Origin of the sequence: Streptomyces sp. NBC_01255 (genome assembly GCF_036226445.1) — a bacterium.
GTDB lineage: Bacteria > Actinomycetota > Actinomycetes > Streptomycetales > Streptomycetaceae > Streptomyces.
Window position 1 is genome coordinate 5636077 of record NZ_CP108474.1, and the last position, 115343, is coordinate 5751419.

A 115343-nucleotide genomic window follows, 5' to 3' on the forward strand; every position below is an offset into this window, starting at 1 on the left:
CGGCAGCGACCTGTACCCGGCCGAACGGCCCGGCGAGTACTGGACCGTCACCGACCGCGGCCCCAACGGCCAGATATCCGTGGGGAAGGACAAGCGCCGTACGTTCCCGGTGCCCGGCTTCGACCCGGCGATCGTCAAGATCCGCGCCGTCGGCGGCCGTATCGACGTCCTGCGCTCCATCCCGCTCACCACGCGGTCCGGCGCCCCCGTGACCGGCCTGCCGAACCAGCCGGGCCGCGACGAGGCCCCGTACACGTACGACGCCTCCACCCCGCTCGCGTACGACCCGAACGGCCTGGACACCGAGGGCATCGTGCGGGACCGGGACGGCAGCTTCTGGCTCGTCGACGAGTACGGCCCCTCGCTCGTTCACGTCTCCGCGAAGGGCCGGGTCCTCGCCCGCCACGTCCCGAAGGGCCTCGGCCTCACCGGCGCCGGCTACCCGGTGATCGAGTCGCTCCCGTCGGTCTTCCTCCAGCGCAAGATCAACCGCGGCTTCGAGGGCCTCGCGCTGCTCCCCGGCGGCGATCTGGTCATGGCGCTGCAGAGCCCGCTGCTCAACCCCGACAAGGCCACCGGCGAGAACTCCCGCACCACGCGCCTGCTGCGCTTCTCGACCCGCACGAACGAGGTCACCGCCGAGTACGCCTACCGCTTCGACCCGGTCGAGGTCGTCGAGCCCGGCCAGACCAAGACCTCCGAGCTCAAGATCTCCGCCCTCGTCGCCCTCGGCGGCGACCGCCTCCTCGTCCAGGAGCGCACCGACAAGGCCTCCCGCCTGTACGAGGTCCGCCTCCGCCGCGGTGCCGACATCCTCGACACCGTCTGGGACACCCCCGCGACCCCCACCCTGGAGCAGCTCGACGGCGAGGCCGCGAAGGACGCCCCGATCCTGGCCAAGCGCCTGGTCCTCGACGTGAACACGGTCGAGGGAGTCCCCGGCAAGATCGAGGGCATCGCCCTCGAAGGCCGCTCGACTCTCGTCCTGCTCAACGACAACGACTTCGGCATGACGGACGGCCCCGCGGCCTTCGACGCGGCCGGCCGCCTGGTCGACAGCGGCGTGGAGACGACGCTCGTCCGCGTACGCCTGCCCCGCCCGGTCCGCTGATCACCCCGAAGATCCGCCAGGGCACCATGGCGCCGTGAACCGCACTTCCCGAACTCCGTGGCCGGCGCGGTCCGCGCCGACCTGGAGCAGTGAGCGGAAGGAGCCGCCCATTCACATCAAACTGCCCCGCGTTGGCGCACCCCGTCGAGGACGAGCGTCAGCAGGCGATCGGTTTCGGCCGCGCCGTCGCTGTCGTGTTCGGTGGCCAGCGCGATGGCTCCGACGAGCTTGAGGAGCCGGGTGATGGTGACCTCGGGGCGTACGGCGTGCGCCTGGTGAGCGCGGTCGAGTAGATCGCTGCCCGCGTTCAGGATCAGTGTGTGGCAGGAATCCCCGAGATCCGGATCGCCGCCGCCGGCACTGCTCTCGCCGGCCCCCGGCATCAGCGCCGCCCCCAGCCCCTTGTTGGTCACGGCGTGCGCGCCGACGGCGTGGAGCCAGGCGACCAGGGCGGCTTCCGGGTCGAGTTCGGCCGCGAGATCGCGTGCCGTGGCGCAGAGAGTCTCCACCCGGTCCTTGAAGACGGCCTCCAACAGCGCCTGCCGGGAGGGGAAATGCCGGTGCAGGGTGGCCGAGCCGACCCCCGCGTCCCGCGCGATCTCCTCCAGGGAGGCATCGACGCCGTGCCGGGCGACGGCGGCCCCGGCGGCGGCCAGGATCCGTTCGTGGTTGCGCCGCGCGTCGGCACGCATGGCACGCCGGGGAGGGGGCGGCGTGGTGGCGTCTCGGGTCATGTGCGCTCCTGGCGGCTTGCTAAACGGGGTGGTCCTCCATATCGTAGCCAACGCTAACCGGGGGACCACCCCACTTCGCTGCCGGGGAGAGACAGTGGAATCGACGGACAAGATCATCGTGGTGGCCGGCGCGACCGGCCTTCAGGGGCGGGCCGTGACCAGGCATCTGCTCGACGGCGGCTGGCGGGTGCGCGCCCTCACCCGCGATCCGGACGGGGCGCCGGCCAAGGCCCTGGCGAGCGCCGGCGCGCGGATCGTACGAGCGGAGATGGAGGACGTCCCGTCGCTCGTCGCCGCCGCCGAAGGCGCGTACGGAATGTTCAGCGTGCAGCCCACGGTGGGCTCCCCGGGCACGGCGCCCGACTTCTCCGCCGAGGACGAGGTCCGCTGGGGAAGGAACGTCGCCGACGCCGCCAGGGCCGCCGGCATCGGGCACCTGGTCTTCAGCTCGGTCGCCGGCGCGGACCGGCACGGCAGCGAGGCGTTGCCCCAGAACCTGATCAGCAAGTGGCGGATCGAGCAGCACATCGCGAAGCTCGGCCTGCCCGCCACGATTCTGCGGCCGGTGTCCTTCATGGAGAACTACACCGGTGAGTACGCCCTGCAAGGCGGAAACCTGGTCTCGGGCATCGCCCCCGACGTTCCGCTGCAGATCGTGGCGGTGGACGACGTCGGCTTCGTCACCGCGCTGGCCTTCTCCCGCCCCGAGGAGTGGATCGGGCGGTCGGCGGCGCTGGCCGGCGACGAACTGACCCCGGTCCGGATCGCCGCGCAGATCGCGGCGGCCATCGGGCGCCCGCTGCCGTACGCCAGGATCCCGATGGAGACGATCCGTGCGTTCAACGAGGAGTTCGCGATCGCCCACGAGTGGCTCAACGAACGCGGCTACCGGGCCGACATCCCCGCCACGCGACGGATCCACCCCACCGTGATGGACTTCCGCACGTGGCTGGAGCGCACGGGTGCGGCCCGGATCACGGGGTACCTGGACACCCGGGGCGCGCAGAAGGGGGAAGCGTGAAAGCCGTCCGCCCCCACCTCGGACGCGTCGGCATCTGGGCGGGCGAACTCGACACCTGCTCGGCGCCCGCGGTCCGCGAGGCGGTGACCGCGATCGAGGACCTCGGTTTCGGCACCCTGTGGTTCCCCGAGACGGCGGGACGGGAAGCGATGGCACAGGCGGCGATCCTGCTGTCACAGTCCGAACGGATCGTCGTGGCGTCCGGCAGCACGGACATCTACGCGCGCGACCCGGTGACGGCCGCCGCCGCGCAGCGCACCCTTGAGGAGGCGTTCCCCGGACGGTTCCTGCTCGGCCTGTGGGACAGCCATCCCAGCCTCGCCGAAGACGTCCGAGGCCACCGATTCGGCCTCCCGCTCCCGACCATGCGCGCCTACCTCGACGCGATGGACGCCGCCCCTTTCGGCCCGCCCGCGACGGCGCCCTCGCCCCACCGGGTGCTCGCCGCCCTGGACCCCGGCATGCTCGCCCTCGCCGCCGAACGCGCCTGGGGCGCGAACCCGTTGGGCATGCCGGTCGAGCACACCCGCAACGCCAGAGCCACGCTCGGACCCACCGCGCTCCTGGCCGTCACCCAACTGTGCGTGCTGGGCCCCGACCGCGCACACACCACCGAACAGGCCCGCGCCACGGCCGCAGCCGCCCTGCCCAACCGTCGCGCCCTGCTCCGGGATCTGGGGTTCGAGACCGCCGAGAACGCCCAGAACGCGGAAACGCCCGACGACCGGCTCATCGACGCGCTGGTGGCCCACGGCACCGCCGAGGACATCGCCCGCCGAGTCCACGAGCACCTCGCCGCCGGCGCCGATCACGTCAGCCTCCACCTCCTCACGGACACCCCCGACGCCCCACCCCTCCGCCAGTGGCAGGACCTCGCCGCACACCTCCTGCCCTGACCGGGCAGGGGGGCTACTTGGGCAGGGGGCTGCTCGGCAGCGGGGCTACTCGGGCAGTGGGCGGTCGTCGATGACGTTCTTCATGACGAGGGTGGAGGCCAGGCGCTGGACCCCGGGCAGCCGGGCGAGCCGCTGGTCGAAGAGCTGCTGATAGGCGGCCAGGTCGGTGGTGGCGACGCGGAGGAGGTAGTCGGGTTCGCCGAAGAGGCGCTGGGCCTGGATGACCTGGGGGATGGCGGTGATGGCCGTTTCGAAGGTGGTGACGGTGTCGGGGTTCTCCCAGCGCAGGGTGGCGAAGACGAGGGCTTCGAAGTTCAGGCCGACGGCGGCCGGGTCGACGACGGCGCGGTAGCCGCGGATGGCGCCCTCGCGTTCGAGGTCGCGCAGGCGGCGGTGGCAGGGCGAGACGCTGAGCCGCACACGGGCGGCCAGCTCGGTGATCGTCAGGCGGCCGTCCATCTGCAGCTCGGTAAGAATCTTCCGGTCCATGGCATCCATGGAGAAGATTCTCCCTCGGAACGCCCATTCATGGGGTAAGAACGCAAACACTTTCGGGCATATCCGCCCTAGCCTTCCCTCTCAGGACAAGGAATGCGAGAGGGAACGAGCGATGGACACGACGACACTGGCGGCCTTCCTGGCGGTGGACCTGCTGCTGGTGTTCACCCCGGGCGCGGACTGGGCCTACGCGATCTCGGCGGGCCTGCGCGACCGGTCGGTCGTACCCGCCGTCACCGGGCTGGTCGCCGGCCACGCCGCGTACGCGCTGGTGGCCGTCGCGGGCCTGGCGATGATCGTGGCGAGCTCCCCGGCCGCGGTCACCGCGCTGACCATGGCGGGTGCCTGCTATCTGCTGTGGCTGGGCTGGGGCGTTCTGCGGCAGCCGGCCGCACCGGCGGCGACCGCCGGAGAGGGTGCGACCGCCGGAGAGGGTGCGACCGCCGGAGAGCGCGCGGGCGCCTCCCCCACACGGGTCATGCTCAGGGGCGCCGGGATCAGCGGCCTGAACCCCAAGGCGCTGCTCCTCTACTTCTCGCTGTTTCCGCAGTTCATCGACGTCGCCGACGGCTGGCCGGTCGCCGCGCAGACCGGGCTGCTCAGCACGCTGCACCTGACCGCGTGCGCCGTCGTCTACCTCGGCGTCGGCGTCCTGGCCCGCACGGTCCTGAAGGCCAGACCCTCGGCAGCCCTGGCCGTCACCCGGGCCTCCGGTGCCATGATGATCGCCATCGGCGGGTTCCTGCTGGTGGAACGCCTGGCCGGCTGACACACACGACTCCACTCGACAGACGGGCGCGAAGGAGAGTACGTACGTGGAAGACGAGACACAGGGGGAACAGGAGGCAGGCCCCGCGATCCGGAAGCGCGTCCAGACCAGCTTCGATCGCCAGGGCCTGATGACCCACCTCGGCGCGCACCTCGCCCACATCGGCCCGGGCCGCGTACGCATCGTGCTCCCGGCCCGCCCCGAGGTGACCCAACAGCGCGGCTACGTCCACGCCGGCGCCACCAGCGCCATCGCGGACAGCGCCGGCGGCTACGCGGCACTCACCCTCTTCGACGAGGACTCCGAGGTTCTCACCGTCGAGTACAAGATCAACCTCCTCGCGCCCGCGGCGGGCGCCCACATCGAGGCGATCGGCACCGTGGTGAAATACGGACGCACCCTGACCGTCTGCCAGTTGGAGGTGTACGGCGTCCAGTCCGGCGGCGAGCGGAAGCTCGTCGCCAACGGCCAGCAGACCCTCATCCGCGTGAACAGGCCCGAGCGGTGAGCCGGCACCCCACCCCCGCGCTGCCGCGCTGGGCGACCTGGTGGCAGCGCCCCTTCCCCGACGCCAACACCCTGCTGCTCCACGGACGTCAACCGGCCCTGATCGACACCGGCTTCGTGGGCCACGCCGAGGAGACCGCCGCCTGGGCCCGTGCCCAAGCCGGGACGGCCATCGGCCTGGTCGTGAACACCCACTGGCACTCCGACCACGTCGGCGGCAACGCCCTCCTCCAGGCCCAGGGCGCCGCGATAGCGGCCGGGGCCCCGGAGGCGGAGGCCATCTCCCGCCGGGACCCCGGCTGTTGCGCCGCCGAGTACCTCGACCAGCCCGTGGCCCCGTACACGGTCGACGTCTCCCTCGACGACGGTCAGGTCCTCCGCCTCGGCGACACGGACTGGGAAGTCGTACGCACCCCTGGCCACACGCCGGGCCATCTGGCCCTGTGGCAGCCGGACGAACGCCTGCTCGTGGTCGGGGACGCGCTGTCGGACTACGACGTCGGCTGGGTGAACCTCGCTCTCGACGGCCTCGACGCGGCCACCACCGCGCTCGCCTCCCTCAAGCGGATGGCCGACCTCGCCCCCCGGGTGATCCTCCCCTCCCACGGCCCGATCCCCACCGACCCCGAGGCCGCGTTCGCCGCGGCCGTGCGCCGCGCGCAGCGACTGGTCGACGACCCGGACGGCGCCGTCCGGTACGGCGCCCGGCGGATCTTCGCCTTCGCCCTGATGATCCGCGGAGGCATCCCGGCGGCCGAGGCCGAGCCGTACCTCCACGCCCGAACCTGGCTCACCGACGCCGCCCGGCTCCTGGACACGACTCCCGAGTCACTGGCCACCGAACTGATCACGACCATGACGCGAGCCGGCGCGATCGCCCTGCGAGACGGCCGCCTGCACGCCACCACCCCCCACACCCCGTCCCCGGCCGAAACACTCCGAGTGCCCTACCCCCGCACCTGGCCGCCGCCGAAGCGACCCTGACACGCACCCCCGACCAGCAAAAAGACCCTCCCGAAGGAGGGTCGTCCGATCGGCCCCGCTGCGCGCACCGGCTGAACGCAGCGGGGTGTGGCCGGACAATGTCCCGGTCAGGCCGTGAAGGACTCGGGGCCGAAGCGGCCCCACACCACGAAGGCGGCCAGGGCGAGGTAGGCCAGGTCCACCACCATGTATGTGGTCTCGTGGCGCCGTATGCGGACGATCGCCGCGCCGGCCATCATCAGTACCAGGCCGAGAGCCGCCAGCGGGACCAGAATCGGCGCTGTGCCGAGCAGGGCGGGCAGGACCAGGCCCACCGCGGCCAGCACCTCGAGGGCTCCGATGGTCTTGATGCCGCCGGCGCTGAAGTCCTCGGTCCAGCGGGCACTGGCGCCGCTCGCGGCGATCTTCTCCTTCGGCGTGATCACCTTGAAGGCGCCGCCGAGCAGGTAGGCGGCGGCGAGAAGTCCGGTGATGATCCACAGGGCGAGGTTCATGGGATGTGTCCTTGCGTGGTGTCGGCTCGCGGAACCAGGGGGCGGCGGGCGGTTGGTCAGCCGTGCAGGCCGGGCTGGTAGTCGCCCGCGGGCTGCTGGATCATGACGTTGCCGCGGTTGAAGGCGTTGATGATGGCGATCTGGGCCACCAGGTCGGCGAGCTGGTCGTCGTCGTAGTACTTGGCCGCGTTCGCCCAGACGGCGTCCGAGACCCCGCCGGCCGTGTCGGCGATGCGGGTGCCCTCTTCGGCCAGCTCCAGGGCGGCGCGTTCGGCGTCGGTGAACACCGTGGCCTCCCGCCACGCCACGACCAGGTTGAGCCGTACCGCGCTCTCACCGGCGTGCGCGGCGTCCTTGGTGTGCATGTCGATGCATCCGGAGCAGCCGTTGATCTGGCTGGCGCGGAGCATCACCAGTTCCCGGGTGGAAGCGGGAACGGTCGACTCCGCGAGCGCCCTGCTCGCGGCGATGATGTGCTTCATGGCCTTGGCTGCGACGGGGCTGGTCATGAAGTTCAGTCGAGCGTTCATCGTGCACTCCTTGTTCCTGCTGTTCGCTGGTGCCCTCTAAGACAGGGCACCCCGGCAGCCTGTGACAGGGGCTGATGTGACGTGCGTCTCACCGTCGCGCGGCGGCGGCCCGGCGGCGGCCGCCGGGTCCCTCGGATACCCTCTGGGCGTCCTGTGGATCTTGGATTGAGCAGGCGGGGCGGCGTGCTCGGACTGGGCATTGCCGTAAGCGAGTTGAAGGAGAGGGTCCCGTTGCCGGGAGCGTCGGGAACGACGGATGTGACGGACGTAGCCGGCTATCGACCGCTGATGTTCTCCATCGCCTACGGGATGACCGGGTCGGTGGGCGACGCCGAGGACCTCGTCCAGGACGCCTTCCTCGGCCTGACCCGGGCGCACCAGGCGGGTACCGCGATCTCCACACCGAAGGCGTACCTGACCACGGCCGTGACGCGGTTGGGAATCAACCACCTGAACTCGGCACGGGTACGGCGGGAGACCTATGTGGGGAACTGGCTGCCCGAACCGGTCGTCGTGACCGACGACCGGCCGGGACCGGTCGAGCACGCCGAGCTGGCCGACTCGCTGTCCATGGCCTTCCTCGTCCTGCTGGAGGCGCTCTCACCGGTGGAACGGGCGGTGTTCATGCTGCGCGAGGTCTTCGCGTACGACTACCCGGACGTGGCGAGGACCACCGGGAAGTCCGAGGCGAACTGCCGCCAGATCTTCGCCCGCGCCAAGAAGCGCATCGCCGCGGCCGGGCCGGACGCGGACAGCGCGCCGCCCCCCGCCCAGCGGGCCGAGGGCGAGGGACTCGCCCGCAGGTTCTTCGAGGCGGCCGAAGGCGGCGACCTGGACGCGCTGCTCGGCATGCTCGCACCCGACGTCGTGTACTACGGGGACGGCGGCGGCAAGGCGCGCGCGACCAGGAACCCGGTGGCCGAGCCGCAGCGCGTCGGGCAGCTGCTCGTCGGCGGGTTCCGCCGGATCCGGAGCCTCGGTGCCGACCTCCGTCCGGCCTGGGTCAACAGCCGCCCGGGCGCCGTGACGTACGACCTTGAGGGCAGGGTGGTCAATGTGGTCGAACTCGACATCGTCGACGGTGTGATCCGGGCGATCCACTCCGTGTCCAACCCCGACAAGCTCGGCCACCTCGGCCCGGTCTCCGACATGGCACGGCTGCCGAAGGAATAGTCCACCCGACCCGACACCGCCTCTCCGTGCCGTGACGGCGATCGCGTCCATCACATCGGGAGGGAGAGGAGTCGCACCGGCTCCGCGGGCCAGTACGCGTCGTCGCGCAGGGGCGTCACCATGGTCCGCAGCGGCATGGTCACCACGCGGGTCTCGGGCTGTTCGACGAGTACGTCCTGGTCGAGCGGCTGCCACCCGAGGCGCTGGTACAGCGGCACGAGGGGAGGCCGGCAGAACAGGAGCGCGTGCCGAGGGCCCATCGTGCGCGCGTGGTCGAGTGCCGCTGCGACGACGAGCCGAGCCAGGCCATGACCGCGCATGTCGGGTGCGACGGCCACTCCGCCGACGCCCACCACCTCCGTCTCGGCGCCACCGATCGCAACAGGCAGCCGTAGCAGTCCGGCGTGGGCCACAAGCCGCTCGCCGTACCTGACACCGAAGTGCTCTTCCTTGGGCAGCCAGGTCAAGCCGGCCGCGGCGACGCCGAAGGGGTCGTCGCCGCCGCCGAGAATCTCGTCCTGATCCGCTTTCGTGTACCGGGGGAGCCGGACTGCGGCCGGTGCTGCAGAGGATGGGTTCTCAGGCATCCCCACATGATGATCTCTCCTCCGCGGTGTGGCCAAGCGCTCGGCAGTCGCTCGTACGGGCCCGCCGTCACTCGCCGGCGTCTACCCGCTGATGACCCGGGCCGACTTCAGGTCGCTCGAACCACCCGCGACGAATGTGACCCACGTCACGCGTGGCGCGTGTCAGGAATCGGGGCGCTGTCCCGCTCAAGTCACCGAGAGCCAAGCGAACCGACAGGAGCACCATCATGAAGCACCGCATCGTCGTCCTCGGCGCCGGCTATGCCGGGGCCTACGCGGCCGGGACCCTGGCCCGTCGGCTGTCCCCGGAGGGCACCGAGGTCACCGTGGTCAACGCCGAGCCGGACTTCGTTCAGCGGCTGCGGCTGCACCAGCTCGCGGCCGGCCAGGAGATCGAGGCTCCCCCGCTCACCGACGTCTTCGCCGGCACGGGGGTACGGCTGCGCCTGGCCCGTGTCACGGCCGTCGACCCCGAGCGCCGGATCGTCGCCGTGGCCGACGCCGACGGCGGCGGCGAACTCGCCTACGACACGCTTGTCTACGCGCTCGGCAGCCACGGGGACGACCGCGGCGTCCCCGGCGTGGCCGAGCACGCCTTCGACGTCGCCGCCCGGCCCTCCGCGCTGCGCCTGCGCGAGCGTCTGGACGGCCTGGAGAAGCGGGGCGAAGGCGTGAACGTGCTGGTCGTCGGCGACGGGTTGACCGGCATCGAGACCGCCACCGAGATCGCCGAATCCCGCCCCGGTCTGTCGGTGGCGCTGGTCGCCCGCGGAGAGCTGGGCGCCCACCTCTCCGCCGGAGCCCGCGGCCACCTGCGCCAGGCCTGCGACCGGCTGGGCGTCACCGTCCTGGAGCACACCAGTGTCGAAGCCGTCGAAGCGACGCGGGTGCTGTGCGCCGACGGCACCGCTCTGGCGGCCGACGCGACGGTATGGACGGCCGGGTTCACGGTCAGCTCCATCGCCGCCGCCGGCGGGCTCGAGGTCACCGAGAACGGTCGGATCGTGGTCGATCGCACCATGCGGTCGGTCTCGCACCCCGACGTCTACGCCGTCGGCGACAGCGGCTACGTCATCGGCGAAAACGGCCGACCGCTGCCGATGTCGTGCGCCTCGGCCGGCTACACCGGCCGGCAGGCCGTGGACGCGATCGTCGGACGCCTGACCGGCGGCAAGATCGCGAACACCAGGCTGGAGTACCCGGGCAACCACATCAGCCTCGGGCGGCAGGACGGCATCCTGCAGTTGGTCGACGACGAAGGACAGGCGAAGCCGAAGTTCATGGGCGGCCGGAAGGCGGCCCGGATCAAGGCGGGCATCGTCAGGATGTCGCTGTGGGCCACCGCGCACCCGACCTTCGGCCTGCCCAAGCGCAAGCACCACCTGGCCGCCGCGCCGAAGACGTCCGCCGCCGAGAAGGCGGTCGCGTAGCCGCCGGGTCGCGGCGTCGCGATCTTGAGCCACTCGACGCCGCGGTCGCCGCCCGCGACCTCGCCCCACTGCCGGCCGACGACCCGCGCGGCGCCGGACCGGCCGCCGACGCCCCTACCGCCACCGTCGAAGACGCGGCCGCGCAGCCGACCGCGCACGCGACGGTCTGACCCCCTCCTCGCCCACCGACCCGGCGCGCAACACCCCACCCCCGCAGGGCGAATGCCCCGAGGCGAGCCTTCCGCCACACCACTTAGGGTGGTCCGCATGGACAGCTCCGCCATCGATCGCTTCGACACCGGCCGGTTCGAGGCGAGCCGGAACAGGCTGGCCTCGCTTGCGTACCGGCTGCTGGGCTCCGCCACCGACGCCGAAGACGCGGTGCAGGACGCGTTCCTGCACTGGCAGGCCGCGGACCGGCAGCGCATCAAGGTGCCGGAGGCGTGGCTGACCAAGGTCGTCACCAACCTGTGCCTGGACCGGCTCCGCTCGGCACAGGCCCGCCGCGAACGCACCGCCGGCGCCTGGATGCCCGAACCGCTCCTCGACGGCGATGTGCTGCTCGGCCCGGCCGACACGTTCGTGCAGCGCGAATCGGTCTCCCTGGCCCTGCTGACGCTCATGGAGCGCCTGTCCCCCCACGAGCGGGCCGTCTACGTCCTGCGCGAGGCGTTCTCCTACGGTCACGCCGAGATCGCCGAGATCCTCGACATCACCGAATCCGCAAGCCAGCAGCACCTCCACCGGGCCCGGCGCCGCATCACCGCCGCGCGCCGCGGCGACGGCGAAGTCGACCCGGCATCCGCCCGCAGGATCGTCGAGGAGTTCCTCGCCGCCGCCGCCTCGGGTCGCACCGAGCGGCTGGTGGCACTGCTCACCGACGACGCGACCGCGATCTCGGACGGCGCAGGCGGCACGGCCGAGAAGCTGCTGCGGTTCGACACTCCGCAGCGCATCGCCGCTGTCGTACGGGCCGGCTTCAAGCCCACACCGGCGAAGCGGCGACTGGCCGGCGGCACACCGGCCATCCACTACGCGGTCGTCAACGGCGCCCCCGCCATCCTGTTCGTCCTCGCCGACCGGGTCATCGGCGCCGTGACGTTCGACATCGCGGGCGGCAGGATCGCAACCGTGCGCGGCATCGCCGCCCCCGCCCGCCTCGTCCGCCTCACCGAAGCCTGGCGGGAGCACGGACCGGACACGCCACTCGTCGCCCAGTGGTGACCCGCCGCCGACCGCGACACCCACGCTGAACAGCGAAAAGACCCTCCCGAAGGAGGGTCTTTCGTCGTGCGCCCCCGGCAGGACTCGAACCTGCGGCCAAGTGCTTAGAAGGGACTTGGCCGCAGCAGCGACCCTAGGCCGCTGACCAGGGACTTCGTTGCTCTCTCATGCGCTCTCCCGGAGCCTTCCCCGCGCATCCACCGGAGGGCTTGATTCCGGGCGCTGGTAGAGCATGTTCAATCTAGTTTCTGAATTATCGTGACTCAAGCGACTCATCGCGTCTCAGTGCAGGTCAGAGGGGGTGCCCCCAAGGAGGGCATCGCGACTCATCGCGCCTCAGATCGCGACTCAGCCCGCAACGCAGAAGAGACCACCGCGCGCGGCGGTGGTCTCTTCTCGACTGCACCGGCAGCCGTCATCGTGGTGGTCCGCCCCGGATGCCCGTTCAGCCGGGCAGCGGGCCGCCCCAGGCGCGCTCGGTCAGCTCGCCCCAGACTCCCGGCGCGACCGTCCGCGGGTCGACGGCCTCACTGGGTGCGGACGTCTTGTACGTACCGTCGGGCTGCTCGGATCGGTCGTAGTCCTTCACCCAGAACACCCGGCGGACGAACCTGCCAGTCGTGTCTCCGCTCGGGGCATCCGACTTGAGCACGGAGTAGCCCACCCGCCGGCCCGTCCCGTGCCACCCCACCGGCTTCCGCCGGGTCGTGGACAAGCGAGCTACGGTCTGGCGCACGTAGTCGAAGCCACCCACGTCCTCGGTCCAGACAATCTGTTCCTCGTGCTCCAAATCCGCACGGTCCTTCGACAAGGCCCCTCCTGAACTAGACACGGTTGCCCCGCTGGGCACCCTCCCCAGGCCTTGCGCTTCGCATGCCTGACTCAGCTCGACACTGTCTTGAGGTCCGAGAAGGTCGATCGCTTCTTGTTGTGCAGGAAGTGGCTTCCAGGCGCCCTCAGTTGACACGACCCGAAAGCTGCACGGAGAACGTCTCTTAAGCGGTGGCCATTGGTGGACAACGGCCACCAATGGCGTCTCAAGCGTTACGACATGCGTCGGAGGGCGTGTCTTGCCCCTCAGGTGCACCGGCGTTGCCGTCACAGGCTGCCGTCAGAGTGGTCCCGGCGGCGGCGCCGGGACCAGCCTCGACGGAGCGACGACGGTACTGCGGAGATTTCGGTCGCCGAGCCGCAACATGGGTGTCACCATGTGCCGGTGAGCAAGCCCAAGAAGCACCACTACGTTCCGCAGATGTACCTGCGGAACTTCGCGGACGCGGACAACCGAGCGCAGGTCGTGCGGCTTGAGCAGCAAACCTCGTATGCAGCCCGGATCAACACCATCGCAGCGGAGAATCACTTCCACCGCTTTACCGTCGGTGGTGAAGAGACCCTGTACGTCGAGGAGATGGCCACCAAGATTGAAGGGCACGCGGCGCAGCCCCTGCTCAGACTGATCAACCCGCAGAAGCGCGTGTGGCCCCTTCCGGCCGACGAGCGGCTGACCCTCGCTATGTTCATCGCGTTCCAGTTCCTTCGTGTGCCGGTGGCGCGGGACCAATTCGAGAGCTTGGTCGCACAGCTGCCCGACGTCTTTGGCTTGACGCCGGTGGAGTTCGAAGACTTGGACATTCCGCTGATGCACGGTGCCTCGATGGTGGGCGATGCCTTGCCCGAAGGGGCAGGAACGCTGTGCAATCGGTCCTGGACTATCGTCGACTTCAAACTGAAGGCGCTCGCCACATCTGACGTCCCAGTCGTGGTACTACCCGACGAGAACGCCACGCTACGAACTGCCGCCGGCCTTATGTCGCCCGGCGGCCTCTACTTCCCGCTGGCCCGCCGCGCAGGGTTGTTCATCGGCCCACCTGGTACTAGCCCTCAGGCTGACCGCATCGTTTCGGGGAACGCACTGCTTGCCCGCTCATTTAACAATGCGACTGTCCAGTGGGCGCGCGACTGCGTCTTCCACCATCCCGAGGATGATCCGCTGCGCGGGATTGAGCTGCCGGGACCGCGCCGCGGAGAAGTCCGGTGGGAGGACATGAGCCGCCCCGATCACTGAGCGTTTCCAGAGTGGCCACTGATCGGGTGACGCCGGTGAGGTTGAGGTGAGGGCCGCAACGCACAAGGCCCCGTGCCGTTGGGGAGGTGTTCGAAGTCTCAACCGCAAGTGCGGCTCCAGACGAGCCCACTCTTCACCCGAAGGATCTCCCCGCCCCATGCCCCACGGAAGGAGTCCCCAGCAGGAGCGTCACGCGACCCATCGGACACGACCTAGGCGAACCAAGGCGGGGCTTCCTCTTCCGGAGGTTCTGCCGTCGGACTCGGAGTCGCGGAGGGAATCGGAGTCGCGGCGGGAAGCCGACTGTCCCCACCGTAGAGGGTCAGGGCGGCACCGTATTCCTGGCGTAGGTGCTCGAAATCGCCCGGGTCGACATGCTGGCCCGTGGCTTCCCCGAGGAGGCGATGGTATCGACTCAGGTTGTCCAGCCGAGAGCTCAGTCTGATGGCGGACCGAACGGGGCGCCGCAGCCACCAGGAGCGGATCAACTCGGCCGGACGGGCGACCAGCGCCTCGGCGTAGCCGCCCACGTCGAGCGGATTGGCGGCCGCGTTGACCACGCCGGGCACGATGTCGATGAGCTGGTCCACCGTGCCGGCCGCGGCTTGGTCGTGCGGGTCGAGGTCGCCGCGCAGGGCGTCCAGAGCCGCGTTGAGTCGATGACGGGCGGCCTTGGCGTCGCCCAGGGTCGAGCCGGACTCAAGAGACTGCTGGAGCTCGGCCAAGGCCCGACGGAGTTTGCGGTGCTGGTGGCGCAAGTCGTCCACGGCCATGGCGATGTCGCCGTGTGCGCGGAGGTGGTTGAGGAAGAGAGCCAGCGCGGGCGGCAGGTACAGCGGGGCCGGGTTCTCGTCCTCGTACACCTCGTCCACGGTCGTACGGAAGGAGTCGGCGACGACCTCGTAGACGCGGTCCTGGACGGTGCGGCGCACGTGATCCGTGATGAGGTGGTAGGCCGGTAGCCGGTGGAGGGACGGCAGGAACGGAATGCGGAGATGGGCGGAGACGCGCCAGTAGGCGAAGGTGCGCAGCTGCGAAACGCCTCCGTATATCGCGCCGCTGTGGAAGTAGCCGATATTGTTGAGCATGGTCCAGCCGAGCGTGCGCAACGGATCGGACTGGAGCTCGGGGCGCGAGGACCGGATGCAGCCGGCGGAGAGATTACCCTCCACCTCGCCGCGCATGAGCGAAGCGATCCCCCGGCCACGAGGATTCGTGGATTCTCCGGACTCGTCCGGGTGGGCGAGCAGGAGGCGGACACTGTTGGCCACGTCTTCTCCGGACGCGAGTTCGTGTGGGTTCCAGGGCTCCTGGAAGGTTTCCGCGTCGCGCAGGAACCCGGTGAGTTCGTCTGCGATGTTCGCTGAGAGAGCGTGGGTGTCGACAGGTCGGAGGATGCGACGGTCGAGCAGGACTTGTCGCAGGGGCAGTGTGTCGGCGTCGTGTGGAAGCTGCGCGTCGAGGACGTAGAGCTCGTCGTAGAGCAGCAGCGCGTCAAGCAGCGTCGCCAAGTGGACCAGACGCTCGGCCGTGTCAGGCGTCCTCGCCAGCGGCAGACGCATCCCCATCTCCATCTCGGGCGCGTCAGCGCCCAACAGGAGCCGCGCTGCCTCACACAGCATCGTCTGGTCGATCAGCACTCGACTGGGCTTCGAGGTTGCCACGTCGTCTCCCCCTGCGATGACCGGCCGGACTCACCCGCCCATCTTGCACGATGTCTTCCCGCTCAACTCGCAATTTGGCCCGGTGCGTTCGCCGTCCTCGACAGGCAAGCGGCGTGAGGGGGAGCAGTGTTGACGGATACCTTCTGTCGTCGCCACGCGTGGCCAGACTCGCACCGTGACAGCCTTGACCCCCGCCAAACGCCGAGGTTGTGCTCCATGCCGATCTCGACGGCGTTCTCGACCTGCTCAGAGGTGCCGCCAAAGGCCTCGCGAGGGCGCCGGCCGCCATCGAGCAGGCCGAGCCGACTTTGGCCTGGCAGCCGACCGCGGCGCCGGAGATTGAGGCCCCAGCACGGTCGTGGCGGCCGAAGCGCAGCTCGTCGCCGAAGCCGACGAGTGCCCTGGTCTTCACCTAGGGCGGCTACCTGTCCTGGGTGGAGGTCTGTTCATGGAGCGACGACATCGAAGTGACACTGGCGCCAGCAGGACATCACGCGAGCGCGTCGTCGTCACGACCGGGCCAAGCGAGGGTGATCCCGCCCCGCTCGCTTATGCAGGATGATGAAATCCTGCGAATCCGCTATAGGTGCCGCTACTGAAGGGTCTCAGAACTCCGCTGACGATTATATTTACGGTGCCACTTTTCACGACTACGAGTGTCGAAATGTATCGCCAAACGGCCACATCGCCAGTTCTCAGGCCTGTCAGGCTTGTCGGAATTCCCGGAACCGAAAGTCCAGAGCCAGAGTATGCGGCACTGACGCTACTGCCATTGAATGACCTATCCAACGCCGTCGCGACAATTGAGGAGACGACTTGCGTGGACCCGTCAGGGAATCGATACAACACACTGCTGGTGCGGTGGATGGATAACTGGTGCGCCGAGCCGCTGGGGATCTGTGCGTTGGCTGGAGCTGTCGAGGTAGCGATGCACACAGTTCCGACAGACAGGGCGATAAGGAGCGCTCGCGCGCGAGAATCCATCATTCCCATTGTCCACCTTGCTATTCCATGAACAGGAGTAACCGGTCAGCATGCTGGGGCCCCCGCACCATACCAGTCATTCAGGGTTTGGTCGGCCGCAAGGTGCTCGAAACCGTAGCGAACGGGAGAGAAGTAGCCACCAAGAAGTGCACGTTCCGGCGCTCTGCGTCAGGGTGCTGAGTGCGCGATGAGCAGTGCCTTTCTTGTGATTCGAGTTTCGTGTGCTTTTTTGTGATGCGATAACGGCCGACCCATGATGGCTCAATCCTTTCCTTCATCGCTGCGGACGATCCAGAGGCGCCAGGGAACGCCACCCCTATGGCCTGTGTTCGGTCAGCTCCAGCAGGGCCTGCGCAACGCTGGTCATCCCGAGAACGACCACGTCCGCACCGGCGTCCGTCAGTGGCAGCTCCTTCGCTGGCTTGTTGGCAAAACCGATGCTTTTGGACGTCGCAGCTCGGGCCGCTTCGATGTCGGTCACAGAGTCCCCGATCAGGACGGTCCGCTCTGGAGCGGCCCCCAGCAGCGAGGCTGCTTCGAGCACGGGGTGCGGTGAAGGCTTCATGAGGTCCGGCCTCAGCACGGGACGGCCGACCACCCCATCGACCATGCCGAGGAGACCGTTCGACGACAGGTAGGCGCGGACGCACTCGGCCGAGTTGTTGCTCACGATAGCCACGCGTCGCCCCGACTCTCGCGCCGCCTTCATGGCCTCAGCGGCGCCCTCAATGGGCGGCCCGGCTACTCCGACCGCCCTGACTTCCGCCTGGGTCAGAGCCGCCTCTACAGCCGCGAGGGCGGCCTCTCCGCCCTGCGCTGAAAGTCGGTGTACCTCCATCGGGTCGTCCGTCGTACGCGCAGGGCGCTCCAACTCCGGGACCAGTCCGGCCAGCACGTCCGCGAGTTCGTGGGCCACGCCGGGGGCAGGGAGTCCTCGGAAGACGTGGCAGATGGGGCCGTCGAAGTCGAAGAGGATGGCGTCGCAGTCGGCCAGCAGGCCAGCCAGGTTGTCAGAGGGCATCCGAGTCGTAGTCCCTTCCGATCGTCTCCCACACGCTGTCGAACCACATCTGCGCCTGCTCCACCTGCTGAGCGCCACTGGACGAGTCACCCTCGTTCACGGAGTGGTGGAACAGGATCGTGTCCTTGCCCACGAGGTCGTAGATCTCGATGGCTTCCCCCTGCGCGATCACCTTGTTCGGCCGGATCGGGTAGTAGCCGAAGAACGCGTCGGCCTTGTTGATCACGTAGAGCTTGAAGAACTGCGTGCCGCTGTGGACCCGCACGCTCACGCTGCCCTCCTGCACAAGGCCGAGGTGCTCAAGCTCGCTGATCGAGTCCGCGATGCTGCGTGTGTAGCCGATCATGATGTCGTGCATGCGCGACCGCAGTCGCGGATCGTCTGCACAGTCCTCACGACGTACGGGCGCGGCCTGAGGAACGCCCATGTCGGGAACGAGGATCCGGATCCGGATGCTCGACGGGGTGAGTCGCCCGGTGCGAATCTTGTCGAGCGGCTCTTGCAGGGCACCGTGCAGGGTCTCGCTGGAGAACCCGGCGAAGTCGATGGTCACGTGTCGGCTGGCAAAGGCCTGCTCGACGTAGGGCCGCAGACCCGCCGGCCGCTCTGTTCGGCTCCGGACGAAGACCCCACTGCCCTTGCGTGAGACGACCAGGCCTTCGTCCTCCAGGTCCCGAATCGCGCGCTGGATCGTGGCGCGGGCGAACCCATAGTGCTCCGTCAGCTTCGCGTGCGACGGCAGCTTCTCCCCGGGGCCCAGCTTCCTGGTGCGGATCGCCGCGCCGAGACTGCGGGCCACCTGCTCGTACGGCGGTCGGTCGTCGTCCGGATCCAGAGGCTCAAGCACGAAGGTCATGCCCTCGATGCTACGGCCAACATGACTATTTGGACAGCCTGGATAGCCATGTATTGACGTGGCTATCCAGGCTGGCTACGTTGTTCTCGTGCCCACCGGGCTAGCCAGGTAAGTCAGGCTTGAGCGGGTGAGCTGTGCCTAATAGCGCAGGTCAGGGGGTGCGTAGCCCCGAGGAAAGCCCGCAAGGGTGAGTACGAAGGAAGCGCCTGTTGCTTGAGAACTGAACAGAGTGATCCACCGCAGCACGACGGCCGTGACAGCTCCGGCCGGTGGCGAGTGGAGATCAGCCGACTGAGACCGGGCCCGCGTCACAACCGGGCCCCACACCCCGTAGGGGGACACGCCATCGGCTCTAAAGACCCGCGTGGCACCTGCCCTGATCACCCCCCGAGAACCAGACCTCCTCGGGGCGAGGGGCACCACGCGTATCGGAGGTCTGAGCAACACGTCCCACCCCGCTGTTCGGGAGGTTGATGTGTACCAACGAAGTCCACGGGCGCCGATCAATGCTGGACCGGCATGACGGTCACGCCCGCTGAGTCCTCCTGATCCGCCGCCGTTTCGGCGCACCGGGCTAGCCGGTGATTCGCGGATGTCAGGTCACCCGCGCAGCGGTTGCTGCGGCCGGTTGCCTCCTCCGCCTGTCCGGGCCCCGATCGCGGGGCGCCGTACGGGCGGGGTTGAGGGGAGCCGGAGATTCCTGGTTCTGACGGCGGGAGGCCCCGGGGTTGCAGCCCCGAGGCCTCGGTTCGGGCCGTCCCACAGAGAGGAAGTACGACCCATGTCTGACGGTACCGCTGAGATGTACGCCGATTCGTCCGACCCGTTGCTCGCCGCCGTTTTCGCCGTCCACTCCGCCCGCCTGACCCGCGAGGTCTTCGCCGAGCTGGGTGGCGACTGGCAGCGGGCGGAGGACATCGTTCAGCACGCCTTCGAGGTGGCGCTCTTCATGCCGTCGAAGAGCAAGGCGGAGTCGCTCTCGGGTGTGAAGTACATGATCCGCCGCCAGCTCGACGAGGGCCTGGGTGAAATCGAGGAGCCGATCGAGATCCTCGACTCCGACGTGCCGGCCTTCGCGGCCGCCGAAAACGAGGTGGTCGAGGAGGACACCCCCGTCCTGGTGACGCTCGGACAGGTGTTGTCCGCACTGGGGGTGGCGGCATGAAGCGCCTGCCCGGTCAGTTCAGCGAGGCCTACGGCGACCCGTCCACCTGGACGCCGCAGCAGATCGAGCGGTACCTCAACGCCTGCGACGACGTGAAGGACATCTTCAACGCACTGCCGAAGGCTCTCGCGTTCGCGCAGGCCAACCCGGACGCGACCCCGGCCGAGATCGCGGCGCACCTCCAGGGAGGTGCCCGGTGACGGTCACCGAACTCCGCCCTCCCGAGGGTGATACGTACGCCGAGGGTCTGGCCCGCGCGGAGAAGGCGCAGGCGGAGGCCGAGGCCGCGCGGATCCGCAACGAGGCCGAGCGCCGCCGCCAGCAGCTCGCCGCCGACAAGGCGGAGGCGAAGGCGCAGAAAGAGATCGCCCGCGAGCTGGAGGCCGCCGAGGACGAGCGGCGCCAGCGCGAGGAGCAGCGCCGGACCGAGGCCGCGGCAAAGGCGAAGGCGAAGAAGTCCGCCGAGACGTGGCGGAAGTCGGCACTCGCGATCGCGGCCGTCTGCGTGGTCGTTTCCCTGCCGCTCCAGGTCCTGGCGTTCTGGGACCCGAACGCCTGGTTCCTCGTCGCCGCCCCGCTCGTCCTGGAGGGCGTGGCCTGGGCTCTGCTGAAGGGTGCGGAGGCCGCGATCGACGACGGCCGTCCGCCCTGGCACTACCGGCTTGGCGCGCTGCTCCAGGCGCTCGTCGCCGCGGGCATCAACTTCGCCCATGGTTCGGAGACTTACGGGATCGCGACGGGGATCGGCGGGGCGTTGTGCTCCGTGATCGGTCCGGCGATCTGGGACCTGCACGAGCACGGCCGGATCGCCCAGCGCGAGGGCCGCAAGACCCTCGCCCAGCGCCGCACGGAGAAGCGGGCGGCGAGGGCGGAGAAGGCCCGCGTCGCGAAGGTCAACGCGATGCGCCGCAGCAGCGACGAGGACGTGTGGGAGCGGGCGCTGTATCTGGCGGCCGCGCTCGGGGAGCTGGTCCCGAGCGAGAAGACCTACCGCCGTGCGTGGGACGAGCTGCATGGTGCGGAGGTCGGTTCGACCGCCGCCATCATCTCCGCGAAGCGCCTCGCCCGCCGCTCCGTACGCCTCGCCCAGAACGGCCCGCTGGACGGCCTGGAGAAGGGCGAAAACCCGCAGGTCGATTCCCAAATGGGCCCAGATAGTGACAAACCCTCCAAGGCTGCTTCGGAGCCTGGCGAGGACGGCCGGAAGAAGAACGGCGGGACGCCTCCCGTGCGCCGCCCCGGCACCACCACCTACGCGCCGATCGCCCGGCGGCAGATGTCGCTGGAACAGCTCCGCCCCGCTCAGGACTGAGCGCCCTTCACCCACCCCTGCATGACGTTCGAGGAGACAGCCATGCCCCGCATCATCCGCTCGCTCGCGCTGACCGGCGCCGCCGCCGTCGCCGTCCTGTCCACCGCCACCACCGCGACCGCCGAGACGCCCGAGCAGGCGACCGCGATCGTCGACCAGGCCGTCACCCGCGCCACCGGCACCCCGGTCTCCCTGCCCGACGGCCGCACCATGACCGTGACCGGTCTGGACACCGCCTCCTACCGGGCGAACGCCGCCCACACGGTCACGGTCGCCGACCTCGCGGCCGGCGCCCCGCAGTCGGGGGCCGCGCCGCAGCTCCAGCCCGGCGCCACCCCGCAGCTCCAGCCCCAGGCCGCCGCCGGGACCGGCGCGGTCGCGGTCGGCATCGTCCTGATGCTCGTCCTGGGGATCGTCCTGTTCTTCGGCATCAAGAACGGCAAGGTGTCCAAGGCCTGGGCCGGGGTCTGCGGAGCTTTCGGAATCACCCTCGGCTCCACCTTCGTCGGCCCGATGGTCCTGACGATCGGCGGCTCCGCGCTCGCCGCCGTCGGCCAGGTCCTCGGGTCCCTGTGATGGGCCGGGAGATCACCGACCCCGAGTTCATCGCCTACATGCGGGCCTTCGAGGAGTCGACCAAGCACCTCGGCTCCTGCCCGGCCTGCCAGAAGGGCGACCCGTGCAAGAGCGGCGCCCCGATCCACGCCGACTTCGAGACCAAGCAGGACGCGTGGGAGGCGAAGTCCACCCGCTGGAACTGACCACCACATCGCAGGGCGGGGCCCCGCGCCCCGCCCACCCTGGAGGGAGGAACCCCTGATGGCACTGGAGATGCGCCCCGACCGTGAGGACGAGGACATCATCGACGCGGAGATCGTCGAGGAGCCTGGCCGGATCGAGCGGGCGAAGGAGAAGGCCAAAGTCGGCTTCGACCGGCAGAAGGCCAACGTCGTGCGCCGCAGCGCGGAGTGGGCCACCACGAAGGACGTCGCCGACGCCGAGCTCGCCATCGAGATCGAGCGCAAGCGCCGGCGGGTCAGCGCCGAGGGCGACCGCGAGCTCGCCGCCCGAGTCAAGGCCCTGCGGACCCAGCTCCGTACGGCGACCGAGTACGAGGCGCCGGGCCTGCAGGACCGGCTGATGGTGGCCGAGTCGCAGCTCATGCTCCGGCAGGAGGCCGACGCCGACCTGATGAAGGTCTCGGGCAAGGACCTGATCCGGGCCCGGTGGGCGAAGAAGGCCACCCGCCTCGGCGGCCTCGCCGCGGGCGGCCTGCTCTTCGCCAATGGTCTCGCGGTCGAGCCCGCCCTCGGCCTGGCCGGTCTCGCCGCGCTGCCGGTCGGCTGGTTCTACCTCGCCCGCCCGTTCTCCACCGACCAGCTCCCCGCGGGCGGCCCGGTGGCCGTTCCGGGGCAGGCGTCTGGTGAGGCGGTACCGCCGACGTTTCTGCCGCAGACGCTCGCGGACATGTCCCGGGTCTCGCTCGTGAAGCGCGACGCGGGCCGGGTCCAGGGCGAGGCCGATCTCGTCACCGCGCTCGTCAAGGCCGGGATCATCTCCGAGGCCCAGCGCGACGAGACCCACCTCGCCGGGGTCATCGAGCCCGCCGGCCCCGGCTGGACCGCGACCGTCGAACTTCCGAGGGGCATCAAGGCCTCGGCCGCCGTGGCCAAGGTGGAGGAGCTGGCTTCCGCACTGCGGATCAAGAAGTCCCGCATCCAGATCTCCGCCGATACCTCCAGCGACGGGCACGACGGCCGGTTCGTCCTGTGGGTCGCCAACGCCGACAACCCCTACGGCACGGGGAAGGTCCCGTCCGCGCTGATCGAGGCGCAGGTCTGGAACTTCTGGGAGCAGGGCATCCCGCTCGGTCCGGACGCCCGCGGGGACCGGCACACCATGCACCTGCTGTGGTCCTCGCTGCTGATCGGCGGCCTCATGGGCTACGGCAAGAGCTACTTCGCCCGACTCGTCGCCGCGGCGGCCGCGCTCGACCCGACCGTCCGCGTCATCGTCATCACCGGCAAGACCGGCCCCGACTGGTCCCCGGCCAAGCACCTCGCCCACCGCTGGATCGCGGGCGCCACCCCGGAAATCATCCGGGAGGTCCTCGACGTCGTGAACGGCACCATCGGCGAGATGCAGGACCGGGGCACCGAGCTCGACCGCCTCTACGAGACCGACCCCGAGGCCGCCCCCGAAGGGAAGATCACCCCCGAGCTCGCCGCGAACGGCATGGGCCCGGTGCTCCTGGTCGTCGACGAGCTCCAGGAGCTCCTGGACGGCGCCGCGCTCGTCCAGGTCGCCATTGAGGACGACGCCACCGAGGGAGGTCGGACCAAGACCCGCTCCGGCCGGGACCTCATGGTCGAAGGGTTCGCCCGCTTCGTGCGCGTGACCCGCTTCGTCGGCGGCATGGGCGTGTTCATCACCCAGCGCCCGGACGCCGACTCCGTGCCGACCAAGCTCCGCGAGGTCTGCGCGAAGCGGGCCTCGTACCGGGTCAAGGGCGACCGCAGCGCCAAGATGGTCCTCGGCGACGACGCCGTCGCCAATGGCGCGGCCCCGCACCTGCTGACCGAGGACTCCAAGGGCGTCGTCGTCCTGGACCAGGGCGGCGAGGAAGGGCACCTCACCGTCAAGGCCGACGTCATCGACCTCCCGCAGTTCAAGGAGGTCTGCCTGCGCGGCCGCCAGCTCCGCATCGAGGCCGGCACCCTCACCGGCGACGCGCTGGAGTACGGGGCGAAGGACGCGGCGAAGGCCGCCGTCACCAGCCTGCTCACCGACTGCCTCGCCGTCCTCGACACCGCCGGCGTCGACCGGGCCCGCACCGAGCGTCTGGTCGAACTCCTCGCCGCCCACCGCCCCGACCAGTACGGCGAGCTGACCGGCGCCCAGCTCCAGGCCCGGCTGCGCGACGCCGGGGCCGGCACCACCCGCAAGCTCGGCCGCATAGACGGCATGGCCAACCCCAACGGCTACCTCCGCGAGCAGATCGCCGACGCCCACACCGGCAAATAGGCACAAACCACCCGGTCGCGAGGGTGGTCGACTCCCGGTCGATGCCCGAATCACCCCGGAATGCCCCCCGGTCGAAGAGAGTCCGAACCGGTCGACAGACCACCCTGGCCACCCTTGCGACCAGGTGGCAAACCGGGCCAAAACAGGCACCGACCGGGGGGTGACCACCCTCTCGACCACCCCGCAGACCGCCACAAACCCGACACCCCGTTCGGTGAACGGAATCGCCCCCGACACCTTCCGGCCGTGCCGACCGGCCAGGCCGGGCCCACCAGGAGGGAACAGCCCATGAGCACCCAGTACTACAACGCCGAGGTCCACGTCCGGACCGAGGCCGGCGACCTGGTCACCATCTACCACGACACGTCCGGCCCGGTCGGCATGTCCGCCTCGGAGGTCCGCGCCGCCGCCGAGAAGGTCGCCCTGGCCGAGGTTCCCGGCGGCAAGGTCGAGGGCTCCCGGGTCAGCACCGACGGCAAGCAGCGCTGATCAATCACCCGGGGCTCAGAAACAGGTACTGACCTCTGCACGAACCGGGGCGCCCCGCCCGCCTGGACAGCACCCGGGGCGCCCCACTCCACCCGGCACCACACCGATCCGGAAGGACCACCCCATGGCGCTCAAGGACCACTACCGCGCGACCCGCGGCGGCAGGAAGGACCTCCTCCGCGACATTCGTCCTGGCGATCACCTGTTCGTCATCAACGAGCACGCGGGGAACTGGGGCCCCGCGAGGACCTACAGCGAGTGGATCGTGACCGACAAGAAGGCCCCGTTCACCGGACACCCCCTGGCGCAGTCCCCCTCGCACGGCGGCTTCGACAGCGTCCCCAGCCTGCTGGCCAGGGAGCGCGACATCTACACCACGAGGCCGAACGTTCCGAACCTCGGTGTCCGGGACTCGCACAACGCCTTCAGCGACGTCGCGCACCAGGCTGCGCGAAGGGTCGCCGAGAAGCACGCCGAGGAAGCCGCCGCCGACATGGCCAGGCTCTACAAGGCCGTCGGACGCCGCTGAGCCCGACGACTGCCTGTCCGCCCCCGGGTCCACCACGGCCCGGGGGCGGGCGGGGAGTCGGGACAGACCCGGCCCAGGAAGGCCACGCCATGAGCAAGCCGAGCATCGGTGACCGCATCGGGTTCGCCCTCCACAACACCGGCGTCCGCGTCGCCGGAGCCAAGGGCGCGAAGGCAGCCGCCGTCCTCTCCGACGTCCTGATCGGCCGCCACCTGGAGGAGTGCGACGAGCGGTGCGGCGACTGCGGCGGGACCGAGGTCCTGCACAGCGACCACTGACCCCCAGTACACGAACGGGGCGCTCCCACCCGCCTGGACAGCACCGGGAGCACCCCACCCATCCGCGCACGACGAAGCACGCAGGAGAACCCATGACCCAGCGCACCGACCAGGAACTCGCCCAGATCGCCGTCGGAGCCGTACGGCTCGCCGGCGGAGACGCGAAGAAGACGAAGCGAATCCTCCTCGACACCGGTCTCACCGACGCCGAGCTCACCCGGGCGCTCCTCTACCTGGAGAGCAACCGCCCCATCCTCAACCGCTGACCCCGAGCACATGAACGGGGCGCTCCCACCCGCCTGGACAGCACCGGGAGCGCCCCTACCCCACCCGCGCACCGCGAAGCACACAGGAGGAACACCCGAGATGACCACGACCGTCACCCTGCCCGCAAGCCCGCCCGACACCGGGCTGGCCGACGACGCGGCCGCCCTGGTCGCCGAGATCGAGCGGTACCTCGCCGCCCGTACCCGCACGACCGCGCACCCGCTCGTCACCAAGACCACCGCCGAGCTCGTCGCCGAAGCCCTCGGCACCCCCACCACCCCGGCCGCGGCCGCACCCGTCCTCACCGCCCCGTCCCGCGCGCTGCGGATCCTCCCGGACTGGGTGCTGAACTTCCCGCTCCTGCGCCACCGCCACGGCGCCGGACGCCAGATCGCCGTCGCCGAGCACCTGGAGCTCACCGCCCTGGTCATCGAGCGCTACGGCTGGGCTCAGCGCTCGCTCCGGTCCACGTCCGGGCGCCGCTGCATCCTCGGTGCCCAGGCCGTGCTCTACCGCCTCGGCTACGGCGACGAGACCACCGCCCGCGCGGCCGGCGCCCGCCTCCAGGACGTCCTCGCGGGCAGGGGCATCACCCAGCCCTTCCCCGGCTGGAACGACGCGGCCGGCCGCACGGAGGGCGAGGTCCTCCACCTGATCCGCACCGCCGCCAACAACGCCCGCCGGAACGCCGCGTGAACGCCGCCGAGGTCCGCATCGGCTTATCCGCCCCCGGCGCCATCGTCATCGACACCGCCAACCTTCCCGCCCTGGCCCCCGACCGCGAGATCCGCGCGTTCGCCACCCAGCAGGTGCAGGAGCTCGACCGGCTCGCCCAGATCGGCTGGACCCGCATGGACATCGAGCTGCGCGGTCCCCACGCCACCGCCGTCATCCCGCTTCTGGTCCAGGGCCTCAAGGACCTGGACCACTACCCGGTTCTGTTCGTCACGGAGGACTGACCATGACCAGCTCCTGGCGCGACACCCGCACCATCGCCGACCTCGGCCAGACCATGGCGCTGTGGCTGGAAGGCCGCATCCCCTCCTGGCCCGGCTACGACGGCCCCTTCGGCCAGGAAGAGGAAGGCGGCGCCCGCCACCTCATCCCGACCCTCATCGCCCTGAACCGGGCCGGGTTCGTCACCACCAACTCCCAGCCCGGCGCCGCCGACCGGTTCGGCAGGCAGCGCGCATGCGTCGACGGCGTCATCCACGACCGCAGCCCGCTCCTCGGCCGCCTGCTTGGCCTCCAGGAGCAGGGATTCACCGTGCTCCGCGGCTGGCCGAGGCAGGCCACCGTCGTCACCGAGGACGACGGCCGCCCCTTCACCACGATCGGCGGGTTCCACCTGCGCCGAGACGAGACCACCCGTATGTGGCGCGGCATCGGCCGGCAGGCGCTGCGCGAGCTGAAGCAGCACGGCGCCGAGATCCACGTCATCGACATGCAGGGGGCCGCGACGACCGGCTCTGGACCGCACTGACGGGAGTGACCCAATGACCACCTTCACCCAGCTCACCACCGAGTACGCCGCCCGGATCGCCGACCTCATTGGCGCCTCCCGCAACCCCGCGGCCGTCACCACCGAGCGCGACCTCATCGCCCTCGTCCAGGACGCCGCCGACTCCCTGCGCGACTCCGTCCTGGAGGACCTCCAGGACGCGGCCGCCGACCTCGATACCGCCGCCTACCGCCTCACCGACGCCCTCGCCAGCCGTGGCACCGACCGGGACCTCCACCTTGCCCGGGCTGAGAGCCACATCCGCCTCGCCCTCGAACTCGCCAGCTGAAAGGGACCGACATGGGCATCAACGTCAGCCACGGCTCCAACCAGTGGGGCGAGGAACGCCGCTCCGCCACCTCCGTGGCCAACCTCGGCAAGCACCTTGCCCACGTCCTGACCTCCCGCGACTGGGACGTCGTCGCCGACCTGTTCGACGGCACGTTCCGCGACGAGGAGTACGTCCCCCCGGCCGAGGCCCGGCAGATCGCCGCCGTCCTGTACAAGGCGGCCGACCACCGGCTCATGCCGAGCGACTGGGGATCCGACGCCCGCCTCTTCGCCGACGCCGCCGCCCGCGCGGCCACCGCCGGCCAGAGCTGGCACTGGCGGTGACCGACGGGGCGGGGTCGCCGTAGCCCGGCCACGGCGGCCCCGTCCCGCTGGACCACCCACCGCTAGCCGCACCGAGCACCTGCAACCTCCGAGGAGACGCGGGGCCGCGCAGCGCTCCGGCGCCAAAGTTTCTGGACTTTCTGGACCCCCCTACGCACGCGGGCGCGCGAGCCCAGCTTCACCAGCCCCTTGCCCATCTGCCCCACTGCGGATCGCAGGTGTAACAGATTCGCCGGAAAAACGTACTAGGAGTTAAGGGTCTCGCCGCGAGACCCAGGCACATGCCCCTGACCTGCGGAAAGGGGCATCCGTGGAACCGGTGAGACCGTCCTACGCGCGCGGACGCGCGAGGTGTAACGAATCCGGGGCCCACTCCGTCCATAGCAATGCGAAGGGAGACGACCTGAATCACCGCGACCTATACGGGGACAACGCCCCTCGCTGCACCAACACCTAGCAATGGCTAGGGCGGGCCGCCTCTCGCCAAAGACTCGGCCCGCCCAGCCCTCCATCCCCTGTCAGAGAGAACTGGAGACATCCAGCATGACTCACGCCATCCCTATCCAGAGAGAAGACCGGACCGGCCGACTCGGCCTCGCCCTGCACCTGGCGGCCGGCGGGCTACCGGTCCTGCCCCTGCGAGTAGGGAAAGGACCGCTCGGCAACTGCCCAGACTGCGCCCACAACGTGTGCGGCGGACGGCCCAACATGAAGTCCCCCGGGCCCTGCCTCTGCCCGCGCCCGTGCCACGCCTGGGCCGCCGCCACCACCGACCCGCACGTCCTCGCCGCGCCCGCGTGGGCTACCGCCTGGCGCCACGCGGGGGTGGTCGGGTACCACCCGGGAGGTGCCGGGGTCACCGTGGTCGACCTCGACGACGGTGACGCAGTCGACTGGGCCCGCGCCACCCTGCCGCCGACCCGTACCGTGACCACGAACCGCGGAGAGCACTGGATCTACTCCGGCACCATGCGCTCGGTTAACCACGTTCGCGACGGGGTCGACATCAAATCCACGATGTCCTACGCGCGTTGGCTCGGCCCCGGTGTCGGGGCGATCGCCGTTCTGCCGCCGGTCGTCCTCATGCTCGTGGACAGGGAAGAGTCCACTCGGGGCCGCGCGGGGGTGGACTCTTTCTCCCTGGCCTCAGGCCGCTGGGACCGGAGCGTGGCCACCGGCTGTCGCCATACCGAGCGCTACGTCCTTACCGGCCTGAATCGTGGTCTCGCCCGCATCAAAGACCACCCCAACAAGGGCGCCGGAACGGCCGCGTACGGAGTCGCCCGGTTCCTCGCCGGCCAGCACACCCAGTGCCCCGGCCCCTGCGGCCTCGAGGCCATGGGCGAGCAGATCATCGCCGAGGCCGTCGCCGTCAACGTCCCCGAACCGTACGCCCGCCGCGCCGTCACCAACGGCATGGGCGCCGTCCTGGGAGCGACGACGTGACACCCGCCGACCGGCCTCAACCCCTTCGGGCCGTGGGCGCCTCGAAGGCCGTCGCCGAAGGCGTCCCCTCTAGCTCTGGTCCGCACCCGACCGAGGATCCCCGGATTGTCGCCCTGCTGCGGATCTCCGCGCCGGGACGGGACGCGACGCCCTCGGTGCGCTCGTGGTGCTCCTGTGGGCGGGACCTCGTGGCCTTCGGACAGCGCAAGGCCGCCGCGCTCATCGACGACCACACCCGCCACCGCTCCGTCTGCCCGCTGCTGACCGAGGGGAAGGAAGCCGCGTGACCGAGTCCGAGGAGCTTCCCTCGCCGTCCAACCCGCTTGCCGTCGCCCGCCGGATCGTTCCCGACTGGCACACGGAGGACGGACACCAGCGTCTGAGGCGTTGGCGCGGGTCGTGGATGCGGTGGACCGGGACCTGCTGGCGGGAGTACGACGAGCAGCAGATGCGCGCCGGGCTCTACCGGCGTCTGGAGCACGTCACCTTCTTTGCCGGCGTCGACAAGAACGGGGAGCCGGAGGTGCGGGAGTGGGCGCCGACGAAGACGAAGATCAGCAACCTGCTCGACGCGCTGAGCGCCATCACCTTCCTGCCCACGGACGTGGACGCGCCGTCGTGGATCGACGGCGAGCACGACCGCAACGACACGAGCCCCATCGTCGCCTGTAGCAACGGGCTGCTGCGGATCCGGGACCGGAAGCTGCTGCCCCACGGGCCCGGCTTCTTCAACTTGGTCTCCGTCCCGTACGACTACGATCCCGCCGCGACCGCACCCGCCTGGGAGGCGTTCCTGGCGGGGATCTGGCCGGAAGACCCCGAGTCCATCGCGGCCCTTCAGGAGTGGTTCGGCTACGTACTCTCCGGGCGGACCGACCAGCAGAAGATCCTGCTTATGAAGGGTCCCTCCCGCTCCGGGAAGGGCACGATCGCCCGGATCCTGAAGGAGCTGGTCGGCAAGGAGAACCTTGCCGGACCCACGCTCGCCGGCCTCGGCACGAACTTCGGGCTTTCCACCCTCGTCGGCAAGCCGCTCGCCGTCATCTCCGACGCCCGCCTGTCCGGTGACGGCGGCCAGGTCGTCGAGCGGCTGCTCACGATCTCCGGCGAGGACACCATCGACATCGATCGGAAGTACCGCGAGCCCTGGACCGGGAAGCTGCCGACCCGGCTCATGGTCCTCACCAACGAGCTGCCGAACTTCGGCGACTCCTCCGGTGTCATCGCCCGCCGGTTCATCGTCCTCAACATGACTGTCTCCTGGCTCGGCAAGGAGGACACCGAGCTGACGGACAAGCTTGCCGCGGAGATGCCCGGCATCATCAACTGGGCCCTCGACGGCCTCGCCCGCTTGGAGCGCATCGGCCGGATCACCGAGCCCGCGTCCTCGCAGGACGCAGTCACGATGATGCAGGACACCGCCTCACCCACGTCCGCGTTCGTGCGCGAGCGCTGCGCCACTGGCCCCGCCCGCGAAGTCCCCGTGGACGTCCTGTGGACCGCCTGGCGGGAGTGGGCCGAGGACAACGGTGTGAAGGCCATCGGGACCAAGCAGCTCTTCGGCCGCAACCTGCTCTCCGTCGTCCCCCAGCTCCACCGCACCCGGCCCCGCGACGTCTACGGCCGCCAGGTGGCCACATACGCCGGAATCACCCTCAACCCGACTTCCTGAGCCGCTTGAGTCGCGATGAGTCGCGACTCTGCGCAATGTCACTCCAACTTTTTCGTCCCGAGGAGGGACTCGATGGCTGGCATGGCCAAGGCCCGCGAGATGCTCACCGTCCCCGAGCTCTGTGAGGAGCTCGGCATTAGCAGCTCCACCTTCTACGACTGGCGCCTGAAGCGGCGCGCCCCCCGTTGCATCAAGCTCCCGAACGGAGCCATCCGCGTGCGCCGGGTCGAGCTTGAGATCTGGCTGAGCGAGCACGAGGACGCCGCTTGATGGACACGACGTACAACGTGAAGTTCTGGAAGACCGGCATCAACGAGGGCAAGAGGAAGACCACCTACACCGTCCGCTGGGAGTTGAACGGCCGGGAACAGCGCAAGACGTTCGTCACGGCAGCACTCGCCGAGTCCTTCCGTGCCGGGTTGGTGTCCGCGGCGCGGAAGGGAGAGGCGTTCAGCCTCTCCACCGGCCTGCCGGTTTCGCACATCTCCCAGGCGGCCGCCGTGACGTGGTATGACTTCGCGATCCAGTTCGTGGATCAGCTCTGGGCGCGGACGTCGGCGAACAACCGGCGGAACGTGGCGAAGGCGCTCACGCCCATCACGGTCGCCCTGCTCCGGTCCCAGCCCACGGCATTCAAGGGCGTTGACGTGCGCCGGGCCCTCCGTGAGTACGCCTTCAACACCCTCCGACGGGACCAGGCCCCGCCGGAGGTCGCTGTGATCCTGCGGTGGTTGCAGCGGAACTCGCTCACCATGGCGGCCTGGGAGGACGAGAGCACCGTGGAGACGGCGCTCCGGGCGGCCGGGACGAAGCTGGACGGGACTCCCGTGGCCGCCAGTTCGGCACGGCGGACCAAGCGGGTCCTGAACGTCCTCTTTGAGTACGCGATCAAGAAGAAGGTGCTCAAGGAGAATCCGCTCCCGAAGGGGAAGGGCGCCGGCGCCACCGCGGCCAAGACCTCCTCGGCCGTCGATAAGAGGTCGCTGCTCAACAAGGAGCAGGCCGCGAAGCTGCTCGGCTGGGTCTACGCCCGGCCGAGGGGTGGCCGGCGGCTGCATACCTTCTTCGCCGCGATGTACTACGCCGGCGCGCGGCCCGAGGAAGTCGTTGCCATCGACGTCGGAGACGTGCGCCTGCCCGACGCAGACGCCGACGACCAGTGGGGCGAACTGCTGCTCCACACCGCCCACCCCGAGGTCGGCAAGCACTGGACGAACACGGGGGAGGTGCGCGAGCAGCGCGGGCTCAAGGGACGGGCCGTCGACGACACCCGGACGGTGCCCTGCCGTCCCGCTCTCACCCGAATCCTTCGGGCCCACATCGAGACGGAGGGACTGAAGCCCGGCGACCTCCTGATGCAGGGGGAGAGAGGTGGGGACCTCGCCGGGTCCGTAATCCGGCGAGCGTGGCGGCGGGCCCGAAAGGAAGTGCTAACCCCCTACGAATTCGGGACCCCGCTCGGCCGTCGCGTCTACGACCTTCGGCACACCTGCCTGACGAACTGGCTCAACGCCGGCGTCCCGGCCGCGACCGTGGCCGAGTGGGCGGGCAACAGCGTCCCCGTCCTCCTTGCCACCTACGCCCGGTGCATCGATGGACAGCTCGACGACCTGAAGCAGCGGATCGAGGGCGCGGGGGAGCTGCCCGACCCTGCCGCGGCGGGGGTCTGAAAACTCCACCGCGTATTCACCGTGGCCACCCGCAGAAACGCGGGATGAGCCGGAGCCAGCCGGACACGTCACCTGCCCACCAGGAGGCGTGTCCGGCCTCGCGCCGCTTCCCTTGGACCTGCTCTGACCAGCAAAAAGACCCTCCCGAAGGAGGGTCTTCCGTCGTGCGCCCCCGGCAGGACTCGAACCTGCGGCCAAGTGCTTAGAAGGCACCTGCTCTATCCACTGAGCTACGGGGGCCGGGTGGTGGCCGTGTGGCCTGGAGGCCCTGGTGGGTGGGGTGTGGCCTGCCGGGACAAGGATAGGGCTCCGATCGCCTTGGCCCGGGTGCTTCACCTGCGTGGCACGATGTGGAGGTTCGGTGAAGCGGAACGATAATCGCAGGCAGGTGCGATTTGCGCAGCGGTTTTCACGCCGCTCGGGGCGGGTGTTGTGCACTCGTTATGCCTGTGGTCCCGGTCGCCCTTCCCTTCTCTCGGCGCGCAGGGCGCCTATACGCTTCAAAAACACTCATAAATTGGGCATTCTTCGCATGTGGTGACCTTGGACGAACGGCCTCAGCTGATCGACGCACTCTCCGCCCTGCGCGACCGTGTCGCCGCCGTGCGTCTCCCACTCCCCCTCCCCGGCGCATCACGCGCCCGGCAGACCCGGGCCGAGCTCCTCGCTCAGCTCGACGACTATCTGGTGCCCCGCCTGAAGGATCCCGACGCCCCCCTCCTCGCCGTCGTCGGCGGCTCCACCGGGGCCGGGAAGTCCACGCTCGTCAACTCCCTTGTGGGGCGGCGCGTCAGTGAGTCGGGGGTGCTCAGGCCCACCACCCGGACACCCGTGCTCGTCTGCCACCCCGAGGACCACCACTGGTTCGCCGGGATGCGCGTCCTCCCGCAGCTCACCCGCGTCTGGCTGCCCCAGGCCGACGAGGAGCACTCCACCGAGGAGCCGCCCGAGGAGAACGCCCTGCGGGTCGAGACCGCCGCCTCCCTGCCCCGGGGGCTCGCCCTGCTCGACGCGCCCGACATCGACTCCCTCGTCGTCGAGAACCGCCTCCTCGCCGCCGAGTTGATCTGCGCCGCCGACATCTGGGTGATGGTCACCACCGCCTCGCGGTACGCCGACGCCGTCCCCTGGCACCTGCTCCGTACCGCGAAGGAGTACGACGCCACCCTCGTCACCGTCCTCGACCGCGTCCCGCACCAGGTCATCGGCGAGGTCTCCCGCCAGTACGAGGCGCTCCTCGACAAGGCGGGCCTCGGCGACGTGCCCCGCTTCACCATTCCCGAGCTGCCCGAGTCCACCGACGGCGGCAGCGGACTCCTGCCCGACAGCGCCGTCGCCCCGCTGCGCGCCTGGCTCGCCCACCGGGCCGAGGACCCCGCCGCCCGCCAGCAGGCCCTCGGCCGGACCGCCACCGGGGTCATCGACTCCCTCGACAGCCGGCTGCCCGAGCTGGCCGGCGCGGTCGCCGCCCAGTACGCCTCCGCCGTCCGGCTCGGCGGCGCCGTCGAGGCCGCCTACCGCGAGCAGGGCAAGCGCGTGCGGCAGCAGTTGGGACGCGGCGCCGTCCTCGCCGGGGACGCCCGCACCCGCTGGCGCGGCTACCCCCGCGACAGCACCGCCGACGAACTCCTCGATGCCCTCGCCGAGTCCCTCGCCGCCCTCCTGCACTGCGCGGTGGCCGCCGCCGAGGAGCGCGTACACGACGCCTGGCAGCGCGATCCCTCCGCCGACGCCCTGGGCCCGCCGCGGGCCGGCGGCGACCGGGAGGCGGGGGAGCGGACCGGCGTGGAGGTACGCCGCTGGCGCCGCGTACTCGAAGAACTCGCCGAGGAAGAAGTGCGGAACGTCGAGCGGCCCTCCGGCTCCCGTTCTTCCCGCTCCTCCCGGGCCGCCCGCACCTCCGTCCCCGACGCCGAGACCGTCGCCGCCCTCCTCGCCGCCTCCCTCCTCGGCGGCCGGCGCACCCGGGCCGCCGGCGACCGCCTCGCCGAACTCCTCGGCGCCCAAGCCGCCCTGCGGCTGCGCGACAAGGGCGGCGAGCTGGTCCTCTCGTACGTCGACCGCGTCCTGCACGCCGAGCGCGACCGGCGCCTCGCCCCTCTCGACGGGCTCGACGTGACCCCCGAGCCGCAGGCGGAGCTCATCGCCGCGCTCTCCGTACTGCAGAAGGAGAAGTGACGTGGTGGATGACGAGCGAGGCCGTGGTCGTGGTCGTGAGAGTTGGGACGACGGGCTGATCGCCCGGCGGGCGAGTGAGAGGGCCGCCCTGGTGGAGGATCCGGAGCGGGATGTTCCGGAGGAGGATGCGCTGCCGCTCCTCGGCGGCAGCTACGGCGGCCCCCTCCGCACCCGCCTCGACGCCCTCCACGAGCTCGTCGGGCTCTCCCGCACCCGCGTCGAGAGCGAGGCCCTCGCCGAGGCCGGGCGCGTCCTCGACGAGGCCGCCGCCCGCCAGCGGCTCTCCTCCCGGCACACCGTGATCGCCCTCGCCGGCGCCACCGGAAGCGGCAAGTCCACGCTCTTCAACGCCCTCGCCGGCGTCCCCGTCTCCGAGACCGGCCTGCGCCGCCCCACCACCTCCGCGCCCATCGCGCTCAGCTGGTCCGAGGGCGCCGCCGGACTCCTCGACCGGCTCGCCGTCCCCAGCCGGCTGCGCCGCCGCCCCCTCGCCGGCGGCGCGGCCGACGCCGAACTCCAGGGCCTCGTCCTCGTCGACCTCCCCGACCACGACTCGGCGGTCACCGCCCACCGCGACCAGGTCGACCGGGTCCTCGGCCTCGTCGACGCCGTCATCTGGGTCGTCGACCCGGAGAAGTACGCCGACGCCGCCCTCCACGAGCGCTACCTCCGCCCCCTCGCCGGGCACGCCGAGGTCACCTTCGTCGTCCTCAACCAGATCGACCGGCTCGGCACCGAGGCCGCCGACCTCGTCCTCGACGACCTCCGCCGCCTCCTCGACGAGGACGGAGTGGCGCTCGGCGAACACGGCGAACCCGGCGCCACCGTCCTCGCCGTCTCCGCGCTGAGCGGCGAAGGAATCCCCGAACTGCGCGAACTCATCGGCCGTTTCGTCCAGGATCGCACCGCTCCCGAACGCCGGCTCGCCGCCGACATCGACGCAGCCGCCGGCCGGCTCCGCCCCGCGTACGTCGCCGACGGCCGCGCCGGCCTCGACGAGCGCGCCCGGGGGGACTTCGCGGACCGGCTCGCGGTCGCCGTCGGCGCCCAGGCCGCCGGAGAGGCCGCCGAGCGGGTCTGGCGCCGGGGAGCCATCCGCGCCTGCGGTACGCCCTGGCTGCGGCTCTACCGCTGGTACGAGCGGCTGCGCGCGCACGGCTCCACCGATCCGCGCCTCGACTCGCCCGCCGAGGACGAACTGACGGCGCGGCAGCGCGTCGAGCAGGCGGTACGGATCGTCGCCGACGAGGCCTCGCGCGGGCTCCCCACCCCCTGGGCGCAGGCCGTACGGGAAGCGGCGGCGCGCGGGGCCGAGGGGCTGCCGGAGGCCCTCGACGAGCTGACGGCGAGCATGGGCGACCCGGCCGCCCGGCCGCCCCGGCCCGCCTGGTGGCCCGCCGCCGTCCTCGCGCAGGCCGTGATGACGCTCCTGCAGATCTTCGGCGCGCTGTGGCTGGTGGGCCAGGTCGTGGGCGTCGTGGAGCCGGGGCTCCTTCCGCCGGTCGTCGTCATGCTCGGCGGCATCGTCGGCGGCCCGCTCGTCGAATGGGCCTGCGAGGGCGCCGTGAAGGGCCCTGCCCGGCGGTACGGGGAGGAGGCCGAGCGCCGGCTGCGGGAGGCGGCCGCGGCGTGCGGCCGGGCCCGGGTGCTCGACCCGGTGGCGGCGGAGCTGATGCGCTACCGGGAGGTCCGCGAGCAGTACGCGACGGTGGTCGGCACCCGGCCCTCGGCGCGGGTGGTCGGCGGGATCCGGTCCGGTGCGACGTCGCGGCTGGGGGCGACCAGGGCAGGCGTTCGGGGGCGGTAGCGGACCGGGTCGTAGCCACCGCTCGGCTCGACCGCTGGAATGTGCGGTTATTCCCCTTCCGGGTGAGGGAGTTGCCCCCAGTCGCCGGGTTGTCCACAGGTGCCGGCAGGGGCTTCCCTTCCGCCCCCACCATGGTGCCGACCGAGAGAAACGCACAGGTGGGGGCGGAACCATGAACGACACGACCGTGACGCTCGTCGGCAACGTGGCGACGGCGGTGGAGTACCGGGAGACGGCCGGGGGCGGGGTGGCGCGGTTCCGTTTCGCGGTGACCGCGCGGCGCTGGGACCGGGAGCGGGGGCTCTGGTCCGACGGGAACACCAGCTTCTACACGGTGTCGGCCTGGCGGTCGCTTGGGGCCAACCTCGCGGCGTCGGTCTCCGTCGGGGAACCGCTCGTGGTGCACGGCCGGTTGAGGGTGCGGGAGGACGAGCGCGACGGGCAGCGCAAGACCTTCGTGGACGTGGACGCCCTGGCCGTGGGGCACGATCTGACCCGGGGCACGGCCGCCTTCAGGCGCGCGGCGAAGGCGGAGTCGGAGCCGGGGCAGGGGCAAGGTCCCCGGCCGGGGCCGGAGCCGACCCTCGTGCAGTCACCCGAGCAGGACCCTTGGACCGAGGCCACGAAGCGGTTGGTGACCGTTCCCTGACCATGTGTTGTGGGGATTTGTCGACCAACTCGCCGGGGGGATAACGATTCTGAGACGGAATGGTTATCTGAACGTATGGCCGGGCACCGGGGGGTTCCGCATCCATAGGATTCCCAGGTACTCATGTGGCACGTGAGCCCATCGAGTCTGTGAGTCTGCTGGCGCGCGCTCCCCCCACGCGAATCGACCATGTTCGCGGAGCGGCTCGCCCGGAGGGGAATCCAATGTTTTCAGTTCGTGGGCGTGGCGCTGCCCGCCTGGCCGCCGCGACCCTGGTCTCCGGCCTTGTCGCGGCCGGTGCGATAGCGACCGCCGGTCCGGCGTTCGCCGATGAGCCCGCCCCGGGTACGGGCGGCGTCACGGCGAAGCTCGGCGGCCTGACCGAGGACGTCGCCGGCGTCGAGATCACCGAGAAGAACGGCGACAAGTGGCCGGTCCAGGGTGGTCTCTTCAAGATGGAGGTCGGTGGCGGAGGCACTCTCTTCACCTACTGCATCGACCTCCGCACCCCGGCGAAGCACGACTTCGACTACAAGGAAGTCGGCTGGGGCGAGTCCTCCCTGCACAACAACGAGAACGCGGGCAAGATCCTCTGGATCCTGGAGAACGCCTACCCGAAGTTCTCCGCCGAGACCCTCGGCGGCAAGGTCGGCGTCGACCTCTCCAAGAAGGAGGCCGCGGCCGGCACCCAGGCCGCGATCTGGACCCTCTCCGACGACGTCACCGCGACGCCGAAGGACGAGGACGCCAAGAAGCTGACCGAGTACCTGCTGAAGGAGGCCAAGCAGCTCGAGGAGCCCAAGGCTTCCCTGAGCCTGTCTCCCTCCTCCGTCGCGGGCAAGGCCGGTGAGCGCCTCGGCCCGATCACGGTCTCCACGAACTCCGAGATCGCCAAGGTCGCGGCCGCCCCCGGCGCCCCGGCCGGCGTCCAGGTCGTCGACAAGGACGGCAAGCCCGTCTCCGAGGCCAAGAACGGCGACCAGGTCTTCTTCGACGTCCCCGCCGGCACCGCCGACGGCACCGCCGAGCTGACCGCCGAAGCCACCACCAAGGTTCCGCTGGGTCGCGCCTTCGTCTCCATCGACGGCCCCTCGCAGACCCTGATCCTGGCCGGCTCCAGCGACTCCACCGTCAACGCCAAGGCCTCCGCGACCTGGGCGAAGAAGGGTGCCGTCCCGGCCGTCACGGTCGCGAAGGACTGCGCCAAGGGCGGCCTGGAGATCATCGCCTCCAACGAGGGCGACGAGGCCTGGACCTTCGACCTGAAGGGCACCTCGTACACGATCGCCGCCGGTGAGACGAAGACCGTGACGGTCCCGCTCGCCGAGGACGAGGCGTACAAGTTCACGATCACCGGCCCGAACGGCTTCGAGGAGACCTTCGAGGGCGTCCTGGACTGCAAGACGGCCACCCCCGGCCCGCAGCCCTCGGAGACCACCCCCACCACGGAGCCGTCGGCCGAGCCCTCGGAGACCCCCTCCACCCAGCCCTCGACGGAGACCCCGTCGGCCACTCCGTCGACCTCGGCCCCGGCCGGTGAGACCACCGGTACGACCGGCACCACCGGTGGCGGCGACCTCGCCGAGACCGGTAGCTCCAACGCGACCCCGATGATCGCCGGCATCGCCGCCGCGCTCGTCGTGATCGGTGGAGCCGCGGTGTTCATCCTTCGCAAGAAGAAGGCTGCCGGTCACTGACGGTGACCTCCGGAGCCTGACCTCACGGAGTGATCCGCGTCACACGCGCTTCGCTCCGTGAAGCTCCGCACGGCCCCTGTACGGCCCCTGTACGGCCCTGGCTCGCATCCGCGTCCGGGGCCGTGCGGGGGCCGTCGCACGTCGGGGGTCCCCCCAGCCCCTCCAGGCACCCTTCCGGGGCCTCGCCCGAGCCGCTCCCGTACGCCCCGACCCGGCCCCGCCCCGCCCCCGTCCCGGTGCCCTCTCGACCCTCGCGCCGGTCATACCGGTTTCCGCCTGAGGGTGGCGGTCAGGCAAGATGGGGTGTATCTGCCCACTCACTCTTTGCCGGACGGTTTCTCTTGGCTGAGTTCATCTACACCATGCGCAAGGCGCGTAAAGCGCACGGCGACAAGGTGATTCTCGACGACGTCTTCCTGAACTTCCTGCCCGGCGCCAAGATCGGTGTGGTGGGCCCGAACGGTGCCGGTAAGTCCACCGTTCTGAAGATCATGGCCGGGATCGAGCAGCCGTCCAACGGTGACGCGTTCCTCTCGCCCGGCTACAGCGTCGGCATCCTCATGCAGGAGCCGAAGCTCGACGAGTCGAAGACCGTCCTGGAGAACGTGCAGGACGGCGCCGCCGAGCAGATGAGCAAGCTCAAGCGCTTCAACGAGGTGGCCGAGCTCATGGCCACCGACTACAGCGACGCGCTGATGGAGGAGATGGGCAAGCTCCAGGAAGACCTGGACCACTCCAACGCCTGGGACCTCGACGCCCAGCTGGAGCAGGCCATGGACGCCCTGGGCTGCCCGCCCAGTGACTGGCCGGTCACCAACCTCTCCGGTGGCGAGAAGCGCCGTGTCGCGCTCTGCAAGCTGCTCATCGAGGCCCCGGACCTGCTCCTCCTCGACGAGCCCACCAACCACCTCGACGCCGAGTCGGTGAACTGGCTGGAGCAGCACCTCTCGAAGTACGCGGGCGCCGTCGTGGCCGTCACCCACGACCGGTACTTCCTGAACAACGTCGCCGAGTGGATCCTGGAGCTCGACCGCGGTCGCGCGATCCCCTACGAGGGCAACTACTCGACCTACCTGGACAAGAAGGCCACGCGCCTCAAGGTCGAGGGCAAGAAGGACGAGAAGCGCGCCAAGCGCCTCAAGGAAGAGCTGGAGTGGGTGCGGTCCAACGCCAAGGGGCGTCAGACCAAGTCCAAGGCCCGTCTCGCCCGCTACGAGGAGATGGCGGCCGAGGCCGACAAGATGCGGAAGCTGGACTTCGAGGAGATCCAGATCCCGCCGGGCCCGCGTCTGGGCTCCATCGTCGTCGAGGTCGAGAACCTCTCCAAGGCCTTCGGCGACAAGGTCCTCATCGACGACCTGAGCTTCACCCTGCCGCGTAACGGCATCGTCGGTGTCATCGGCCCGAACGGCGCCGGCAAGACCACGCTCTTCAAGATGATCCAGGGTCTGGAGACCCCGGACTCCGGCTCCATCAAGGTCGGCGAGACCGTCAAGATCTCGTACGTCGACCAGAGCCGCGCCAACATCGACCCCAAGAAGACGCTGTGGGCCGTCGTCTCCGACGAGCTGGACTACATCAACGTCGGCCACGTCGAGATGCCGTCCCGCGCGTACGTCAGCGCCTTCGGCTTCAAGGGCCCGGACCAGCAGAAGCCCGCGGGTGTGCTGTCCGGCGGTGAGCGCAACCGCCTCAACCTGGCGCTCACGCTCAAGGAGGGCGGCAACCTGCTGCTCCTCGACGAGCCCACCAACGACCTCGACGTCGAGACCCTGTCGTCGCTGGAGAACGCCCTTCTGGAGTTCCCCGGCGCCGCGGTCGTGATCTCCCACGACCGGTGGTTCCTGGACCGGGTGGCCACGCACATCCTCGCGTACGAGGGTGAGTCGAAGTGGTACTGGTTCGAGGGCAACTTCGAGTCGTACGAGAAGAACAAGATCGAGCGCCTCGGCGCCGAGGCGGCCCGTCCGCACCGCGCCACGTACAAGAAGCTGACCCGAGGCTGAGGTCAGTGACCAGGCACATCTACAGCTGTCCCCTGCGTTGGTCGGACATGGATGCCTTCGGGCACGTCAACAACGTCGTCTTCCTGCGGTACCTGGAAGAGGCGCGAATCGACTTCATGTTCCGGCTGGCGCCGGGGGACGGTTCCCCCTCGTTCTCGGGCGGGTCCGTCGTGGCCCGGCACGAGATCGACTACAAGCGGCCTCTGGTCCACCGGCACGAGCCGGTGACCATCGAGTCGTGGGTCACGAAGATAGGCGCGGCGTCGCTGACGATCGCGTACGAGGTCAAGGACGCGGACGTCGTGTACGTCCGGGCGTCCACGGTCGTCGTGCCCTTCGACCTGGAGGCTCAGCGCCCGCGGCGGATCACGGCCGAGGAGCGGAGCTTCCTGGAGGAGTACGTGGACGACGGGATGAACTCCGCCGCATGACCGTCCTCGCTCCGCTGCACTTCGCCGACGCCCGGGAGGCGGCCGCTCTCGCCGCCTTCCTGGGCCGGCTGGTCCATTACGACCGGGCCGCGGCCGTCCGCCTCCAGGCGGGCGGCGGGGCGCTTGCCGTCTTCGGGCGGCCGGCGTCCTTCGAGGTGCTCGCGATCCGTACGGCCCGGCTCGTCGACGCCGTCGACCTGGACGTCACCGTCTCCGCCGGCGAGCTCCTCGAAGGCATCGAGGAGTCGGCCGGCAAGGCGGTCGTCCCGGACTCCGTCACCGGTCCGCCCTGGGCGGGCGTGCTGCCGCCCAGGGCCGGCTGGGAGCCGGTCGCCGGACTGCCCGGCGTCCCCGAGATGCGGGGAGCGGTCGCCGCGGCCGTCGCCGAGTTCCGGGCGCGTGACGAGGAGCTGCCGGAGGAGCGGCGGACCAGGGACGAGCGCGACCGCATCGGCCGCGACATCTGGTCCCGGACCCTCGGCACCACCGGACTGCCCCTGCGGGCCGTGCACGCCGCGCAGTCGCTGGGCTTCCTGCCGCCGGGGCAGGAGGACGCGCCGGTCGCGCTCTTCGCCTCCGGGCCGTGGCTCCGGCTGCGTACCCCGTACGGCTCGATCGCCCTCCGCACGGCGCCGATGTCCCTCATGGTCACCCCGGGCCGTTGACGGACAGGCCCTAGCGAGGCCTCGGGTCCGCTTCGCGTCAGCGCTCCGCGTCGTCCGGCCACACCCCGATGTGGTCCTGCTCCAGCTCCAGCGCCACCCGGTGCTCCATCCCGAGCGCCTGCGTGTAGTCCGCCGGGAGCTGGAGCCGGCCCGCGCGGTCGAGCATCGCGTACTCCCGCGCCACCAGCGACTCCTTGCCCTGCTCGTCCACCTCGGTGCGGCGCAGCACCTCCGAGGAGGTGCGGCCGTCGCGGATGGCGACCGTGCGGCGGACCTCGGAGGCGACCGCCTGGTCGTGGGTGACGATGACGATCGTCGTGCCCAGTTCCTCGTTGGCGCGGCGGAAGGCCGCGAAGACCTGCTCGCCGGTGGCCGAGTCCAGCTCGCCGGTGGGCTCGTCGGCGAGCAGGACGGACGGGTTGTTGGCCAGGGCGACCGCGATCGCCACCCGCTGCTGCTGGCCGCCGGAGAGCTGGTGCGGGCGCCGGTCGCGGGCGTCCGCGATGCCCAGCATCGCGAGGAGCTCCTCGGCCCGCTCGGCCTTCCGCTTCGTCCGGCCCCGCAACTGCATCGGCAGCGCCACGTTCTGGGCGGCCGTCAGGTACGGGAGGAGGTTGCGGGCGGTCTGCTGCCAGACGAAGCCGACGACCTCGCGGCGGTAGCGCAGCCGCGCCTTGCCGTCCATCGCCAGCAGGTCGCAGCCCGCGACCCGGGCCGCGCCTGCCGTCGGCACGTCGAGGCCCGCGAGGATGTTCATCAGCGTCGACTTGCCGGAGCCCGAAGCGCCGACGAGGGCCATCAACTCGCCCTCCTTCACCAGGAGGTCGAGGCCCTGGAGCGCCTGCACCTCCACCCCGTCCGTGGTGAAGATCCGGACGAGCCGGTCGCAGGCGATGAGCGCGTCGTGCCCGTACGAGGGCCGGTCGCGCCGCGCTGTCGCCCGCTGCTCCAGCTCCTCCAGGGTGGTGCCCGAAGGGGCGGTGGGGAGGGTCGTACCGGTCTTCGTCATCGTGCGTCTCCTGCCCTCAGTTCCTTGATCGAGCCCCTGCGCCCCGCCCGCCAGGCCTGCCCCGCCGCCGCCAGTCCCGTCAGGACGACGACGCCGAGCGCGGGCAGGACCAGGGACCAGGGGTCCGCCCGCAGCGGGGCGCTGTCCAGCGGGGCCAAGCCCGGTGCCGTCGCGAGCGCGAGGCGGAACAGGTCGATGCCCGGGGCGAGCAGCGGCACCGTCGCCCAGCCGACCAGCACGCCGCCGAGCGCGGCGAGGACCGCCTGCGGCAGCGCTTCGAGGCCGAGGAGCCTGCGCCCCTGCTTCCGGGTCAGGCCCATCGTCCGCAGTCGCGCGAGGAGCGTGGTCCGCTCCGGCGCGTTCTGCATCAGGGAGAGCAGCACCGCCAGGGCCGCGTAGCCGGCGCCCGCGCCGATGGCCGCCGCGTAGAGTCGCTCGGCGCCCGACTGGAGCGGTGAAACGACGTAGGCGGAGCGCAGTTCGGTGCGGAGGGTCACGGTGAGGTCGTCGGACTTCGCCGTCTTCGCCGTCACGGCGGCGCGCAGGTCCGCTCCGCTCACCGAGGTTCCCGTGACGAGCAGCGCGGTGGGCTGCGTGCGGGTCAGGCCGGCGGCGTCGACGAGCAGGAAGTCGGCGTCGGGCAGGGCCGGGGTGGTCGACCGGACGGCGACCACCTTCACCCGGAACACCCCGGACGCCGACATGATCTGCTGCGGTTCGCTGCCGAGCCGCTCGGCGACCGAGGGCGAGGCGATCGCGGGCAGCACCCGATCGGTGTCCGCCACGGCGTCCTTGTCGCCCGCCCCGGTCCACGCGAGCAGCGAGGCCGGGAACGGGCCGAAGCCGGTCCGGTCCGCGAGACGGGTGTACGAGCCGGGCTCGACGCCCACGAGCGGCGCGTTCATCGGCTGGGCGGAGGCGCCCTGGTAGGACGGCAGAGCCACCCCGTACTCGACCTGGACGGCGGCCAGGTCCCGCACGCCCGCCGTGCCGCGCACCGATTCGGCGAGCCCGGCCGGCAGCGGTGTCCACTCCACGGATCCGTCGACTCGGGCGTCCGCGCCGGTCGCGAGGAGCGCGGCCCGGTCGCGGGCGTCGGCGACCCCGGCGAGGACCGAGCCGCCGAACGCGGCCGTGGTCAGCGCGAGGACCAGCGCGAGGAGCGGCAGGGCACCTGTCGAGGATGAGCGTCCGGCCCTGGCCAGGGCCAGCGGGCCGACCGCCCCGCGCAGTCGGCGGGCGGGCCGGGCCAGCCACCGCAGCGGCAGCGGATAGATCCGTACGAGGACGAGCGCGGCGATCAAGCCGACGAGCACCGGCGCGGCGCTCACGAGGTGGTTCCCGGAGTCGCCGGTGCCGCGCAGCCGCAGCGAGGCGACGGCGCCCACGGCGAGGACGAGCAGGGTGAGTTCGGCGACCGTGCGGCGGCGGGAGGGCCGGGCGGTGAGCAGGTCGTCGCGGCCGCCGTGCAGGCGCGGGCGGCGGTGCAGGACGACCGCCCGCAGCGGCAGGACCAGCATCGCGAGGGCCGTGACGAGGGCGGCGGCGAGGAGGGAGGGGGCGAGCGGGATGCCGACGGCGGTGCCGGGGGGTGCGCCCGCCGCTTCGGGCGCGCGCACCGTGACCACCGCCAGGACGAGGCCGAGCGCGGCGGCCGGTACGGCCACCACCGCGGTCTCGCCGAGCAGCCGCAGCCCGATGCCGGTCAGCGAGCCGCCGCGCGAGCGCAGCAGGGCCAGTTCGCTGTCCCGGCGGGTGGCGAGGAGACCGCCCGTCATCGCGAGGACGACGGCCGCGACCGCGCCGATCCCGAAGACGGCGACGGCCACGACCGGATCGATCGCCCCGCGCATCGAGACGTACGAGCCGACGATCGTGTCGAGTTCGGTGGTGAGGGTGCCGCTGGGCCCCGTGATCTCGCGCATCTCGACCAGGTCGGGGCCGCCGCCCACCGAGTCGAGCGCGGCGGCGAGCCGGTCGGCGTCCCGGGTGGTGAGGTGGTCCGCCGTGGGCATGAACTGCCAGTAGAGCTCCGGCTGTCCGGTGGTGGAGAGCAGCGCGGGCGCCGAGGCGGGGGAGAGGAGCAGGGCCCCCTGCCAGTACCGCTTCACGTCGATGCCTTCGACCGTGCCGAGCGACGGCGTGTGCAGCAGCGGGTCCACCGCCCAGTACGCGGACCGGGGGCTTCGCGGATCGACGATGCCGGTGACCGTGACGGCGATCGGCTCCGCGCTGGTCCCGCCTGGCACGTGCACGACCGAACCCGGCTTGATGTTCAGGGACGTGGCGGTCGCGGAGGTGACGACCGCCTCCGGGTCGCTGGTGCCGCCGGCGGGCAGGCGGCCCTTGCGTACGGTCGTGTGAGCGGGCAGGCCGGACGGGGCAGCGAGGACGAGCTCGGGGGGGAGGCCGTCGGGCCGGGCCAGCCACCGGTCGAGCCCCGCGACCCGCTTCACCGTACGGACACCGTGGACGGTCTGCTTCGGGTCGGTCCGCAGCGGTTCGGGGAACAATGCGCGCAGGCGGTCCTGCCTGTCCCTCATGACGGGGGCGAGCAGGTCCGCCTCGCGTTCGGCCTCCGCCCGGCTGGTGCCGAGTGGTTCGGCGGTCAGCTGGAGGACGCTGTTGCGGGGCTGGGCGGTCTCGATGTCGTGGCGCAGGCCTTCCGTCTCGTACGCGTCGACGGCTCGCGGGAGCGCGGCGGCGAGGTAGACGGTGACCAGGACGAGGAGGGCGAGCGCGAAGGCGGCCCGGGGCGCGGTCCGCAGCCGGGTCCGCACCCAGGGCGCCACGGCGCGGCGGGGCTTGTCGGACCGGGTCCGGGGCATGTCGGTGTTCTCCTTCTGCTGCCTGTTCTCCCTGCGTGCGGCGGTCATCAGCGCTCCCCCTGGTGGCGCAGGGTCACGACCGGGTCGGTGCGGCGCAGCGCGATCACCGCGACGATCGCCAGCGGCAGTGCGGCGACCCCGGCGAGCAGCAGTGCCACCTGGCCGAGGGGCAGTTCCACCAGGACCGGGGGGACGGGCCGGGTGGCCTGGCCGGTGAGGACGATGAGCGGGATGACGGCCCGGGCCAGGACCGTGCCGAGCCCGACGCCCACGGCGAGGCCGACGGCGATGAGGATGCCCTGTTCGGCGGCGATCAGCCGGGCGAGGCGGCGCCGCGGGGTGCCGAGCGCCCGCAGTACCCCGAACTCGGCGGACCGTTCCCGCATCGACCCGGCCGAGCCGACCGCGAAGCCGACCGCGGCGAGTGCCGCCGCGGCGACCGCCACCGCCATCAGGGCGGCGTTGGGGCCCGCGCCGAGCGGGTCGCCGAGCAGGGCGGCGGCGATCTCGTCGCGTACGAGGACCCGCTCCGGGTCCGCGTCGGGATCGGCCCGCAGGGCTGCGGCGACCTCGTCCGCCCGGCCGGGCGCGACGGACAGCCACCATTCGGTGGCCGCCACGGCCGCGGTCTGGTCGGTCGCGGTCTGATGGGTCGCCAGGTACTGGTTGACCGAGACCAGGTCGACGAGAACGGCGCCGCCGTCCTCGGGGGTGGCGGCGGGGGTCGCCGCGGAGACGTCCCGGGTGGCCGCGCCGGTGGTCGGCAGTTTCTCGACCACCCGGTCGATCGTGATGTCGGTCTGCTCGCCGCCGATGGTGATCTCGACCTTGTCGCCCGTCTTGGCGCCGGTCGCCGCCATGTACTCCTCGGTGGCCACGGCCGGCAGCCGGGCGGGCGCCTTCGGCCGGGGGGCGGTCAGCCGGACGGTGTACGCCTCGGTCCCCCAGTAGAGGAGGTCCCCCGGGTCCTTGCCGATGAGCGGGTACGAGACGGAGTACGGCGCCGGGCGGCCGCCGGGTCCGGCGGAGCCGGGACGGCCGGTCGCGGGGACGATGCCCTGCGGGTCGCCCAGCTGGGTCTGCTCGAAGGCGGAGGCCCAGGGGGCGAGGAGCTGCCCGGGGGAGTGCATCTGCTCGCTGCCGTCGGCGCGGACGGTGGCGAGCCGTTCGACGTGGAGGGTCTGCGTGTGCTTCGCTCCGTTGTCGATCTGCCCCGTGACCTCCAGGCCGGTGAGGATGAGCCGGCCGACGGAGCCGCGGCCCCCGCCGGTGCCGGTCCCGGTGCCCGTGCCGGTGCCGGTGCCGGTGCCGGTCCCGGGACCCGCGGCCATGGCGCCGAGGTCGAGGGTCAGCCGGTGCGTGCGGCCGTCGGAGGGCAGCGGCCCCACGGCCTGCCAGTACGGGATGCCGTTCGAGTCCTCCAGGACGGCCGTGACCAGCGCCCCGGGCGAACGGGCCGGCGTGGTGTGGCGCAGGTCCACGGTGAGCGCCCGGGTACCGGCGGGCAGCGGGAGCCCGGGCCGGGTCCCGGCCCGTGGGGCGAGCGGAGCGAGGACGGCGGAGGCAGGGGCGCCGGCGAGGTCGGGGCGGAGCAGCAGCCCGCCCGCGGCCGTGCGGGTGTCCACGGCCAGGACGGTCGCGCTCTTCCCGTTCACGTCCATCGAGGTGCGGTACACGGGGGCCACGGCCGTGACTCCCGGCATGGCGGCCAGGCGCTCGGTCTGCATCGGTTCGCCGGAACCGGTGCCGAGGACGCGGACGGCGGCGCCGACCCGGAAGTCGGCCTGGTCCCGCTGCGAACGCTCCCACGAGCCGCTCTGCCCGATGGCCAGCATGCCCATCGCCACGGCGAGGACGAGGAGGAGGACGGGGCCCGCGCCGCGCAGCGGCCGGCGGCTGAACTGCCAGCCGGCGAGCGCGGCGGAGAGACCGCGCCCGCGCGCCGCGCGCCGCTCGGCCAGCCTGGCGGCGGGCGGCAGCAGACGCAGGGTCAGGACGGTCCCGGCGAGCAGGGCGAGGGCGGGCGCGGCGACGAGCACGGGGTCCACGGAGGCCCCGCCGCCGGCGGCGCTCGCGGCGGCGGGCCGCTGCAACTGCCAGTAGGCGACGGCGGCGACGGCGAGCAGCCCGATGTCCGCCCCGGCCCGTACGGGAGCGGGCAGGGTGCCCGAGCGGGTCTTGCGCAGGGAGACGGCGGCACCGTCCCCGGCGGCGAGCGCGGGAGCCACGACGGCCGCCGCGCAGCACAGCGCCACCGCGGCGGCGGCCGACCAGACCTGGAGGGACGGCGTCGTGTCGAGCCGTACCCCGAGCGAGGAGAGCGCGGACCGCTCGGTGAAGAGCCGGGTCAGCGGACCGGTCAGGAGCGGGGCGGCGATCGCCGCGGGCAGCGCGAGCAGCAGCGCCTCGGTGGCCGCGAGCCCGGTGATCCGGCGCCGCGAACCGCCGCGGGCCCGCAGCAGCGCCGTCTCCCCGGAGCGCTCGGTGCTGAGCAGCCGGGCGACGAGCAGCAGGGCGTACCCGGCGAGCAGCACCAGCTGCACGGCCACGATCAGGAGGGTCGAGCGGGAGACGACGAGGGCCCGCTGGGTCTGTTCCAGGACGGCCGGGAGCGCGGTGGACGCGGAGACCGTCGTCCCGAACCGGTCGGTGGCGGCGGCCAGCTGCTTCGGCCCCGCGGCCGCCGAGTCGCGGAGGTCGTCCATCCGGTCGGTCGTGAGCCCGCTGAAGTCGGCGGTACCGAGCCAGGACGTGTCCCCGGCGCTGATCGCCCCGGAGGCGGGGACGGCCGGGGCGACGAAGAGCGGTCCGTACGTGGTGAACGCGACCGACCGCACACCGCGGCCACCGGCCGGGTCGAGCTGCCAGTACGGATCGGCGGTGTCGACGGGCCGGTAGACGCCGGTGATCCGGGTCTTCACCCGCTCGCCGTCGATCCGGTCGTCGAGCGTGAGCACGGTCCCGGGTGTGACCCGGAGCCGCCGGGCGGCCTCCTCGGGGATCGCCGTCTCGACCACACCGTCCGTGCGGGCGGCCGAGGGCCAGGCACCCCGGACGAGGGAGAGCCGCGAGCGGTCGAGAGCGGCGAAGTGGGTGAGGTCCGGATCGCCCTTGCGGGCGGCAGGCGGCTGAAGGCTACGGGGCAGCGCGTACGGCCCGGAGCGTTCGAGGCGCCGTACCGTCACCGGGAGCCCCTCGAAGGTCTTCCGCGCCCCGTCCCGCACGGCCTCCTCGGCGCTCGCCCGCTTCGCGGCGGGGACCTGCCCGGTCACGAGCAGTGAGGCGGCCGACGCGGACCGGCCCTGGAGCCCGGCCTGCAGCGCGGCGTCCCCGATGGAGGCGGAGAAGGCGGCGAGCGTGGCCAGCACGGTGGTGGTCAGCAGCACGGCGAGCAGTGCCGCGGCCAACAGCAGCCGGTGCGCCCTGACACGCAGGAATACGAACCCCGTCACCCATCCCCCTGGAACCCTGAACCACCCTGCGTGCGCCGGACGCCGCCGAAAGTTCTCCGCAAGCCCATCGAGTCCCCCCGGACTTCCCTGGGATGCTTTCAGAGTGCAGGTGCCGCTGGAAACCGCTTACGGACCGACCTTGATGCGATCGTGACCGTTATTTGACGTTCCGTCTCCGGAATGTGTCCTGTCAGGGGTGGTGTTCGTGTTCTCGGCCGAGCCCGTCAGCCGCCGTGCGGACCCGGCGGGGAGCGGTGTCAGCCGGCGGTGTTCACCATGGAGGCCGCCGCGTAGGTGAGGTAGCGCCACAGTTCCGCCTCGTGCTCGGGGGCGAGCGCGAGGTCGTCCAGGGCGGCGCGCATGTGGCGGAGCCAGGCGTCGTGGGCCTCCTGGTCCACCGTGAACGGGGCGTGGCGCATGCGGAGGCGGGGGTGGCCGCGGTGGTCGCTGTAGGTGCGGGGGCCGCCCCAGTACTGCATCAGGAAGAGCGCGAGGCGCTCCTCCGCCGGACCGAGGTCCTCCTCGGGGTACATCGGGCGCAGCAGCGGGTCCTCCGCGACGCCCTCGTAGAAGCGGTGGACCAGGCGGCGGAAGGTCTCCTCGCCGCCGACCTGCTCGTAGAAGGTCTGCTCCTGCGTCGTTTCCCCGGGAATCTCGTTCACCGTTCCATCGTCTCAGATGGCCGGGCCGAGGACCGGAGGCCTAGGACCGCCCGTACTCGTACCCGTACGGGCGGTCGCCCGGAGGCCCCTGCGGCGGGAGAGTGGAGGCATGGGCGGAGAGCCGTGGGGTGAGTTCGCCGGGGCCGGCGCGCGGGAGCGGCGGGCGCTCGTGCGGCGGATCGAGGCGGACGGCGCGCTGTCCGACCCCGCCTGGCGGGCCGCCTTCGCCGAGGTCCCGCGCCATCTCTTCGTCCCGTACTTCTACGTCTCCGGGACCGGCGGCTACGAGCGGCTCTGGGCCGGCGACCCCGACCCCGTGCGGCGGGAGCGCTGGCTGCGCGGCACCTACGCGGACACCGCGATCGCCACCCGCGTACGCGACGGGGAGCTGGTCTCCTCCGCCAGCCAGCCCTCCCTGATGGCGCTCATGCTCCACGCCCTGGACGTGCGCGACGGCGACGACGTCCTGGAGATCGGCGCCGGGACCGGCTACCACGCGGCCCTGCTCTGCCACCGGCTCGGCGAGCAGCACGTCACCACCGTCGACCTCGACGAGGAGATCGCCGAGTCCGCCCGGACCCATCTCGCCGTCGCCGGGTACCGGCCCGCGGTGCTCGCCGCCGACGGGGCCCGGGGCTGTCCCGACCGTGCCCCCTACGACCGGATCGTCGCGACCTGCGCGGTGCCCGCCGTCCCGTACCCCTGGCTCGCCCAGTGCCGGCCCGGCGCGCTGGTCCTCACCCCGCTCTCCACCGGGCTGCTCCTGCTGCGGGTGCGCGACGGCACCCACGCGGAGGGGCGGTTCCTGGAGACCTCGGCGTACTTCGTGGCGCTGCGGGGCGTCGCCGCCCACGTCCCGGAGAGTCGCGTCCCGCGCCACGGTCCCGCCGGGGACGAACGCTTCCGCTTCCTGTGCGGTCTCGTCGCCGAGGTCCTGGACAGACGCGAAGCGCTCTCGCTCTGGCTGCGCGAGGGACGGCCGGAGCGGGAGCGCTTCGGGGTGACGGTCAGCGGCGACCGGCAGTGGGCCTGGCTGGACGAGCCCGGAGGGCCCTACGCCTGGCCCCTGCCGTCCGCCGGTTAGGGCCTGTCCGGCGGATCATGGCCTAGCCGCGGCGGATCGTGATCGTCGTCCAGGCGCCGACGTGCACCCGGTCGCCCTCCTGGAGCTGGACGGGGACGTAGGGCTGGATCGGCTCCTCGCCGCCGTTGATCGTGGTGCCGTTGGTGGAGTTCTGGTCCACCACAGCCCACGACCCGTCCGGCTGCTGCACGAGCACGGCGTGCTGGTGCGAGACGCCCGGGTCCTCCGGCGGCACCGACAGGTCGATGTCGGGGGACTCGCCGGTGGAGTGCCGGCGGCGGCCGATGGAGATCTGGTTGCCCTGGAGCGGCAGGTGCTTGTCCGGCGAGTACGCGGGCAGGTTGAGGCCCGTGGCCTCCGGGCCGCTGCGGTGCATCATCGCCATGAAGTACTCGCGGTCCGGGCCGATGACCGCGGTCCACCCCAGAGGCGGCCGCGGCGGCTCGTGCTGGAACTGCTGCGGCTGCTGCTGGTGGTGTTGCTGCTGGGGCGGCTGCTGGTGCTGGAACTGCTGCTGCTGCGGGGGCTGCGGCGGGGCCTGGTGCTGCGGGGGCTGCGGCTGCGACGGCGGCGACAGGACCCAGTCGTCGTCCGCGCGCGGCTGCGGCGGCGCGGGCGGGACCGGCGCCTGGACCGGGGCCTGCGGCGGCGGCGCCTGGAGGTACGCGGGCGGCGCCTGCTGCTGCTGTACGGGCGGCTGCATCGGCTGCTGCATCGGAGGCTGCTGCACCGGCGGACGCTGCGGGGCCTGGTGGTGCGTGGGCTCGGCGCCCAGCGGCTCGGCCGGGCGGTTCACCTGGGAGGGGCGCGAGCCCTGGTACCCGAAGGGATCCTGCTGAGGCGGCTGCGGGGGCTGCTGCTGCGGCGGGGGCGGCGGCGGGGACTGGAAGCCGGGCGGCAGGTTCAGGCCGGGCGGCGGCCCGGACTGCTGCGGAGCCAGCGGCGTGTAGGAGGTCGCCGTGTTCGTGAGGAAGTTCCAGCGGCACTCCTCGCAGAAGGGCGCCATGTGCTCACGCGGGGTACGGCACTGCGGGCAGAGCTCCGCCTGCGCGGTCGCGTTCGGGTCGCCCCCGTGACCGAAGCCGCCGGGAGCACCGGGGCCGCCGTGCCCACCGGGAGCGCCGTGGCCGCCGGGCGGCGGGCCCATCGGGGGCTGGCCGGGGCCGCCGGGACCCGGGTATCCGTACGCGGGCGGCGGCGGGGGAGGCGGCGGTACGGCACCCGCAGGCGCGCCCGCCCCGGCCATGCGATGGCCGCAGACCTCGCACCAGTCGTCGGAGACCGACTGGTGTCCGTTCGGGCAGGTCGGCATGTCAGTGCTTCCCCCTCTCGTCGTCCGGCCCGGCGGGCCGGGCTGCCTCTACCTCTTGACGCGAACGGTCTTGGTGGAGCGGGTCTCGAGTGTCATCTCGTCCGCTTCCGCGACCTTCGCCTTCAAACGCACAGTACCCGTCGCCGCGTCGACGACGTCGACCACCTTCGAAAGGAGTTTCGCCGTATCCGCGTTGCCGGAGGCCGCCGCGAGCTGCACCGCGCGGCCCAGTTTCGCCGTCGCGCCGTCGTGATCGCCCGATTTGCGGGCATCGAGACCCTGCTGGATGACGTCCGCGAGCTCCGCCTGCCCCGTGTAGTGCGCGACCTGCGGATTGATCGACGTGGACATCACCAGGTCGTCCGTCCACACCGCCCGTACCAGTCCTTGAGACAGCGGCCGGGGGTCGCCGCCCGCCGGATCCGGGGCGATCAGGGAGACCCGGGCGGCGAGCATCTCCTGGCCGATCGCGGCCCGCGGGACGCGCACGCTCACGTGGTAGTCGCGGGACTCGTCGCCCCACGAGCCCGTCGGGTAGTCCCCGGCGCGCGGTCCGGCCTCGGTGCGCCGGCCGGTCAGGTCCTCGACCGTCGGCGCCACCTGCTTCACGTATCCGATCTCCACCCCGACCGGCGTCCACAGGCGCAGCACGACGTCCGCCACGCCCTTGCCCATCGCCTGCTCCATCATCGCCGTGAAGTCGGCGGCGAGACCGGCCGGGTCGGCGACGATGTCGGCCGTGCCGAGGAGCGCCGAGGCGATCGCCGTGACCTCCTTGACCTCCCAGTCCGTGCCGACCCCGCGCGCGTCACAGGTGAACCGGCCCGCACAGGCGTCCAGCGCGGCCCGCAGCTCCTCGGGCGACTCGTGCTCGTTGCGGCCGTCGGTGAGCAGGATGCCGTGCCGGATGGCGAGTCCGGCGGAGGAGAGCAGCCGGTCCGCGAGGCGCAGCCAGGTGCCGATCGCCGTGCCGCCACCGGCCGACAGGCTTCGCAGCGCCTGCTTTGCCTCCGCCCGGGTCCGGGCGTCCGCGACGGCCAGGCGGCCGTTCCCCGGGTAGACCTCCTTCGCCACGTGCGTACCGGCGACGACGGCGAAGGACGTGCCGTCGCGCAGGGTGTCGACGGCGGCGGCGGTCGCCTCGCGGGCGCCGCGCATCTTGGTGGCGGGGTAGTCCATCGAGCCGGAACAGTCGACCATGATCACCACGCCGGCCCCGCCGCCGTCCGCGTACCCGGAGACGCCGGTGGTGCCGCCCCCGGTCGAGGTGACCGTGACGATGGCGCTGACCTCGCGGCCGCCCTCAGGCAGGAACTCGTTCTGGTACACGTCCACGGAGAACTGCGGCGCGGTCGGCTTGGCGAAGTTCGCCATCTGTTTCGGCTCCTCGGGAGACGACGGGAAGAGTGCGGGGACAGGGGGGACCGGCGGCCGCTCAGGCGGATCCTGCCCCTGGGAGAGCGACGGTGAACGGCAGCAGCGCCACCGTGATGTTGTCGTGGCCTCCGCCGTCGAGGGCATGGCCGACCAGGGCCTGCGCGGCGGCCAGCGGGCGGCCCGCCGCGTCCGGCGGGACGACCCGCGCCATGTCCTCGGCGCCCTCCGCGTAGTTCCAGAGCCCGTCGGTGCAGACCACGACCACCCCGGAGCGGTCCGGCTTGAACGCGGCCGTGTGCGGGTCCAGTTCGTACGCGTCGGCGCCCAGCCAGCCGGTGATCGCGTGGGCGCGCTCGTCCGCGTACGCCTCGGCCTCGTTCATCAGGCCCGCCGCGACCATCTGGGCGGCCCACGAGTCGTCCTCGGTGAGCCGCGCGGACGGGGTGGTGCGGTCGGCCGGCACCCAGTAGACGCGGCTGTCCCCGACCCAGCCGACGACGAGCAGGCCGTCGGCGACGACGGAGCCGACGATCGTGCAGGCCGGGGAGTTCCGGTGCGGGTCGTGCTCGGCCCCGTCCGGGCCGGGCTCCTCCGCGAGGGAGTTGACGGCCTCTGCGGCGGCGACGATCGCCTCGTGCATCGCCTGCTGCGGATGGATGCCGCGGGGCAGCGCGGCGAGCAGCGCGGCGCCGGCCGCCTGCGCGGCGGCGGCGGAGGCCTCGTCGGGGCGGGTCGCCGAGGAGACGCCGTCGCAGACGATCGCGAAGGAGGCGGGGGAGCCGTCGGGGAGGGTGGTCGCCGAGACGGCGAACGCGTCCTCGTTGCGGTGGTGGCGCAGTCCCCGGTCGCTGACGGCGGCGACGGTGTCGAGCTCCTGCTCCATATGGTCCCGCTCGCGCGGCTGCGCGTGCCCGCAGTTCTCGCAGTAGCCGTCGGTGTCCACCCGCCCGGCCCGGCAGGCCACGCACAACGCGGCCGCGGCCGCGTCGGGGGCAGGCGCGGGCGCCGGCGGCTCGGCCTGGGCCTGGGGCTCGGCCGAGGGCTGGGCCCGGGGCGGGTCCACCTGTACCGCGGTACGGGGGTCGGGGGCGGCGAGCTCGAAGTCCCCGCCCGGCGCGGGCGTGCCCGCCGGCACCGGGCCGTCCGTGCGGACCGCCATCGTGGGCAGGTCACGGCCGCCGGAGTCGGTGCCCGGCAGGTCGCCGGGGTGCTGGGTCGCCGTCGAGAGCGAACCGGCCTCCCGGGGCGGGGCGGCCGGCCATTCGACGGGGGCGACGATGGCCACGGTCGGGCGGTCCGGCTCCGTCTCGGCCGCCGGGGCGGCCGTCAGGTCGTAGCCGCACGCCCCGCAGTACCGGTCACCCGAGTCCAGCGGCTCCGCGCAGCCCGGGCAGGCGGCGAGTCCGTGCGACGGCTTCGGCTTCGGCTTCTGGGACATCCTCACACCCACGTCCGGGGGCGGAAGCGGTTGGCCCGCTCCACCAGTTCGATCCTCTCCTCGCCCCGCTGGGCGAGCCGGGCCAGCACCCGGTACGAGCGTTCGAGGCCGAAGCGCAGTCCGCGCTCGTCCAGTTCACTCCCGAGCAGCAGCGCGCCGCCGCCCGGTGCCGCACCGGGACTCCCGGAGAGTACCCAGTCGAGGGCCGTCCCGAGGACCTCCGTCGACAACTGCTCCCGGCGGACCGCGTCGAGACCGAAGCCCTGGAGCGCGGAGACCTGCGCCGCGGCGGCCGTCAGTTCGGCGCCGAGCGGCTCGTGCGCCGGGCGCCGCCGGAGCCGCGCCCGCACGGCCGCGACCCGGGCCGCCGTGTAGTGGATCGAGGCCTCCGGCACGGACTCCAGGGTCCGTACGGCTCCGGCGCGGTCGCCCGCCGCGAGCTGCACGCGGGCGAGCCCGAAGGCCGCGCTGACGAAGCTCGGGTCGGTGGCCCACACGAGCCGGTAGTACTCCGCGGCGTTGTCCAGCTGGCCGAGGACCTCGGCGCAGATCCCGAGCGCCAGCTTCGGCGCCGGCTCCCCGGGGAAGGCGTCGTAGATCGCGTCGAAGGCGAGCGCCGCGAGCTCGTGGTCCCCGGTCACCAGCGACGTCACGCCCCGGTACCAGACCACCCGCCAGTCGTCCGGGTCCCGCTCCTCCAGCGCCGCGAGGGTCCGTACGGCGGTGGGCGCGTCGCCCAGCTCCAGGTGGGCCCGCAGGGTGCGCAGCCGCAGTTCGGTGGAGGGCGCGGGCGCGCCCTGGAGCGCGCCGAGCAGCTCGGCGGGGGCGGCGGCCAGCAGACCGGCGAGGAATCCGGCGTTCGGGTCGCCCGTGTCGACGCGCGGCACGGGCAGCGCGAGCCCGGTGGCGGACGCGTCGAGCGCCGCGAGCAACCACCCGAGCCCGGCCCCGGCCTCCGGTCCGCCGCCGGGAAGCGGCTGACGTGCACCGCCCCGCTTCCCGGTACCCTTCCGTGCCCCGAGCAGCGACACGTCCTCCGTCAGTTCGGCGAACAGCGCGGTGTCCGTCACCCGGACCTCCGTGCCGAACAGCGTCGAGAGCGCGGGACGCGGACGCCCCGACTGGAGCGCCACCACCTCCCGCAGGACGCCCGTCAGCTGCTCCGCCATCTCCTGCGCGGAGGAGAACCGCCGCGCGGGGTCCGGATCCGTGGCGCGGACCAGGAAGCGGTAGAACGACTCGTACGTCCGGAAGACCGTGATGTGCTCCGGGTCGGGCAGCGAGTCCACGAACACGTTCGTGTAGCCCTGGAAGTCGAACGTCATCACGGCCAGCGTCCGCGCCACCGTGTACAGGTCGCTGGCCACCGACGGGCCGACCTCGGCCACCTCCGGTGCCTGGTAGCCGACCGTGCCGTAGATCGCCGACTCGTCGTCGTCCATCCGCCGGACCGCGCCCATGTCGATGAGCTTCAGCTGGTCCTCGCTCTGGATGGCGTTGTCGACCTTGAAGTCGCAGTACAGCAGGTTCCGGCTGTGCAGATGGCCGAGCGCCTCCAGGGCCTCGATCCCGTACGCGCAGGCCTGCTCCACCGGCAGCGGGTCGCGTCGGCCGTCCGGGGTCCGCCGGTCGTTGGCGATCTCCTTGAGCGACTTGCCGCCGACGTACTCCATGACGATGTAGCCGTCCATGGAGCCGGTGCGCTGGTCGAGGTGCTCGACGAAGTTGTAGATCCGGACGATGTTGGAGTGCTCGATCTCGGCGAGGAAGCGGCGCTCCGAGATGGCCGCGGCCATCGCGTCCTGGTCGCCGGTGTCGAGCAGGCCCTTGAGCACCACCCACCGGTCGGAGACCGCCCGGTCGACGGCGAGGTAGACCCAGCCGAGACCGCCGTGCGCGAGGCAGCCTGCGACCTCGTACTGGCCGTGGACGATGTCCCCGCCGGTCAGCTTCGGCACGAAGGAGTACGGGTGCCCGCACTTGGTGCAGAAGCCCTCCGTACGGCCCGGCCGGTCACCGCGCGAACGGCCCACCGGCGCCCCGCAGTCGGAACGGGAGCAGAAACGCTTCCGCTCCGGCACCTCCGGGTTCTCCATCACCGCGCCCCGCGGGTCGGGACGCGGCACCTCGGGGATCGTCACCAGGCCCGCGCCCAGCCGGTTCCGGGCGGACTGCCCGGTCGACGTGCCCGAGCTGCGCACCGACACCGAGCGGCCCCCGGAGGCACCGGAGAGCGAGCGCGAGAGACGGCCGGACACCGAACGGCGGGACGTCGATGAGCGAGACGAGGCGCGCGAGGACGCCCGCGAGCTCCGCGACGAGCTCGAATCGGGCCCGCCGATGCCGCCCGTACCGGCTCTGCCGGGTACGGCCATGCCGGTCGGCGTCGAACCGATCAGCCCACCGGGAGCGACGACCGGCGCGAGCCCGCAGGTGTCGCAGTACAGCTCGCCGCCTCCCATGTCCTCGTACGAACCCTCGCACGAGGGACGCTGACAGCTCCCCACACCCGTCTCCCCGCTCACCACTGTCGTCCTCCGGCATCTCTCGGGCCGGACAGTACGTCCGCCGCCGCCTGCTGATAGCGCAGCACGGCCTGCTCCGCGACCCGCAGGTCGCAGGGCGCGCTCCACAGCATCCGGCGTGCCGCGTCGTACCGCTCGATGAGCAGCGGATCCTCCGCCGCCCCCAGCCGCGCCACCTTCGCCTTGTACGCGTCGAGCCGGCCGCGCAGCTCCGCCCGGACCGCGAGCGGCGCCGTGACCGCGGTCAGCGACTCCCGCGCCCGCATCAACTCGTCCTCCGCCTCCACCTCCAGGGACTCCAGGAGCGGGGAGAGCCGGTGCCACTGCTGATGCCTGCGGTACTCCGCGGCGGCCGCGAGCCGCTCCTGGAGCGCCGTCGGCGGCCCGCTGACGGCCGGCACCTCGGAGGCGGCGATCTTCGCGAGGACCTCGCCGCGCGCCGACCGCGCCTCGGTGAGCGTCCGGTCCGCGCGGGACAGCACGTCCCGCAGCCGCAGCAGCCGGTCCTCGGAGTCCTGCCGGACCGCGAGGACCGCCTCGATCTCACGCCGGATGTCCTCCAGGGCCAGGGCCGCCCGGTCGTACCGCGCGGTGTCCGGCCGCCCTCCGCCCGGCGCCGAACTTCCCGCGGCGGGCCGCCAGAAGGCGAGCGGATCGGTCACGACCTGCGAGCGCAGCGCGGTCAGCTCGGCCGTGATGTCCTCCAGCTCGTCACCGGCCGGGTGCTCCCCGGGCCGCACGCCGACCGAGTGCGCGAGCGAGCGCGTCCGGCCCAGCTCCGCGGCGAGCAGGTCTATCCGGGCGGGCAGTGCCGACCAGACGGCGTCGGCGGTGACCACCACGTCGAGCGAGGAGGCGTACAGCTCGTTCATCCGGCGGACGAGCCCTTCGAGCGTGAACCGCTCGGAGAGCAGGCCCTGTTCCCCCGCCCCGCCCGCGACGAGGACGCTCTCGCCGCGCAGCCGGTCGGTCAGCTCGACGAGCTCGTCCCGGCCGGGCCAGCGCCGCCGCGTCCGTATCTCACGGGCGTCGCGCAGGGCGCCCGTGTACACGTCGAAGCAGGTCCAGAGCAGGGTGATGGTCCGCTCGGCGGCCGCCCAGCGGTCCCGGGTCGTGCCGGTCAGCGCGGCCCCTTCGAGCAGCCTGCGGCCCGCGTGGTCCTGGAGGGCGAGGAGCGAGTCCTCGATCGCCTTGTGCTCGGCACCGAGCCGTGCCAGCGCACGGTCCACCTCGTCCCGGTCCATCACCGGACCGGGAGGTCCCGTGACGCCCATCGATCACCTCTTCCGCCGCGTGTCCAGCGGCTGCTCGCGGGGGCTGCCGGCCGGGTCACTTGTACAGGGGTTCGGGCGGCCCGGTTATCCCGGGCAGGTCCGCCTTGAGCCAGTGGTCGTACGCCTGCTTCCACGGCCCGTTCCGGTAGTCCACGAGGACCTTGTTGACCCGGCGGACCAGGTCGTCGTTCCCGAGCTTGGCGGCCACCCCGTAGTACTCCGTGGTGAACGGCTTGCCCTTGAGTTCGACCGCCGGGTCCTGGGCGGCCTGGCCGGCCGCGAGCGCGTTGTCCGTGACGACCGCGTCGACCTCGCCCAGCTGGAGCCGGGCCAGGCAGTCCAGCTGGTTGGGGACGGTCAGCAGGTCCTTGTCGTCCTTCGTGCCGTCGGCGTCGTCCTTGAAGACCGCGCCGAACGAGTTCTTCTCCAGCTCCTCGTAGGCCGTGGACCCCTCGGCGGTGCAGATCCGCTTGCCGCGCAGCGAGGAGTCGTAGCCGGTGATGCCGTGGTCGAGCCTGGCCGCGAGGACCTGCTGCCCGGCCTGGAAGTAGGCGGTGGAGAAGGCGACCTGCTGGATTCGCTTGCAGTTGATCGTCATCGTCCGCACGACGAGGTCGACCTTGCCGCTGTCCAGGGCGGCGATCCGCTGGTTCGTCGGGATCGCCCGGAAGATCACGGCCTTGTCGTCGCCGAGGATGTCCCGTGCGATGGCCCGGGCCAGATCGATGTCGAAGCCCTCCAGCGCGCGGTTCTCCGGGTTCCGGTAGCCCCAGCGGTAGCTGGACTGGTCGACGCCGACGACGAGCTTTCCGCGCGCCTTGATCGCCTGGATCGAGGGGCCGTCCACCGCGTCGGGCCGGAGCGAGGCCTCCGGGTTCTCACAGGTGTCGGCCGTGGCCTGGACGCCGACCTGGACGCCGGTGCCCACACCGGGGCCGGGGCCGGTCGTCCCGGGCACGGCCCCGGCGCCGCTCCCGTCGTGTGCCAGCGGCAGCAGCGTCAGCGAGGCGGTGAGCCCGCAGGCCACGGCCATGGCGGCGACCCCGCCCCAGCCACGCAGCCGCTGTGCGGCCCGCCGCACCAGCGGGTCCGTGCCGTTCGGCATCCCGCCCCCTCTCACCGGTACTCCGACAGTCTGCGGTTGATGCCGAGCACGGCGCCCGCCGCGCCCAGGATCCCGAGCGCCGCCGCGCCCAGCGGCAGCGCCGTCAGCGCGCCCCTGGCGTCGTCGGCGGAGCGGGTGAACTCGGCCTGCTCGTGGGCGAGGGCCCGCTCCAGCTCCGCGTCGACCTGGTCGAAGGACTGGCCCGTCGTCTTCTTGGCACCGACGATCAGGCTGAGCGCGCCCTCGTAGTTCCCGGCCTCGTCCTCGGCGCGGGCCGCCTTGTGGCGCTTCTGCCAGTCGGCCGTCCACTTCGTCGCCTCGTCCACCGGGAAGCGGCCGGCGTCGTCGTCGGCGAGCTCCCGGGCCGAGGCGAGCGCGGTCGTCAGGGCGGTCATGCTCGCCGCGTAGTCCGCCTCGTACTTGTCGTTCTTGCCGTCCTCCGTGAGGACGGCGCCCCGGGCGACCAGGGTGAGGTTCTCGTTGGCGCGGGCCGTGAGCGAGCTGATCCGGGCCTCGTTGAGGAGCTGGAGGGACTCCTGCCCGTGCGCCCGGGCGGCGTTCAGCTCGGCCCGCACGACGGTGTGCGCGGCGAGGAGCCAGACCAGGACGACCAACGAGGCGGCGGTGGCGGCGACGAGGCCCTGGTTGAACACCCGGTGGGTGCGGGCGTAGTTGCGGCGCTGGGCCCAGGCCAGCGCGCCGAGGGCCAGCAGGCCGAGCGCGAGCGACAGGAAGGGCCAGGTGCGAGCGGAGTCGTCGTCCTCGTGGAGCCGCCGGGTCTCCGCCGCGTACAGCCGCTCGGCGGCGGGCAGCAGCTCGGCGGTCATCTGCTGGTTCGCGTACCGCAGATAGGCCCCGCCGAGCGGCAGGCCCTGCCGGTTGGCGGCCCGGGCGCGCTCTATCAGGCCCGTGTAGCGCGGCAGCTGTTCGTTGAGCGTGGTGATCTCGCGGGCCGACGCGCTGGAAACCTCGGTGTTCGCCGCGGCCTTCACGAGGAGGCGGGCCGCCGTGGCGATGTCCTCGTCGTACCGCTTGCGGGACTCCGCGGGCTCCAGGGTGCCCGCGAGGAAGCCGCTGGCGGCGGTCGTGTCGGCGTCGGCGAGGGAGCGGTAGACGGCGGCGGCGTCGGCGCTCAGCGGCTGGCTGCGGCTGACCACGTCGTCGGCGGAGGAGCCGCGGTCGGTGACTTCGAGGGCGGTGACCGCCCCGAACGCGACGACGAGCAGCGCGAGTACGGCCCCGAGGATCTGGAGACGGCCGGGCTCGGTCGTCGCGGCCTCACGGAGTCGCTCGCGCCCCACGGCCCAGGCCCCGCGCCCCGCGGGCGGACCGCCGGCGGGCGCGGCCGACGGCTGCGCCGGCACCGTGCCCGGGCGCGCCGGAGCGGGCGCCGTGGCCTGCGCCGTCGCCGGGGCGGCGGGCGCGTTCGGCGGGTATGTCACTTGACCTCCCCCTGGGTCGCTGACGTCGGTCCGTCCGGCCAGCAGTATGGCCTCAGAGGCCTGCCCGCACAGCGGAATTGACGCGATCTTGTTCTTATCGTGCCTCATGCCCCCGGCACATCCGCAGGTGAACCCCCTCACCTTGAATACGTCCCCCGGCGGCGATCGGTTCCATTTCGGACATCGCTCGAAGGAGTGAACATGCGTGCGGGGCGCCTCTTCGGAAAGAAGAACCGCCCCGCACGCATGCCACTCACACCGCTCAGGCCCCGTAGTGCTCCCGCAGCCGGGCCGCCGCCGCCGGAGCCGCCGCCACCTCGTCCAGGGCGAGGAGCCCGGCCCCGAGGACCGGCGGCGCGGTGACGAAGCCGATCGTCGCCTTGGGCGCCCGGACGCCGAGGAGTTCGACGATCCGGTCCTCCAACTGCGGATGCCGCGCGGCGAGGACGCTGCCGCCCAGCATCACCGGTGCCTCCTCGTCGAGCAGCCCGAGCCGCCCGAGTGCCACCGCCGACAGGGCGGCGACCTCCTCGGCGAGCCGGTGCACGAGCGCCAGCGCGACCGGGTCGCCCGCCGCGCTCACCCGGAACAGCACCGGCGTCAGCTCGTGCCGCCGCTCGAACGGGATCCGGCCCAGATGCAGCGCCTCGATCAGCGCGTACATCGTCCCCAGACCGAAGTGCGCGGGCAGCGCGCGCGCCAGCTCGGTCGGCTCGCCGCGCCCGTCCTCGGCGCGCGCCGCGAACCAGAGCGCCTCCTCGGCCATGGCGCTGCCGCCGCCCCAGTCCCCGGAGATCTTCCCGATCGCGGGGAAGCGCGCGGTCCGCCCGTCCGGGGTCATCCCGACGCAGTTGATCCCGGCGCCGCACACCACCGCCACGCCCCGCGGCTCGTCGAGACCGGCCCGCAGGATGGCGAAGGTGTCGTTGTGCACCCGCACGGACCGGCTCCAGCCACGGGCCACCAGCGCGGCCAGCAACTCGGCTTCCTCGACGGGCAGATCGGCGTTGGCGAGACAGGCCGCGACGTGCGCGAAAGCCGGCGGAAGGCCCGCGCCCCGGGCTCCTTCCCACGCCCGCCCGACGATCTCCGCGAGCGCGTCGACCGCCGCCTTCACCCCCACCAGCGGGGGCTGGAAGCCGCCGCCGCGCGCCGCGCCGAGGACCGTGCCGTCCTCGGCGACGACGGCGACGTCGGTCTTGCTGTTGCCGGCGTCGATGGCCAGCAGCGTTCCGGTCAGGCCCACGCGAGGTGCTCCCGGTTGTGCGCGAGCAGCCGGTCCGTGAGGCCCTCGGCGTACGCGTACTGCCCGACCAGCGGGTGCGCGAGCAGCGCCTTGAACACCCGGTCGCGGCCACCGCGCAGCGCCGCCTCCAGGGCCAGGTCCTCGTAGGCCGTGACGTTCGCGATCAGCCCGGCGTACAGCGGGTCCACCGGCGCGACCGGCAGCGGCGCCGCACCGTCCCGGCCCACCGCCGCCTGCGTCTCGATGACGGCGTCGTCCGGCAGGAACGGCAGCGTGCCGTTGTTGTACGTGTTCACCACCTGGTACGGCGAACCCCCGCCGCCCAGCAGGGAGGCGGCCAGGTCCACGGCGGCCTCCGAGTAGAAGGCGCCGCCGCGCTTGCCGAGCAGCGCCGGCTTCTCGTCGAGCGCCGGGTCCCCGTACATCTCCAGGAGTTCCTTCTCCATCGCCGCGACCTCGGCGGCCCGCGAGGGCTTGGTGCCGAGCTCGCGCACCACCTCGTCGTGCGCGTAGAAGTACCGCAGGTAGTACGAGGGGACGACGCCGAAGCGGTCCATGACCAGGCGCGGCAGGTGCAGGTCGCCGGCGATGGTGTCGCCGTGCTCGGCGAGCAGCCGCGGCAGCACGTTCTCGCCGTCGGGACCGCCGAGCCGTACGCCCGTCTCCCACGTCAGGTGGTTGAGCCCGACGTGGTCGAGGTGGATCGCGGACGGGGCCACGTCGAGGAGCTTCGCGAACTTCCGCTGGAAGCCGATGGCCACGTTGCACAGGCCGACGGCCTTGTGCCCGGCCTGGAGCAGCGCGCGCGTGACGATGCCGACGGGGTTGGTGAAGTCGATGATCCACGCGTCGGGGTTGGTGCGCCGGACGCGCTCGGCGATGTCCAGGACCACCGGGACGGTCCGCAGCGCCTTGGCGAGGCCGCCGGCGCCGGTGGTCTCCTGGCCGACGCAGCCGCACTCCAGCGGCCAGGTCTCGTCCTGGTTCCGGGCGGCCTGCCCGCCGACCCGCAGCTGGAGCAGGACGGCGTCGGCGCCCTCGACCCCGGCGTCCAGGTCGGAGGTGGTGACGATCTTCCCGGGGTGGCCCTGCTTGGCGAAGATGCGCCGGGCGAGCCCGCCGACGAGTTCGAGCCGCTCGGCGGCCGGGTCGACGAGGACGAGTTCGGTGATGGGCAGGGTGTCGCGCAACCGCGCGAATCCGTCGATCAGTTCGGGGGTGTAGGTGGAACCGCCCCCCACGACAGCGAGCTTCATGGTGTGAGTCAGCCCTTCACTCCGGTCAGTGTGACTCCCTCGACGAACGCCTTCTGGGCGAAGAAGAAGACGAGGATCACAGGGGCCATGACCAGGACGGTCGCGGCCATGGTCAGATTCCAGTCGGTGTGGTGCGCGCCCTTGAAGGACTCCAGGCCGTAACTCAGCGTCCAGGCCCCCGGGTTCTCGGAGGCGTAGATCTGCGGCCCGAAGTAGTCGTTCCAGCAGTAGAAGAACTGGAACAGGGCGACGGCGGCGATGCCGGGCTTGGCCATCGGCAGCACGATGCGTATGAGGGTGCGGAACTCGCCGCAGCCGTCGATCCGCGCGGCCTCGATGTACTCGTTCGGGATCGTCAGCAGGAACTGGCGCAGCAGGAAGATGGCGAAGGCGTCGCCGAAGGCCATCGGGATGATCAGCGGCCACAGCGTGCCGGAGAGGTCCATCTGCTTGGCCCAGAACAGGTACATGGGGATGATCACGACCTGCGGCGGCAGCATCATCATCGAGATGACGAGCAGCAGCGACAGGTGCCGGCCGCGGAAGCGGAACTTGGCGAGCGCGTACGCCACGGGGATCGAGGACACCACGACGAGGGCGGTGCCGAGGCCGGCGTAGAGCAGCGAGTTCCTCCACCAGGTGAGGAAGCCGTCGGTCTCGAAGACCTTGACGTAGTTCTCCCAGTGCCAGGTGTTCGGGGTGAGGTCCCGGGTGAGCGCCTGCTGGTCGCTCATCAGGGAGGTGAGGAAGACGAAGACGAACGGCAGCACGAAGAACAGGGCCGTGGCGATGCCGAGCGAGTGCACGGCGATCCAGTGCAGGAGCGCCTTGCGGCGGGCGGTCCGCTCGGCGGGGCTCGCCGTCGCGGGGCGGCCGGTGCGGTCGGGGAGCGTTGCGGTCGTCATGGTTCAGTCACCCGAGCCGATCAGGCCGCCGCGCCGGCGCATGAGGAGCGCGGTGAAGGCCATGGAGAGGGCGAAGAGTACGAGCGCCACCACGCACGCCGCGCCGTAGTTGAACTGGTTGAAGCCGAGGCTGTAGACGAGCTGCGGGAGAGTGAGCGTGGAGTCGTCCGGGTAGCCGGGCTGGAAGGCCGCTCCGGAACCGCCCATCTTCCCCGAGGCGACCTTGGCGGCCACGATCGGCTGGGTGTAGTACTGCATCGCGCCGATGATCCCGGTGACGACCGCGAAGAGCACGATCGGCGAGATGTTCGGCAGGGTGATGTAGCGGAACCGCTGCCACCCGGACGCGCCGTCCAGCTCGGCCGCCTCGTACTGCTCCTTCGGTACGTCGAGCAGCGCGGCCATGAAGATGACCATGAGGTCGCCGATGCCCCACACGGCGAGGACGGTCAGGGCCGGCTTGGCCCAGTCGGCGTCGTTGAACCAGGAGGGGGCGGGGATGCCGACCGCCTCCAGGAACGAGTTGACCGGTCCGGTTCCGGGGTTGAGCAGGAAGACGAAGGCCAGGGTGGCGGCCACCGGCGGGGCCAGGTACGGCAGGTAGAAGAGGGTGCGGAACACTCCCGCGCCCGTCTTGATCCTGGTGATGAGCATGCCGACGCCGAGGCCGAAGAGCACCCGGCAGGAGACCATCACGACGGCCAGCCAGAGGGTGTTCTGCATCGCCGGCCAGAACTTCGGCAGGTCGGAAAAGACGTACGTCCAGTTCTCCACGCCCCGCCAGGTCGGCGCGTTGAGGCCGTCGTACCGCATGAACGAGAAGTACAGCGTGGAGAGGAGCGGATAGGCGAAGGAGAAGCCGAATCCGATCAGCCAGGGCGACATGAACAGCGCGGTGCGCAGCGCGTTCCGCCGGCGCTTCGACCGCAGGGTGTTCCGTCCCTCCGGGGAGGCGACGGCCGGGGCCGTCGCCTCCTTCGCGGGCAGGGTGTCCGTGCTCATGGGTGTGTTGTCCCGGCCGTCACTTCGCCGCGGCGATGTCGCGGTCGATCTGGGCCGCCGTGTCGGCGAGGCCCTTCTTCAGGTCCGTGACCTGGCCCTTCTCGTACTTGTGGGCGAGGTCGGAGAGGGTCTCCTGGTAGCTGGCGCCGTTCACCGCGCCGGTCATGGTGGTCGACTCGGGGTGCTGGGCGATGTCCAGGAAGGTCTTGAAGCGGTCGTCGAACTTCAGGTTCGGCGACTTCAGCGCCTCCAGGGTGGAGGGGACGTTGCCGATGTCGTTGGCGAAGCCCACCACGGCGTCGGTGTCCGTGGTCATGTACTTGATCAGTTCCCAGGCCGCGTTCTGCTTCTTGCTCTGCGGCGCGATGCCCATGATCGTGCCGGAGAGGTAGCCCTTGCCGTACTCGGCGAGCTCGTCGTCGGCGACGGGCATCGGCGCGACGCCGACCTCGAAGTCCACCTTGGCGTTCTTGACGAAGTTCAGCCGCCACTCGCCGTCCAGTTGCATGGCGACCTGGCCGGTGTGGAAGGGGTGCTTGGCGCCCCACTCGTCACCGAAGGTCGTGCGGTACTTGTCGAGCTTCTTGAAGCCGCCCAGGGCGTCCACCAGGGACTTCTGGTAGGTCATCATCTCGGCGAACGCCGGGTCCTTGGCGATGTTCGACTTGCCGTCCTTGTCGAAGTACGTGTGGTCCCACTGCGACATGTAGTGCTCGACGACCGTCTCGTAGCCGAGGTAGTTCGGCATGAAGCCGAGCTGCTCGTACGAGTCGCCCTTGGCCTTGGTGAGCTTCTTGGCGACCTCGGTGAACTCGGACCAGGTCTTCGGCGCTTCCTTGATACCGGCCTTCTCGAAGGCGTCCTTGTTGTAGTAGAGGCCGTACGCGTCGGAGAGCAGCGGCAGCGTGCAGCGCTTGCCCTCGAACTGCGTGTACTCCTGGAGGACCTTCGGGAAGGTCTTGTCGAGGTCCAGCTTGGACTTCTCGATGAACGGCTTGAGGTCCGCGAGGGCGCCCGAGGCGCAGAACTTGCCGACGTTGGAGGTGGTGAAGGAGGAGACGACGTCCGGTCCGTTCGAACCGCCCGCGCGCAGCGCCTGGCCCAGCTTGGCGTCGTTGATGTCGCCGACGACCTTCACCTTGATGTTCGGGTGGGCCTTCTCGAAGCGGGCGACGTTGTCCTTGATCGCCTTGACCTCGGCGGGCGCCGACCAGCCGTGCCAGAAGGTGATCGTGGTCTGGGCGTTCGGGTCGTCGTTCGCCTTGTTCTCGGTGGAGCCCGTACAGGCGGAGGCGAAGAGGGCGATCGAGGCGGTGGCGGCGAGCGCGGCGGCTGCTCTGCGCGGGCGGCGTACGGGCATGACGATGTCTCCCTGTGGCGGAGGGCTTACGGGACAAGGGCGAGAGGCGGGGCGGGTCGGGGGTCGGCGCGAGGTGTCGGTCGGCGCGAGGCGTGGGTCAGCGCGAGGTGTCGAAGACCTCGTCGCGCGTGGTCGCGAGGGCGCTTTCGAGGGCGCCGCGCAGCACGGGCTGCCGGGGTACGGCGGCGAGGACGAGCCGCGGACGGGAGGCCGCGAGCTCGGCGAGCTCGGACTGGACGCGGGCGCGGAGGGGTTCGCCGCCCGCGACGAGGACGTCACCGGAGAGCACGATCAGTTCGGGGTCGAGGACGGCGACGATCGAGGCGAGACCGGTGGCGACGCGCTCGGCGTACCGGTCGAGCAGCTCCGCGTACCGGGGGTCGTCCCCGTGGGTCTCGGCGGCCCGGGACAGCAGGCCGCTCGCGACCGGTACGTACGGCTGGTCGGGGGTCTCGATCCCGGCGGCGCGGGCGATCCGGGGGACGGACTGGACGCCGGCGAGCTCCTGGAAGCCACCGGAGTTGGCCTTGGTGACCTGCCGGACCAGCGGGGTGCCGGGGACGGGCAGGAAGCCGACCTCGCCGGCGCCGCCGGTGAAGCCGCGGTGCAGCCGCCCGCCGAGGACGAGGGCGGCTCCCATGCCCGCCTCGTTCCACAGCAGGGCGAAGTCGGCGTGGCCTCGGGCGGCGCCCACGCGCTGTTCGGCGATGGCGACGAGGTTGACGTCGTTCTCGTACTCGAAGGGCATGGGCAGGGCGGCGGCCAGCTCCTCCAGGAGGGTGGGGGAGTGCCAGCCGGGCAGGTGGGAGGCGTAGCGCAGCCGTCCGGTGGCCGGGTCGAAGGCGCCGGGGGTGCCGATGACCAGGCGCCGCACCTCGTCGGGGGCGATCCCGGCCGCCTTGACGGCCCCGTCGAGGGCGTCGGTGACCTGGCGGACGACGCCGGTGGCGGTACGGCCGGGGGTGCGGAGCTCGTACTCGCCGACGATCTCGCCGGTGACGTCGGCGACGGCGGCGTGGATGCGGTGTTCGTTGACGTCGAGCCCGGCGGCGTACGCGGCCCGCGCGTTGACCGCGTAGAGCTGGGCGTTGGGTCCGGGCCGGCCTTCGGTGGTGCCGGTGGCGACGACGAGCCCGGCGGCTTCGAGCCGGGCGAGCAGCTGGGAGGCGGTCGGCTTGGACAGGCCGGTGAGCTTGCCGATCCGGGTCCGCGAGAGCGGTCCGTGTTCGAGGAGCAGGTCCAGGGCGGCCCGGTCGTTCATGGCTCGCAGCACGCGCGGTGTGCCGGGGGTTCCCGGGGTCGTACCGGCCATGAGGGTGCACCTGCCCTTCGGAGCTGATCGGGTTCCGGCCATTCTGCTGCCTGCCGGGGACCGCTTCTTTCACCACACTGTTAGGAAAGTTTCCTATTCGGTGGGAGGAAAATAAGGCGCCCGTCACCGGGGCGTCAATACCCGGGAACGCACGACGCCCCCGAAGGCAACCAAAGCGTTACCTGCGGGGGCGTCTGCCCGTGCGTACTGCTACGCGCTACTTGGTGAGGTCCGTCCTCGGCAGCGGGGTCGCCGCCGCCGACTGCGGCGAGGTCGCCGAGGCGAAGGCCGACGGGGCCGCCATGCCCGCCGTCGGGTCGGCCGCGGACTCCTCGGCCTGGGCCGGGACCCCGCCCACGATCCGGATGCCGGCCGCGTCCAGGCCCTGCTTGATGCGCCAGCGCAGTTCGCGCTCCACGCCCAGCGCCTTGCCCGGCATCGTCTTCGCCGAGACCCGGACCGTCATCGAGTCGAGCAGCACCTCGCTCAGACCGAGCACCTCGACCGGCCCCCACAGGCGCTCGTTCCACGGCTCTTCCTTGGCCATGGACTCCGCCGCCTCGGTGATCACCGACCGCACCCGCTCCAGGTCCTCCGTCGGCTTGACGGTCACGTCCACGCCCGCCGTCGCCCAGCCCTGGCTGAGGTTCCCGATCCGCTTGATCTCGCCGTTGCGCACGTACCAGATCTCGCCGTCCACGCCCCGCAGCTTGGTCACCCGCAGGCCCACCTCGACGACCTCGCCGGAGGCCACGCCCGCGTCGACCGAGTCACCGACCCCGTACTGGTCCTCCAGGATCATGAAGACGCCGGACAGGAAGTCCGTCACCAGGTTCCGGGCGCCGAAGCCGATCGCCACACCGGCCACACCGGCCGAGGCCAGCAACGGCGCCAGATCGATCTTGAAGGCGCCGAGGATCATCAGCCCCGCCGTGCCCAGTATCAGGAACGACGCGACCGAGCGCAGCACCGAACCGATCGCCTCCGAGCGCTGCCGCCGCCGCTCGGTGTTGACGAGGAGGCCGCCGAGCGCCGTCCCCTCCACCGCCTGCGCCGAACGGTTCATCCGCTCGATCAGCTTCGTCAGGGCACGGCGGACGGCCATCCGCAGCAGGAGCGCGACGACCAGGATCAGCAGGATGCGCAGTCCGGTGTTCAGCCAGGTGGACCAGTTCTGCTCCACCCAGCTCGCCGCGTTCGTGGCCTTCTCCGCCGCCTCGTCCAGGGTCACCGGAATGGGTTCGGGTTCGGTGGCAGCCGCTAGGGCGGACCAAGACACGGGGGAACCTCCAGGCATCGCGTACGCAGACCATCCACACTAACGGGGCATCGGACGTGGTCCTGTTGTCGTGTTCGAGGGAGAGACGGACCTCACCTGGGCAAGTACCCGTAGAGATGCCGATGTGGTCGAGAACACCCCGGGCCCGTCACCCCGATTCCGGTACGTGGTGGCGTTCCGACCAGGCATGAGGAGAGACTGAGAGCAGTTCGTCCCGGCGCGAGCCACGCGCCGCCGGCGCCATTGGAGGCATCCGTGCCGCATGTCCTGGTCCTCAACGCGTCGTACGAGCCGCTCGGCGTCGTACCGCTCCGCCGCGCACTCGTCCTCGTACTGGAGAACAAGGCTCTCTGCCTCGAGGAGTCCGGCGCTTTCCTGCACAGCGAGACCCAAGTCCTCCCCGCGCCGAGCGTGGTGCGACTGAAGCGCTTCGTGCGGGTCCCCTACCGGGGGCCCGTTCCCTTGACCCGCAGAGCCCTCTTCGCCCGCGACGGCGGGCGCTGCATGTACTGCGGGGGTGTCGCGACCAGCGTCGACCACGTCATCCCGCGCAGCAGAGGGGGCACGCACGCCTGGGAGAACGTGGTGGCGGCCTGCCGCCGCTGCAACCACGTCAAGGCCGACCGGCACCTGCGCGAGATCGGCTGGCGGCTGCGGCACCAACCGGCCCCGCCGACCGGTCTGGCCTGGCGGATCATCGGGACCGGACACCGGGACCCCCGCTGGCTGCCCTACCTCCAGCCGTACGGTGCCGAGGACGTGATGGCCCGGATCGACTCCGTCGCGGACGCCCCAGTGGGGGCGCTGACGACGGGTTGAGCCGGGCCTTTCGCGTACCCGGGGCCATGCGCGTACGGGAGGCTCTTCGCGTACGGGGACGGGGCACCCGTCAGGGGGCGTCCTGCTCCTCGGGCGTGCCCTCAGGCCGCTCGGGTGTGCCCGCCGGCTCCTCGGGTGTGCCCTCCGGCTGCTCGGGCGTCTCCTTCGCGGGCTTCTTCGGCGGGTCCTGCGGGGCCACCGCATATGTCTCCACCGACCAGAGCGAGTAGCCGTACGGGGTCGCCCGCGTCTCTCCCTGTATCCGCAGGAAGCGCGTGTCCGCCGCGTCCATGCGGACCGACTCCCGGCCGCCGCGCCCGTCCGCGACGGTCGCCGCCGTGCGCCAGACGCGGCCGTCGGCCGAGACCTGGACGCGGTAGCGGGAGGCGTGGGCGTCCTGCCAGTGCAGCACGACCTGGCCTATCCGCGCGGGCTCGGCCAGCTCCAGCTGCCACCAGGCGCCGTCCTCCGCCGGGGAGGACCAGCGGGTCGCCGCGTCACCGTCCACCGCCGAGGAGGCGGGGAAGTCCGGAGTCTCGTCGCCCGAGGAGGAGGCCGTCGCCGCCCGCGCCAGGTCCGGGCCCGCCGTACGCGGGAAGGCCCGCACGGTCAGGACCCGCTCCTCGCCCGCGAAGGAGACCGGCACCCGGTACGCACCGGCCGGCACGTCCGCGCCCACCGACACCTCCAGGGGGACGGTCGTCCGCGTACCCCGCTCCACCACGGCCTGCTTCGGGAGCCGGACCGCGATCCCCTTCGGGGCCTTCGCCGTCATCGGCCCGCGCACCTCGCCCGCGCGCAGCCCCGTCAGCTCCACGTCCACCCGCTGCGCGGGGCCGCCGATCTCCGCGTCCGTCTCCGTGCGGGCCAGTTCGAGCCCGGCACGCGGCCCGTCGGCGAACCACGGCACCAAGGAGCGCACCTCGGGCGCCGGTCCCTCGCCGCTCCAGACGACCCGCAGCGCGTCCGCGCGCAGACCCTTCAGGTCGGCCTGCGTCCAGCCGGAGGCGGACAGCGGGCCGAGCACCCGCCAGCCCTCCCCGGGGACGTACGCCTCCACGCGCGCGTCCGTGCCCGCGCGTGCGCCCTGTTCCGCGCCAGCGCCCGAATCCGCGCCTGTGCCCGTGTCCGTGTCCGTACGAGCGGTCATCACCGTCAGGGCCTCCACGGGCCGCGCCCGGTCGAGCCGCACGGTGTACGAGTCGGGGGCGCGGTCTGCCTGGTTGGCCGGGGTCCGGTCGGCGCCGGTCCAGGCCGCCGACTCCGTCACCGCGCGCGTGAGGAACGGGTCGAGGACTCCCGCGCCGACCGTTACCCGGCTCGCCTTCAGGGCCTCCCTCAGCGGTTCGAGGCGCAACTGCGCCTGCCAGGCCGCCGCGCCGTCGCCGCGCGACTGGGCGAGCAGCATGTCCACCGCCGTCTCGCCCGCCAGGCCGTACCGCGAGAGCTGTTCCAGCCAGGGCCCCGTCTCGTCGTCCAGGGTGCCGCCGGCGGTGGCCGCGAGCCGCTCGGGGGCCTGCCGCATCACGGTGAACGCGGCCCGCAGTTCGCGCGCCGCCTTCTCCTTCGCGGCCGTGCCGGCGGCGCTGTCGGGGCTCGTGCGCGAGGCCCAGAAGGCGGCCATGAGCGGCTTCAGGTAGGCCGACTCGCCCTTCGGGTCGAGGATCGAGGAGGCGTCGTTCCCGGCGAGCGCCCGCAGGGCCTCGCGGGCGGCCGGGTCCGGGCCCGCGAGGTCGTCGACGGCGGCGCGCCAGGACTCCTGCGGCCGGTACCCCTTCGGGTTCCAGGCGTAGTCGGCAGCGGTGAAGAGCGGGATCCGGGAGGCGGCGGGCTGCTCCATGGCGTGGGCGAGGAAGGCGGCGGATCCGGCCGCCACGGCCGGGTCCCGGCCCGTGGAGGGGCCGAGGAACAGCCGGTCCTGCGCGTAGTCGTTGACCGGGTAGTTGTCCATGGTGACCAGCGGGTGGCCCAGCGCCTCGCGGGCCCCGGCCAGTTCGCCGCCGGTGATCGTGCGCGGGACGACCCCGACGCCCGTCCACGCGACGCGTACGTCCGCTTCGAGCGCCCCGGCGAGCTCCGTGCGGTAGTCGGTCGTCCCGTCCTGGTAGTACTCCGTCGGCAGCACCGTCAGCGGTTCGCCGTCCGGGTACCGCTCGGCGAGGTGCCGGGCGACGGCGTTCGCCACGCGCGCGTGGGCGGCGGCCGCGCCCTCGGCGTCCCGCCCGAAGGCGTCGGCGTCCTTCGCGCAGTGCCACTCGCCGTAGCCGGCGTCCGGGAACTGGAGCTGGAAGGAGCGCACCCCGAGCTCCCACATCGCGTCGATCTTCCGCGTCAGGGCCGCCACGTCGGCGCCGGAGGCCAGGCACATGGACTGGGCGGGGGCCACGGCCCAGCCGAGCGTCACGTGGTTGGCCCGGGCCCGCTCGGCGAGCGCGCGGAACTCCTCCTGCTGCGCGGCCGGGTAGGGCTCGCGCCACTGCGCCTGGCGGTACGGGTCGTCGCCGGGCGCGTACAGATAGCGGTTCTGCTTGGTGCGGCCCAGGAAGTCGACCTGGGCGAGGCGCTGCTCCAGGCTCCAGGGGCGGCCGTAGAAGCCCTCGGTGAGGCCGCGCTCGGCCGTGCCCGGCCAGTCGCGCACGACGACGCCGGGGATCTCCCCGCCCGCGCCGACGAGCTGACGCAGCGTCTGGACGGCGTGGAAGAGGCCGTCCTCGCCGACACCGTCCAGGACGACGGTGTCCCGCCCCTGGAAGCGGCCCGTCGCGAGCCGGTAGCCGCCGCGCGGCAGATCGAGTCGCTCGGGCACGCGCAGCGCCGTCAGCGCCGCCTCGGTGGCCTCGTCGGCGTCGGCTGCGTTGGCTGCGTTGGCTGCGTTGTCGGAGGGGCCCGTGACCCGGAACACCGGGCCGCGGCCGGGGAGTCCGGTGTGCACGGTCCGTACCCCGGCGGCCGTGAACAGCTCCCGCAGGGCGGTGAGGGCGTACGGGTCGGCGTCGGCCTCCGCGAGCAGCGTGACCTCGCTCCCGAGGCGTACGGCGGGTCCGCGGCCGGTCAGCGACTGGGGTCGGGGCCAGACGGCGGGCGTCCCGGTCGTGGCGGCACCGGCTGTGGCGGCATTCGCTGTCGCGGGCGCGCGCGTGGGGGCCGTGGCGGCCGATGACCCGGCAGAGGCCGGGGGAGTGGCCGTGGGAGACGTCGCGGGAGACGTCGCGGGAGCGGCCGTGGCGTCGGCCGATGGAGGAACGGGAGCCGCGTGGACCGCGCCCGGGGAGGCGCCTCCGAGGAGTCCGCCGATGACGGCGGCGGCGACCGCCGTCGCCGTGCGCTTCCTGCGCCCGAGGTGCACGGGAACTCCCTTCGGCCCAGGCCGGTGGCCCGGTCGGCCGCTCTGCCGGTCGGTCACGAGTGGGTCACGAGCCCACCACCCGTCGCACTGGGGTGTCAATGCGTGTGGCCGATGTGTCGGCTTTGCCCGGCGAGCCGTCACGGAGATGACGCCACTTCGCCACTTTCCGCCGGTAAAACGAGGTGCGGTGGGTAGGGCTCAGCTGTTGCCCCCAGGTCCCACCTGTCGAGACGAAACCGGGAGACCCCCGTGACCACGACCGCCCGCCACCTCGGACGGATACGGATTCCTCAGCAGTCGGCAGGCCCCGACTCCCCGCTGACCAGCGAACCGCCGCTGCCCGACACGACCCCCCTCACCAGCGAGCCGCCCCTGACCGAGGCGGCACCCCTCACCAGCGAACCCACCGTCCGCGGCAGCGCGGGCGGCACGGAGTCCCCCGGAGTGTGAAGTGACCCTGGCCCGTCTCGCCGCCCGTCATGGCGTCGCCACCGAGTACAGCCCGTCCGCGGGCGTCACCGTCGCCGTGCCGGACGCCGCCGTGGTGGCCGTCCTCGGCGCCCTGGGCGTCGACGCGACCACGCCGGAGGCAGTCGCGGCCGCCCTCGACGCGGCGGAACGGGCCGAGCGGGAACGCCTGTTGCCGCCCACCCTGGTCCGGCGGCGGGGCGAGGAGCCCGTCCGCCCGCCGGCGGACCTGCCGCCCGGCACCCGGCTGCGGGTCACCACCGAGGAGGGCGCGGTCCTCACCGGCCCGGACTGGGACCGGCTGCCCCTCGGCGTCCACACGGTCGAGGCGCAGGCCCCCGAGGGACGCTCCGCCACCGCCACCCTGATCGTGAGCCCCGCGCGCGTGCCCGGCCCCGGGCGGCGCACGTACGGGCTGCTCGTCCAGCTCTACTCGCTGCTCTCCACGCGCTCCTGGGGCATGGGCGACCTCGGGGACCTGCGGGAGCTTGCCACCTGGGCGGGCCGGACGCACGGCGCGGGCTTCGTCCAGGTCAACCCGCTGCACGCGGGCGTGCCCGGGGCGCCGAGCGACCCCTCCCCGTACCGCCCCTCCTCGCGCCGCTTCCCGGACCCGGTCCACCTGCGGATCGAGTCCGTCCCCGAGTACGCGTACGTGGACCCCGGCCGGCGCGAGGAGCTCGACCGGATCCTCGCGGAGGCGGCCGAACTGCGCGAACGGGTCCTCGGCAAGGGCGCGCTGATCGACCGTGACGCCGTGTGGGACGTCAAGCGGCGGGCCCTGGAACTCGTGGTCGGGAGCGTGGAGCTCGGGCCGGGGCGGCGCGCCGACTACCACGACTTCCTCGCCGAGCGGGGCCGCGCCCTGGAGGACCACGCCACCTACCAGGCCCTCGCCGAGCGCCACGGTCCCCACTGGCGCGGCTGGCCCGAGGAGCTGCGCGAGCCCCGCTCGGCGGAGCGCGTCGTGCGCGCCGATCCCGCCCTCGCGGCCCGGGTCGACTTCCACTGCCGGCTGGCCTGGCTGACGGACCGGCAGCTGGCCGAGGCCGCCGAGGCGGCCCGCGGGGCCGGGATGGAGGTCGGGATCGTCCACGACCTGGCCGTCGGCGTCCACCCGGAGGGCTCGGACGCCTGGGCCCAGCAGGAGGCCTTCGCCGCCGGCATGTCGGTCGGCGCCCCGCCCGACGCCTTCAACGCCCGGGGCCAGGACTGGGGCCTGCCGCCGTGGCGGCCCGACGCCCTCGCCGCCGCGGGCTACGCCCCGTACCGCGGTCTCCTGCGTGAACTCCTGCGCCACGCGGGCGCCCTGCGCATCGACCACGTGATGGGCCTGTTCCGGCTCTGGTGGGTGCCGGAGGGCAGCGAGCCCACCGAGGGGACGTACGTCCGCTACGACGCCGAGGCGATGCTCGCCGTCCTCGCCCTGGAGGCGCACCGCGCGGGGGCCCTCGTCATCGGCGAGGACCTCGGCACGGTCGAGCCGGGCGTACGGGAGGAGCTGTCCCGGCACGGGGTGTTCGGGACCTCCGTGCTCTGGTTCGAGCGGGACTGGGCGGGCACCGGCCGCCCGGTGCCCGCGGCGCAGTGGCGCGCCGAGTGCGTGGCCACCGCCACCACCCACGACCTGCCCCCGACGGCCGCCCGGCTCTCCGGCGACCACGTCGCCCTGCGGCACCGGCTCGGGCTCGTCGACGGCGACCCGGAGCGCGACCGGGCGGCGGACGCGGCCGAGACCACCGAGTGGCTGGGGCTGTTCCGGCGGCTCGGGCTGCTCCCGGAGGGGCCGGGGGGCGAGGAGGCCGAGATCCTGGCCGTCCACCGGTTCCTGCTGAGCACCCCGGCCCGGATGGTGGGGGTGTGGCTGCCGGACGCGGTGGGGGACCGCAGGCCGCAGAACCTGCCGGGCACCTGGGACGAGTACCCCAACTGGCGGCTGCCGGTCGCGGGCCCGGACGGGCAGCCGCTCACCCTGGAACGCCTCGTGGCCTCGCCCCGCGCCCATGCTCTGCTGCGCGAGCTGAACACCCGTACGGACCCCGGGAGCGCCCGTACGGTACCCCCGGGCGCGCGGCCCGTTTAGGTGTTCGCTACGTTTGCACCGTGGACAAGAAGAACGCCCTGCGCGCCGGCGCCGTTGCGGCCGGTACGACGCTGATGATGCTGCTCATGTCGTCCCCCGCGCTCGCGCTGACCCGCGACGACGGTGACGACCCGGCTCCCAAGCTGTCGGTCGTCGAGACCGTCGGCCTGTTCGTGGCCGCCCCGCTGGTGCTGTTCCTGGTCATCGCCGGCCTGGTGATGGTGCTCGACAAGTCCAAGAAGGCGTAACCGCCACCCCGTCTCTCCGAGGGCGCCGCACGGTACCGACGTACCGTGCGGCGCCCTCGCGTGCGTTCATGCCGGGCCGCGTGTTCAGGCCCGGCCGTGCGCTCACACGGTGGTCGCGAGCAGCTTGCGCAACAGTCCGGCCAGCTGCTCCGCCTCCTCCTCGGTGAGTGCCGACTCCAGGGCCGCCCGCTGCTGTCCGAGCCCGGCGCCGACGGCCTGGTCCACCAGCTCCTTGCCGTGCTCGGTGAGCGTGACCCGCAGTCCGCGCCGGTCGTGCGGGTCGGGGCTGCGGGTGAGCAGCCCGGCCTTCTCCAGCTTGTCCAGCCGGCCGGTCATCCCGCCGGTGGTGATCATCAGCGTGGCGGTCAGCTCGCGCGGTGAGAGCGTGTACGGCTCGCCGGACCTGCGCAGGGTCGCGAGCACGTCGAACTCCCCGAGCGCCATGCCGTAGGGCGCGTACGCCTTGTCGACCCGGCCGCGCATGGCGTTGGCCAGCCGGTAGATCCGCCCGAAGACGGCCATCGGCACGGTGTCCAGGTCGGGGCGGACGGCCGCCCACTGGTCGGTGATGGCGTCGACGGCGTCGTGCGCGGGGGTCTGCGTGTCCATGGCTCCAGTGTTCCCTTCTCTTCTCCTCGATGGCAACTAAGACGCTTGCAAGTAAGTAGCTTAGTGGTAAGTTAATCACCGCCAAGCCACTCCGGTGCCCGGCAGCACCGGAACTCCGTGTCAGGGGGGAACCGTCATGTCCAGCAAGGCCGCCGTCGTCATACTGACCGCCCTCGCCCCGATCTCCTGGGGCTCCACCTACTTCGTCACCACCGAGTTCCTGCCGCCCGACCGGCCGCTCTTCACCGGCCTGATGCGCGCCCTCCCCGCCGGACTCCTGCTCCTGGCGCTCACCCGCAAGCTCCCGCAGGGCGCCTGGTGGGGGAAGGCCGCCGCCCTCGGGGCCCTCAACATCGGCGCCTTCTTCCCGCTGCTCTTCCTCGCCGCCTACCGGCTCCCCGGCGGCGTCGCCGCCGTCGTCGGCTCGGTCGGACCGCTCTTCGTCGTCGGCCTCGCCGCACTCTTCCTGGGCGACAAGCCCACCGCGAAGTCCCTGATCACCGCCGTCGCCGCCGCCTTCGGTGTCAGCCTCGTGGTCCTCAAGGCCGGGGCCGCGCTCGACCTCGTCGGCGTGATCGCCGGGCTGCTCTCCGCCCTCTCGATGTCGGCGGGCGTCGTCTTCACCAAGCGCTGGGGCCGCCCCGAGGGCGTCGGCGCCCTCGCGCTCACCGGCTGGCAGCTCACCGCGGGCGGCCTGATCATCCTGCCGGTCGCCTTCCTGGTCGAGGGCGCCCCGCCGGCCCTGACCGGCACCAATCTGGCCGGCTACGCCTACCTCGCCTTCGGCAACACCGCGATCTCGTACTTCCTCTGGTTCCGCGGCATCGAGCGGCTCAGCGCCTCCTCGGCCACCCTCCTGGGCCCCCTGTCGCCGATCACCGCGGCGATCATCGGCTGGGCGGCGCTCGGTCAGGCGCTCGGCCCGGTGCAGCTGCTGGGCATGGTCATCGCCTTCGGCGCGACCCTGGTCGGCCAGATGGGTCCCCGTACTCCCCGTACTCCCCGTACTCCCCGTACTCCCAAGAGTGCGAAGAAGATTGAATCGTTCAGCTCAGCTGAAAAGAACGGTCAGGAAGTTTCGATGGACCTGGAGGGTTCCGGGGTGCGACGGTAAGCGGCATGAGCCTGATCACCGCACGCCACCCGACCGCTACAGCAGCTGACACGACCACCGAGAGGCCGGCGCCCGCGAGGAAGCTCGCGAAGGGCGCCGGCCTCGGCGTGCTCCTCGCCCTCCTCGCCACCGTCGTCTGGTCCGGCAGCTTCGTCGCCACCCGCGACATGGCCGACACCGTCCCGCCCGTCCAGGCCGTCTTCTGGCGCTGGATCATCGCGCTGCTCGCCGTCGCCCCCTTCGCCGCCCGCCCGTTCCTGCGGCAGTGGCGGACGATCCGTCGGCACCTCGGCTTCGTCGCTCTCGCCTCGCTGTTCGGCGTCGCCCTCTACAACACCCTCGTGCACCAGGCCGGACTGACCACCTCCGCCTCCAACATGGGCATGATCATGGCCGCCTCCCCGGTGATCATGGCGGTCTACGCCCGGCTCGGCGGCGAACGCCTCGGCGCCCGCCGGGTCCTCGGCATGCTGACCGCCGCCCTGGGAGTGCTCCTGCTCGTCGGAAAGGGCTCGCTCGCCGTCGACTTCACCGCGGGCGACCTGTGGATGTTCGCCGCGGCCCTGTCCTTCGCCTCGTACAGCGCGCTGCTCAAGCGCAAGCCCGCCGAGATCGACGGGCTCGCCTTCCTCTTCACCACCTTCCTGCTCGGCGCGCTGATGCTCGCCCCCGCGTACGCCGTGTCCCTCGCCGTCCAGGGCGGGTTCACCGTCGGCGCCGCGACCGCCGGCCCCCTCCTTTACGTCGGCGTCTTCTCCTCCGCCGTCGCGTTCTTCGCCTGGAACAGGGCGATCGCCCTCATCGGCGCGGCCCGCGCGGGTGTCGTCTACTACCTCCAGCCCGTCTGTGTCGCCCTCCTCTCGTACGCGCTCCTCGGCGAACGGCTCGGCGCCCTCGGCGTCGCGTGCATGGCGCTCATCCTCGGCGGAGTGGCACTGGCCTCGGCCCGGGGCCGCTGAACGCACTCCGGTGCGCCCGGTAGGTTGCGCCCCATGACCGAGTGGGACATCAAGAAGCTCCAGATCCTCCGCACCCTCCGTGACCGCGGCACCGTCACCGCGACCGCGGAGGCCCTGCTCATGACCCCCTCGGCCGTGTCGCAGCAGCTCACCAACCTCGCCAAGCAGCTCGGGGTGCGGCTCCTGGAGGCCCAGGGTCGCCGGGTCCGGCTCACCGACGCCGCCCATCTGGTGCTCCGGCACGCGGAGGTGGTCTTCGCGCAGCTGGAGCGCGCCGACGCCGAGCTCGACGGGTATCTGCGGGGAGAAGCGGGGCAGTTGCGGCTGGCGGCCTTCTCGACGGCCGTGCCCGCGCTCGTCGTCCCCGCCGTCCGGCAGCTGCGGACCGCCCACCCCGGGCTCGACATCCGCGTCCGGGAGGCCGAGGCGGCGGAGGCGTACGAGCTCCTCACGGCCGGCGAGGTCGACCTGGCGCTCTCGCTCGCCGCGCACGCGCCCTCGGTGCGCGACCCCAAGTTCAGCCGGGTGCCCCTCCTCGCCGACCCCCTCGACGTCGCCCTGCCCGCCGGACACCCGCTCGCCGACGCGCCCGGTCTCCGCCTCGCCGACCTCGCCGCCGAGCCGTGGATCTTCGGCGGCTCCGGCCCCTGGTCGGAGATCACCACCGCCGCCTGCGAGGCCGCCGGCTTCGTCCCCGAACAGGCCCACAGCGCCTCCGGCTGGACCGCCATCCTCGCCATGGTCGAGGCCGGGATGGGCATCGCGCTCGTACCCCGCATGGCCTCCGCCGACCGCCGGGGCGGCGCCGGGGTCGTCATGCGCGTCCTCTCCGCCGACCAGCCCCGCCGCCACGTCGTCGCAGCGGTACGGCGCGGGGCGGAGGAGGGCCCGGCGGTGGCCCGGGTGCTCGCCGCGCTCCGGCAGGCCGCCACGGCCCGCGAAACCGTTCAGCAGAACTGAAGAACACCATCGAAAACATTCGATGGACCGGAGGTGACGGGCGCGGGAGAGTCGAGTCATGAGCTTCGACGCGAACGACGAGAACACGGACCCGCACGCCAACGACGCCGCCCCCTACTCCGGTGGCGACCCGTACGCCGACTACCGCTCCGGTGACTTCCCCTTCACCGAGCTCGTCGACCTCGCCGACCGCCGCCTCGGCGGCGGGGTCGTGGCCGCCAACGACGAGTTCTTCGCCGAGCGCGAGAACCTCCTCGTCCGCGAGCGGGCCGTATTCGACCCGGAGCACTTCGGTCACAAGGGCAAGATCATGGACGGCTGGGAGACGCGCCGACGCCGCGGCGCCGACGCCGACAACGTCTTCCCCGCCCCCGAGGACCACGACTGGGCGATCGTCCGCCTCGGCGCCCCCGGTGTGATCCGCGGCATCGTCGTCGACACCGCGCACTTCCGCGGCAACTACCCGCAGCGCGTCTCGATCCAGGCCACCGCCGTCGAGGGCACGGCCGGCCCCGCCGAGCTCGCCGAAGCGAAGTGGGAGGAGCTCGTCCCGCCGACCCCCGTGCGCGGCCACGCCGCCAACGGCTTCGCGATCGACGCCGAGCGCCGCTACACCCACCTGCGCCTCTGCCAGCACCCGGACGGCGGCATCGCCCGCCTCCGCGTCCACGGCGAGGTCGTGCCCGACCCCGAGTGGCTGGAGCTCCTCGGCACCCTCGACCTGATCTCCGTACTCAACGGCGGCTCGTACGAGGACGCGTCGGACAAGTTCTACTCCTCGCCGACGCAGATCATCCTGCCCGGCACCTCCCGCAAGATGGACGACGGCTGGGAGAACCGCCGCCGCCGGGTCCGCGGCACCAACGACTGGGTCCGCTTCCGGCTCGCCGCCCAGGGCGCCGTCCGCGCCGTCGAGATCGACACCGCCTACCTCAAGGGCAACTCGGCCGGCTGGATCGCGCTCCAGGGGCGCAACGGGGAGACGGGGGAGTGGTTCGAGATCATCCCCCGCACCAAGCTCCAGCCCGACACCCTCCACCGCTTCAAGCTCCCGGCCCAGGCCGTCGTCACCCACGTACGCCTCGACGCCTTCCCCGACGGCGGCGTCGCCCGGATGCGGCTCCACGGCACGCTGACGGAGCAGGGCGCGTCCGACCTCCGCGCCCGGTACGCGGCGCTCGGCGGCTGACCGCGACGGCTGACCCCGCAGGTCCGCCACAGCTTCCGCCCGGCGGCGCGGCCGCGCGCCGACGCCCGCCCGCCGGGCGGACTCCAGACGCGGCGAAGGGGCACCTCCGTGGGGGAGGGTGCCCCTTCGTCGTTCCCCCGACGCCTGCGAAGATCATCCGGCTGTGCGCGACCGTCGAACACCTGGGGGACCGATGAAACGATTCCGATCGACAGCGAGAAGGGGAGTGGCCCGGCTCGCGGCCGCGCTCGCCCTCGCCGGGGCGCTGCTCGCCGGCCTCACCGCCCCGGCCTTCGCCGAGGACGTCGTCGACCCGGCCACCGCGCCGCCCGTCCGCACGATCACGTACAACGTGTGCGGCGCGCACGACTGCCAGACCGACCTCGACCTGACCGCCTGGACGGCCGAGCTCGTCGAGCAGACCCTGGCCTGGGACACGGACGCCCTCATGCTCCAGGAGCTGTGCTTCGGCCAGTGGGCGGCCCTGCGTGACGCCCTCCCCGGCTACAGCGGCGTGTGGACGTCCACCACGACCGATCCCGACTGCGGCGACTGGTCCGTCACCGGCGACACCCGGTTCGGCCTCGGCGTCTTCGTCAAGGCCCCCGCCGTGGAGCGGTACGCGGCGAACCTGACCGTCCCCGCGGGCAAGGAGCCCCGCTCGGTGCTCTGCGCGCGCGGCCCGGTCGACGGCCGCACCACGCTCGCCTGCACCACCCACCTCGCCCAGTACATCGAGCCGGACAACGGCTCCGCGCAGGCGATGGGGTACATCGACACCTGGGCCGCCGGAGCCCCGGTGATCCTCGGCGCCGACCTCAACGCGGGCACGGGCACGGAGTACGACCCCGTCCTGAACCCGATCCGCACAGGCCTGCCCGGCACCGGCCCCTTCGCCGAGGCCGACGGGACCGACCAGACCTTCTTCACCGAAGCGTGCAAGGGCAGCGGCGCCACCTCCTGCCACACCGGTGAGCCGACCATCGCGAGCGGCAAGAAGTTCGACCACGTCTTCCTCAGCGCGCGCGACTTCCACACCGTGCGGGCCGACGCGTTCGAACCCGAGTCGCCCGGCGTCAAGCCGCTCTCCGACCACAAGCTGCTCCGCGCCGCCGCCCGCCCGGTCTCCGCCGGCGACACCGATCTGACCGGCGACGGCCGCCCCGACCTCCTCGCGGTCAAGGACGACGGCAATCTGCGGCTGTACCCCGGGACGGGCGACGGCGTCCTGGGCAGCCAGCGCCAGATCGGCACCGGCGGCTGGGCCGGAGCCGTCGTCAGCCACCGCGGCGACTGGACCGGCGACGGCCGTCCCGATGTGCTGGCCCGCATCGGCAACGACCTGTGGGTCTATCCCAACACCGGCGGCGGCGATCTCGGCCCGCGCGTCGCCATGGGCGGCCGGCCGACCGGCTGGAGCGGCCTCACGCCGCTCGCTGCGGGCGACGTCGACGGCGACGGCCTGCCCGACGTCCTCGTCCGCAGCGCCACCGGCCTGTGGCTGCACCGGGGTGGCGTGCCCACGGCCGGACAGCCCACCTTCGCACCCAGGGCCGCCGTCCAGATCGGGTCCGCGGAGTGGGCCGGGTACGACGTGCTGACCCCCGGCGACACGGTCGGCGAGGTCAAGGCCGACGTGTGGGCCCGGGACCGCGCGACCGGTGAGATCAAGCAGTACCAGGGCAAGGGAACCCAGCACCTCGGCACCTCCCCGACCGTCCTCGGCGGCGCCGGTACGGCGACCGTCGCCGACCGCCGCCTCCTGCTGTCGGCCGGCGACGTGAACGGTGACGGCACCCCCGACCTGTGGTCCACCCGTACCGCGGGCACCGCCGAGAACCTGGAGTTCCTGCCGGGCACGCCCACCGGCTTCGCGCCCGCCGTGACCGTCGGCACCGGCGGCTGGCAGTGGATCGACTCCCTGGGCTGACCCCGCCAGGCACAGAGAGGAAGGGCCCCCCGGACCAGCCGGTCCGGGGGGCCCTTCCTCGTCTCACTCCCGTCAGGCGGCAGCCGCGTCCGCGGCCTGCGCCTTCAGGGCGCGCTCGACGCCCGCGCGGCACTCCGTCACCAGACGCCGCAGCGCCGGGGCCGGGTCGTGCTCCGCGATCCACGCGTCCGTCGCGTCCAGGGTCGCCTGCGAGACCTGGATCGTCGGGTAGAGGCCCACCACGATCTGCTGGATGATCTCGTGGCTGCGGGTCTCCGAGATGCCCTTGATCGACGCGAAGTACTTCGCCGTGTACGGGGCGAGCAGCTCGCGCTGGTCGGACTGGACGAAGCCGGCGATGACCGACTCCTGCACGGCGTTCGCCAGCTTGTCGTCCTCGACGACCGACGCCCAGGCCTCGGCCTTCGCGGCCTCCGTCGGACGGGCCGCACGCGCGGTCGCCGCATGCCGCTCGCCCGCCGCCGTGCGGTCGCGCTCCAGCTCGGCGGCGATCTCCGCCTCGTCGAAGCGGCCGGTGGCCGCGAGCCGCTGCACGAACGCCCAGCGCAGCTCGGTGTCGACGGCCAGGCCCTCGATCACCACACTGCCGTCGAGGAGCCCGGCGAGCACGTCGAGCTCGGCGTCCGTGCGGGCGGTCGCCGCGAAGGCCCGCGCCCACGCCAGCTGGTGGTCGCTGCCGCCCTTGGCGGCGCGCAGCTGCTCCTGGGCGAAGGTGCCCCAGCGCGCCAGGCCCTCGGCCCGCCACTCCGGCGCCGCGTACAACTCAAGGGCGGCCTTGACCTGGCCCTGGAGCGACTGGACCACGCCGATGTCGGACTCCTTGGCGACGCCGGAGAGCACGAGCTCCAGGTAGTCGCGGGTGGCCAGCTCGCCGTCGCGGGTCATGTCCCAGGCGGACGCCCAGCACAGGGCGCGCGGCAGCGAGTCGGCGAAGTCGCCGAGGTGCGCGGTGACGTTGGTGAGGGACACCTCGTCGAGGCGGACCTTCGCGTACGACAGGTCGTCGTCGTTGAGGAGGACGACCGCCGGGCGGGCCTTGCCCACGAGCTGCGGTACGGCGGTCAGCTCGGCGGCCTCGATGTCGAGTTCGAGGCGGTCGGTGCGGACCAGCTTGCCGCTCGCGTCGAGGTCGTAGAAGCCGATGGCGATCCGGTGCGGACGCAGGACGGCCTGGCCCTTGGCGCCGGCGGGCAGCGCCGGGGCCTCCTGCTTGACGGCGAAGGCGGTGATGGCGCCGTTCTCGTCGGTCTCGATCTCCGGGCGCAGGATGTTGATGCCGGCCGTCTCCAGCCACGCCTTCGACCAGGTCTTGAGGTCACGGCCGGAGGTCTCCTCCAGCGCGCCGAGCAGGTCGGAGAGGCGCGTGTTCCCGAAGGCGTGCGCCTGGAAGTAGGCCTGCACGCCCTTGAAGAACTCGTCCTCGCCGACGTAGGCGACGAGCTGCTTCAGGACGCTGGCGCCCTTGGCGTACGTGATCCCGTCGAAGTTGACGAGCACGTCCTCCAGGTCGTTGATCTCCGCCATGATCGGGTGCGTCGACGGGAGCTGGTCCTGGCGGTAGGCCCAGGTCTTCTCCGCGTTGGCGAAGGTCGTCCAGGCGTTCGGCCAGCGGGTGCCGGGCACCGAGGCCTGGCAGGCGACCGAGGTGAACGTGGCGAACGACTCGTTCAGCCAGAGGTCGTTCCACCACTCCATGGTGACGAGGTCGCCGAACCACATGTGGGCGAGCTCGTGCAGGATCGTCTCGGCCCGACGCTCGTACGCCGCGTCCGTCACCTTCGAGCGGAAGACGTACTGGTCGCGGATGGTGACCGCGCCCGCGTTCTCCATCGCGCCCGCGTTGAACTCCGGCACGAAGAGCTGGTCGTACTTGGCGAACGGGTAGTCGTACGCGAACTTCTCCTGGAACCAGTCGAAGCCCTGGCGCGTGACGTCGAAGATGTGGTCGGCGTCGAGGAACTCGGCGAGCGACGGACGGCAGTAGATGCCGAGCGGGACGCTCTGCCCGTCCTTCTCGTACGAGGAGTGCACCGAGTGGTACGGGCCGACGATCAGTGCCGTGATGTACGTGGAGATGCGGGGGGTGGGCTCGAAGTGCCATACATTCGAGTCGGGGCCCTTCGGCGTCTCCGGCGTCGGCGAGTTGGAGATCACCTTCCAGCCCGTCGGGGCCTTCACGGTGAACTGGAAGGTCGCCTTCAGGTCGGGCTGCTCGAACGAGGCGAACACGCGCCGCGCGTCCGGCACCTCGAACTGGGTGTACAGATAGGCCTGGTCGTCGACCGGGTCGACGAAGCGGTGCAGGCCCTCACCGGTGTTGGTGTACGCGCAGTCGGCGACGACCTTGAGCTCGTTGCGGCCGGCCGGCAGATGACGCAGGGCGATCCGGGAGTCCCGGAACACGGCACCGATCTCCAGCGGGTGGCCGTTGAGCACGACCTCGTGGACGGCGGGGGCGACGAGATCGATGAAGGTCTCGGCGTCGGCCTCGGCGGAATCGAAGCGGACGGTGGTGACGGACCGGTAGGTGCCGCCCTCCTGCGCACCGGTGAGGTCGAGTTCGACCTCGTACGCGTCCACGGTCAGCAGCGCCGCCCGCTGCTTGGCCTCTTCACGGGTCAGGTTTGTGCCAGGCACCCGGTCAACTCCTCGGTTTCGTGACGTTTGGCCCATCCTTCCACGCGGTGCCTCAGCGGCGCACGGCACATTTCCACGGTCCGTCACCGCTGATCCGCACCAGCCCGGGCCCCGGCACGGCCGCGCTCGCCCGCACCTCGCCGACCCCGTTGACCAGCAGGTCCCGCTCCTCGTCGTCGTAGAGCGGATCCTGCGGCGGAGCGTGCCGGTGCACGGTGAACCGGGACACGCCGCCGTGCAGGAAGTCGAGGACCCCGGACGGCCCTTCGTAGACCACCAGATCGTGGGCGAGCCCCTCGATGTGACTGTCGAAGCGGCGTGCGTGGGAGAGGGGCAGCACCCGCAGCGTCCAGGGCGCGTCGGCCTCCACGCGAAGGGTCAGCGGCCGGGCGCGCGGGACGAGCGCGACCGTACGGGCCCGGACGTCGTCCTCGTACGCCGCGAGCAGGTACTCCTCGGCGCGGCCCTGCGCGTCGCAGGACTCGATGGTGGTGGAGAGGGAGTGGTACGACTCGATCTCCAGGAGCACCCAGCGGCCCGGCGGCAGCCCGGGATCGCAGCGCACGGTCTCCTTGCCGCGCCCCTGATAGGTGGCGGGCCGGAACTCCCCGCCGTACGGATCGGCCACGGGCCCGGGCGGGGCGGCGCGCGGCGGCGGGGGCACCGGCGCGGCCGACGGCGGTACGTAGCCGGGGCCCGGGATCGGGGGCGGCGGGGGCTCCACCACGATGCCGAAGTCCGTCGCGAGCCCGGCGAGCCCGGTGGCGTACCCCTGGTCGACCGGACGGAAGCGCCAGCCGCCGCCCTCCCGGCGGAACTCCCCGAAGAGGAGGGCCGTCTCCGTCGTCGCGTCCCCGATCGCGCGGTACGCCACGGTGGCCCCGGCCGCGTCCGTGACCCGCACGTCGAGCCCGGGCACCTGCCCGAAGGAGCCGCCGTCGGCGGACGCCACGACCACCAGACGCTCCACCTCGGGCTCCACGCGCGCGAGGTCCAGCCACAGCCAGTCCGCCGCCGGGCTGCCGGGCGCGCCCGGGGCCGACCTCCCCAGGTGCCGTACGGCGCCCGACGGATGGTCGGTCCGGTTGTAGAAGACCAGATCCGCATCGCCCCGGACCCGGGCCCCGGACCCCAGGAGCAGCGCCGAGACGTCCACGTCGGGCACCCCGTGCCCGGTCCGCCAGCTGACGGCGACGTGGAGGACCTGAGGGGGCACCGCGATGCCGGCTCCCCTGGGTGTCTGGGTCATGAGGGAACTGTGGCACGGCCGGGTACGCCTGAGGGGCGGCTCCCCGCAACGGGAGGCCGCCCCTCATGGCCGTACGGACCGGTTCGGCTAGCCCTTGAGCTCCGCCGCGACGAGCTCCGCGATCTGCACCGCGTTCAGCGCGGCGCCCTTGCGCAGGTTGTCGTTGGAGAGGAACAGCGCGAGGCCGTTCTCGACCGTCTCGTCGACGCGGATGCGGCCGACGTACGAGGCGTCCTTGCCGGCCGCCTGGAGCGGGGTCGGGATCTCGGAGAGCTCGACGCCGTCGGCGTCCTTGAGCAGCTCGTAGGCGCGCTCGACGCTGATCGGGCGGTCGAAGCGGACGTTGACCTGGAGCGAGTGGCCGGAGAAGACCGGGACGCGCACGCAGGTGCCGGAGACCTTGAGCTCCGGGATCTCCAGGATCTTGCGGGACTCGTGGCGGAGCTTCTGCTCCTCGTCGGTCTCGAAGGAGCCGTCGTCGACGATCGAACCGGCGAGCGGGACCACGTTGAAGGCGATCGGGCGCTGGTAGACGGCCGGCGCGGGGAACTCGACGGCCTCGCCGTCGAACGCCAGCTGGTCGGCGGTCTCGGCCACGGCACACGCCTGCGTGCGCAGCTCGGCGACACCGGCCACGCCCGAGCCGGAGACGGCCTGGTAGGTGGTGGCGATCAGCGCGGTCAGGCCGGCCTCCTGGTGGAGGGGCTTGAGGACCGGCATGGCGGCCATCGTGGTGCAGTTCGGGTTGGCGATGATGCCCTTGGGGCGGTCCTTGATCGCGTGCGCGTTGACCTCGGAGACGACCAGCGGGACCTCGGGGTCGCGACGCCAGGCGGAGGAATTGTCGATCACGACGGCGCCCTGGGAGGCGACCTTCTCGGCGAGGGCCTTGGAGGTGGCGCCACCGGCGGAGAAGAGGACGATGTCCAGGCCGGTGTAGTCGGCGGTGGAGGCGTCCTCGACCGTGACGCCGTCGACGACGGTGCCGGCGGAGCGGGCGGACGCGAAGAGCCGCAGCTCGTCGAGGGGGCCAAGAGGAGAGTTGGCAGCCCGCTCGGCCAGGATGCTGCGCATGACTGTGCCGACCTGACCGGTGGCTCCGACGATTCCGACCTTCACGGGGACTCCTCCGTACGTATGTGCAGGGTGCTGCCGGTCCATGATGCGTATGTCCCGGGGCGCCTTGTCCAATCCATTGTCCACAGGTCGGGACGTCGATCCGGGCCGGATCGAACGTTTCGGACCGCTGCCGCGTCACAGGGGGGACGCGGAAGGGAAGGAGGCACGGTGGCGGTAGTGAGGAAGGCCTGGCGACCTGCGGCGGACGATCCGCTGGACGCGGCCCTCGTGGACCGGGTGAGAGCGATCCTGGCACTGGGCGGGGTGCCGCACGCGGAGCTCCAGGACGGTGTGCAGCAGGTACGGCTGAAGCTCCTGGAGTCCCGGGCGAAGGGGCGGGAAGCCCCCCGGTCCACCGCCGCCTGGTGCGCGGTGGTGGCCTCGAACATCGCCATGGACTGGCACCGGGAGCGCCGCCGGCGGGAGCGGCTCGACGAACGGCTGACCGCGCTCCGGCCGTGGGACACGGAGCAGCCGGGCGTTGAGGAGGCCAGGCTGCTGACGTTGTCGGTCGCGGAGGGGCTCGAAGCGCTGCCTCTGCCGCAGCGCCAGGTTCTGGTACTGCGGTTCTTCGCGGATCTGCCGGTGGCCGAGATCGCAGAGGCGCTGGAGGTTCCCGAGGGAACGGTCAAGAGCCGACTGCACGCCGCCGTGCGCGCGCTGCGGGCTCGGCTTCACATGGACGAGGTGGTGTGACGGTGGAGAGGAACGAGCAGGATCCCGTGCGACTGGCGGTGTCCGATGAGCCGATGCCCGAGGGGGCCGAGCAGGACCCCGAGGTGAGGGCGGCTCTGGCAGACGTGGAGACCCTGCGTGAGCAGCTGGCCTTCATCGCCACGGCGGTGGCCGGAACGGCCCCCGCCCCCGAGGCGTCGGCACACCCGCTGGTGGGGTCGCGCCCCCGCCGTCGGCGCGCCCTGCGGCGGGCGCTCGTCGCGGTGGCCGCGGTGGCGGTCCTGGGGACCGGGGCGGCCTACCTTGTGGCCCACAACGGGGAGCTGGGCGAGGAGGAGGGCACGGCGAAGCCCACCGCGGAGAGCCTGGTCGCGTGCGCCACGGACATCGCCGAGGGAAAGGTGACGCGGGTCGAGCGACTGGGGGGTGACCAGGGCGTGCGCGTCACCCTGAGCGTGGAGCGCACGTACAAGCCGGCCGGGACCGCCGCGACGCCGCCGGCGGGAACCCCCCTTGTCTTCACGGCCGCGGAATCCGCCGATCCGTACTTCCGGGAAGGCGCGCGCATGCTCGTCGTCGTCTCACGGTTCGCCGGAGAGGGTCCGGTCACGTTCCGGGAGGGAGACCCCCCACCGGGGGATTCCGGCGAGGACGTCGGAAAGGTGGATGATGGCCTGGAATACGGACGTAAATGGGTGGAGAAGGCTCTTCCCGGATCTGTCGGAATTGATTGCTCGGACCCTGGCTGATTCTTTGCGCGCCGATTCTTTTCCCTTGGCTGGATGATGGGTCGGTTCTACGTTTCCCTTGCTTGAACGCGAGATGAATGAACCATCCGTTTCGAAGCAAGTGGGGGTTTCGTGAAAAAGGGCAGACTGTCCGTGTCGGGGCGGATTGCGATGGCCTTGTCGGTCGCCGCGGTCGTCGGCGGGCTCGCGGCCTGGGGGAGCGCGGGGGGTGGCGCGGGGGGCAGCGCCGCCGCCGCGCACCGGGATGCGCAGCCCGAGCGCATCATGTCCGGGCGTGAGGTCTTCGACTTCAAGAGCCTGGGCGAGATGGTCGCCACCGCACCGGTCATCGTGAAGGCCGAAGTGGTGAGCGTCCAGCCGGGTCGGAGCATCGGCAGCGCGGAGGACGGCGGGATCGACCAGGCCCGGGATGTCACCCTTTCGGTGACCACCTCGTACAAGAAGTACCCGGCAATTCCCCTGACGATTGTCATGGAGGAATGGGGCTGGGACGGCGACGGAAACGGATATCAGGTCGAGAACCTGACCTGGAGCCAGGTCGGTGACAAGGGATTCTATTTCCTGGAGCGCAGCGACGGGGCCGACCGGTGGCAGTTGGTGAACACCCAGGGAAGGGCGCTGGACAAGGGCGGCTGGCTGGAACTCTCGGCCGACCCGAAGTCTGCATTCGCCACTTCCTTCTGGTGGGACACGCTGGATCTGGAGATTGAGCTGAGGCGGCTCACGGATACCAAGAATCCTCCGGCCGACCTGCCCCAACCGCAGACCGAGCCCGAGGTCGTCACCGGTGACGCGGCGAACTCGCCCGCGCCGGAGGACGGTGCGGAGGACCCGATTCCCAGCGACTCCACCGCGGACGGCTCGGAGCCCACGCCCTACCCGTCCCCGAGCTGATGTCCGCGCTCTCCCGCAGAGCCCGAAGCGACCTCCCCGACCCCAGGAAGCGAACGCCGATGCAGTTCTCCCTCCCCCGGATTCCGGCCGTGCTCGCTGTTGCGGCCGCGCTCGTCCTCACCATTCCCGCGTCGGCCCAGGCGGGCCACGACGACAGCGGAACCGACCCCGACAACCGGAACCAGGCGGTGAAGGGCTTCAGCCTTACCGCCAACGGTGTCAGCGCGATGAACCACGGCAAGGCCGAACTGGAGCGCAGCGTCATCACCACCTCGTGGGGCGGGGGTGACATCGAGGTGTACGACAGCGCGTACGGCGACACGAAGTGGCACGGGCGGACCGACTGCACGAACTGGAACGCCCTGTGGACCTCGTGCGACATCATCCGGGTGCGTCTCAACACCTCGTACTCCAAGAGCGCGTCCCAGTGGAAGAGCCTCGGGTGCCACGAGTTCGGGCACACGGCGGACCTGGGACACCGGTACTCGTCGACCGACACCGACAACAACTCCTGCATGCGGATCGAGATCTGGCCGACTCGCTACGACCAGCACGATCTGAACGCGATCAATGCGGGGACGTGACGCCGTGCGGAAGAGATTCGTCGCCGCGACCGTCGCGGTGAGCTCCCTGACCCTCGCGCTCACCGGGTTCCTGCTGACGCGGGACTCCGAGGAGGAGGCCTTCCTGAAGTCCGCCGAGCGCGTCGAGTTCTGCGCCGAGGCTGCACCGCTCGACCTGGCGAAGGCCGAGGAGCTGGACGCCCACAAGCGCCAGCACGTCATCGAGGACCTGGGCAAGCGGGCCCCGGAGGGCATCGGAGAGGACTTCGACCGTCTCAGTGCGTGGTACGACCATGCCGAACAGGAGCACAAGGACGCTGCGCGGAAGTCGAGTTACCGCGTGGGCGAGTTCATCGAGCGTGCGTGCCCCGACATCAACATCGGAGGCATCCGCTCCTGAGGTGCTGACAGAAGAGGGCTGACGGCACAAGGCAAGAAGGGGCGGGCGCCGGTTCCGGCGCCCGCCCCTCTCACCTGCGGGGTACTGCGGGTACTACGGGGTGACGGCGCCGATCAGGACGCTGCCGGCGCCCGCGACGGTGCCGCGGGCGTTGACCAGCTGGACCTCACCGAAGAACTGACGGCCCTCGGGAGCCGCACCGGCGACCAGGACCTCGGCCGCCACCTGGGCGGACGCGCCGTTGGCCAGGGGGTACGTCTTCGAGGCGTCGACCTGGACGGTGCCGAGCGCGGACGAGAAGTACACGTCCTTGTAGTCGTACGTGGTGCCGCCCTCGGCGTGGACCGCGTAGCCGTCGATGACGACGGTGTACGTGCCCGCGGCCGGCTTCACGAAGGAGACGGACTCCTCCGAGTCGCCGTCCGCCGACTGGCCGACCTGCTTGCCGTTCAGGAGAACGGTGAGGTCGAGGTCGGCGGCCTTGTCGGAGGTGTTGCCGATGGCGATGTCGAGCCGCTCCACGCCCTCACCGATGGTGACGGTCTTCGTCTGCTGCTCGTGGTGCTGGATGGTCGGCGTCTCGCTCTTCTGCGAGCCGAGCGAGCCGCCCTTGAGCTTGCCCTCGATGCCCGCGAAGCGGTTCGCGACCGTCCACTGGACCGGGGCCGGGGTGCCGATCTTCGCCTCGGCGACCGTCTGGACGGCCGGGTCGAAGTCGGCGCCGAGGACGGAGACACCCAGGGTGTACGGGTTGTCCAGGTCCGGCGACGTACGGCGGGACTCGACCTCGATCTCCCAGACGCCGGGCGTCGGGTTCGCGTAGGACCGCAGGTCCGGGCGGCACGTGTTCGCCGGGTTGTAGTGCGGGTAGCAGCCCGTGGTGGCGGTCGGGTCGACCGGCACGCCGTACGGGTGGATCGCGATGAACCGGGTCTGGCTCTTCGCCTTCAGACCGGCCAGCGACAGCTCCAGCGTCTTGGCGCCCTCGGGCACGGTGACGAAGTAGTGCTTGGTGCTGTTGCGCTGCACCGAGCCGGAGGCGGAGAAGCCGTAGCCCGGGGCGACCAGGTCGCTCGCGACGATCGAGGTGGCGAGGATCTGCTTGTCGACGCCCTCGGTGCGCTCGTCGTCGGCCTCCAGGATGACGCTGTGCGCGCCGGCGGTGGCGGCACGGGCCTGGAGCTTGACGGTGACCGGCTTGTTCAGCGGCAGGTCGATCTCGTCGTCGCCGAGGATGCGGAAGGTGCCGTCGTTGTACTTGAGGTCGAGCTCGTGCTCGATCGACCGGTCCGGGCCGCTCGTGCGCGTGATCGTGACGTCGTAGACGCGCTTCTGGCCGACCTTGAGGCCGCCCTCACGGTCGTACACACCGGTGCCGGTGTGCGGGGCCGGGAAGATCGCGGTGTCGACCGGGGCCTCGACCTTGTAGTCGTGCGCCGTGGCGCCGTCCTTGATCGAGTCCCAGGCCTCCTCGATGTCGATGAGGCCCGAGCCCTGCTCGTGCGCGGCGACACCGGGGATCCGCTGCGCGGTCGAGGTGAGGGCGGTGCGCAGGGTCAGCGGCGAGAGCGCGATGCCCTTCTGCTTCGCGGCCGACAGCAGCAGCGCGCTCGCGCCCGCCGCCTGCGGCGAGGACATCGAGGTGCCGTTGAGCATGCCGTAACCGGCGGGCAGCGCGTAGCCGGACTCGGGGACACCGGCGCCGGCCTGCCAGGTCGGGATGGTGTTCACGGACGAGCCGGGGGCGGTGATGGTCGGGGTGAAGCCGCCGTCCTCACGCGGGCCGCGCGAGGAGAAGGGGAACATGGCGTACTTCTTCTCGACGGCCGAGCCGTAGTTGGCGGCCCAGGTCTCCTTGGAGACGGCCGCGCCGACCGAGATGACCTTGTCGGCCAGGGACGGGTCGCCGATCGTGTTGATGCCGGGGCCCGAGTTGCCGGCCGAGATGACCAGCTGGACGCCGTACGTGTCGATCAGGCGGGTGTAGAGGCGCGAGCGGACGTTGTCGCCGTCGTTCTGCTGCGGCAGGCCGCCGATCGACATGTTGACGATGTCGACGCCGCGGTTGACGACGAGGTCCGTCATGCCCTCGGTGAGGGCGGTGTTGGTGCAGCCGCCGGTCCAGGTGCAGGCGCGCGAGGAGACGATCTTCGCGCCGGGGGCCGCGCCGTTCATCTTGCCGCCGAAGAGGCTGTTGGCGGCGGTGATGCCGGCGACGTGCGTGCCGTGGGAGGACTCGACGAGACCGATGTTGACGAAGTCGCGCTTCTGGCCGACCCAGCTGCCGCCGAGCGGGTCCATCGCGACGTCCTTGCGGATCTCGACGACGAACGGCGTCTTCTCGACGACCTCGGTGGCCGGGTTGTCGGTACCGAAGTAGCCGGTCTGGTACCCGTCCTTGTACGGCTTCATCGGCGCGTTGTCCGTGAAGTCGTTGTTCTGGTCGGTGTCCACGCGGACGGTGCCGGCGGCCGGGTCGTACAGCATGCCGAAGACGTCGGTGGTGTCGCCGTCGCGGTTGATGTCACCGGCCGGGTCGCCGCCCGCGGTGACCACCTCGGTGAAGCGGCTGAACTGGTAGGAGCCCTCGGGCGCCTTCCAGCTCTGCGTGGCGGCGGTGAAGACCGGGCCCGCGACCGGAGCGTTCTGCAGACGCCAGGTGGCGTCGCCCTCGGTGATCGGGTCGGTGGCCGTGACCCAGTCGACGATCTTGCGCTCGCCGGTGGTGGTCTTCTGGAGGGCCGGGTGACCGAGGTCGACACCGGAGTCCAGGATGCCGATGGTCACGCCGCGGCCGTCGGCCTTCGGGTGGTCCTTGACGAAGTCGACCGCGCCCGTCTCGTGCGAGGGGTTGTACGGGTTCTTCGCCGGGGTGTTCTTGCCCGGGACCGGGTACGTCGTCGTGACGGTGGTGCCGTCGACGGCGCCCGTGGCCGCGCCCGCGTCCGGGGTCGGGTCGTCCAGGGGGATCTCGGCCTGGAGGTCGATCGACTGCACCGAGGAGAGCTTGGTGGCGGCCTTGATGGCGGCCTCGGCCTTCGCGGTCGGCAGCGTCGCGCGGACGTAGCCGAGCGCGTCCTGCTGCTTGCCGACGGAGGCGCCGGGGACGGCGTCGAGCTGGCCCGCGACCTGCTCGGTGGCGCCGGGGGCGGTGGCGACGAGGACGGTGACGTTCTTCTCGCCGCTCGCCTCGGCCTCGGTGAGGCGCTGGGCGTCGATGGAGCCGAGCTTGTCGGCCGGGTTCGAGGACTTCACCGGGGGAGTGGACACCGGGGCCTCGGTGGCGAGCACGGGCGCGGCGCCGGTCGCGACGAGCGCGGCGACCAGGCCGGCAGCGGCGGCGATGCGGGCCGCGCGTCTGTGCCCGGGCGTCGAGCTTCCGGGTATGGAGCTCCGAGTTTCGGGGGTGGTCATTTACATCCCTGTTTGTGAAAGGAGAGAGTCCGGATTTCGGTGCCGGATGACCGCTCAGCCTTTCGTAAACGACAGGGGTTTGTGGAGAGTTACTCGGGGCCGGGTTTACGTCGCGGCGGAAACCCGCCAGCGCTCCAGATGCGCCACAGGGGAGAAAATGGTGCGAACAGGGGTGAGTTCGCGGTCCCGGCGGGTCAGCTCTCCTTCGTGCGGGCGTAGTGGCGCGAGGCCTTGGCCCGGTTGCCGCAGATCGCCATCGAGCACCAGCGCCGGGTGCCGTTCCGCGAGGTGTCGAAGAAGTGCAGGATGCACGCCTCGTGGGCGCAGGCCCGGATGCGGTCGGGCGCGGTGCGCAGCAGGTCGAGGTAGTCGCGGGCGGCGGTCCAGCCGGGCCCCCAGGAGGGGTCGGCGAACTCGGCCTCCTCGCCGGGACCTTCGGTGGTGAGGGTGGCCCGGATGCGGCCGTGGCCGAGGACGGCGTCGACGCGGGCGGTGGCGGCGGGGTCGCCGGGGGCGTCGACGAGCGCGGTGAGCGCGTCCCGGGCGGCGAGGGTGTGGCGCAGGGTGCCGGCGTCGGCGGCGAAGCGGCCCTCCAGGCCGTTGGCGGAGAGCCAGACGGCGAGCCCCTCGACGCCGGTGAGCAGGTCCTGGCGGACGCCCTCCACGTTCCAGCGGGTGTTGAGCAGGTCGAGGGAGACGGGCTCGCCGGTGAGCGGCCGCGGGTCGGTGGCGGTCATGGCGGGCATCCTCCTCGATGGGCTAACCCCTCAAGAGTACGTGAGCGGTTGACGCCCTGTGTTCCTAACCTCTAACCTAAAGGTAAACGGTTAGCCCTAGGGGGCGGCCACTGCGACGGAAGGACGGTCATGTCCGCGATCGGCACACTCGCCACCCATCACCCGGTCGCACTCACCTCCGCACTCCAGTGAGGCCCGTCATGGACCCGTACAACTCCGGCTCGCTCGCCCTGCAGGAACGCCTCGGTGTCCGCGACCTCGCCGCACACGTGGGCCGCTCCGTCACCCCCGGCATCCGCCCCGTCGCCGCCGCCTTCCTGGAGTTCCAGCCGATGCTGGTGATCGGCGCCGCCGACCCCACGGGCCGGGTCTGGTCGACCCTGCTCACCGGCGCCCCCGGCTTCACCCGCGCCACCGGCCCGCACGCCGTCTCCGTCGCCGGCGGCGTCCCCGCCCACGACCCGCTCGCCGCCGCCGTCACCGCCGCGGGCACCCCCGTCGGCACGATCGCCCTCGACCCCCGCACTCGCCGCCGCATGCGCCTCAACGGCATCGCACGGCCCAGCGCACGCGGGTTCGCGATCGAGGCCGAGCAGGTCTTCTCCAACTGCCCGAAGTACCTCCAGAAGAGAGAGCTGTACGGCTCCGAGACCGCCGCCCGTCCCGAGTCCGGTGTCGTGCGGCACGGCGAGGCGCTCACCCCCGACCAGGTGCGCCGCGTCCGTGCCGCCGACACCTTCTTCGTCGCCACCACCGCGCCCGACGGCGTCGACGCGAGCCACCGCGGCGGCAACCCGGGTTTCGTCCGGGTCGACACGCCCCGGGAGATCAGCTGGCGGGACTACCCCGGCAACGCCATGTTCCTGACCCTGGGCAACCTGGAGGAGGACGGCCGCGCCGGTCTGCTCTTCCTCGACTGGGAGGGGGGGGCGACCCTCCAGCTCAGCGGCCTCGCGCACACCGAGTACGGCCCCGAGGGGCGCGTCGTCCGCTTCCGGATCGACCACACGGTGGAGACCCCGGCCGGCAGCCCCCTGCGCTGGTCCGCTCCGGAGTACTCCCCGGCCAACCCGCCGACCCCCTGACCCTGACCCGCCACCCTGCTGACCCGCCGCTCCCTGAGGACCGAGGACCGCCCGTGCCCACCACCCAGGCCATCGCTCAGGCCACCACCCCGGCCCCCGTGACGAACACCGCTCCCGCCCGCCCCGGACCCCCCGCCCGCCCCCGCCCCCGCGTCCTTCTCGTCGGCACCGCGACCGCCGTCACCGCTCTCCTCCTCCTGGTCGCCATCGGCACCGTCCTCCACCAGCCCCTGCTCATCCCGCCGCTCGCGGCGAGCATGGCGCTGGTCGCGGGCGCCCCCGACCTGCCCCTCTCCCAGCCGCGCTCCGTCGTCGGCGGTCAACTCCTCTCCGCGCTCACCGGTTTCGCGGTCCTCGCCGTGGCCGGCCCCGGCCTCTGGGGCGCCGCCGTCGCGGGCGGCCTCGCGCTCGGCGTGATGATGTGCGCCCGCACCCCGCACTCGCCCGCCGCGGCCACCGCCGTGATCGTCGCCCTCCAGGCCCCGCCCTTCTGGTCGTTTCTCGGCCTTCTCGCCGCCGCCTCGCTGATCCTGGTCGCCGTCGGCCTCGCCGGCGCCCGTGCCGCGGGGCGGACGTACCCCGCGTACTGGATCTAACCTCGGTGCATGAAGCAGGAGTTGAGGGTGGCGGCCTACGCCGTGTGCGTCCGTGACGGCGAGGTACTCCTCGCCCGCTGGGTGTCGAGCGACGGCAACAAGCAGTGGACCCTGCCGGGCGGCGGGATGGACCACGGCGAGGAGCCCGTCGACACCGTCGTCCGCGAGGTCGAGGAGGAGACCGGGTACCTCACCGAACCCACCGCCCTCCTCGGCATCGACTCCATCCGCCGGAGCTGGCTCCGCCGCCTCGCCGGTCCCGGCGACTTCCAGGGGCTGCGGATCATCTACGAAGCGCAGGTCACCGGGGGTGCCCTGCGCAACGAGACCGGCGGCTCGACGGACCTCGCCGCCTGGCACCCGCTCGACGCCGTCCCCGGCCTGCCCCGCGTCTCCCTCGTCGACATCGGCCTCGACCTGTGGCGGGAGCGACCCCCCGTGGGCCGCTCCCGCCTCGCCGATCCGTCGAACAACTGAACCCCTCCCGCACAGGATCGAACAAGGCCGAATATCGCTCAACCATCCCCCTCCTGCTCAACTGTCCCGGCACCCCCGAAGTCCTCCCCGCCGACCGCAGCACAGCGTTCGCAGGACCAGGAACAGGGGAGCCCGCATGTCAGCCGCACGCACCGCCCGCACCGTCGTCGCCGCCACCCTGGTGGCCGGCCTCGCCGCCACCGCCCTCGCCACGCCCGCCCTGGCGGCGCCCGCACCGGCTCCCGCGCCCGCGAAGCAGGACCACGCGGCCACCCAGCAGGCGCTCCAGGCGGCGGTCGACGCCGGCGTGCCCGGTGCCGTCGCCCAGGCCCGCGACGGGCGGAACGCCTGGACCGGCACGGCCGGTGAGCGCAAGGGCAACGACCGCTACCGCGTCGGTTCCATCACCAAGACCTTCGTCGCCACCGTCCTCCTCCAGCTCCAGGCCGAGGGCCGCATCGACCTCGACGATTCGGTCGACAAGTGGCTGCCCGGAGTCGTCCAGGGCAACGGCCACGACGGCCGGAAGATCACCGTCCGCCAGCTGCTCAACCACACCAGCGGCGTCTACAGCGTCACCGAAGACGCCGACTTCCAGCAGAAGGTCTTCGGCCCCGGCTTCCTGGAGCACCGCTACGACCGGTGGACCCCGAAGCAGCTCGTCGGCATCGCCATGACCCACGCCCCGGACTTCGCCCCCGGCACCGCCTGGAACTACTCCAACACCAACTACGTCCTCGCCGGCATGGTGATCGAGAAGGTCACGGGCCGCCCGTACGGCAAGGCGGTCGAGAACCGCATCATCAAGCCGCTCAAGCTCCGCGCCACCAGCGTCCCCGGCACCGACGTGAGGATGCCGAAGCCGAGCTCACCCGCCTGGTCCACGCTCTCCCTCGAAGCCGGCCCGAACACGCCGGTCCACGACGTCAGCAAGCTGAGCCCCACCCTCGCCTACGCGGCCGGCGAGATGATCTCCGACTCCAACGACCTGCAGACCTTCTACCGCGCCCTGCTCAAGGGCAAGCTGCTCCCGAAGGCCGAGCTGCGGGAGATGACCACCACCATCCCGATCCACCCCGACTTCCCCGGAGCGGGGTACGGACTCGGGCTCATGAAGCAGAAGCTGAGCTGCGGCAAGGAGGTCTGGGGCCACGGTGGTGGCATCCACGGCTCCACCTCCGACGCGCAGGTCACCCGCGACGGCAACCACTCGCTGGCCCTGAACTTCAACGCCGACTGGACGGGCAGCTCCGAGTCGGTCCTGGAGGCCGAGTTCTGCGGCGCCGCGCCGAAGGGCTGACCCCTCACCGGGTCAGCGCGGCAGGACGACGACGTACGCGGAGGGCTGCCGGTCCGGCGCGGCCATCAGGGCCGTACGGACCACGGTGGCCTGCTGGTCGAGGGCCTCGCGCAGCTTGCGCGGGGTCAGGTGGACGACCGTGATGCCGAGCCGCTCCAGGTGCTCGCGCTTGCGGGTGTACTCGGACCACAGTGCGTCGTCGTCCTGCCGGGGCGCCCGGGTGTCCAGCTCGACGGCGACCGCCTGGTCCGGCCAGTAGGCGTCCACCCCGCCGAGGTGCGGGCCGCCCGGCAGTCGCAGGTCCACGTTCCACAGCGGGTCCGGCAGCCCGAACTCCCGCACCATCTCGTACAGCCGCTCCTCGGAGAGCGAGCGCCCCTCGGCGAGGAGCGTGTCCACCGCGTCCACCACGTGCGGCCGGGCGAGCAGCCGGGCCCGGCTCAACTCCCGCACGATCGCGGTCGGTTCGCAGTGCCCGCCGCGGACCGCCTCGGTGAGCAGCCGGCGTACGGTCTCGGCGTCCGAGAGGCCCGCGACCGCGTCGGCGACGGCGCGGGCGGCCGGGGCGACGGGGACGCCGGTGAGCTCCACGGGCTCGGGGTGCTCGGCGGCGCGCACCACCCGCACCCAGCCGGTGGAGCGCAGTCGCCGGGTGCGCGGGACGAGCACGTCGATCCGGTCCAGGGCGGTGAGCGGGGGAGCGGAGGAGAAGCGGTGCAGGGTCAGCGCGGCGAGCCCGGTGATCATCGCCTCGGGTCCCTGCGGGGGCACCGCCCCGGCCCGACGGGCGTACAGGAGCGCGGCGTTGAGCCGGTCCTCGCTGGTCGGGGGGCCGGCCTGGAGGAGGAAGACCCCCGGGAGGAGCTGCTGCCAGCCGCCGCCGGGCCGGCAGCGCGCGGCGACCTCGCCGGCGGGGACGCCCTGCGTCCTCAACTGGGCGGCGGACGCGAGTCGTTGGGTGCGTCCGGTGCGGGAGGCGAGGGGGAGGGGGCGGGGGGTGATGGGGGTGTTGTGGTTCATGCCGGGGGTCTTCCGCTCCCGAAGGCTCCCCTAACCTCTGTTACACGCTCGTCGACATTTAGGGACAACCTCGCCCTAAAGTACGCGCGTTCGAGTGCCGATGGGGGGCACGCGTCGACAGCCCCAGCGCCGCCCCCCCCGTACGCCGATGGGGGCCGCGCGCCGAAGCGCGCGACTCCCCCCGTACGCCGGTGGGGGCCGCCCGCCGAAGCGCGCGGCCCCCACCGTCCTCCGTGCTATCCGGCCAGGCGGTCGCAGGCCTGAGCGCGCAGCGCGCGCGCCAGGTCGTCCCGCGCCTCCAGGACGAGGCGGCGCAGCGCCGGGGCCGCCGACTCGTGCGCCGTCAGCCAGGCGTCCGCCGCGGCCAGCGTCTCGTCACTGTCCTGGAGCCCCGGGAAGAGGCCCTTGACCACGTCGATGCCGATCTGGATCGACCGCGCGGCCCACAGCCCCTCGATCGCCGCGAAGTACTTCTCCGCGTACGGGGCGATCAGCTCTCGCTGCGTCGGCTGGACGAAGCCCGCGATCGTCGCCTCCACCAGCGCGTTCGACAGGGTGTCCGACTCGACGACCTGCGCCCAGGCCTGAGCCTTGACCGCGGCCGAGGGCCGCGAGGCGAGCAGCCGGACCTGGTGGCGCTTGCCCGTCGCCGTGTCGTCCCGGGACAGCTCCTCGCCGATCCGGCCCTCGTCCGCCCGGCCGTGCGCGGCCAGCGGGGAGAGCAGCGCCCAGCGCAGCTCCTGGTCGACGTCGAGCCCGTCGATCTTCGCCGTACCGTCGAGCAGCCCCTCCAGGAGCTGGAAGTCGGCGTCCGAGCCGGCCGTGGCCGCGAAGAACCGCGCCCAGGTCAGCTGGTGCTCGCTGCCCGGCTCGGCCAGCCGCAGCTCGCGCAGCCCGCCCTCGGCGAGCAGCCGCCCGCCCTCCTCACGCCAGTCGGGAGCCGCGTAGAGGGAGACCGCGGACTTCGTCCAGGCGTGCACCATCTGGACCACGCCGATGTCGGTCTCGCGGCCCGCGAAGGCGAGCGCGACGGAGACGAAGTCCCGGGCCGGCATCAGCCCGTCACGGGTCAGGTTCCACAGCGCCGACCAGCACAGGGCGCGGGCCAGCGGGTCGCTGATGTCGCCGAGGTGCGCGCGCAGGGTGGCGAGCGAGCCCTCGTCGAAGCGGATCTTGCAGTACGTCAGGTCGTCGTCGTTGACGAGGACCAGGTCGGGCTTCTCCTCGCCCGCCAGCTCCGCGACGACGGTCCGGGCGCCGGTGATGTCGGTCTCGGCGCGCGCGAAGCGCACGAGGTCTCCGTCGGCCGACAGCCGGTAGAGGCCGACCGCCGCCCGGTGCGGACGCAGCTCCCCGCCCTCCTGGACGACGGCGAGCTCGGTGATCCGGCCCTCCGCGTCGTAGGTGACGGCCGGCGTCAGCGTGTTCACGCCGGAGGTCTGGAGCCAGGACTTCGCCCAGGTCGTCATGTCCCGGCCGGAGGTCTCCTCCAGGATCGTGAGGAGGTCGGCGAGGCGCGTGTTCCCGTACGCGTGGCGCTTGAAGTAGCGGCGCGCGCCCTCCAGGAACGCGTCCCGGCCGGCGTACGCGACGAGCTGCTTCAGGACGGACGCGCCCTTGGCGTACGTGATGCCGTCGAAGTTGAGCTTGGCGTCCTCCAGGTCACGGATGTCGGCCGTGATCGGGTGCGTGGACGGCAGCTGGTCGGCGCGGTACGCCCAGGCCTTGCGGTTGTTGGCGAAGGTGACCCAGCTGTTGGTGAAGCGGGTCGCCTCGGCGTTCACGAAGGAGCCCATGAAGTCCGCGAAGGACTCCTTCAGCCACAGGTCGTCCCACCACACCATGGTGACGAGGTCGCCGAACCACATGTGCGCCATCTCGTGGAGGATGACGTTGGCCCGGCTCTCGTACGCGGCCTGCGTGACCTTGCCCCGGTAGATGTACTCCTCGCGGAAGGTCACCATGCCCGGGTTCTCCATCGCGCCGAGGTTGTACTCGGGGACGAAGGCCTGGTCGTACTTCCCGAAGGGGTACGGGTAGTCGAAGTTGTCGTGGAAGAAGTCGAAGCCCTGCTTGGTGATCAGGAAGACGTCGTCCGCGTCGAAGTGCTTCGCGAGGCTCTTGCGGCACATCGCGCCGAGCGGGATCTCCAGCTCGCCGCGCGTGTAGCTGTCGGTCACGTAGTGGTACGGGCCCGCCACGACGCACGTGATGTACGTGGAGATCGGCGCCGTCTCGGCGAACCGCCACACGCCCTCGGCGTCCTGCTCCCCGGCGCCGTTCGACCAGACCGTCCACCCCTCGGGCGCGGTCACCGCGAAGCGGTACGGGGCCTTGAGGTCGGGCTGCTCGAAGTTGGCGTACACCCGGCGGGCGTCGGCCGGCTCGTACTGCGTGTAGAGGTAGACCTCGCCGTCCTCCGGGTCCACGAAGCGGTGCATGCCCTCGCCGGTCCGGCTGTAGGCGCACTGCGCGTCCACCACGAGCACGTTCTCGTCGGCGAGGCCGTCGACGGTGATCCGCGAGCCGTCGAAGACGGCGGCCGGGTCCAGGGAACGGCCGTTGAGGGTGACGGCGTTCACGGACGGGGCGATCAGGTCCACGAACGTGCTCGCGCCCTCGCCGGTGCGGCGGAAGCGGATCGTCGTCTCCGAGCGGAAGGTGCGCACCGCCTCGGTCGAGTCGCCGACCGCCGAGCGCAGGTCGAGGACGACCTCGTACCCGTCGACGGACAGCAGCGCGGCCCGCTCGTGGGCCTCGTCGCGGGACAGATTCTCACCGGGCACGGTCACTCCTTCGTGGCACGTTCGAAACAGCACCGATCCTCCCATGTGCCACTGTCACGCGGCACACGGGAATGCCTTCGAGCGCCCGTGGCGTTTGCTCCTTTCGGCGCACCACGCATCAGCACCACGCATCAGCACCACGCATCAGTACCGCGATCAGCTTCACCTTCATCACGGCCGTACCGAGGAGTGACATGTCCGAGAGCAGGACCACCGCAGACTTCTACTTCGACCCGATGTGCCCGTGGGCCTGGATGACCTCCCGCTGGATGCTGGAGGTGGAGCAGGTGCGCCCGGTCGACGTGCGCTGGAAGGTCATGAGCCTGGCCGTGCTCAACGAGAACCGGCTCGACGAGCTCCCGGCCGAGTACCGCGAGCTGCTGACCCAGGCCTGGGGCCCGGTCCGCGTCGTCGTCGCCGCCCAGCAGCTGCACGGCGACGAGGTCGTCGGCAAGCTCTACACGGCGCTCGGCACCCGCTTCCACAACAACGGCGAGGGCGCGACCCGTGAGGCGATCGTCGGCGCGCTGACGGACGTCGGCCTGCCGGAGGACCTGGTCGAGTACGCCGACAAGGACACCTACGACGCCGAGCTGCGCGCCTCCCACACGGAGGGCATAGAGAAGGTCGGCCAGGACGTCGGCACCCCGGTCATCGCGGTGCCGGGCCCGACGGGCGACGAGGTCGCCTTCTTCGGTCCGGTCGTCACCCCGACCCCGCGCGGCGAGGCGGCGGCCCGGCTGTGGGACGGCACGCTGCTCGTGGCGTCGACGCCGGGCTTCTACGAGATCAAGCGCACCCGGACGGCGGCGCCCAGCTTCGAGTAGTCCGCACCGCAGGCACAGAAGAACCCCCGTGATTCACGTCATCACGGGGGTTCTTCCTCTTCACGTCCGCAGGTGAAGGTTGAGAAGACGATCACGAGCAGGACGGCGGGGGGCCCTTCCGGGCTCTGGTCAGAAGGAGATCAGCGGGACCGAGGCCTTGGCGGCCTGGTAGCGCTTGCTCACGTCCTGCCAGTTGACGACCTGCCACATGGCCTCGATGAAGTCCACCTTCTGGTTCTTGTACTGCAGGTAGAAGGCGTGCTCCCAGGCGTCGAAGACGAGGACCGGGACCGAGCCCTGGCCGACGTTGCCCTGGTGGTCGTAGACCTGCTCGACGATGAGCCGGCCGCTGATCGGCTCGTACGCGAGGACACCCCAGCCGGAGCCCTGGGTGGTCGCGGAGGCCTTCGTCAGCTGGGCCTTGAACTTGGCGAAGGACCCGAAGGACTCGGTGATCGCGTCCGCGAGGTCACCGACGCCGTCGGCGGCCAGCGGCTCGCCGCCGCCCCCGTCCTTCGGGCTGTTCATGTTGTTCCAGTAGATGGAGTGGAGGATGTGGCCGGAGAGGTGGAACGCGAGGTTCTTCTCCAGGCCGGTGATCGAGCCCCACTGGTCCTTGTCGCGGGCCTCCTCCAGCTGCTCCAGGGTGTCGTTCGCGCCCTTGACGTACGCGGCGTGGTGCTTGTCGTGGTGCAGCTCGATGATCTGCGGATTGATCACCGGCTCCAGCGCCGCGTAGTCGTACGGCAGCTCCGGAAGTGTGTAGATCGCCATGTGCCCGGCCCCTTCAATGGCTCCTGCTTATTGCAACCTATGCGCAAGTGCAGGCTAACAGTAGGTGCGGGAGATGTTGATCAGTCCTTCGCCCTAGGTCCTGGGGTCCACTCATGGCGAAACCCCCGAACCGGAAGGCGGTTCGGGGGTTTCGGGACGAGACGGTACGGATCAGGAAGTGCGGCTCGCCGCCGCCTTCTGGCGTACGAAGCCGACGGCGGCGAGCAGCAGCGTCAGCCCGCCCGTCCAGTACAGCTGCACGCGCGTGCCCTCCTCGCGGGCCATCAGGACGAAGATCGCCGCCATGCCGGCCAGCGCCACCCAGGTCAGCACCGGGAAGGCCCACATCCGCACGACGAGCTTCTCCGGCGCCTCGCGCTCGGTGCGGCGGCGCAGCACCAGCTGGGAGGCGGCGATGAAGAACCAGACGACCAGGATGATCGCGCCGATGGTGTTGAGCAGCCAGATGAAGATGTCGTCCGGCCGCCAGTAGCTCAGCAGCACACAGCCGAAGCCGAAGACGGAGGAGACGAGGACGGCCGGGCGCGGGACGCCGCTGGAGAGCTTGCCGAGCGCCTTCGGGCCCTGACCGCGCGCCACGAGCGAACCGGCCATGCGGGAGGCGCCGTAGATGTTGGCGTTCATCGCGGAGAGCAGGGCGACCAGCACGACCACGTTCATGATCTGGCCGGCCGCCGGGATGCCCAGGTGGTCGAGGGTGGCGACGTACGGGCCCTTCTCCACGACCGCCTTGTCGTCCCACGGGACGAGGGTGACGATGACCGCCATCGAGCCGATGTAGAAGAGCGCGATCCGCCACATCGCCGTACGGACGGCCTTGGCGACGCCCTGCACCGGGTGCTCGGACTCGGCGGCCGCGATGGTGACCGTCTCCAGGCCTCCGTACGCGAAGACGGAGGCGAGCAGGCCGACGATCAGGCCCTCGGAGCCGTTGGGGAAGAAGCCGCCGTCACCGGTGAGGTTCGTGGTGCCGGGCGCGGGGGCGTCCGTGCCGGGCAGGAGGCCGGTGATGGCGAGCACGCCGATGCCGAGGAAGAGGACGATCGCGCCGACCTTCAGCGCGGCGAACCAGAACTCGAACTCGCCGAAGTTCTTCACCGCCGCCAGGTTGGTGGCGCAGAAGACCACCATGAAGAGCGCGACCCAGGCCCACTCGGGGCTGCCCGGGAACCAGCCGGTCATGATCTTCGCCGCGCCGATGCCCTCCAGGCCGACGGCGACACAGAGCAGGAACCAGAAGGCCCAGCCCGAGGTGAAGCCCGCCCAGGAGCCGAAGGCGCGCTCGGCGTGGACGGAGAAGGAGCCGGAGGCCGGGTTCGCCGCCGACATCTCGCCGAGCATGCGCATCACGAGCATGACGAGGACGCCGGAGAGGGCGTAGGCGATCACGATCGACGGGCCGGCGGCGGCGATGCCGGCGCCGGAGCCGACGAAGAGTCCGGCGCCGATGACGCCGCCGAGGGCGATCATCGAGAGGTGGCGCTGCTTGAGGCCGTGCGTGAGGCCCTCGGCGGGTGCGGTCGCGCCGTCCTTGCGGTCGGCCGGCGCGGGCGCGGTGGTCCGAGACATGGGCGAGCCCTGTTCACTAGCTGAGACGGGGAGGGAGCCCACAGTCTGGGTGGGCACACCGCTCAGAGGGAACCGATGTCCGCTATACGGTCACGACCTTCACACAAAGTGAAGGTTCATGCCCGGTTCGTACGCAGCTCCCGTACCCACGCGATCAGCAGCACCAAGCCGGTCGCCGCCGCCGACCACAGCACCTGCGGACGCGCCGCGTCGTCGGTGAGCATCAGGACGAGCACCGCCGCCATCGCGGCCAGCGCCACCCACGTCAGCCACGGGAAGCCCCACATCCGCAGCGTCAGCGTCTCCGGTGCCTCGTGCTCGATCCGGCGCCGCAGCTTCAGCTGCGAGACCGCGATCAGGGCCCAGACGAAGAGCAGCACCGCGCCGACCGCGTTGAGCATGTAGAGGAAGACGGAGTCCGGCCACTTCAGATTGAGGAGTACGGAGACGAAGCCGAAGGCCACCGAGGCGAGCACCGCCCGGCGCGGCACCCCGCCGGGCGAGACCCGGAGCAGCCCCTTCGGCGCCTCCCCGCGCTCCGCGAGCGAGAACACCATCCGGGACGACCCGTACAGGTTGGCGTTGAGCGCCGAGAGCAGCGCCACGAACACCACCACGTTCATGATCTGGCCCGCCGCCGGCACCCCGATCGCGTCCAGGACCGCCACGTACGGCGACTGGCCCGGCTCCATCGACGTCCACGGCAGCAGGGTCACGATGACCAGCATCGACCCCACGTAGAAGAGGAGGATCCGCCACACCGCGCTGCGCACCGCCCGCGCCACGTTCCGCGCCGGGTCGGCCGACTCGGCCGCCGCGATCGTGACGACCTCCAGGCCGCCGAAGGCGAAGATCACGGCCAGGACACCGGAGACGACGCCCGCCCAGCCGTTCGGCAGGAAACCGCCCTGACCGGTCAGATTGGCCATCCCCACGGGATCCGTGTCGGGCAGCCAGCCGACGATCGCGAGCGTGCCGAGGATCAGGAAGAGCACGATCGCGCCGACCTTCAGCGCGGCGAACCAGAACTCGAACTCACCGAAGTTCTTCACCGCCGCCAGGTTGGCGAGGGTGAAGACGACCATGAAGATCAGCACCCAGCCCCACTGCGGGACCCCCGGCGCCCAGCCGTTGGCGATCCGCGCCGCGCCCGTCGCCTCCACCGCGAGGACGACGACCAGCAGGAACCAGTACAGCCAGCCCACCGAGAAACCCGCCCAGCGCCCGAGGGCCCGCTCGGCGTGGACCGAGAACGCCCCGGAGGCGGGCATCGCCGCCGACATCTCGCCCAGCATCCGCATGACGAGCATCGCGAGCGCGCCCGCGATCAGATACGAGACCACGATGCCGGGACCGGCGACCGCGATGCCCGCGCCCGAACCGACGAAGAGCCCGGCACCGATCACCCCGCCGAGCCCCAGCATCGTCAGATGACGCTGCTTCAGACCGTGGGAGAGGGGCTCCGGTTCGGGGGCGAGGGAGTCGTGCATGTGGGGGCTCGTGCTCTCTGACGGTTTATGGAGACTCCACAGTCTCTCCAGTGAAGGCGCCTTGGTGCAAAAGGGACCTCCCTGTACGAGTTCCCAGTGACAAGCGTCACGTGGCGCGAGGCGCGATCGGCGGGGTTTGTTCGATCTCCACGAAGGGCTCGACCGCTGCTTTGTGGGCGGCTGACGGTGATCGGACGCTCACTCCTGGCATAGCGTCAACGTGTCCCACCCACCCTCACCCCGCGGAGTACCGATGAGCACCGCCGCCGCCCCCGTCCGTTCCCTCCGTGCGGGCACCGTCCTCGCCGACCTGCTCCCCGCGAGCCGCGCCCGCGACATCGCCCTGGTCGTCGGCGGCGCCGCCCTGACCGGCCTCGCCGCGCAGATCTCCGTCCCGGTCCCCGGCTCCCCGGTCCCGGTCTCCGGCCAGACCTTCGCCGCCCTGCTCGTCGGCACCGCGCTCGGCGCCCGCCGCGGCTTCCTCGCCCTCGCCGCGTACGCCGTGGCGGGCATGGCGGGCGTGCCGTGGTTCGCGCAGGCCACCTCGGGCTACGGCATGCCGTCCTTCGGCTACATCCTCGGCATGATGCTCGCCGCGACCGTCGTCGGCGCCCTCGCCCGCCGCGGCGCCGACCGCTCGGTGCTCCGCACGGCCGGCGCGATGGCCCTGGGCTCCGCGATCATCTACGCGGTCGGCGTGCCCTACCTGGCGCTCGCCACCGGCATGACCTTCGGCCAGGCCGTCGCCGCGGGCCTCACCCCGTTCCTCATCGGCGACGCCCTCAAGGCCGCACTCGCCATGGGCGCCCTGCCGGCCGCCTGGAAGCTCGTCGGCCGCAAGGGCTGAGCGTGTAGCGGTACGCGAGAGGGCCCGTCGTTCCGGGGGAACGACGGGCCCTCTCGTCTGCGTACGGACTACGGGCGCTCGGCCGGCGCCTTCGCCCGCCACTGCCGGACCAGCGCGATCGCGATCACGAGGGCGGCCACAAGCAGCGAGAGCACGACCTGCTCACGGGCGCTGCCGCCGTCGTACAGCATGTAGCCGAGGACGAAGACGATCATGCCGATCGTCGCCCAGGTCAGGTACGGGAAGAGCCACATCTTCACGACCAGCTTCTCCGGCGTCTCGCGCAGGATGATGCCGCGCATCTTCAGCTGGGTCACGCAGATGACCAGCCAGACGAAGAGCGCGACCGCGCCGGAGGAGTTCAGCAGGAAGGCGAAGACGGTGTCCGGCCACTTGTAGTTGAAGAAGACCGCGACGAAGCCGAAGACGACCGAGCCGAGGATCGCCGCCGTGGGCACGCCCCGCTTGTTGACCTTGGCGAAGGCCTTCGGCGCGTCGCCGCGCTGACCGAGCGAGAACGCCATGCGGGAAGCGGTGTAGAGACCCGAGTTCAGGCAGGACAGGACGGCCGTCAGGACGATCACGTTCATGATCTGGCCGGCGTTCGCGATGCCGATGGAGTCGAGGGCGGCGACGTACGAGCCCTTCTCGACGATCGACTTGTCGTTCCACGGCAGCAGGGCCAGGACGACGAAGATCGAGCCCAGGTAGAAGACGCCGATCCGCCAGATCACGCTGTTGGTGGCCTTGGTGACGGCCTTCTGCGGGTCCTCGGACTCACCGGCGGCGAGGGTGACGATCTCGCTGCCCATGAAGGAGAAGACGACCATCAGCACACCGGTGAGGACCGCGCCCGCGCCCATCGGGAAGAAGCCCCCGGTGTCGGTGAGGTGCGCGAACCCGGTGCCCGGGTTGTCCGAGCCGGGCAGCACGCCGAAGACCGCGAGCATGCCGATGAGGACGAAGGCGCTGATGGCCACGACCTTGATGCCGGCGAACCAGAACTCGAACTCGCCGTACGAGGCGACCGAGCCGAGGTTCGTGATGGTGAGCACCACCATCACGATGAGGGCCCAGCCCCACTGCGGTACGGCCGGGATCCAGCCCTCCAGGATCTTGGCGCCCGCGGTCGCCTCGACGGCGAGGACGACGACCCAGAAGAACCAGTACAGCCAGCCGATGCTGAAGCCGGCCCAGCGGCCGAGGGCCCGGTCGGCGTAGGCGGAGAAGGAGCCGGAGGACGGCCGGGCGGCGGCCATCTCGCCGAGCATCCGCATCACGAAGACGACCATGGCGCCGACGAGGAAGTAGGACAGCAGGATCGCGGGGCCGGCCGCGGCGATGCCGGAACCGGAGCCGACGAAGAGGCCTGCGCCGATCACGCCACCGATGGCGATCATGGAGAGATGGCGGTTCTTGAGCCCGGCCTTGAGACCGTCGGAGGACTGCGGAACGTCGGTCGTACCGGCCGTTCCGCCTTCCTTCTCCAGGGTCGGCTGCGTGTTCATGAACGCTTCCTAACGTGTGGGGGACGCTCGGGTCGCGAGCCCGTGCATTCAACCCTGTGGAAGGGGGTGATCGGAAGACTTCATTCCGGATAGTTGTGAGGGCCACTCCGCGAGAGGCGAAGGTCCATACCAGGTCGGGTGAACGCCCCGACCCCGCTGACCGCTACCCGGCCCGTGACATGCCACACTCGGCACCATGCGCGTCTACATCGGTTCCGACCACGCCGGATACGAACTCAAGAACCACCTCGTCGAGTGGCTCACGGCACACGGCCACGAGGTCGTCGACTGCGGTCCGCACATCTACGACGCCCTCGACGACTACCCGCCGTTCTGCCTGCGCGCCGCCGAGCGGACCGCCGCGGACGCGGACAGCCTGGGCGTCGTCATCGGCGGCTCCGGCAACGGCGAGCAGATCGCCGCGAACAAGGTGAAGGGGGTGCGCGCCGCCCTCGCCTGGAGCGAGCAGACCGCCGCCCTCGGCCGCGAGCACAACAACGCCAACGTGATCTCCGTCGGTGGCCGGATGCACACCCGGGAAGAGGCGACGAAGTTCGTCGAGATCTTCCTGAGCACGCCGTACTCAGGTGACGAGCGTCACACGCGCCGGATCGACATGCTCACCGCGTACGAGAACACCGGCGAGCTCCCCCCGATCCCGGCCCACCACCCGCAGGAGCCCACCGTCTGATGCCCGAAGGGCACACCATCCACCGGCTGGCCGCCGACCACCGCGAGCGGTTCGGCGGCCGGCCCGTGCGCGTCTCCAGCCCCCAGGGCAAGTTCGCCGACTCGGCGGCCCTGCTCGACGGGAGCGTCCTGGAGGCCACCGAGGCCCACGGCAAGCACCTCTTCCTCGCCTTCGAGGACAGGGAATGGGTCCACATCCACCTCGGGCTCTTCGGCAAGGTGAACTTCGGCGCCGCGCCCGTCCCGCCGCCCACGGACACGGTCCGGATGCGGATCGCCGACACGGACGGGTACGTCGACCTCCGCGGCCCGACGACCTGCGCGTACATCACGAACGCCGAGAAGCAGGCGATACACGACCGCCTCGGCCCCGACCCGCTCCGGCCCGGTGACGATCCCGACAAGGCCTGGCGTCGGATCTCGAAGTCCCGCACGACGATCGCGGCCCTGCTCATGGACCAGAAGGTCATCGCGGGCGTCGGCAACGTCTACCGCGCCGAGGTCCTCTTCCGGCACGGCATCGACCCCTACCGCGCGGGCAAGGACCTGACCGCGCGCGAGTGGGACGCGATCTGGACCGACCTCGCCGCACTGATGCGCGAAGGCGTCCGCCTCAACCGCATCGACACCGTCCGCCCCGAGCACACGCCCGAGGCGATGGGCCGCCCGCCGCGCGTCGACGACCACGGCGGCGAGGTGTACGTCTACCGCCGCACGCACCAGCCCTGCCACATCTGCGGCGACGAGATCCGCACCGCCGACCTCGCCGCCCGCAACCTCTTCTGGTGCCCGGGCTGCCAGACCCGCTAGCGGTCTAGAAGCCGTGCGGCAGCCACGGCGCCACCGGTGACCCGAACGCCACCGACGCCTCCACCAGCGCCCCTTCCCTCAGCTCCCGCACCCGCCCCGCCGCCGCGAGCGACATCAGCGAGGGCCCGCCCAGGTACGCCGCGCCCAGCTCCCGTACGGACAGTTCGAGGTCCGCCGGATCCGAGGTCCGGACGCAGGTCGCGCCCTTGGTGTCACCCGTCAGCCGCCAACGCCCCTCGTTCCAGGGGCAGAACGCGTCCTCGACCTCGAACACCACGTCCACCGGCGCCTGATACGTCCGCGCCTCCAGGGCCGCACCCACCTCCACCAGGCGCACGTGCAGCGAGTCCCGCACCGTCGGGGCGCAGCGCCGTACGTCGCTCACCAGGTGCTGCCAGGCGTCGTCCACCGGACGGCTGTGGACCCGTACCTCCCTGGTCAGGTCCACCGAGCAGAGGAACCGCCACAGCGCCGCCTCCGCCACCGCGTCGAGACCCATCAGCTGATGGACCGTGACGGACCCGTCGGCGCCCGAGAAGGACCACTCCGGCTTGATCGCGTAGTGGGCGAACCCGACGACCTCACCGTCCCGTTCGGCGAGCACGCACTGCCGGGGCGAGGAACCCCCCCGGTCGGCCGGCGGGTCGATCAGCGGCAGCCGCTCCCACTGGGGCTGCCGGGCGAGCATCCCCGGCCGCCGGGGCACCAGCTTCGCGTACACCGCCTCGCACGCCGCGGAGGACTCCGTCAGATCGGCCCGGCGCAGGGCGACCCCGTCCGTGCCCTCCGGCACCGAGAGCCGTACCCGGGTCGTGTCGATCGTCGCCCGCGCCGTGTACGCGGCGACGCCGTAGCCGAACCGCCCGTAGATCTCCGGCTCCGAGGCCGTGAGCACCGCCACCGACTCGCCCGCGGCCCGCAGGTCGTCAAGCTGGCGCCGCATCATCGAGGTCAGGATCCCGCGCCGGCGGTGCGTCCCCGCCACGCTCACCATCGTCACCCCGCCCACCGGCACCGACGCCCCGCCCGGCACCGTCAGCCGGAACGAGAACGCGCCCGCCGTCCCCACGCACAGATCGCCGTCCCACACGCCCAAGGAGCGGTCGAACTCGGTCAGATCACGCCATAGCGCACGCTCCTCCGGCGCCTCGGCCACACCCCCGAACGCCAGCTCCAGGACCTCGTACCAGCGATCCCACTCGGCCGGGTCGAGTACCCGCAGTTCAGTAGTCATATGCCATCGATATCAGCGCCGCGCGCCCGGGGCGACCCGATTTCGCGCACATTGTCACCGGGGTACCCCTGCGCGATGTCGGACGGGGTGGATAGGGTCCAGGCCAATGGGACACCGCGCGGGAGTGAACACGTACGCGGCCCGGACGCGCAGACGCGCCCGCCGGGCCCGCATCGCGCTGCGCAAATCCGGCGTCGACTACTTCCGCGGGGACGGCTCCGACTGGCTCGCCTTCGCCGGACTCCTGCTGATGATTCCGGCCATCGCCTGCGGCACCCTCCTCGACCCCGTCTGGTGCGCGCCCGCCGCGCTCGTCCTGCCCATCGTGGCCGGCGGGCTGCTGCTGCGCCCCGCCAGCCTGCTCGGCCTGTACGCGGCCGCCGCGGGCGCCCTCATCGTCGAGTCCGTCGTCCTCGGCCCGTACACCCAGGGCCCCGCCCGCGTCACCCCCGGCACCGTCCTCACCGTCGCCGCCTGCGGGCTCTTCGGACTCCTCATCGCCCAGTTCCGCGCCCGGGTCGGCGTCCCCTGGCGGCGCGGCGGCACCATGCTCTTCGACCTGCGCGAACGCATCCGCGTACAGAGCGCCCTGCCCCGGCTGCCGCAGGGCTGGCACCGCGAGATGGCGCTCCGCCCGGCCGGCGGCCAGTCCTTCTCGGGCGACTTCGTCGTCGCCGCCCGCACCCACGGCGGCCGCACCCTGGAGGTCGTCCTCACCGACGTCTCCGGCAAGGGCATGGACGCGGCCTCCCGCTCCCTGCTGCTCTCCGGCGCCTTCGGCGGCCTCCTCGGCTCGCTCCCGCCGCACGGCTTCCTCCCCGCCGCCAACGGCTACCTGCTCCGCCAGAACTGGGACGAGGGCTTCGCCACCTCCGTCCACCTCGTCCTCGACCTGGACTCCGGCGACTACGAACTCTTCTCCGCCGGCCACCTCCCCGCGCTCCAGCTCCACGCGGGCAGCGGCCGCTGGGAGGAGAAGGCCGCGGACGGCCCCCTCCTCGGCGTCTACGACGGGGCCGAATTCCACCCGGTCAAGGGCTCGCTGCTGCACGGCGACGTCCTCATGCTCTTCACCGACGGCCTCGTCGAGGCGGCCGACCGGGACATCGCCGAGGGCATCGACCGCCTCACCGGCGAGGCCGACCGCTGCGTCGTCGAGGGCTTCGAGGGCGTCGCCTGGCATCTGATCGAGGCCGTCGCCAAGGACGTCAACGACGACCGGGCGCTGCTGCTCATCTCCCGGCGCACCTGACCGGCCACCTCCGTGTGACGTGATCTTCTCCACGACGATTCGTCACGGCGCGGCGGGGGCAGGGGAGTTGATGGCACCATGGAGACAGCGGGGGGTGGTGTGCGACGTGTGCTCCCCGGCGGCAAGGCGGGACCGACCGAGGGTGTGATCAGTTGTGGCCATTTCACTGTCTGTGGTGTTGCTGTTGGCAATCATCCTGGTGGTGCTGATCCGCGGGGGGAACCTCAAGGGCGGACCGGCTGTGATCGCGGTGCTCTTCGGCTTCTTCCTCGCCTCCACCGGCATGGCCGACGACATCCAGCGCTTCCTGGACTCGATAACGCAGACGGTCGGCTCCATCAAGTTCTGAGCCGGCGCGGGCGGGGGACCGGCGTCAGGCCGCCGACTTCCGGGACTTGGCCGCCTTCGACTTCCCGGCCGCCGTCGCGGCCTTCGCCTTGCTGCCCGCGGCCGGCTTCTCCGCGGGGCTGTCGGCCGTCTTCGCGACCGGCGGCGCGGGGTGCGCGGCCGGCTTCGGGGCGGACCGCTTCGCCCCCATGTCGCCGCCCGACACGGCGGTACTCGGCTTCGCCGCCTCCCGGGGGGCCGCCGTCGACCACTTGAGCTCGATCTCCAGCTCGATCTCCCCGTCGCCGACCTCCAGTTCCACCTCGCTGCGGAACTCGTCGGGGATGTGCAGGCTCAGCGTTCCGGCCCCCAGCTCCAGTTCGGCCTCCCCGCCCTTCCTCAGCGCGGCGGCGAGGGCGGTCAGCTGATCGGCTGCCTCAAGACGGGACACCGAGCGCTTCCGCTCGAACTTCAGGTCCTTCATCGCTACCTCCGGTACGGCGGGAGACGGGCTGAGCCCAGTCTGCGCGAGCCTGCCGGACCCGGCATCTCGCGAGCCTCCGGAAACGCCTCAGGGCCGGTCCGGGAGGCTTCTCCGGACCGGCCCTGAGACCGTGGAGCGGGTGACGGGAATCGAACCCGCGTAGCTAGTTTGGAAGACTAGTGCTCTACCATTGAGCTACACCCGCACAGCATCGCGCCGCAGGTCACGAGGACCGCGGCACGAAGA

Annotated in this window: 105 protein-coding genes, 2 tRNA genes and 1 pseudogene (1 of these 108 running past the window's edge); 63 read left to right on the top strand and 45 right to left on the bottom strand. The window is 71.8% G+C overall.

The window, feature by feature from the left end:
- Positions 1-1111, top strand: the 3' portion of a protein-coding gene (locus tag OG357_RS25530) for an esterase-like activity of phytase family protein (RefSeq protein ID WP_329623365.1). Its footprint begins 227 nt before the window's first position; only the last 1111 of its 1338 coding nucleotides appear in the window; the start codon falls outside the window, past its left edge; the stop codon is at positions 1109-1111.
- Between the two features lie 116 nt (positions 1112-1227).
- On the opposite strand, the gene OG357_RS25535 is transcribed toward OG357_RS25530, so the two are convergent.
- Positions 1228-1845 (bottom strand): TetR/AcrR family transcriptional regulator, encoded by a 618-nt coding sequence (locus OG357_RS25535; protein ID WP_329623366.1) that lies wholly within the window; start codon positions 1843-1845, stop codon positions 1228-1230.
- A gap of 94 nt (positions 1846-1939) precedes the next feature.
- Here OG357_RS25535 and OG357_RS25540 point away from each other — a divergent pair, with 94 nt between their 5' ends.
- Together OG357_RS25540 and OG357_RS25545 are read left to right on the top strand one after the other, a co-directional pair.
- Entirely contained in the window at positions 1940-2866 is a 927-nt protein-coding gene (locus OG357_RS25540) for an NmrA/HSCARG family protein (RefSeq protein ID WP_329623367.1), read from the top strand.
- The gene (locus OG357_RS25545) at positions 2863-3762 is read left to right on the top strand and encodes a TIGR03620 family F420-dependent LLM class oxidoreductase (RefSeq protein WP_329623368.1); all 900 of its coding nucleotides are present in this window, start codon (positions 2863-2865) and stop codon (positions 3760-3762) included. The genes OG357_RS25540 and OG357_RS25545 overlap by 4 nt, the downstream gene beginning before the upstream one ends.
- Positions 3763-3807: 45 nt before the next feature.
- On the opposite strand, the gene OG357_RS25550 is transcribed toward OG357_RS25545, so the two are convergent.
- Positions 3808-4260, bottom strand: coding sequence for an Lrp/AsnC family transcriptional regulator (locus OG357_RS25550; RefSeq protein ID WP_329623369.1), 453 nt, complete (start codon positions 4258-4260; stop codon positions 3808-3810).
- 112 nt (positions 4261-4372) lie between these two features.
- On the opposite strand from OG357_RS25550, the gene OG357_RS25555 reads away from it, so the two are divergent.
- From OG357_RS25555 to OG357_RS25565, 3 genes are read left to right on the top strand one after another with little or no spacing between them, the layout of a single operon-like run.
- A complete protein-coding gene (locus OG357_RS25555; RefSeq protein WP_329623370.1) occupies positions 4373-5029 on the top strand; it encodes a LysE family translocator in 657 nt (218 codons plus the stop codon).
- 46 nt (positions 5030-5075) lie between these two features.
- Complete coding sequence (locus OG357_RS25560; protein ID WP_329623371.1) at positions 5076-5537, top strand: PaaI family thioesterase; 462 nt, start codon at positions 5076-5078, stop codon at positions 5535-5537.
- The gene (locus tag OG357_RS25565; protein ID WP_329623372.1) at positions 5534-6520 is read left to right on the top strand and encodes an MBL fold metallo-hydrolase; all 987 of its coding nucleotides are present in this window, start codon (positions 5534-5536) and stop codon (positions 6518-6520) included. The genes OG357_RS25560 and OG357_RS25565 overlap by 4 nt, the downstream gene beginning before the upstream one ends.
- Positions 6521-6627: 107 nt before the next feature.
- Here OG357_RS25565 and OG357_RS25570 read toward each other — a convergent pair whose 3' ends face one another.
- Complete coding sequence (locus tag OG357_RS25570; protein ID WP_329623373.1) at positions 6628-7014, bottom strand: DoxX family protein; 387 nt, start codon at positions 7012-7014, stop codon at positions 6628-6630.
- Between the two features lie 56 nt (positions 7015-7070).
- On the bottom strand, positions 7071-7544 hold the full coding sequence (locus OG357_RS25575) for a carboxymuconolactone decarboxylase family protein (RefSeq protein WP_329623374.1): 474 nt from the start codon (positions 7542-7544) through the stop codon (positions 7071-7073).
- Between the two features lie 258 nt (positions 7545-7802).
- Between OG357_RS25575 and sigJ the strand changes: the two genes are divergently transcribed.
- On the top strand, positions 7803-8717 hold the full coding sequence (gene sigJ, locus OG357_RS25580) for an RNA polymerase sigma factor SigJ (protein WP_329623375.1): 915 nt from the start codon (positions 7803-7805) through the stop codon (positions 8715-8717).
- Between the two features lie 50 nt (positions 8718-8767).
- On the opposite strand, the gene OG357_RS25585 is transcribed toward sigJ, so the two are convergent.
- Positions 8768-9304, bottom strand: a complete 537-nt coding sequence (locus tag OG357_RS25585) for a GNAT family N-acetyltransferase (protein ID WP_329623376.1) — start codon at positions 9302-9304, stop codon at positions 8768-8770.
- 227 nt (positions 9305-9531) lie between these two features.
- On the opposite strand from OG357_RS25585, the gene OG357_RS25590 reads away from it, so the two are divergent.
- Together OG357_RS25590 and OG357_RS25595 are read left to right on the top strand one after the other, a co-directional pair.
- Positions 9532-10734 carry an NAD(P)/FAD-dependent oxidoreductase gene (locus tag OG357_RS25590; RefSeq protein ID WP_329623377.1) on the top strand — a complete coding sequence of 401 codons (1203 nt, stop codon included), beginning with the start codon at positions 9532-9534 and terminating at the stop codon, positions 10732-10734.
- Positions 10735-11001: 267 nt separating this feature from the next.
- Positions 11002-11958: a sigma-70 family RNA polymerase sigma factor gene (locus tag OG357_RS25595; protein WP_329623378.1), complete on the top strand. Its 957-nt coding sequence runs from the start codon at positions 11002-11004 to the stop codon at positions 11956-11958.
- 445 nt (positions 11959-12403) lie between these two features.
- On the opposite strand, the gene OG357_RS25600 is transcribed toward OG357_RS25595, so the two are convergent.
- Positions 12404-12769: a DUF6009 family protein gene (locus tag OG357_RS25600; protein ID WP_329623379.1), complete on the bottom strand. Its 366-nt coding sequence runs from the start codon at positions 12767-12769 to the stop codon at positions 12404-12406.
- A gap of 405 nt (positions 12770-13174) precedes the next feature.
- Here OG357_RS25600 and OG357_RS25605 point away from each other — a divergent pair, with 405 nt between their 5' ends.
- Positions 13175-14023 carry a DUF4238 domain-containing protein gene (locus tag OG357_RS25605; protein ID WP_329623380.1) on the top strand — a complete coding sequence of 283 codons (849 nt, stop codon included), beginning with the start codon at positions 13175-13177 and terminating at the stop codon, positions 14021-14023.
- A 212-nt stretch (positions 14024-14235) separates the two neighbouring features.
- On the opposite strand, the gene OG357_RS25610 is transcribed toward OG357_RS25605, so the two are convergent.
- The 4 genes and pseudogenes from OG357_RS25610 to OG357_RS25625 all read right to left on the bottom strand — a co-directional run bounded on the left by OG357_RS25610 (position 14236) and on the right by OG357_RS25625 (position 18548).
- Positions 14236-15663, bottom strand: coding sequence for a hypothetical protein (locus OG357_RS25610; RefSeq protein ID WP_329623381.1), 1428 nt, complete (start codon positions 15661-15663; stop codon positions 14236-14238).
- A 221-nt stretch (positions 15664-15884) separates the two neighbouring features.
- Positions 15885-16042: pseudogene (locus OG357_RS25615) on the bottom strand (L-serine ammonia-lyase, iron-sulfur-dependent, subunit alpha); the annotation flags it as partial.
- A 945-nt stretch (positions 16043-16987) separates the two neighbouring features.
- Complete coding sequence (locus OG357_RS25620; RefSeq protein WP_329623382.1) at positions 16988-17692, bottom strand: HAD family hydrolase; 705 nt, start codon at positions 17690-17692, stop codon at positions 16988-16990.
- On the bottom strand, positions 17682-18548 hold the full coding sequence (locus OG357_RS25625; RefSeq protein ID WP_329623383.1) for a winged helix-turn-helix domain-containing protein: 867 nt from the start codon (positions 18546-18548) through the stop codon (positions 17682-17684). Before OG357_RS25625 ends, OG357_RS25620 begins: the two co-directional genes overlap by 11 nt.
- A gap of 781 nt (positions 18549-19329) precedes the next feature.
- Between OG357_RS25625 and OG357_RS25630 the strand changes: the two genes are divergently transcribed.
- The 20 genes from OG357_RS25630 (at position 19330) to OG357_RS25725 (ending at position 32516) form a co-directional block, all read left to right on the top strand.
- The gene (locus OG357_RS25630) at positions 19330-19713 is read left to right on the top strand and encodes a hypothetical protein (protein ID WP_329623384.1); all 384 of its coding nucleotides are present in this window, start codon (positions 19330-19332) and stop codon (positions 19711-19713) included.
- Positions 19710-19913: a hypothetical protein gene (locus OG357_RS25635; protein ID WP_329623385.1), complete on the top strand. Its 204-nt coding sequence runs from the start codon at positions 19710-19712 to the stop codon at positions 19911-19913. The genes OG357_RS25630 and OG357_RS25635 overlap by 4 nt, the downstream gene beginning before the upstream one ends.
- Positions 19910-21025, top strand: coding sequence for a hypothetical protein (locus OG357_RS25640; protein WP_329623386.1), 1116 nt, complete (start codon positions 19910-19912; stop codon positions 21023-21025). Before OG357_RS25635 ends, OG357_RS25640 begins: the two co-directional genes overlap by 4 nt.
- Before the next feature lie 42 nt (positions 21026-21067).
- Positions 21068-21601, top strand: coding sequence for a hypothetical protein (locus OG357_RS25645; protein WP_329623387.1), 534 nt, complete (start codon positions 21068-21070; stop codon positions 21599-21601).
- Positions 21601-21786: a hypothetical protein gene (locus OG357_RS25650; RefSeq protein WP_329623388.1), complete on the top strand. Its 186-nt coding sequence runs from the start codon at positions 21601-21603 to the stop codon at positions 21784-21786. Before OG357_RS25645 ends, OG357_RS25650 begins: the two co-directional genes overlap by 1 nt.
- A 58-nt stretch (positions 21787-21844) precedes the next feature.
- A complete protein-coding gene (locus OG357_RS25655; RefSeq protein ID WP_329623389.1) occupies positions 21845-24049 on the top strand; it encodes a hypothetical protein in 2205 nt (734 codons plus the stop codon).
- 288 nt (positions 24050-24337) lie between these two features.
- Positions 24338-24538, top strand: a complete 201-nt coding sequence (locus OG357_RS25660) for a hypothetical protein (RefSeq protein WP_329623390.1) — start codon at positions 24338-24340, stop codon at positions 24536-24538.
- Positions 24539-24662: 124 nt separating this feature from the next.
- Positions 24663-25067 carry a hypothetical protein gene (locus tag OG357_RS25665; protein ID WP_329623391.1) on the top strand — a complete coding sequence of 135 codons (405 nt, stop codon included), beginning with the start codon at positions 24663-24665 and terminating at the stop codon, positions 25065-25067.
- Positions 25068-25156: 89 nt separating this feature from the next.
- Positions 25157-25345: a hypothetical protein gene (locus tag OG357_RS25670; protein ID WP_329623392.1), complete on the top strand. Its 189-nt coding sequence runs from the start codon at positions 25157-25159 to the stop codon at positions 25343-25345.
- Between the two features lie 92 nt (positions 25346-25437).
- A complete protein-coding gene (locus OG357_RS25675; protein WP_329623393.1) occupies positions 25438-25611 on the top strand; it encodes a hypothetical protein in 174 nt (57 codons plus the stop codon).
- A gap of 100 nt (positions 25612-25711) precedes the next feature.
- Complete coding sequence (locus OG357_RS25680; protein WP_329623394.1) at positions 25712-26308, top strand: DUF6197 family protein; 597 nt, start codon at positions 25712-25714, stop codon at positions 26306-26308.
- Complete coding sequence (locus tag OG357_RS25685) at positions 26305-26571, top strand: hypothetical protein (RefSeq protein WP_329623395.1); 267 nt, start codon at positions 26305-26307, stop codon at positions 26569-26571. Before OG357_RS25680 ends, OG357_RS25685 begins: the two co-directional genes overlap by 4 nt.
- Positions 26572-26573: 2 nt before the next feature.
- Positions 26574-27095, top strand: coding sequence for a DUF6919 domain-containing protein (locus tag OG357_RS25690; RefSeq protein ID WP_329623396.1), 522 nt, complete (start codon positions 26574-26576; stop codon positions 27093-27095).
- A 13-nt stretch (positions 27096-27108) separates the two neighbouring features.
- Positions 27109-27402, top strand: a complete 294-nt coding sequence (locus tag OG357_RS25695; RefSeq protein WP_329623397.1) for a hypothetical protein — start codon at positions 27109-27111, stop codon at positions 27400-27402.
- 11 nt (positions 27403-27413) lie between these two features.
- On the top strand, positions 27414-27728 hold the full coding sequence (locus OG357_RS25700; protein WP_329623398.1) for a DUF7739 domain-containing protein: 315 nt from the start codon (positions 27414-27416) through the stop codon (positions 27726-27728).
- A 543-nt stretch (positions 27729-28271) separates the two neighbouring features.
- A complete protein-coding gene (locus OG357_RS25705; RefSeq protein WP_329623399.1) occupies positions 28272-29174 on the top strand; it encodes a bifunctional DNA primase/polymerase in 903 nt (300 codons plus the stop codon).
- Positions 29175-29206: 32 nt separating this feature from the next.
- Entirely contained in the window at positions 29207-29461 is a 255-nt protein-coding gene (locus OG357_RS25710) for a hypothetical protein (RefSeq protein ID WP_329623400.1), read from the top strand.
- The gene (locus tag OG357_RS25715; protein WP_329623401.1) at positions 29458-30846 is read left to right on the top strand and encodes a DNA primase family protein; all 1389 of its coding nucleotides are present in this window, start codon (positions 29458-29460) and stop codon (positions 30844-30846) included. The genes OG357_RS25710 and OG357_RS25715 overlap by 4 nt, the downstream gene beginning before the upstream one ends.
- A gap of 72 nt (positions 30847-30918) precedes the next feature.
- Positions 30919-31116 (top strand): helix-turn-helix transcriptional regulator, encoded by a 198-nt coding sequence (locus OG357_RS25720; protein WP_329623402.1) that lies wholly within the window; start codon positions 30919-30921, stop codon positions 31114-31116.
- Positions 31116-32516 (top strand): tyrosine-type recombinase/integrase, encoded by a 1401-nt coding sequence (locus OG357_RS25725; RefSeq protein ID WP_329623403.1) that lies wholly within the window; start codon positions 31116-31118, stop codon positions 32514-32516. The genes OG357_RS25720 and OG357_RS25725 overlap by 1 nt, the downstream gene beginning before the upstream one ends.
- Before the next feature lie 167 nt (positions 32517-32683).
- On the opposite strand, the gene OG357_RS25730 is transcribed toward OG357_RS25725, so the two are convergent.
- Positions 32684-32756, bottom strand: a tRNA-Arg gene (locus OG357_RS25730).
- 303 nt (positions 32757-33059) lie between these two features.
- Here OG357_RS25730 and OG357_RS25735 point away from each other — a divergent pair.
- The 7 genes from OG357_RS25735 to OG357_RS25765 all read left to right on the top strand — a co-directional run bounded on the left by OG357_RS25735 (position 33060) and on the right by OG357_RS25765 (position 41949).
- The gene (locus tag OG357_RS25735) at positions 33060-34694 is read left to right on the top strand and encodes a dynamin family protein (RefSeq protein WP_329623404.1); all 1635 of its coding nucleotides are present in this window, start codon (positions 33060-33062) and stop codon (positions 34692-34694) included.
- A 1-nt stretch (position 34695) separates the two neighbouring features.
- Positions 34696-36501 carry a GTPase gene (locus tag OG357_RS25740; protein WP_443066729.1) on the top strand — a complete coding sequence of 602 codons (1806 nt, stop codon included), beginning with the start codon at positions 34696-34698 and terminating at the stop codon, positions 36499-36501.
- A 172-nt stretch (positions 36502-36673) separates the two neighbouring features.
- Positions 36674-37150 (top strand): single-stranded DNA-binding protein, encoded by a 477-nt coding sequence (locus OG357_RS25745; protein ID WP_329623406.1) that lies wholly within the window; start codon positions 36674-36676, stop codon positions 37148-37150.
- Between the two features lie 224 nt (positions 37151-37374).
- Positions 37375-38847, top strand: a complete 1473-nt coding sequence (locus OG357_RS25750) for an LAETG motif-containing sortase-dependent surface protein (protein ID WP_329623407.1) — start codon at positions 37375-37377, stop codon at positions 38845-38847.
- A 341-nt stretch (positions 38848-39188) separates the two neighbouring features.
- A complete protein-coding gene (gene ettA, locus OG357_RS25755; protein ID WP_125752589.1) occupies positions 39189-40853 on the top strand; it encodes an energy-dependent translational throttle protein EttA in 1665 nt (554 codons plus the stop codon).
- Between the two features lie 5 nt (positions 40854-40858).
- Positions 40859-41284 (top strand): acyl-CoA thioesterase, encoded by a 426-nt coding sequence (locus tag OG357_RS25760; protein WP_329623408.1) that lies wholly within the window; start codon positions 40859-40861, stop codon positions 41282-41284.
- Positions 41281-41949, top strand: a complete 669-nt coding sequence (locus OG357_RS25765) for a hypothetical protein (protein ID WP_329623409.1) — start codon at positions 41281-41283, stop codon at positions 41947-41949. The genes OG357_RS25760 and OG357_RS25765 overlap by 4 nt, the downstream gene beginning before the upstream one ends.
- A 37-nt stretch (positions 41950-41986) precedes the next feature.
- On the opposite strand, the gene OG357_RS25770 is transcribed toward OG357_RS25765, so the two are convergent.
- The 4 genes from OG357_RS25770 to OG357_RS25785 all read right to left on the bottom strand — a co-directional run bounded on the left by OG357_RS25770 (position 41987) and on the right by OG357_RS25785 (position 49900).
- A complete protein-coding gene (locus OG357_RS25770) occupies positions 41987-42958 on the bottom strand; it encodes an ABC transporter ATP-binding protein (RefSeq protein WP_329623410.1) in 972 nt (323 codons plus the stop codon).
- Complete coding sequence (locus OG357_RS25775) at positions 42955-45834, bottom strand: FtsX-like permease family protein (protein WP_443066730.1); 2880 nt, start codon at positions 45832-45834, stop codon at positions 42955-42957. The genes OG357_RS25770 and OG357_RS25775 overlap by 4 nt, the downstream gene beginning before the upstream one ends.
- Positions 45834-49238 carry an ABC transporter permease gene (locus OG357_RS25780; protein ID WP_329623411.1) on the bottom strand — a complete coding sequence of 1135 codons (3405 nt, stop codon included), beginning with the start codon at positions 49236-49238 and terminating at the stop codon, positions 45834-45836. The genes OG357_RS25775 and OG357_RS25780 overlap by 1 nt, the downstream gene beginning before the upstream one ends.
- Before the next feature lie 257 nt (positions 49239-49495).
- Positions 49496-49900 carry a globin gene (locus tag OG357_RS25785; protein ID WP_329623412.1) on the bottom strand — a complete coding sequence of 135 codons (405 nt, stop codon included), beginning with the start codon at positions 49898-49900 and terminating at the stop codon, positions 49496-49498.
- Between the two features lie 109 nt (positions 49901-50009).
- On the opposite strand from OG357_RS25785, the gene OG357_RS25790 reads away from it, so the two are divergent.
- On the top strand, positions 50010-50984 hold the full coding sequence (locus OG357_RS25790; RefSeq protein WP_329623413.1) for a methyltransferase domain-containing protein: 975 nt from the start codon (positions 50010-50012) through the stop codon (positions 50982-50984).
- A 22-nt stretch (positions 50985-51006) separates the two neighbouring features.
- Here OG357_RS25790 and OG357_RS25795 read toward each other — a convergent pair whose 3' ends face one another.
- From OG357_RS25795 to OG357_RS25810, 4 genes are all read right to left on the bottom strand, one after another.
- The gene (locus OG357_RS25795; protein WP_329623414.1) at positions 51007-52296 is read right to left on the bottom strand and encodes an FHA domain-containing protein; all 1290 of its coding nucleotides are present in this window, start codon (positions 52294-52296) and stop codon (positions 51007-51009) included.
- A 48-nt stretch (positions 52297-52344) separates the two neighbouring features.
- Positions 52345-53670, bottom strand: a complete 1326-nt coding sequence (locus tag OG357_RS25800; RefSeq protein ID WP_329623415.1) for a vWA domain-containing protein — start codon at positions 53668-53670, stop codon at positions 52345-52347.
- A gap of 61 nt (positions 53671-53731) precedes the next feature.
- Positions 53732-55111 carry a PP2C family serine/threonine-protein phosphatase gene (locus OG357_RS25805; protein WP_329623416.1) on the bottom strand — a complete coding sequence of 460 codons (1380 nt, stop codon included), beginning with the start codon at positions 55109-55111 and terminating at the stop codon, positions 53732-53734.
- Positions 55112-55113: 2 nt separating this feature from the next.
- Positions 55114-57318 carry a tetratricopeptide repeat protein gene (locus OG357_RS25810; protein WP_443066731.1) on the bottom strand — a complete coding sequence of 735 codons (2205 nt, stop codon included), beginning with the start codon at positions 57316-57318 and terminating at the stop codon, positions 55114-55116.
- On the opposite strand from OG357_RS25810, the gene OG357_RS38875 reads away from it, so the two are divergent.
- Entirely contained in the window at positions 57296-57607 is a 312-nt protein-coding gene (locus OG357_RS38875) for a hypothetical protein (RefSeq protein ID WP_443066732.1), read from the top strand. The two genes, OG357_RS25810 and OG357_RS38875, sit on opposite strands and share 23 nt — an antisense overlap.
- Before the next feature lie 25 nt (positions 57608-57632).
- Here OG357_RS38875 and OG357_RS25815 read toward each other — a convergent pair whose 3' ends face one another.
- The 10 genes from OG357_RS25815 to OG357_RS25860 form a co-directional block, all read right to left on the bottom strand.
- On the bottom strand, positions 57633-58910 hold the full coding sequence (locus OG357_RS25815; RefSeq protein ID WP_329623417.1) for a hypothetical protein: 1278 nt from the start codon (positions 58908-58910) through the stop codon (positions 57633-57635).
- Positions 58911-58965: 55 nt separating this feature from the next.
- Positions 58966-60015, bottom strand: coding sequence for a glutamate ABC transporter substrate-binding protein (locus tag OG357_RS25820; protein WP_329623418.1), 1050 nt, complete (start codon positions 60013-60015; stop codon positions 58966-58968).
- A gap of 11 nt (positions 60016-60026) precedes the next feature.
- The gene (locus OG357_RS25825; protein WP_329623419.1) at positions 60027-61457 is read right to left on the bottom strand and encodes a hypothetical protein; all 1431 of its coding nucleotides are present in this window, start codon (positions 61455-61457) and stop codon (positions 60027-60029) included.
- Between the two features lie 262 nt (positions 61458-61719).
- Positions 61720-62703: an N-acetylglucosamine kinase gene (locus tag OG357_RS25830; protein ID WP_329623420.1), complete on the bottom strand. Its 984-nt coding sequence runs from the start codon at positions 62701-62703 to the stop codon at positions 61720-61722.
- Positions 62694-63959: a 6-phospho-beta-glucosidase gene (locus OG357_RS25835; protein ID WP_329623421.1), complete on the bottom strand. Its 1266-nt coding sequence runs from the start codon at positions 63957-63959 to the stop codon at positions 62694-62696. Before OG357_RS25835 ends, OG357_RS25830 begins: the two co-directional genes overlap by 10 nt.
- Before the next feature lie 8 nt (positions 63960-63967).
- Positions 63968-64864: a carbohydrate ABC transporter permease gene (locus OG357_RS25840; protein WP_329623422.1), complete on the bottom strand. Its 897-nt coding sequence runs from the start codon at positions 64862-64864 to the stop codon at positions 63968-63970.
- 3 nt (positions 64865-64867) lie between these two features.
- A complete protein-coding gene (locus tag OG357_RS25845; RefSeq protein ID WP_443066733.1) occupies positions 64868-65866 on the bottom strand; it encodes a carbohydrate ABC transporter permease in 999 nt (332 codons plus the stop codon).
- Between the two features lie 19 nt (positions 65867-65885).
- Entirely contained in the window at positions 65886-67226 is a 1341-nt protein-coding gene (locus OG357_RS25850) for an ABC transporter substrate-binding protein (protein ID WP_329623423.1), read from the bottom strand.
- Between the two features lie 97 nt (positions 67227-67323).
- Complete coding sequence (locus tag OG357_RS25855) at positions 67324-68538, bottom strand: ROK family transcriptional regulator (protein ID WP_329623424.1); 1215 nt, start codon at positions 68536-68538, stop codon at positions 67324-67326.
- Positions 68539-68755: 217 nt separating this feature from the next.
- Positions 68756-69835 carry a mechanosensitive ion channel family protein gene (locus OG357_RS25860; RefSeq protein WP_443066734.1) on the bottom strand — a complete coding sequence of 360 codons (1080 nt, stop codon included), beginning with the start codon at positions 69833-69835 and terminating at the stop codon, positions 68756-68758.
- Between the two features lie 237 nt (positions 69836-70072).
- Between OG357_RS25860 and OG357_RS25865 the strand changes: the two genes are divergently transcribed.
- On the top strand, positions 70073-70636 hold the full coding sequence (locus OG357_RS25865) for an HNH endonuclease (protein WP_150270194.1): 564 nt from the start codon (positions 70073-70075) through the stop codon (positions 70634-70636).
- Between the two features lie 70 nt (positions 70637-70706).
- Here the strand turns inward: OG357_RS25865 and OG357_RS25870 are convergent, their stop codons facing one another.
- The gene (locus OG357_RS25870; RefSeq protein ID WP_329623426.1) at positions 70707-73982 is read right to left on the bottom strand and encodes a beta-N-acetylglucosaminidase domain-containing protein; all 3276 of its coding nucleotides are present in this window, start codon (positions 73980-73982) and stop codon (positions 70707-70709) included.
- A gap of 249 nt (positions 73983-74231) precedes the next feature.
- Between OG357_RS25870 and OG357_RS25875 the strand changes: the two genes are divergently transcribed.
- Genes OG357_RS25875 through OG357_RS25885 form a run of 3 tightly spaced genes read left to right on the top strand, consistent with a single transcriptional unit; the run spans position 74232 to position 76781 of the window.
- On the top strand, positions 74232-74432 hold the full coding sequence (locus OG357_RS25875; protein WP_329623427.1) for a hypothetical protein: 201 nt from the start codon (positions 74232-74234) through the stop codon (positions 74430-74432).
- Position 74433: 1 nt separating this feature from the next.
- Complete coding sequence (gene malQ, locus OG357_RS25880; RefSeq protein ID WP_329623428.1) at positions 74434-76533, top strand: 4-alpha-glucanotransferase; 2100 nt, start codon at positions 74434-74436, stop codon at positions 76531-76533.
- Between the two features lie 20 nt (positions 76534-76553).
- The gene (locus OG357_RS25885) at positions 76554-76781 is read left to right on the top strand and encodes a hypothetical protein (protein ID WP_329623429.1); all 228 of its coding nucleotides are present in this window, start codon (positions 76554-76556) and stop codon (positions 76779-76781) included.
- Positions 76782-76883: 102 nt separating this feature from the next.
- Here the strand turns inward: OG357_RS25885 and OG357_RS25890 are convergent, their stop codons facing one another.
- Entirely contained in the window at positions 76884-77390 is a 507-nt protein-coding gene (locus OG357_RS25890; protein WP_329623430.1) for a MarR family winged helix-turn-helix transcriptional regulator, read from the bottom strand.
- A gap of 136 nt (positions 77391-77526) precedes the next feature.
- Between OG357_RS25890 and OG357_RS25895 the strand changes: the two genes are divergently transcribed.
- The 5 genes from OG357_RS25895 to OG357_RS25915 all read left to right on the top strand — a co-directional run bounded on the left by OG357_RS25895 (position 77527) and on the right by OG357_RS25915 (position 83542).
- Positions 77527-78504: an EamA family transporter gene (locus OG357_RS25895; RefSeq protein ID WP_329623431.1), complete on the top strand. Its 978-nt coding sequence runs from the start codon at positions 77527-77529 to the stop codon at positions 78502-78504.
- A 5-nt stretch (positions 78505-78509) separates the two neighbouring features.
- On the top strand, positions 78510-79463 hold the full coding sequence (locus tag OG357_RS25900) for a DMT family transporter (protein WP_329623432.1): 954 nt from the start codon (positions 78510-78512) through the stop codon (positions 79461-79463).
- A 33-nt stretch (positions 79464-79496) separates the two neighbouring features.
- Complete coding sequence (locus OG357_RS25905) at positions 79497-80423, top strand: LysR family transcriptional regulator (RefSeq protein ID WP_329623433.1); 927 nt, start codon at positions 79497-79499, stop codon at positions 80421-80423.
- Positions 80424-80481: 58 nt separating this feature from the next.
- Positions 80482-81612: an allantoicase gene (gene alc / locus OG357_RS25910; RefSeq protein WP_329623434.1), complete on the top strand. Its 1131-nt coding sequence runs from the start codon at positions 80482-80484 to the stop codon at positions 81610-81612.
- 226 nt (positions 81613-81838) lie between these two features.
- Positions 81839-83542: an FG-GAP-like repeat-containing protein gene (locus tag OG357_RS25915; RefSeq protein WP_329623435.1), complete on the top strand. Its 1704-nt coding sequence runs from the start codon at positions 81839-81841 to the stop codon at positions 83540-83542.
- Between the two features lie 72 nt (positions 83543-83614).
- On the opposite strand, the gene pepN (OG357_RS25920) is transcribed toward OG357_RS25915, so the two are convergent.
- The 3 genes from pepN (OG357_RS25920) to OG357_RS25930 form a co-directional block, all read right to left on the bottom strand.
- Positions 83615-86200: an aminopeptidase N gene (gene pepN, locus OG357_RS25920; RefSeq protein WP_329623436.1), complete on the bottom strand. Its 2586-nt coding sequence runs from the start codon at positions 86198-86200 to the stop codon at positions 83615-83617.
- A 52-nt stretch (positions 86201-86252) separates the two neighbouring features.
- Entirely contained in the window at positions 86253-87449 is a 1197-nt protein-coding gene (locus OG357_RS25925; protein ID WP_329623437.1) for a TerD family protein, read from the bottom strand.
- A gap of 87 nt (positions 87450-87536) precedes the next feature.
- A complete protein-coding gene (locus tag OG357_RS25930; RefSeq protein WP_329623438.1) occupies positions 87537-88568 on the bottom strand; it encodes an aspartate-semialdehyde dehydrogenase in 1032 nt (343 codons plus the stop codon).
- Positions 88569-88736: 168 nt separating this feature from the next.
- Between OG357_RS25930 and OG357_RS25935 the strand changes: the two genes are divergently transcribed.
- From OG357_RS25935 to OG357_RS25955, 5 genes are all read left to right on the top strand, one after another.
- Complete coding sequence (locus tag OG357_RS25935; RefSeq protein ID WP_329623439.1) at positions 88737-89264, top strand: sigma-70 family RNA polymerase sigma factor; 528 nt, start codon at positions 88737-88739, stop codon at positions 89262-89264.
- 2 nt (positions 89265-89266) lie between these two features.
- On the top strand, positions 89267-89992 hold the full coding sequence (locus OG357_RS25940) for a hypothetical protein (protein WP_329623440.1): 726 nt from the start codon (positions 89267-89269) through the stop codon (positions 89990-89992).
- A gap of 156 nt (positions 89993-90148) precedes the next feature.
- Positions 90149-90886 (top strand): hypothetical protein, encoded by a 738-nt coding sequence (locus OG357_RS25945; protein WP_329623441.1) that lies wholly within the window; start codon positions 90149-90151, stop codon positions 90884-90886.
- A 59-nt stretch (positions 90887-90945) separates the two neighbouring features.
- A complete protein-coding gene (locus OG357_RS25950; RefSeq protein WP_329623442.1) occupies positions 90946-91470 on the top strand; it encodes a hypothetical protein in 525 nt (174 codons plus the stop codon).
- A gap of 4 nt (positions 91471-91474) precedes the next feature.
- Entirely contained in the window at positions 91475-91849 is a 375-nt protein-coding gene (locus tag OG357_RS25955; RefSeq protein ID WP_329623443.1) for a hypothetical protein, read from the top strand.
- Positions 91850-91942: 93 nt separating this feature from the next.
- Here OG357_RS25955 and OG357_RS25960 read toward each other — a convergent pair whose 3' ends face one another.
- Both OG357_RS25960 and OG357_RS25965 read right to left on the bottom strand, forming a co-directional pair.
- Positions 91943-95263, bottom strand: coding sequence for a S8 family serine peptidase (locus OG357_RS25960; RefSeq protein ID WP_329623444.1), 3321 nt, complete (start codon positions 95261-95263; stop codon positions 91943-91945).
- 194 nt (positions 95264-95457) lie between these two features.
- Positions 95458-96000 carry a CGNR zinc finger domain-containing protein gene (locus OG357_RS25965; RefSeq protein ID WP_329623445.1) on the bottom strand — a complete coding sequence of 181 codons (543 nt, stop codon included), beginning with the start codon at positions 95998-96000 and terminating at the stop codon, positions 95458-95460.
- Between the two features lie 200 nt (positions 96001-96200).
- Here OG357_RS25965 and OG357_RS25970 point away from each other — a divergent pair, with 200 nt between their 5' ends.
- The 4 genes from OG357_RS25970 (at position 96201) to OG357_RS25985 (ending at position 99458) form a co-directional block, all read left to right on the top strand.
- The gene (locus OG357_RS25970) at positions 96201-97085 is read left to right on the top strand and encodes a pyridoxamine 5'-phosphate oxidase family protein (RefSeq protein ID WP_329623446.1); all 885 of its coding nucleotides are present in this window, start codon (positions 96201-96203) and stop codon (positions 97083-97085) included.
- Between the two features lie 53 nt (positions 97086-97138).
- Entirely contained in the window at positions 97139-97681 is a 543-nt protein-coding gene (locus OG357_RS25975) for an HPP family protein (RefSeq protein WP_443066735.1), read from the top strand.
- 9 nt (positions 97682-97690) lie between these two features.
- On the top strand, positions 97691-98158 hold the full coding sequence (locus OG357_RS25980) for an NUDIX hydrolase (protein WP_329623447.1): 468 nt from the start codon (positions 97691-97693) through the stop codon (positions 98156-98158).
- Between the two features lie 136 nt (positions 98159-98294).
- Complete coding sequence (locus tag OG357_RS25985) at positions 98295-99458, top strand: serine hydrolase domain-containing protein (RefSeq protein WP_329623448.1); 1164 nt, start codon at positions 98295-98297, stop codon at positions 99456-99458.
- 12 nt (positions 99459-99470) lie between these two features.
- On the opposite strand, the gene OG357_RS25990 is transcribed toward OG357_RS25985, so the two are convergent.
- Positions 99471-100478 carry a hypothetical protein gene (locus OG357_RS25990; RefSeq protein WP_329623449.1) on the bottom strand — a complete coding sequence of 336 codons (1008 nt, stop codon included), beginning with the start codon at positions 100476-100478 and terminating at the stop codon, positions 99471-99473.
- Between the two features lie 236 nt (positions 100479-100714).
- Positions 100715-103264 carry an aminopeptidase N gene (pepN, locus tag OG357_RS25995; protein ID WP_329623450.1) on the bottom strand — a complete coding sequence of 850 codons (2550 nt, stop codon included), beginning with the start codon at positions 103262-103264 and terminating at the stop codon, positions 100715-100717.
- A gap of 194 nt (positions 103265-103458) precedes the next feature.
- Between pepN (OG357_RS25995) and OG357_RS26000 the strand changes: the two genes are divergently transcribed.
- Positions 103459-104091 carry a mycothiol-dependent nitroreductase Rv2466c family protein gene (locus OG357_RS26000; protein ID WP_329623451.1) on the top strand — a complete coding sequence of 211 codons (633 nt, stop codon included), beginning with the start codon at positions 103459-103461 and terminating at the stop codon, positions 104089-104091.
- 129 nt (positions 104092-104220) lie between these two features.
- Here OG357_RS26000 and OG357_RS26005 read toward each other — a convergent pair whose 3' ends face one another.
- From OG357_RS26005 to OG357_RS26015, 3 genes are all read right to left on the bottom strand, one after another.
- Positions 104221-104865: a superoxide dismutase gene (locus tag OG357_RS26005; protein ID WP_329623452.1), complete on the bottom strand. Its 645-nt coding sequence runs from the start codon at positions 104863-104865 to the stop codon at positions 104221-104223.
- A 171-nt stretch (positions 104866-105036) separates the two neighbouring features.
- Positions 105037-106455 (bottom strand): amino acid permease, encoded by a 1419-nt coding sequence (locus OG357_RS26010; protein ID WP_329623453.1) that lies wholly within the window; start codon positions 106453-106455, stop codon positions 105037-105039.
- A 116-nt stretch (positions 106456-106571) separates the two neighbouring features.
- A complete protein-coding gene (locus OG357_RS26015) occupies positions 106572-107945 on the bottom strand; it encodes an amino acid permease (RefSeq protein ID WP_329623454.1) in 1374 nt (457 codons plus the stop codon).
- Between the two features lie 253 nt (positions 107946-108198).
- Between OG357_RS26015 and OG357_RS26020 the strand changes: the two genes are divergently transcribed.
- Positions 108199-108792, top strand: coding sequence for a biotin transporter BioY (locus tag OG357_RS26020; protein WP_024755533.1), 594 nt, complete (start codon positions 108199-108201; stop codon positions 108790-108792).
- 68 nt (positions 108793-108860) lie between these two features.
- Here the strand turns inward: OG357_RS26020 and OG357_RS26025 are convergent, their stop codons facing one another.
- Positions 108861-110300, bottom strand: a complete 1440-nt coding sequence (locus OG357_RS26025; protein WP_329623455.1) for an amino acid permease — start codon at positions 110298-110300, stop codon at positions 108861-108863.
- A gap of 196 nt (positions 110301-110496) precedes the next feature.
- On the opposite strand from OG357_RS26025, the gene OG357_RS26030 reads away from it, so the two are divergent.
- Complete coding sequence (locus OG357_RS26030; protein WP_329623456.1) at positions 110497-110991, top strand: ribose-5-phosphate isomerase; 495 nt, start codon at positions 110497-110499, stop codon at positions 110989-110991.
- A complete protein-coding gene (locus OG357_RS26035) occupies positions 110991-111800 on the top strand; it encodes an Fpg/Nei family DNA glycosylase (RefSeq protein WP_329623457.1) in 810 nt (269 codons plus the stop codon). The genes OG357_RS26030 and OG357_RS26035 overlap by 1 nt, the downstream gene beginning before the upstream one ends.
- A gap of 4 nt (positions 111801-111804) precedes the next feature.
- Here OG357_RS26035 and OG357_RS26040 read toward each other — a convergent pair whose 3' ends face one another.
- Entirely contained in the window at positions 111805-113034 is a 1230-nt protein-coding gene (locus OG357_RS26040) for a GNAT family N-acetyltransferase (protein ID WP_329623458.1), read from the bottom strand.
- 106 nt (positions 113035-113140) lie between these two features.
- Here OG357_RS26040 and OG357_RS26045 point away from each other — a divergent pair, with 106 nt between their 5' ends.
- A complete protein-coding gene (locus OG357_RS26045; RefSeq protein ID WP_329623459.1) occupies positions 113141-114286 on the top strand; it encodes a PP2C family protein-serine/threonine phosphatase in 1146 nt (381 codons plus the stop codon).
- A 154-nt stretch (positions 114287-114440) separates the two neighbouring features.
- Positions 114441-114635, top strand: coding sequence for a hypothetical protein (locus OG357_RS26050; RefSeq protein ID WP_024755527.1), 195 nt, complete (start codon positions 114441-114443; stop codon positions 114633-114635).
- Between the two features lie 24 nt (positions 114636-114659).
- On the opposite strand, the gene OG357_RS26055 is transcribed toward OG357_RS26050, so the two are convergent.
- Both OG357_RS26055 and OG357_RS26060 read right to left on the bottom strand, forming a co-directional pair.
- On the bottom strand, positions 114660-115097 hold the full coding sequence (locus OG357_RS26055) for an amphi-Trp domain-containing protein (RefSeq protein WP_329623460.1): 438 nt from the start codon (positions 115095-115097) through the stop codon (positions 114660-114662).
- A gap of 131 nt (positions 115098-115228) precedes the next feature.
- Positions 115229-115302: transfer RNA gene (locus OG357_RS26060), tRNA-Gly, on the bottom strand.
- Positions 115303-115343: the final 41 nt, after the last annotated feature.

Coding starts and splice junctions, on each gene's coding strand:
- OG357_RS25535 (WP_329623366.1), bottom strand. CDS start 1,845: ATGACCCGAGACGCCACCACGCCGCCCCCTCCCCGGCGTGCCATGCGT.
- OG357_RS25550 (WP_329623369.1), bottom strand. CDS start 4,260: ATGGATGCCATGGACCGGAAGATTCTTACCGAGCTGCAGATGGACGGC.
- OG357_RS25555 (WP_329623370.1), top strand. CDS start 4,373: ATGGACACGACGACACTGGCGGCCTTCCTGGCGGTGGACCTGCTGCTG.
- OG357_RS25570 (WP_329623373.1), bottom strand. CDS start 7,014: ATGAACCTCGCCCTGTGGATCATCACCGGACTTCTCGCCGCCGCCTAC.
- OG357_RS25575 (WP_329623374.1), bottom strand. CDS start 7,544: ATGAACGCTCGACTGAACTTCATGACCAGCCCCGTCGCAGCCAAGGCC.
- OG357_RS25585 (WP_329623376.1), bottom strand. CDS start 9,304: ATGCCTGAGAACCCATCCTCTGCAGCACCGGCCGCAGTCCGGCTCCCC.
- OG357_RS25590 (WP_329623377.1), top strand. CDS start 9,532: ATGAAGCACCGCATCGTCGTCCTCGGCGCCGGCTATGCCGGGGCCTAC.
- OG357_RS25595 (WP_329623378.1), top strand. CDS start 11,002: ATGGACAGCTCCGCCATCGATCGCTTCGACACCGGCCGGTTCGAGGCG.
- OG357_RS25620 (WP_329623382.1), bottom strand. CDS start 17,692: ATGCCCTCTGACAACCTGGCTGGCCTGCTGGCCGACTGCGACGCCATC.
- OG357_RS25625 (WP_329623383.1), bottom strand. CDS start 18,548: ATGACCTTCGTGCTTGAGCCTCTGGATCCGGACGACGACCGACCGCCG.
- OG357_RS25630 (WP_329623384.1), top strand. CDS start 19,330: ATGTCTGACGGTACCGCTGAGATGTACGCCGATTCGTCCGACCCGTTG.
- OG357_RS25635 (WP_329623385.1), top strand. CDS start 19,710: ATGAAGCGCCTGCCCGGTCAGTTCAGCGAGGCCTACGGCGACCCGTCC.
- OG357_RS25645 (WP_329623387.1), top strand. CDS start 21,068: ATGCCCCGCATCATCCGCTCGCTCGCGCTGACCGGCGCCGCCGCCGTC.
- OG357_RS25650 (WP_329623388.1), top strand. CDS start 21,601: ATGGGCCGGGAGATCACCGACCCCGAGTTCATCGCCTACATGCGGGCC.
- OG357_RS25655 (WP_329623389.1), top strand. CDS start 21,845: ATGGCACTGGAGATGCGCCCCGACCGTGAGGACGAGGACATCATCGAC.
- OG357_RS25660 (WP_329623390.1), top strand. CDS start 24,338: ATGAGCACCCAGTACTACAACGCCGAGGTCCACGTCCGGACCGAGGCC.
- OG357_RS25665 (WP_329623391.1), top strand. CDS start 24,663: ATGGCGCTCAAGGACCACTACCGCGCGACCCGCGGCGGCAGGAAGGAC.
- OG357_RS25670 (WP_329623392.1), top strand. CDS start 25,157: ATGAGCAAGCCGAGCATCGGTGACCGCATCGGGTTCGCCCTCCACAAC.
- OG357_RS25675 (WP_329623393.1), top strand. CDS start 25,438: ATGACCCAGCGCACCGACCAGGAACTCGCCCAGATCGCCGTCGGAGCC.
- OG357_RS25680 (WP_329623394.1), top strand. CDS start 25,712: ATGACCACGACCGTCACCCTGCCCGCAAGCCCGCCCGACACCGGGCTG.
- OG357_RS25690 (WP_329623396.1), top strand. CDS start 26,574: ATGACCAGCTCCTGGCGCGACACCCGCACCATCGCCGACCTCGGCCAG.
- OG357_RS25695 (WP_329623397.1), top strand. CDS start 27,109: ATGACCACCTTCACCCAGCTCACCACCGAGTACGCCGCCCGGATCGCC.
- OG357_RS25700 (WP_329623398.1), top strand. CDS start 27,414: ATGGGCATCAACGTCAGCCACGGCTCCAACCAGTGGGGCGAGGAACGC.
- OG357_RS25705 (WP_329623399.1), top strand. CDS start 28,272: ATGACTCACGCCATCCCTATCCAGAGAGAAGACCGGACCGGCCGACTC.
- OG357_RS25720 (WP_329623402.1), top strand. CDS start 30,919: ATGGCTGGCATGGCCAAGGCCCGCGAGATGCTCACCGTCCCCGAGCTC.
- OG357_RS25725 (WP_329623403.1), top strand. CDS start 31,116: ATGGACACGACGTACAACGTGAAGTTCTGGAAGACCGGCATCAACGAG.
- OG357_RS25745 (WP_329623406.1), top strand. CDS start 36,674: ATGAACGACACGACCGTGACGCTCGTCGGCAACGTGGCGACGGCGGTG.
- OG357_RS25750 (WP_329623407.1), top strand. CDS start 37,375: ATGTTTTCAGTTCGTGGGCGTGGCGCTGCCCGCCTGGCCGCCGCGACC.
- OG357_RS25765 (WP_329623409.1), top strand. CDS start 41,281: ATGACCGTCCTCGCTCCGCTGCACTTCGCCGACGCCCGGGAGGCGGCC.
- OG357_RS25770 (WP_329623410.1), bottom strand. CDS start 42,958: ATGACGAAGACCGGTACGACCCTCCCCACCGCCCCTTCGGGCACCACC.
- OG357_RS25775 (WP_443066730.1), bottom strand. CDS start 45,834: ATGACCGCCGCACGCAGGGAGAACAGGCAGCAGAAGGAGAACACCGAC.
- OG357_RS25790 (WP_329623413.1), top strand. CDS start 50,010: ATGGGCGGAGAGCCGTGGGGTGAGTTCGCCGGGGCCGGCGCGCGGGAG.
- OG357_RS25795 (WP_329623414.1), bottom strand. CDS start 52,296: ATGCCGACCTGCCCGAACGGACACCAGTCGGTCTCCGACGACTGGTGC.
- OG357_RS25800 (WP_329623415.1), bottom strand. CDS start 53,670: ATGGCGAACTTCGCCAAGCCGACCGCGCCGCAGTTCTCCGTGGACGTG.
- OG357_RS25805 (WP_329623416.1), bottom strand. CDS start 55,111: ATGTCCCAGAAGCCGAAGCCGAAGCCGTCGCACGGACTCGCCGCCTGC.
- OG357_RS25815 (WP_329623417.1), bottom strand. CDS start 58,910: ATGGGCGTCACGGGACCTCCCGGTCCGGTGATGGACCGGGACGAGGTG.
- OG357_RS25820 (WP_329623418.1), bottom strand. CDS start 60,015: ATGCCGAACGGCACGGACCCGCTGGTGCGGCGGGCCGCACAGCGGCTG.
- OG357_RS25835 (WP_329623421.1), bottom strand. CDS start 63,959: ATGAAGCTCGCTGTCGTGGGGGGCGGTTCCACCTACACCCCCGAACTG.
- OG357_RS25840 (WP_329623422.1), bottom strand. CDS start 64,864: ATGACGACCGCAACGCTCCCCGACCGCACCGGCCGCCCCGCGACGGCG.
- OG357_RS25845 (WP_443066733.1), bottom strand. CDS start 65,866: ATGAGCACGGACACCCTGCCCGCGAAGGAGGCGACGGCCCCGGCCGTC.
- OG357_RS25850 (WP_329623423.1), bottom strand. CDS start 67,226: ATGCCCGTACGCCGCCCGCGCAGAGCAGCCGCCGCGCTCGCCGCCACC.
- OG357_RS25855 (WP_329623424.1), bottom strand. CDS start 68,538: ATGGCCGGTACGACCCCGGGAACCCCCGGCACACCGCGCGTGCTGCGA.
- OG357_RS25860 (WP_443066734.1), bottom strand. CDS start 69,835: ATGCCTGGAGGTTCCCCCGTGTCTTGGTCCGCCCTAGCGGCTGCCACC.
- OG357_RS25890 (WP_329623430.1), bottom strand. CDS start 77,390: ATGGACACGCAGACCCCCGCGCACGACGCCGTCGACGCCATCACCGAC.
- OG357_RS25895 (WP_329623431.1), top strand. CDS start 77,527: ATGTCCAGCAAGGCCGCCGTCGTCATACTGACCGCCCTCGCCCCGATC.
- OG357_RS25900 (WP_329623432.1), top strand. CDS start 78,510: ATGAGCCTGATCACCGCACGCCACCCGACCGCTACAGCAGCTGACACG.
- OG357_RS25905 (WP_329623433.1), top strand. CDS start 79,497: ATGACCGAGTGGGACATCAAGAAGCTCCAGATCCTCCGCACCCTCCGT.
- alc (WP_329623434.1), top strand. CDS start 80,482: ATGAGCTTCGACGCGAACGACGAGAACACGGACCCGCACGCCAACGAC.
- OG357_RS25925 (WP_329623437.1), bottom strand. CDS start 87,449: ATGACCCAGACACCCAGGGGAGCCGGCATCGCGGTGCCCCCTCAGGTC.
- OG357_RS25950 (WP_329623442.1), top strand. CDS start 90,946: ATGCAGTTCTCCCTCCCCCGGATTCCGGCCGTGCTCGCTGTTGCGGCC.
- OG357_RS25960 (WP_329623444.1), bottom strand. CDS start 95,263: ATGACCACCCCCGAAACTCGGAGCTCCATACCCGGAAGCTCGACGCCC.
- OG357_RS25965 (WP_329623445.1), bottom strand. CDS start 96,000: ATGACCGCCACCGACCCGCGGCCGCTCACCGGCGAGCCCGTCTCCCTC.
- OG357_RS25970 (WP_329623446.1), top strand. CDS start 96,201: ATGGACCCGTACAACTCCGGCTCGCTCGCCCTGCAGGAACGCCTCGGT.
- OG357_RS25980 (WP_329623447.1), top strand. CDS start 97,691: ATGAAGCAGGAGTTGAGGGTGGCGGCCTACGCCGTGTGCGTCCGTGAC.
- OG357_RS25985 (WP_329623448.1), top strand. CDS start 98,295: ATGTCAGCCGCACGCACCGCCCGCACCGTCGTCGCCGCCACCCTGGTG.
- OG357_RS25990 (WP_329623449.1), bottom strand. CDS start 100,478: ATGAACCACAACACCCCCATCACCCCCCGCCCCCTCCCCCTCGCCTCC.
- OG357_RS26000 (WP_329623451.1), top strand. CDS start 103,459: ATGTCCGAGAGCAGGACCACCGCAGACTTCTACTTCGACCCGATGTGC.
- OG357_RS26005 (WP_329623452.1), bottom strand. CDS start 104,865: ATGGCGATCTACACACTTCCGGAGCTGCCGTACGACTACGCGGCGCTG.
- OG357_RS26010 (WP_329623453.1), bottom strand. CDS start 106,455: ATGTCTCGGACCACCGCGCCCGCGCCGGCCGACCGCAAGGACGGCGCG.
- OG357_RS26015 (WP_329623454.1), bottom strand. CDS start 107,945: ATGCACGACTCCCTCGCCCCCGAACCGGAGCCCCTCTCCCACGGTCTG.
- OG357_RS26020 (WP_024755533.1), top strand. CDS start 108,199: ATGAGCACCGCCGCCGCCCCCGTCCGTTCCCTCCGTGCGGGCACCGTC.
- OG357_RS26025 (WP_329623455.1), bottom strand. CDS start 110,300: ATGAACACGCAGCCGACCCTGGAGAAGGAAGGCGGAACGGCCGGTACG.
- OG357_RS26030 (WP_329623456.1), top strand. CDS start 110,497: ATGCGCGTCTACATCGGTTCCGACCACGCCGGATACGAACTCAAGAAC.
- OG357_RS26035 (WP_329623457.1), top strand. CDS start 110,991: ATGCCCGAAGGGCACACCATCCACCGGCTGGCCGCCGACCACCGCGAG.
- OG357_RS26040 (WP_329623458.1), bottom strand. CDS start 113,034: ATGACTACTGAACTGCGGGTACTCGACCCGGCCGAGTGGGATCGCTGG.
- OG357_RS26045 (WP_329623459.1), top strand. CDS start 113,141: ATGGGACACCGCGCGGGAGTGAACACGTACGCGGCCCGGACGCGCAGA.
- OG357_RS26055 (WP_329623460.1), bottom strand. CDS start 115,097: ATGAAGGACCTGAAGTTCGAGCGGAAGCGCTCGGTGTCCCGTCTTGAG.